The sequence below is a fragment of the Dactylosporangium sucinum genome, assembly GCF_014647515.1.
Taxonomy (GTDB): domain Bacteria; phylum Actinomycetota; class Actinomycetes; order Mycobacteriales; family Micromonosporaceae; genus Dactylosporangium; species Dactylosporangium sucinum.
Map to the genome: position 1 here is coordinate 1 of NZ_BMPI01000020.1, position 83351 is coordinate 83351.

70 protein-coding genes are annotated in these 83351 nt (G+C 68.4%); 29 read left to right on the plus strand and 41 right to left on the minus strand.

From position 1 onward, the window contains the following. Nucleotides 1–228 precede the first annotated feature (228 nt). Nucleotides 229–1542, plus strand: coding sequence for a pyridoxal phosphate-dependent aminotransferase (locus tag IEZ31_RS21130; protein ID WP_190251649.1), 1314 nt, complete (start codon nucleotides 229–231; stop codon nucleotides 1540–1542). Nucleotides 1543–1546: 4 nt separating this feature from the next. On the opposite strand, the gene IEZ31_RS21135 is transcribed toward IEZ31_RS21130, so the two are convergent. The 6 genes from IEZ31_RS21135 to IEZ31_RS21160 all read right to left on the minus strand — a co-directional run bounded on the left by IEZ31_RS21135 (nucleotide 1547) and on the right by IEZ31_RS21160 (nucleotide 6775). Beyond that, complete coding sequence (locus IEZ31_RS21135) at nucleotides 1547–2578, minus strand: methyltransferase (RefSeq protein WP_190251650.1); 1032 nt, start codon at nucleotides 2576–2578, stop codon at nucleotides 1547–1549. Next, on the minus strand, nucleotides 2571–3326 hold the full coding sequence (locus tag IEZ31_RS21140) for a tryptophan 2,3-dioxygenase family protein (protein ID WP_190251651.1): 756 nt from the start codon (nucleotides 3324–3326) through the stop codon (nucleotides 2571–2573). Before IEZ31_RS21140 ends, IEZ31_RS21135 begins: the two co-directional genes overlap by 8 nt. Nucleotides 3327–3478: 152 nt before the next feature. Next, a complete protein-coding gene (locus tag IEZ31_RS21145) occupies nucleotides 3479–3808 on the minus strand; it encodes a hypothetical protein (RefSeq protein WP_190251652.1) in 330 nt (109 codons plus the stop codon). A gap of 471 nt (nucleotides 3809–4279) precedes the next feature. Then, the gene (locus tag IEZ31_RS21150; RefSeq protein ID WP_190251653.1) at nucleotides 4280–4438 is read right to left on the minus strand and encodes an SDR family NAD(P)-dependent oxidoreductase; all 159 of its coding nucleotides are present in this window, start codon (nucleotides 4436–4438) and stop codon (nucleotides 4280–4282) included. 320 nt (nucleotides 4439–4758) lie between these two features. After that, nucleotides 4759–6117 carry an aspartate aminotransferase family protein gene (locus IEZ31_RS21155; protein WP_190251654.1) on the minus strand — a complete coding sequence of 453 codons (1359 nt, stop codon included), beginning with the start codon at nucleotides 6115–6117 and terminating at the stop codon, nucleotides 4759–4761. Nucleotides 6118–6271: 154 nt separating this feature from the next. Further along, complete coding sequence (locus IEZ31_RS21160; protein WP_229835682.1) at nucleotides 6272–6775, minus strand: histidinol dehydrogenase; 504 nt, start codon at nucleotides 6773–6775, stop codon at nucleotides 6272–6274. Nucleotides 6776–6954: 179 nt separating this feature from the next. Between IEZ31_RS21160 and IEZ31_RS21165 the strand changes: the two genes are divergently transcribed. Next, a complete protein-coding gene (locus IEZ31_RS21165) occupies nucleotides 6955–7914 on the plus strand; it encodes a LysR family transcriptional regulator (RefSeq protein WP_190251655.1) in 960 nt (319 codons plus the stop codon). A 519-nt stretch (nucleotides 7915–8433) separates the two neighbouring features. Beyond that, nucleotides 8434–9825: an amino acid permease gene (locus tag IEZ31_RS21170; RefSeq protein WP_190251656.1), complete on the plus strand. Its 1392-nt coding sequence runs from the start codon at nucleotides 8434–8436 to the stop codon at nucleotides 9823–9825. Nucleotides 9826–9872: 47 nt separating this feature from the next. Here IEZ31_RS21170 and IEZ31_RS59395 read toward each other — a convergent pair whose 3' ends face one another. The 3 genes from IEZ31_RS59395 to IEZ31_RS21185 form a co-directional block, all read right to left on the minus strand. Continuing rightward, a complete protein-coding gene (locus IEZ31_RS59395) occupies nucleotides 9873–10235 on the minus strand; it encodes a transposase (protein WP_373294651.1) in 363 nt (120 codons plus the stop codon). 380 nt (nucleotides 10236–10615) lie between these two features. Beyond that, the gene (locus tag IEZ31_RS21180; RefSeq protein WP_190251658.1) at nucleotides 10616–11212 is read right to left on the minus strand and encodes a hypothetical protein; all 597 of its coding nucleotides are present in this window, start codon (nucleotides 11210–11212) and stop codon (nucleotides 10616–10618) included. 112 nt (nucleotides 11213–11324) lie between these two features. Then, on the minus strand, nucleotides 11325–11735 hold the full coding sequence (locus IEZ31_RS21185) for a Rossmann-fold NAD(P)-binding domain-containing protein (protein WP_190251659.1): 411 nt from the start codon (nucleotides 11733–11735) through the stop codon (nucleotides 11325–11327). Between the two features lie 80 nt (nucleotides 11736–11815). On the opposite strand from IEZ31_RS21185, the gene IEZ31_RS21190 reads away from it, so the two are divergent. Continuing rightward, nucleotides 11816–12607 carry an IclR family transcriptional regulator gene (locus IEZ31_RS21190; RefSeq protein WP_190251660.1) on the plus strand — a complete coding sequence of 264 codons (792 nt, stop codon included), beginning with the start codon at nucleotides 11816–11818 and terminating at the stop codon, nucleotides 12605–12607. Between the two features lie 223 nt (nucleotides 12608–12830). Here the strand turns inward: IEZ31_RS21190 and IEZ31_RS21195 are convergent, their stop codons facing one another. Further along, nucleotides 12831–13484 (minus strand): LysE family translocator, encoded by a 654-nt coding sequence (locus IEZ31_RS21195; RefSeq protein ID WP_190251661.1) that lies wholly within the window; start codon nucleotides 13482–13484, stop codon nucleotides 12831–12833. Here IEZ31_RS21195 and IEZ31_RS21200 point away from each other — a divergent pair. After that, nucleotides 13483–14355, plus strand: coding sequence for an AraC family transcriptional regulator (locus tag IEZ31_RS21200; protein ID WP_190251662.1), 873 nt, complete (start codon nucleotides 13483–13485; stop codon nucleotides 14353–14355). The two genes, IEZ31_RS21195 and IEZ31_RS21200, sit on opposite strands and share 2 nt — an antisense overlap. Nucleotides 14356–14528: 173 nt before the next feature. Here IEZ31_RS21200 and IEZ31_RS21205 read toward each other — a convergent pair whose 3' ends face one another. Beyond that, the gene (locus IEZ31_RS21205; protein ID WP_190251663.1) at nucleotides 14529–15245 is read right to left on the minus strand and encodes an SDR family oxidoreductase; all 717 of its coding nucleotides are present in this window, start codon (nucleotides 15243–15245) and stop codon (nucleotides 14529–14531) included. Between the two features lie 408 nt (nucleotides 15246–15653). Between IEZ31_RS21205 and IEZ31_RS21210 the strand changes: the two genes are divergently transcribed. Together IEZ31_RS21210 and IEZ31_RS21215 are read left to right on the plus strand one after the other, a co-directional pair. Further along, nucleotides 15654–16508: an alpha/beta hydrolase family protein gene (locus IEZ31_RS21210; RefSeq protein ID WP_229835684.1), complete on the plus strand. Its 855-nt coding sequence runs from the start codon at nucleotides 15654–15656 to the stop codon at nucleotides 16506–16508. Beyond that, nucleotides 16505–17071: a YbfB/YjiJ family MFS transporter gene (locus IEZ31_RS21215; RefSeq protein WP_268241678.1), complete on the plus strand. Its 567-nt coding sequence runs from the start codon at nucleotides 16505–16507 to the stop codon at nucleotides 17069–17071. Before IEZ31_RS21210 ends, IEZ31_RS21215 begins: the two co-directional genes overlap by 4 nt. On the opposite strand, the gene IEZ31_RS21220 is transcribed toward IEZ31_RS21215, so the two are convergent. After that, entirely contained in the window at nucleotides 17060–17824 is a 765-nt protein-coding gene (locus tag IEZ31_RS21220; protein ID WP_190251664.1) for a transposase, read from the minus strand. The genes IEZ31_RS21215 and IEZ31_RS21220 overlap by 12 nt on opposite strands. 657 nt (nucleotides 17825–18481) lie before the next feature. Between IEZ31_RS21220 and fxsT the strand changes: the two genes are divergently transcribed. Then, the gene (fxsT, locus tag IEZ31_RS21225; protein ID WP_190251665.1) at nucleotides 18482–22045 is read left to right on the plus strand and encodes an FxSxx-COOH system tetratricopeptide repeat protein; all 3564 of its coding nucleotides are present in this window, start codon (nucleotides 18482–18484) and stop codon (nucleotides 22043–22045) included. Between the two features lie 153 nt (nucleotides 22046–22198). On the opposite strand, the gene IEZ31_RS21230 is transcribed toward fxsT, so the two are convergent. After that, a complete protein-coding gene (locus tag IEZ31_RS21230; RefSeq protein ID WP_190251666.1) occupies nucleotides 22199–23110 on the minus strand; it encodes a TAXI family TRAP transporter solute-binding subunit in 912 nt (303 codons plus the stop codon). 63 nt (nucleotides 23111–23173) lie between these two features. Beyond that, nucleotides 23174–24499: a serine hydroxymethyltransferase gene (glyA, locus tag IEZ31_RS21235; RefSeq protein ID WP_190251667.1), complete on the minus strand. Its 1326-nt coding sequence runs from the start codon at nucleotides 24497–24499 to the stop codon at nucleotides 23174–23176. A 130-nt stretch (nucleotides 24500–24629) separates the two neighbouring features. On the opposite strand from glyA, the gene IEZ31_RS21240 reads away from it, so the two are divergent. Continuing rightward, nucleotides 24630–25886, plus strand: coding sequence for a PucR family transcriptional regulator (locus IEZ31_RS21240; RefSeq protein WP_190251668.1), 1257 nt, complete (start codon nucleotides 24630–24632; stop codon nucleotides 25884–25886). 286 nt (nucleotides 25887–26172) lie between these two features. On the opposite strand, the gene IEZ31_RS21245 is transcribed toward IEZ31_RS21240, so the two are convergent. From IEZ31_RS21245 to IEZ31_RS21285, 9 genes are all read right to left on the minus strand, one after another. Next, the gene (locus tag IEZ31_RS21245) at nucleotides 26173–27048 is read right to left on the minus strand and encodes a phosphotriesterase family protein (protein ID WP_229835688.1); all 876 of its coding nucleotides are present in this window, start codon (nucleotides 27046–27048) and stop codon (nucleotides 26173–26175) included. A gap of 23 nt (nucleotides 27049–27071) precedes the next feature. Further along, nucleotides 27072–27635 carry a DUF4865 family protein gene (locus IEZ31_RS21250; protein WP_190251670.1) on the minus strand — a complete coding sequence of 188 codons (564 nt, stop codon included), beginning with the start codon at nucleotides 27633–27635 and terminating at the stop codon, nucleotides 27072–27074. Between the two features lie 17 nt (nucleotides 27636–27652). Further along, a complete protein-coding gene (locus tag IEZ31_RS21255; protein ID WP_190251671.1) occupies nucleotides 27653–28048 on the minus strand; it encodes a cupin domain-containing protein in 396 nt (131 codons plus the stop codon). Continuing rightward, complete coding sequence (locus tag IEZ31_RS21260) at nucleotides 28045–28635, minus strand: TetR/AcrR family transcriptional regulator (RefSeq protein ID WP_190251672.1); 591 nt, start codon at nucleotides 28633–28635, stop codon at nucleotides 28045–28047. Before IEZ31_RS21260 ends, IEZ31_RS21255 begins: the two co-directional genes overlap by 4 nt. Before the next feature lie 101 nt (nucleotides 28636–28736). Further along, complete coding sequence (locus IEZ31_RS21265) at nucleotides 28737–28973, minus strand: hypothetical protein (RefSeq protein WP_229835690.1); 237 nt, start codon at nucleotides 28971–28973, stop codon at nucleotides 28737–28739. A 96-nt stretch (nucleotides 28974–29069) separates the two neighbouring features. Further along, on the minus strand, nucleotides 29070–29729 hold the full coding sequence (locus tag IEZ31_RS21270) for an RNA polymerase sigma factor (RefSeq protein ID WP_229835692.1): 660 nt from the start codon (nucleotides 29727–29729) through the stop codon (nucleotides 29070–29072). Nucleotides 29730–29828: 99 nt separating this feature from the next. Next, complete coding sequence (locus IEZ31_RS21275; RefSeq protein ID WP_190251673.1) at nucleotides 29829–30257, minus strand: roadblock/LC7 domain-containing protein; 429 nt, start codon at nucleotides 30255–30257, stop codon at nucleotides 29829–29831. Then, entirely contained in the window at nucleotides 30254–32599 is a 2346-nt protein-coding gene (locus IEZ31_RS21280; protein WP_190251674.1) for a sensor histidine kinase, read from the minus strand. Before IEZ31_RS21280 ends, IEZ31_RS21275 begins: the two co-directional genes overlap by 4 nt. Nucleotides 32600–32794: 195 nt before the next feature. Continuing rightward, a complete protein-coding gene (locus tag IEZ31_RS21285) occupies nucleotides 32795–33022 on the minus strand; it encodes a hypothetical protein (protein ID WP_190251675.1) in 228 nt (75 codons plus the stop codon). 756 nt (nucleotides 33023–33778) lie between these two features. Here IEZ31_RS21285 and IEZ31_RS21290 point away from each other — a divergent pair. Further along, a complete protein-coding gene (locus IEZ31_RS21290; protein ID WP_190251676.1) occupies nucleotides 33779–34111 on the plus strand; it encodes a hypothetical protein in 333 nt (110 codons plus the stop codon). Nucleotides 34112–34529: 418 nt separating this feature from the next. Further along, on the plus strand, nucleotides 34530–35507 hold the full coding sequence (locus IEZ31_RS21295) for a LacI family DNA-binding transcriptional regulator (RefSeq protein ID WP_190251677.1): 978 nt from the start codon (nucleotides 34530–34532) through the stop codon (nucleotides 35505–35507). A 369-nt stretch (nucleotides 35508–35876) separates the two neighbouring features. On the opposite strand, the gene IEZ31_RS21300 is transcribed toward IEZ31_RS21295, so the two are convergent. From IEZ31_RS21300 to IEZ31_RS21350, 11 genes are all read right to left on the minus strand, one after another. After that, a complete protein-coding gene (locus tag IEZ31_RS21300) occupies nucleotides 35877–36950 on the minus strand; it encodes a phenylacetaldoxime dehydratase family protein (RefSeq protein WP_190251678.1) in 1074 nt (357 codons plus the stop codon). Between the two features lie 15 nt (nucleotides 36951–36965). Continuing rightward, a complete protein-coding gene (locus tag IEZ31_RS21305) occupies nucleotides 36966–37352 on the minus strand; it encodes a nitrile hydratase accessory protein (protein ID WP_190251679.1) in 387 nt (128 codons plus the stop codon). After that, entirely contained in the window at nucleotides 37339–38004 is a 666-nt protein-coding gene (nthB, locus tag IEZ31_RS21310; RefSeq protein ID WP_190251680.1) for a nitrile hydratase subunit beta, read from the minus strand. Before nthB ends, IEZ31_RS21305 begins: the two co-directional genes overlap by 14 nt. Nucleotides 38005–38040: 36 nt before the next feature. Further along, nucleotides 38041–38682, minus strand: coding sequence for a nitrile hydratase subunit alpha (gene nthA / locus IEZ31_RS21315; RefSeq protein ID WP_229835695.1), 642 nt, complete (start codon nucleotides 38680–38682; stop codon nucleotides 38041–38043). Between the two features lie 16 nt (nucleotides 38683–38698). Further along, nucleotides 38699–39955: a Zn-dependent hydrolase gene (locus tag IEZ31_RS21320; protein ID WP_190251681.1), complete on the minus strand. Its 1257-nt coding sequence runs from the start codon at nucleotides 39953–39955 to the stop codon at nucleotides 38699–38701. A gap of 76 nt (nucleotides 39956–40031) precedes the next feature. Beyond that, nucleotides 40032–41345 (minus strand): amidase, encoded by a 1314-nt coding sequence (locus tag IEZ31_RS21325; RefSeq protein WP_268241679.1) that lies wholly within the window; start codon nucleotides 41343–41345, stop codon nucleotides 40032–40034. Between the two features lie 2 nt (nucleotides 41346–41347). Continuing rightward, nucleotides 41348–42046 (minus strand): ABC transporter ATP-binding protein, encoded by a 699-nt coding sequence (locus tag IEZ31_RS21330; protein WP_190251683.1) that lies wholly within the window; start codon nucleotides 42044–42046, stop codon nucleotides 41348–41350. After that, complete coding sequence (locus IEZ31_RS21335) at nucleotides 42039–42782, minus strand: ATP-binding cassette domain-containing protein (RefSeq protein ID WP_190251684.1); 744 nt, start codon at nucleotides 42780–42782, stop codon at nucleotides 42039–42041. Before IEZ31_RS21335 ends, IEZ31_RS21330 begins: the two co-directional genes overlap by 8 nt. Further along, nucleotides 42779–43780, minus strand: coding sequence for a branched-chain amino acid ABC transporter permease (locus IEZ31_RS21340; RefSeq protein ID WP_190251685.1), 1002 nt, complete (start codon nucleotides 43778–43780; stop codon nucleotides 42779–42781). Before IEZ31_RS21340 ends, IEZ31_RS21335 begins: the two co-directional genes overlap by 4 nt. 41 nt (nucleotides 43781–43821) lie before the next feature. Then, on the minus strand, nucleotides 43822–44793 hold the full coding sequence (locus IEZ31_RS21345; protein WP_190251686.1) for a branched-chain amino acid ABC transporter permease: 972 nt from the start codon (nucleotides 44791–44793) through the stop codon (nucleotides 43822–43824). A gap of 71 nt (nucleotides 44794–44864) precedes the next feature. Further along, a complete protein-coding gene (locus IEZ31_RS21350) occupies nucleotides 44865–46202 on the minus strand; it encodes a substrate-binding protein (protein ID WP_190251687.1) in 1338 nt (445 codons plus the stop codon). A 336-nt stretch (nucleotides 46203–46538) separates the two neighbouring features. On the opposite strand from IEZ31_RS21350, the gene IEZ31_RS21355 reads away from it, so the two are divergent. Beyond that, nucleotides 46539–47519 carry a LacI family DNA-binding transcriptional regulator gene (locus IEZ31_RS21355; protein ID WP_190251688.1) on the plus strand — a complete coding sequence of 327 codons (981 nt, stop codon included), beginning with the start codon at nucleotides 46539–46541 and terminating at the stop codon, nucleotides 47517–47519. A 91-nt stretch (nucleotides 47520–47610) separates the two neighbouring features. On the opposite strand, the gene IEZ31_RS21360 is transcribed toward IEZ31_RS21355, so the two are convergent. Next, nucleotides 47611–48504 carry a LysR family transcriptional regulator gene (locus IEZ31_RS21360; protein ID WP_190251689.1) on the minus strand — a complete coding sequence of 298 codons (894 nt, stop codon included), beginning with the start codon at nucleotides 48502–48504 and terminating at the stop codon, nucleotides 47611–47613. Nucleotides 48505–48625: 121 nt separating this feature from the next. On the opposite strand from IEZ31_RS21360, the gene gabT reads away from it, so the two are divergent. The 8 genes from gabT to IEZ31_RS21400 all read left to right on the plus strand — a co-directional run bounded on the left by gabT (nucleotide 48626) and on the right by IEZ31_RS21400 (nucleotide 62197). Continuing rightward, the gene (gene gabT / locus IEZ31_RS21365) at nucleotides 48626–49954 is read left to right on the plus strand and encodes a 4-aminobutyrate--2-oxoglutarate transaminase (protein WP_268241681.1); all 1329 of its coding nucleotides are present in this window, start codon (nucleotides 48626–48628) and stop codon (nucleotides 49952–49954) included. Then, nucleotides 49951–51219: a Glu/Leu/Phe/Val family dehydrogenase gene (locus IEZ31_RS21370; RefSeq protein ID WP_190251691.1), complete on the plus strand. Its 1269-nt coding sequence runs from the start codon at nucleotides 49951–49953 to the stop codon at nucleotides 51217–51219. Before gabT ends, IEZ31_RS21370 begins: the two co-directional genes overlap by 4 nt. Next, entirely contained in the window at nucleotides 51216–51551 is a 336-nt protein-coding gene (locus tag IEZ31_RS21375; RefSeq protein WP_190251692.1) for a hypothetical protein, read from the plus strand. The genes IEZ31_RS21370 and IEZ31_RS21375 overlap by 4 nt, the downstream gene beginning before the upstream one ends. 109 nt (nucleotides 51552–51660) lie before the next feature. Next, nucleotides 51661–52956, plus strand: a complete 1296-nt coding sequence (locus IEZ31_RS21380; protein WP_190251693.1) for an NAD(P)/FAD-dependent oxidoreductase — start codon at nucleotides 51661–51663, stop codon at nucleotides 52954–52956. Between the two features lie 437 nt (nucleotides 52957–53393). Next, nucleotides 53394–55202: a glycoside hydrolase family 15 protein gene (locus tag IEZ31_RS21385; protein WP_229835700.1), complete on the plus strand. Its 1809-nt coding sequence runs from the start codon at nucleotides 53394–53396 to the stop codon at nucleotides 55200–55202. 291 nt (nucleotides 55203–55493) lie between these two features. Then, a complete protein-coding gene (locus tag IEZ31_RS21390; protein ID WP_190251695.1) occupies nucleotides 55494–58331 on the plus strand; it encodes a toll/interleukin-1 receptor domain-containing protein in 2838 nt (945 codons plus the stop codon). A gap of 231 nt (nucleotides 58332–58562) precedes the next feature. Then, on the plus strand, nucleotides 58563–60269 hold the full coding sequence (locus IEZ31_RS21395) for a RyR domain-containing protein (RefSeq protein WP_190251696.1): 1707 nt from the start codon (nucleotides 58563–58565) through the stop codon (nucleotides 60267–60269). Between the two features lie 89 nt (nucleotides 60270–60358). Further along, a complete protein-coding gene (locus tag IEZ31_RS21400; RefSeq protein WP_190251697.1) occupies nucleotides 60359–62197 on the plus strand; it encodes an Hsp70 family protein in 1839 nt (612 codons plus the stop codon). A 39-nt stretch (nucleotides 62198–62236) separates the two neighbouring features. On the opposite strand, the gene IEZ31_RS21405 is transcribed toward IEZ31_RS21400, so the two are convergent. The 3 genes from IEZ31_RS21405 to IEZ31_RS21415 are packed head-to-tail and all read right to left on the minus strand — an operon-like array spanning nucleotide 62237 to nucleotide 65747. Next, entirely contained in the window at nucleotides 62237–63547 is a 1311-nt protein-coding gene (locus IEZ31_RS21405) for a WD40 repeat domain-containing protein (RefSeq protein WP_190251698.1), read from the minus strand. A gap of 8 nt (nucleotides 63548–63555) precedes the next feature. Continuing rightward, nucleotides 63556–63768, minus strand: a complete 213-nt coding sequence (locus IEZ31_RS21410) for an effector-associated domain EAD1-containing protein (RefSeq protein WP_229835720.1) — start codon at nucleotides 63766–63768, stop codon at nucleotides 63556–63558. Nucleotides 63769–63779: 11 nt separating this feature from the next. Then, nucleotides 63780–65747 carry a hypothetical protein gene (locus IEZ31_RS21415; RefSeq protein WP_190251700.1) on the minus strand — a complete coding sequence of 656 codons (1968 nt, stop codon included), beginning with the start codon at nucleotides 65745–65747 and terminating at the stop codon, nucleotides 63780–63782. Between the two features lie 395 nt (nucleotides 65748–66142). On the opposite strand from IEZ31_RS21415, the gene IEZ31_RS21420 reads away from it, so the two are divergent. Beyond that, on the plus strand, nucleotides 66143–69034 hold the full coding sequence (locus IEZ31_RS21420) for a TIR domain-containing protein (protein WP_190251701.1): 2892 nt from the start codon (nucleotides 66143–66145) through the stop codon (nucleotides 69032–69034). 242 nt (nucleotides 69035–69276) lie between these two features. On the opposite strand, the gene IEZ31_RS21425 is transcribed toward IEZ31_RS21420, so the two are convergent. Then, complete coding sequence (locus IEZ31_RS21425) at nucleotides 69277–70980, minus strand: RyR domain-containing protein (RefSeq protein WP_190251702.1); 1704 nt, start codon at nucleotides 70978–70980, stop codon at nucleotides 69277–69279. Continuing rightward, entirely contained in the window at nucleotides 70981–73947 is a 2967-nt protein-coding gene (locus tag IEZ31_RS21430; protein ID WP_190251703.1) for a TIR domain-containing protein, read from the minus strand. 89 nt (nucleotides 73948–74036) lie between these two features. Here IEZ31_RS21430 and IEZ31_RS21435 point away from each other — a divergent pair, with 89 nt between their 5' ends. Next, nucleotides 74037–75377 (plus strand): WD40 repeat domain-containing protein, encoded by a 1341-nt coding sequence (locus tag IEZ31_RS21435; RefSeq protein WP_190251704.1) that lies wholly within the window; start codon nucleotides 74037–74039, stop codon nucleotides 75375–75377. Nucleotides 75378–75382: 5 nt separating this feature from the next. Here the strand turns inward: IEZ31_RS21435 and IEZ31_RS21440 are convergent, their stop codons facing one another. Next, nucleotides 75383–77149: an Hsp70 family protein gene (locus tag IEZ31_RS21440; RefSeq protein ID WP_190251705.1), complete on the minus strand. Its 1767-nt coding sequence runs from the start codon at nucleotides 77147–77149 to the stop codon at nucleotides 75383–75385. A 136-nt stretch (nucleotides 77150–77285) separates the two neighbouring features. On the opposite strand from IEZ31_RS21440, the gene IEZ31_RS21445 reads away from it, so the two are divergent. From IEZ31_RS21445 to IEZ31_RS59400, 7 genes are all read left to right on the plus strand, one after another. Continuing rightward, on the plus strand, nucleotides 77286–79229 hold the full coding sequence (locus IEZ31_RS21445) for a tetratricopeptide repeat protein (protein ID WP_190251706.1): 1944 nt from the start codon (nucleotides 77286–77288) through the stop codon (nucleotides 79227–79229). 226 nt (nucleotides 79230–79455) lie between these two features. Then, nucleotides 79456–79881 (plus strand): YbaB/EbfC family nucleoid-associated protein, encoded by a 426-nt coding sequence (locus IEZ31_RS21450; protein WP_190251707.1) that lies wholly within the window; start codon nucleotides 79456–79458, stop codon nucleotides 79879–79881. Then, on the plus strand, nucleotides 79878–80198 hold the full coding sequence (locus IEZ31_RS21455; RefSeq protein ID WP_190251708.1) for a hypothetical protein: 321 nt from the start codon (nucleotides 79878–79880) through the stop codon (nucleotides 80196–80198). The genes IEZ31_RS21450 and IEZ31_RS21455 overlap by 4 nt, the downstream gene beginning before the upstream one ends. Next, the gene (locus IEZ31_RS21460; protein WP_190251709.1) at nucleotides 80195–80890 is read left to right on the plus strand and encodes a hypothetical protein; all 696 of its coding nucleotides are present in this window, start codon (nucleotides 80195–80197) and stop codon (nucleotides 80888–80890) included. Before IEZ31_RS21455 ends, IEZ31_RS21460 begins: the two co-directional genes overlap by 4 nt. 6 nt (nucleotides 80891–80896) lie before the next feature. Further along, the gene (locus IEZ31_RS21465; RefSeq protein ID WP_190251710.1) at nucleotides 80897–81490 is read left to right on the plus strand and encodes a hypothetical protein; all 594 of its coding nucleotides are present in this window, start codon (nucleotides 80897–80899) and stop codon (nucleotides 81488–81490) included. Beyond that, nucleotides 81477–81986 (plus strand): hypothetical protein, encoded by a 510-nt coding sequence (locus IEZ31_RS21470; protein WP_190251711.1) that lies wholly within the window; start codon nucleotides 81477–81479, stop codon nucleotides 81984–81986. The genes IEZ31_RS21465 and IEZ31_RS21470 overlap by 14 nt, the downstream gene beginning before the upstream one ends. A gap of 276 nt (nucleotides 81987–82262) precedes the next feature. Beyond that, on the plus strand, nucleotides 82263–83351 hold a 1089-nt coding region (locus tag IEZ31_RS59400), incomplete at its 3' end, for a discoidin domain-containing protein (protein WP_268241682.1).

The window sequence follows — 83351 nt, forward strand, 5'->3', positions numbered from 1 at the left end:
GCGGCCGCAGGTGGCGCAGGTGGTCATGCGTCCCAGCGTGCTGTAATGGCCTTGTGCAGTTCAACCATTACGGCGGCGCCGACACGTTGCTCGCCGCGGCGCTGCTCAACGCCCCCGAGCGGAGCGGTCCGCCAGCCGCCGGCGGGTTCGAGCAGCGTGGCCGGGAGCGTCGCTACCTCTTCAACGCGCTTATATCGACACACCTATATGTCTGCTATCATGGTGCGGGTGTTGCGGTTGCCGCCCCTCGCCGGCCTGATGGCTGATCCCGACGTCGACACCACTGACGACGCGCGCATGCTCGACCGGCACCTGAGGGCCGGGCACGCCCTGCCACCGTTGCCGATGTCGATCGGTGACGCCTACCTGCTCGGAGGAACTCTGCCGGCCGGACTGGCGGCGTACGAACGGCAGGCGCCGCAGTACCTCGCAGGCTACAGCCGGACGCCGGCCGGCCTGCCCGAGGCGCGCCGGTCGATCGCGGCGGACACCGTGCGGTCCGAGCGGCTGGACCGGCACGCGAGCGCCGGCGCGGACCTCGACCTGCATCTCACCTCCGGCACCGGCACCCGCGGCATCATGGGCGACTTCGCCAGGCACCTGCTCGCCGCCGACGGCGATGGCCGGACTCCGGTGGTGTTGTGCGCCTACCCGACGTGGGACTACGCCGGCGTGTTCGAGCCGCTCGGCCACAAGATGGCGTACTGGCCGCTGCGCGCCGAACATGCCTGGGTCCCCAACCCGGCCGACATCGAGGACGCGCTGGCCGAGCTCGACGCCGACCCCGGCCGGCGGCTCGCATTGGTCGTCGTGAACACGCAGCACAACCCGACCGGCGCGACCTGGCCGGAGAGGGTCCTGGCGACGCTGTTCGAGGCCGCCGCCGCCCGGGGTGCAGGAATCCTGCTCGACGACGCCTACCGCCGGGTGGTGACCGACGACGCCGACGAGGTCTCCGCGCTGGCGGCCCTGCTCGGGTACTTCGCGCGCGTCGGCGCGCCGGAACGGGCACGGCGCCGTTGGTGCCGCGTGGAGTCGTTCGGCAAGGTGTTCACCTGCAACGACTGGGGCATCGGCAGCGTCATGGCCCACCCCGAGACGTTGCGCGCCATCGCGCGGCACACCATCCAGTGGGCCTTCCCGCGCGGAGCACGCCGGCAGTGGGCAATGGCGCGCTGGCTGGCCGACCCCGAGTGCGCCCGTTACCTCACCGGGCTGCGCACCGCCCTCGGCCACCATCGGGCCCTGTGGGCCAAGTCGCTGGTCGGGCTGGGCTGGCCGCGGGAGCTCACCGCCACCGGGACCGCGACGCCGTACTTCCTGGTCGCGGTCCCGCCCGCTTTCCGCACCCGGCCGAACGGCGTCGACGCCTGGCGCCGGGACCTGCTGGACCGCACCGGGCTGCTGTTCTCGCACGCGTCGATCACGATCGACGGCACCGACGCCAGCGTGCCGTTCCTGCGGGCGTACCTGGGCGGAGGCGAGGACGTCGTCGTCGAGGCGATCCGGCGGCTCGAGGACACCGGGATCCGTTACCACTGAACGTTCATGCGGGAACGCACTCGACGACGTCAACCTGCGGCAGCCGAGTGGCGGGCTCGCGGATCGCCAGGCCCGAGCCGTGGACGAGTGCCGCCAGCTCGCTCATGGTCCGGTTGCCGCCACCGGTGAACGAGAACACCAGCAGGTCGTCGAGAACCGCCGACTGTGCGCGTGGCGTCGCCGTGGGCCGGTCGGGGATGATCTGCTCCAGGATCAGCAGGCGGCTCCCCTGCCCCATCGCCGCTCGGCATGAGCGCAGCAGCGCGGTCGCCTCAGCGTCGCCCCAGTCCTGCAGGACGTACTTCAGCAGGTACACGTCGTGCCCGGCCGGGACGCCCGCGAAGAAGTCACCGGTGACGACCGCGCACCGGTCCAGCATGCCTTCCGCGTTCAACAGCCGCTTCGCCGCCGACAGCACCTCGGCCCGCTCGAAAACGGTCCCGCGCAAATGCGGCCAGGCGTGCAGCAGCCGGGTCAACATCCGGCCGTCACCGCCGCCGATGTCCACCACGGTGGACACGTCCGAGAAGCCGTAAGCTCGGGCGAGCTCGTCACCGATGCCGGCAGAATTGGCGGACAGGTCCCGCACGAACAGCTCCCCGAGCGACGGGCGGTCGCCGAAGAACTCATACATCGTGCGCTTGTGCGCCGCCTCGAACGCGCAGCCGCCGTCGAGCAGCGCAGTGGCGAGCCCCTCGAACACCCGGAACAGGTCGGGGTGGCCGAGCTGCAACGACCGATGGTGGAGCGAGCCGGGCATGTCCCGGCGCAGCAGCGGTGTCAACGGCGTCTGCCGCAGCGCGCCGGCGTCGTCGATGGCAAGCAGGCCGAACGCCGCCCAGGCCCGCACGATACGCAGCAGGTTGGACAGATCGACGCCGGTGTCCCCCGCGAGGTCCGCGGCGCTGCGGGGGCGTTCGCTCAGATAGTCGGGCAGCCCCAGGCTGACGCCAGCCGAGACGACCTGCGTCGTGATGGCGCCGGACAGCAGGGACAGGACGGCGGTCGTACCGGCGAAGTCGGTGGGGTTATGCAACGGTTACCCCGTGGGTCTCTGCGTGGCTGCTGCTATGGGCGTGGCCGGCGCGGGCGCGCGCCGCCCACAGCTGCGGGAACGGCGTGCGCAGCCGGCTCATCAGGTACTCCAGGCCGGTCGTGCCGCCAGTGCCCGGACGGTTACCGATCATCTGGGTAACGACGTGGAGGTGGGTCGTCTGCCAGTTCCAGACCCCCCGTGCCAGCTCGGCAAGGGCCTGGGACATCCGGAACATCGGGTCTCCGCGCAGCCCCCCGGCGACCAACTCGGCCAGGTCGCGACCGGAGCGGTCGAGCAGCCGCAGGTAGCCCCCGAAGAGCGGGCCCGGCTCGTCGCCGTTCAGGCCGAGGATCGTCCGCAGCCGGTGGAAGTGCGCGGACTGGGCGCCGCTCGCCGTGCCGAGCCGCTGCCGGAACGCGGCGAAGCACTCGACCGGGAGCCGCCCGAGAAGCTCGGCCTGCTGACGCAACATCACCATGCAGTCGCTCGCCCGGCCCACGCTCTCCAGCCAGTCCTCAACGTCGCCGCCCGTCATGGCCAGGCAATCGACCGCGGCGTCGAGCTCAAGGGTCGCCTGTCGCAACAGTAGCTCACTACATTGGTGTGTAACAATAAAGAAGTGCTCCGCACGAAACGTCCTGAGATCGTCCGGCGGAGTGAGAGGATGCTGCAGGGACATGAGCTCCGGAATTCGGAGATAGCCGGCGTAACTTCGGCGTTCCGTAGCCGGATGCAGGTGCGAATACACGATTCAACAGGCCCTTCCCGTCTCCGTTGATCACCAACGGTACCCGAGCCACGACTCCGGGACAAGATGTCTGTGGGATTTTCAATTGCCGTTCATCGATGAATGATCCTCAGATATTAAATAGCCACGTACCGTCAGAAATTCGGTTTTAGCTACACTGCCTGCGAATACTCGTCGATCAGTCCGCCCGACGAGGTCTTGGGGCCCTCGATCTTCTCAAGCAGTGTCATCGGCTCACCTGTCCCGGTAGTGATCTGACGGGTCATGGCAGCGAGCTCCTCCTGCCACGACGGGCTGATCGGCACGTCCGCGATGGCCGCACGGCTCGCCTCGACCAGGTCGGCGATACGTGTCTCCACTTCGGCGTGCACCTCGCTACCCACCAGAACCTTGAGGAGCCTCGCCCGATCGCCGTGGGCGCCGAGTACCAGATCGCGCACCTGACCGTTTCGCTCGATTGCCAGGGCCACCAGCAGGTTCATCTGCTGGTCGTCGCCGGCACGCGTTTGCTCCGATCGCCGCGCGGCGCTTCCGGGTGCACGACGAGCCGGTCGGCCAGGCCAGCACGCCAAAGATCACCTTGAGCTCCTCTGGCGCGGCGACGGGAACGTCCGCGGGCACCACTTGTGTTGCGGAGGCCGTGCCGTTCGATGACGAAACTCGTGAAATTTGCCGTAAACCAAACCGGGAAGCTCGGCAACCCCTCTCTCGAGCCCATCACCTGCGAGGGAGGCTGCGATGACCGCACGGCAGACGATACGGCGCGCGGCCGATTGCAAGGCACCAAGGGCACGACCCCGACAGCATCGTTCGATGGCTCGGTCTCGCGCCGCGGCCAGCCGGGCCGCGCAGCACGCCGCGGCGCATCCGCCGGGGAGACCGCAATGCTGAGGGGCTTGCGGTCTCCCCGGCACCCCCACCGGCGGCGGCCACGTCCGCGCCGCGGCGCCGGCCTACAGTTCGATTGCCATGGCGCGTGTGAGGCCCAGCAAGGCGGCTTTGCTCGCGCAGTAGGCGGCTCGCTCCTCGATTCCCACCAGGCCGGCTTGTGAACCGACAGAGACCGGGCCGAGGGTTTCGGTGATCGTGCCGATCGCCTGCTGGACGGACATCGGGTCGGTGACATCGAGGACGCGCAGTGGCGTGCCAAGGAGTCTCGCCAGTTCGTGCGCCTGGTCGCCGTCATGGCTGGTGCCGACGACACGGGCTCCTCGCTAGGCAAGTTCGAGCGCGATTCCCCGTCCGATGCCACGACTGGCACCGGCGACCAGCGCGACCGCGCCGTTGAGTCCGCGGTAGGGGTCGATCTGGTAGGTCACGCGTCCTCCCATCGGCGATCGGTAAGCAATCCAAGGCAGCGAGGACCAGCGGGGCGATGACGCGGTCGATACGGCGTCCCATGGCCGCACGACGCCTCGAGAGGTCGAAGCCGTCAGGCACGGGTGAGGTTCTCGTCGTGCGGTTGGCCGGTGTTCGGGAGGACTCCCGTCGATGCTTCAGCGAGCAGGCCCTCGCCGCGCATCTGTGCGGTCACTTCAGCGGCAGCGCTGACAAAAGCCTCGATGTGGGCGCTCGTGTGCACGGCGGAAAGATAGATCTTGGATCCGGGTCGGATGAGGAAGCCCTTGGCGAGCATCCGGCTGCCGAACTCGATCGCGGCCTGCCGATCGGAATCGATGTAGTCGCGATAGTTGCGTACCTCGGAACGGCCGAACACCACATCCGTGAAGGCGGGGACACCGATCGGCGCCGCAGCAACGCCAGCGTCGGTGAAGACATCAGACAGGCCTGCTTGGAGCTGCTTTCCGAGGTCGGTGATGATCCCGCATCCGTCGATCTCGTGCATGACGTTCACGGCGGCGAGGCCGGCGGCGCATCCGAGTGGGTTTCCGTTGAGCGTTCCGCTCATGTAGACGCCCCGCGGGGCCATCGATGGGGCGAACCAGTCCATGATGTCGCCGCGGCCGGCAACACAGGCCAACGCAGTTCCGCCGGACATTGCTTTGCCCAGCGCGCACAGGTCGGGGGTGACGCGGAAGAGGCTCTGCGCGCCGCCCATGTCGAGGCGGAACCCTGTGACGACCTCGTCGAAGATCAGCAGGGCGCCGATGCGGTCCGCAACGGCACGCAGCGAGGCAAGGAATCCCGGGGCTGCGCAAATGCCGCGCTGGACGGGTTCGGCGAGGATGGCGGCGATTGCATCGCCGTGTTCGGCGACGACGGCTTCTACAGCGGAGATGTCGTTGTAAGGAACAACGAGAACGGTGTCGCTCACTGCGTCCGGGATGCCGAGCGAGTCACTGAAAGCGGTCGGGTAGCGCGGGGCGCCGGTCGGCACGAAGCTCTGGAGTGCGTAGTCTGTGTGACCGTGGAAGCCGCCCTCGAACTTGAGGATCTTGGTGCGTCCTGTGTGCGCTCGCGCCACCCGCAGTGCGTAGAAGACCGCCTCGGACCCGTCGGAGCAGTAGCGAACGGATTCGGCGCAAGGGACAAAGTGGCAGATCTGCTCGGCGAGTTCGACCGCTGGCCGGTTCGGCAGATAGTAGGTGCTTCCGCGGCTCGCTTGCTCGGCGATTGCCCGCACGATCGCCGGGTGCCCGTGGCCCAGAACCAGTGGGCCCGAACCGAGGAGAAAATCGACATAGTGCTTGCCGGTCGAGTCCCACAGGTCGACGCCGTCGGCGCGGTCGACCACGATTCCGCGGTCTGCGGGCAGCGAGAAGTCGTTGATGCTGCCGCCGGGGAAGACGTGCTCGGCGCGGCGGACAAGCCTGGAGTCGATGATGGTCATGGCAGGGTCCTTCGGTAGATTCGCTGCGGGCCGACGCTGCGCGTTCGGGAGGGATTCGCTGCGGGTGCGGTCAGGGTCAGTTCCAGGGCGCGGGGGCCTCGGGCGCCCCGATCGGGAGGCCCTTGCTCCCGCCGTTGGTGGGCAGCCGGATTGCTCATTCCTGCGCCCCCGCGAGGGCCCAGTCCGGGCGGGTGCCACGGCCGCGGGCCGCGCGGGCGTCGCCCGATCGGGCGTGTCCCTCGAAGCGCTCGGCGCGAGCGGCGCGGCCCAGCAGCTCGCCGAGCTGCGCGGAAGCCTTCCGGTCCGTCACTTCTTGGTGAGCCGAGGCCAGCAGCGGGTATCGGCCACCGGGCACGTAGGCGCCGACGGCGTTGACGGGGATGTTCTTCTGCCCGAGCAGCACGCCGGGAGCGACCTCGGCCTCGAAGTCGCTCAGGGAGTTACGCTGCAGTTCCGCGAAGCGCCGTACGTTCTCCTGGACCGTCTTGATGTCGGCGATCGTCTGCTCAGGTACCCGAGCGATCGCGGCCTCGATCTCCTCCCTGCTCAGTCGGAAGGACTCGGGCGACCACTTGTCGAACTTCCCGGAGTACTCGCGCACCGCCTCGTCGCCGCGGACACGGATATCGGCGAGCACCGCCTCCACGGTCGCACGCACGGCCTCACTGGACGGCTCGGCCCCTGTGGACCCTATGGGCAGCTTGACGCGCTTCTTCACCTGCGGCTCCTCTCGGACCAAGGCGAACCGGCCCTGGCCGGCGCCTTTCCAGCAGGCTAGGAACCGCCGTTGATATAGCACAACCGCAAGACAACTTCGGAAACTGATAGCGTTTCCTTATGACACTGATGCAGCTGCAGGCTTTCCTCACAGCCGCAGCCCGGGGAACGTTCACTGCGGCAGCCGACGAACTCAAGATGAGCCAGCCCGCGATCTCCGACCTCATCCGCCGTCTCGAAGACGAGCTTGGCACGAAGCTCTTCCACCGCGGCCGCTCACTCGTCCTCACTGATGCTGGCGAGCAGCTGCTGCCTCACGCCGAGCAAGCCGTCACCTCGGCCCGTCTCGGTGCCCAGGCCGTGCGTTCACAGCTCGACCTTGCCGGGGGCACCGCCACCTTCGGGCTTCTGCGCAATGCCGACTTCTACCTGCGCGCCGACCTCGCACAACGCTTCCGCACCCGCTATCCAAAAGTCCGTGTTCGCCTCGTCGGACAGCACAGCGCCGAAACCGCCCAGTCCGTCGCCTCCGGCAGTCTCGAAGCCGGCCTTCTCACCCTCCCAGTCCCCGACGAGGGCCTGGACATCGTGCCGCTGGCCCGGGACGAACTCCTCTACGTCACCGCCGATGCGGCACGCGCGCACACGCCGCCCACCATCGACGACTTCTGCGGCGTGCCGCTGGTCCTGTATGACGCCCACCACGCCGCCGCCGACCCGGCCCGCCGTCAGCTTGCCGAGCGCGCGCAACTCGCAGGCCGGCGCATCGAGCCGGTCATCGAGGTGGAATACCTCAGCACCGCACTCACCCTGGTCAAAGAACGATTCGGCGACTCGGTGATCGCCCGGGCCGCAACCCTCTCAGGCGTCATGCCCGACAACCTCCACACCACGCCCTTTGCCGAGCCCTTGTACGAAACCCTCGCCCTGGTCAGGCGGCGCGGCCAGATCCTGTCCCCGGCCACCCGGGAAATGGCCCGCATGGCATGGGACTCCCTCGTCGAGCACCAGTCCGGCCTCCACGGCACAGTCGAGATCACCGCGTCCACGAGGCAGCTGCGGAGCTTCTTCGGCACATGACCACCCCCGGATGTCGGGAAGAACGGCAGCCGGTGAAGGCCGGACACGAAGGACGCTGAGCAGTGGCAGGGTAGATCCATAGCGGAACGCTATGGATCCCCGAAGGAAATCGCCCGTTGTTGTGTGGCCGGGGAACTCCTACCGTGAAGCAGCACCGGAGCCGTTCAACATCTGTCTCCGCAGGTGATCCATAGTGTTCACCCGCTCCACGCAAACCCCACGGACGCAACACACCCCCGCATGTGAACGCCGAGGCCGGCCCCGTTCCGCCTCTCCAGAACCGTGCGTCGGCCCGGGAGCCCGCCGGACCGACCCCGCCCGTACTTCCGGGACAGATCAGCGCGGAGAGCTGCGCCGCATGACATCGGCGCCTCCCCCGCACATGTTGCGCAGGCGACCGTACGGATCCGCCGCTGCGCCCGTACCCCACATCCCCTCACCGCATACCGACGGCTGCTACCCGCCTCGCGGTCGGTTCCCTGACCCCGCCTGCCGCCCACTCCTTTCTGGGGACACCTGATGAATCTGACCAAAACGCCAATATCAGCACCAAATAGCGGCAATCTTGTCACCGGTCTCAAGATCCGCCAGGTCACCATGATCTCGATCGGCGGCGTTATCGGCGCGGGCCTTTTCGTAGGCTCAGCCAACGCGATAGCCGCCACCGGTCCGGCCGTCCTCATCTCGTTCCTGCTCGCCGCCGCTCTGGTCGTCCTCGTCATGCAGATGCTGGGCGAGATGGCCGTAGCCAACCCCGACACCGGCTCTTTCTCCACCTATGCCGACCGCGCGCTGGGCCGCTGGGCAGGCTTCTCCATCGGCTGGCTCTACTGGTGGTTCTACGTCCTGGTCATCCCCATCGAGGCCATCGCCGCCGGTAACGTCATCGGCTCCCTGATCCCCATCCCCAGTTGGATCCCCGCCCTTGCCGTCATCCTTCTGCTGACTGGAAGCAACCTCCTCTCCGTACGCAACTACGGAGAGTTCGAGTATTGGTTCGCGCTGCTGAAAATCATCGCCATCGTGGCCTTCCTGGCCCTCGGCGCATTCGCCGTTGCTGGCGTCCTGCCCGGCACCGCCGGCGGCATCTCCAACTATTGGGACCACGGCGGCTTCGCCCCCAAGGGCGGCATGGCCGTCGTCGCCGGATTGCTCACTGCGATGTTCAGTTTCCAGGGCAGCGAGGTCGTCACCATCGCCGCCGCCGAATCCGATGAACCGAGGAAGAACATCAAAAAGGCCATCCGGGCCGTGGTCTGGCGCCTGGGCGTGTTCTACCTAGGTTCAATCTTCATCGTGGTCAGCCTCGTACCGTGGAACGCCGCCGGCCTGTCCGCCGGTTCCTATCAGGCAGCCCTGGACGTCATGAACATCCCCGGCGCCCGACAGATCATGGACGTCGTGATCATCATCGCGGTCGGTAGCTGCCTCAATTCGGCCATCTACACCGCCTCCCGTATGGCGTTCTCCTTGGCCAAACGGCAGGACGCCCCGGCTGCCCTCGGCACCGTCTCCTCCACCGGGGTGCCCCGCACCGCCGTAATCGCTTCCACGGTCGTCGGCATCATCGCGGTCGCCGCCAACTACCTCCTGCCCGACGTCTTCGGCTACCTCATCGCCTCAAGCGGAGCGATCGCACTGATGATGTACATGGTCATCGCGATCACCCAGTACGCCACCCGACGCCGCAACGACCCGACGTCCGACGTGCGCATGTGGCTCTTCCCCTACCTCACCCTTGCCACCATCGCCTTCATTGCCGCCGTGCTGATCGTCATGGCCGTCCTGCCCGAGCATCGCCTGGAACTGTGGCTCTCCCTCAGCCTCGCCGCCATCCTGGTAGCGCTCGGCATCATCCGTCAGCGCCGGAATGCGATTCCCCGCCCCGCCCCGAGTCCGTCCCTGCGGTGATGGCCGCTCCCGCGGAATCCCTCATACCGCAGTCTGGCGACTAACGCTCACGCCGGCACCTCCAGTCCAGCGCGCGCAATCGTGCTCGCGCAGCGACGAGGACGGCGCCGCGCCAACCGGGAAGCACACCGTTCGTTCCCAATGAGCCTGCACCGTGTCCCAGTTGATGCGCTCCGTCCTGCTCCATGGTCCCGTTCGTTCTGCTGGCCCCCCGCTTCTGAGACGGTGGCCTCGCATCCGGCGCGCAGCCGCAACGCCGTTTTCCACTCCGGCGTCTTGTGTTGCGCTCGAGCGCGAGTCTGGAGTTCCTGCAGCGGCTCGGGCAGCAGCAGGTGCCGGCCTTTGCCATCAACGTCTTCCGTGCGCTGCTGCCGGGCCGTGCAGGCGCGCAAGTCCGCCCACCGGAACAACGCATACAGTCGGGTTGGCTATCCGCCGCCGTCGGCTTCCACTGTGGACGGACGTCCCCTGTGGACATTCTATGGCCTCGGCTTGCCGGGTCGGCGTGGAAGCCTTCACTGGCCCGATCCACGGCACGCGGGTCCTGGCGGACCGGTCCGACAATGGTTGTCCCTTGAGCATTTGGGGCCCGGTGCACCGTTTCGGCTGTGTGACAAGCCGCCGTCGCGCTTGGAGAAACCCTTGGAGGCGCGGGTTGCCGCCGTCGTCGTAGATGGCGCCGTCGGGGCACGTCGGCGGGTCGCGGCTTTCGACGTCGACGGCCTGGTCGTGCAGGTGCGGCGCGACGCCGGTGACGGGCAACGTGTTCGATGAATGTGACCCATAGTCATCATTCCGGACTTGACGTCGTGCCTCTGCGAATGCGTGCGGTCCGGATGGCGACGAGGGTGCTGATCGGAAGGGCCAGGGCGTGCGGCAGGCAGATCATTGGGTCCCCGACGAGGAGCCCGTAGGTGAGCCAGAAGGCGCTGGCCGCGGCAGCGAGGACGTACATGCGCGCCGACACCCCGGCCACGCCCTCGTCCGTTCGCAGGGTGCCTAGTTGTGGCACGGCGGTGAGCGCTGCGGTCGTGACGGCTACGACGGTCAAGAGCGGGAGATAGTGAGCCATGCCGAGCAGCGCGACGCAGAACAGCCCGAATGAGATTGACGCCCGGGCCCGCAGCGTCGGTCGTCGACGACTCAAGATCACCGTCAACGTGAGAAAAGCCACGAGTGGTGGAATCTGCCCGGCCAGCAGGCCGAGGTCGTGACGAACTACCGCGTAGCAAGCCCAGGCGAGTCGAGACGTACAGCCGACAAACACCGTGCCCAGCGAGAGACCCGCCACGGTGCGGAGCGCTCTGGTGACCTGAGGCCAGGCATAGACTGCGTTCAGCGCGGTGCCAGCAATGCTGACCAGCGTGGCGGCGTCCGAGTTCATCATCGTTCGTGTCTTTCTGGCAGGCGATGGCGGCTGCTCACCGCTGGTCAGCGTCCGCCGGTCAGGTCAAGCGTCGTGCCGGTGCCGAATGCGGCATCCGGCGACAGCATCCAGGTCACGGCGCGTGCAACGTCCTTGACCGTGCCGGCCCGGCCGAGGACTGCTGTGGGCCGAGGCGCCGGGCGCAGTCCGGCTCTCCGCCAGTGGCGTACATCTCGGTGTCGATGATCCCGGGCCGAACGCGGTTGACACGTATGCCGAAAGGGGCGACCTCGATCGCGAGACCCGCACTGTTGACCATCGCGATCAGACTGCCCATCTCATCAGCGGCGGCGAACAGCCCGCTCACCTGCACCGGGTCGCGGCAATCGCATGGCACCGCCCGGACCGGGCTTTCCGGACGGTCGAGTCCAGCGACCACAATTACGTGCATGCTCGTGGTTGCCGCGGTATCCCAGCACGAGCACCCGCCCGCGCCGGTACCGCAGATGCCACCGGTGATGGCACAGACGCCAGGTGCCTGCATGTCGATCCTCCTGTGGTGAAGCGCGTCGGGCCGTGACCCTATGGGTCGGCACGACGCCCTGGCGATGCGAGAATCACTCAATGAGTCGCGACACGCCGTCCTCGATGATCGGTCGAGTCTTGACGCTGCTCGACGCCGTCGCTGAGGCCGACATCACCAGTCGCCGCGACCTCGCCCGAGCAACGGGACTGCCTCAAGCGACATGCAACCGGATCGTCGCGAGACTCGTCGCGGAGCGCATGCTCGCCGAGGGACCTGCGGGCCTGCGTCTGGGGTTGCGGCTCTTCGAGCTCGGCACTCAGGCCGCTCAGGCCGGCCTCACCCTTCTCGACGTCGCGGGCCCGTACTTGCTCGACCTACACACCACGCTTGGCTGGACAGTCCAGCTCGCCGTTCTAGACGGCGATACCGTGATCTACCTACTCAAGATCAATGCCAGTCATCGTCCCCGACTCGACACCCGCGTCGCTGGACGCTTCCCACCGCACTGCACAGGAGCGGGCAAGGCCCTGCTCGCGTTCAGCCCTCCCGAACTGGTCGACAACGTCCTCGACCGAACCGCACTCACCGCCCGCACGCCTTCGACCATCACCAACCGCCAACTCCTGCTCAGCGAGCTGCAGGCGACGAGACGCCGTGGCTACGCCATCGATCGTGGCGAGTTCCAGACCGGCCTGGCCGGTGTCGCCGTACCCATCCGCCAACGCACACGACCCGTCGGTGCGGTGACGCTCAGCGGACCCACCGAGTCGTTCGACCCGCCACGCGCTGCCCACGCTGCACGGGTCGTCGCCCAGTTGATTGAATCCCGATTGGCCCCAGGGGCCGTAGCGATTCGCAAGAGCAGTGCACATGGCGAGGTCGAACGTTAGTGCGTTGACGTGATCGGGCGTTGGCTTGATCAGGAGATTGGCAAGCCGCATCTCTCCATAGTTCGATGCCGGACTGGTCAGCGGCGGACGGCTTGAGATCGGCGGATCTCGAGCCATCCGATCGATCAGACGCGTAGCGGCCTCGCCGCTGTCGCAGCTCTCCATGCCTGGCGTGCTGCCGGACCGCCACGACCGGAAAGACGAAGCGGTCCGGATCGTTGCCTCAGAGCAACAGTGCCGGTACGGTCGCCAGAATCAGTAGCCCGGCGAGCGTGATGTTGACCGCGCGGGCACGGCCCGGGTTGCTCAGCGCGGGAACGAACAACCTGGCAGCGAGCAGCCACATCGCGTGGATGAGGATCACCATCAATGTGAGTAGCGGTATTTTCAGCAACGCGTCTGCCGCAGCTGTACTTGCCAACTGGACGCTGGCGAACACGGCTGCGATTGCGATCCACGCCTTGGGGTTGATGACCCCGAGGACGAGTCCGTCAGCGAACGACGGGCGGCGGTCGGACGCGGTCTGTTCGGCCAGCGGAGGTGCGGTGGCGAGTTGGTAGGCAAGCCACAGGATGTAGCCCGCAGCGGCGATGACCAAGACCCAGCGAAGCGTTGGCGCGGCGAGCAGGACGGCCGTTACACCGGTGGCGGCGCCGAGCAGTACCACGGTGGTACCCACAATGAGGCCGACGCAGTACGCCAAAGAGCGCCGGACGCCGTAGGCGACAGCCGCAGCGACCAGGCTGATCGTCGAGGGCCCCGGACTGCCCATGATCACCAGGGACGCGAGGACGAGGGTTCCAACCGGGCCGACGTGTACGGCAGGGAAGAACTCGGGCAACGCGAGCAGCAGCGGCGGGTCGTATCGTGGTGTCATGCCGCGGAAGCTAGCGCCGGTGGACAGGTACGGTCTTGAACGATCGTGCACGTCGGCGTCCGAGTCCATCCGATTCGGGGTGGGCTCGCCCGGCCTGAGTCGAGCGGAAGTATCGCTCTCGCGGACCGCTTTCCAGCCACACCGGCATGACTCCTACGCGCTCGGCATCACGACCGGTGGAGTGCAGACCTTCGGCTACCGCGGTGCGCGACGAGTGTGCCTGCCCGGACAGCTGCACCTGCTGCACCCGGATGAGCTGCATGACGGCGCTCCAGGTGTCGCCGGTTTCACGTACCGGATCGTCTACCTGGCGCCAGAATTGGTCCGTGACGCCCTGGGTGGCGGGTCGCTGCCGTTCGTCGCCGAACCGATTCAGCATTCCTCCGGCGTGGCGCAGCCGGTAGCCGCGGCACTCGCCCGGCTGCTCGCCGACATCGACGAACCGATCAGCCAACTCCTTGTTGTGGAGGCCGCCGTCGCGATCGCCGACGGGCTCGCTCAACTGTCCGAACGCGCAGCCCGCCGAGCCGTGACCGTCGACATGAGCACGGTCCGGCTGGTGCGCGAATACCTGACCGCACACGCCAGCGAGCCGATCAGCGCGGTCACCCTCGAACGGCTGGCGGGTGCCGACCGGTACACGATCGTGCGCCAGTTCAAGGCCGCATACGGCACGACCCCCGACCGGTACCGATTGCTGCGACGCCTCGACGTGGCCCGGGCCGCCATCGGCAGAGGGCAGCCGCTGGCTCAGGCGGCCGTTGATGCCGGCTTCGCTGATCAAAGCCACCTGACTCGGCAGTTCAAGCGTGCCTACGGGATGACACCCGGCTGCTGGCAGCGCCTCACAGCCACGGCCAGCTGCCGCTGATCGACAGGATCCCGCCCGTTCGAGGCTGGCACGGCCGACCACGCCGACGACCGGATGACCTGGTCGCCGACCGCGCCCACGATCCCGACAACTACCGCAAGACCCTACGTCGCAGAGGGATCCGTCCGCGCATCACCTACCGCGGTCAAACGCATGGCGTGGGACGCGACTTGTTACGGCCAGCCGCCGGTGAAGCCGATGACCTCGCCGGTGGTGAAGGGCGAACGCCCGGAAGCGAGAAAGCTGACGAGCTCGCCCACCTCTTCAGGCTCGCCGAGCCGGCCCGCCGGTACGGTCGCAGCGATGGCTTCGCGGCCGGCTGGGTCATCGACGAACGCAGCCCGCGGGTAGTACAGCTCGCTGTAGAGGTAGTTCGGGGCCACCACGTTGACCTGGATACCGTACGCGGCCGCCTCCTTGGCAAGCGCCAACGCGAAGGCGGTGGTGCCGGCCCGGATCGTGGTCGGTGTCGCAAAGCCCGGCTCAGGCCGCCGCGGGCGGGCCGACGTGATGAAGACGAATGTCCCGCTCCCCCGCTGCTTCATCGCCGGCAGGTACAGCTGGGTCAGCCGGAACGGGAACACGAGCACGGCCTCAAACGTGGCCCGCAGGTCCTCCACCGCAATGTCCTCGATCGCGTTGCGTGTGATCGGGAAGACGTCGTTGCAGACCACGACATCAACGGCGTCGCCCGTCGCACCGAAGATCTCCTCGGGCTCCCTCACATCAAGGCAGTGCACGCCCGGGTAGGCGCCCGCATAACGCGTACGGACTGCCCCGTCGGTGAACGACGGATCATGGCAAACAACCTGATACCCGGCCCGAAGCAACACCGGAACAGTGCCGGGGCCCGCGTACTGACTAACGTTAGTGACCAGTACCCGACGCATGCGTAAACCTCCAGGCGTGGCTTCAATCCGAAATAGGTACAGCGAACGTTTGGACTCCGCCTCGCGGCTCCCAAACAGCCAGTAGCCGGACAAGCTCGTCAGTGACGGGATGAGGCTGCCGTTGGAGGCGTCCTACGAGCCGACGCTCTCCGACAGTTCCAGCAGGTGCCTCGGCGACGACCGTGTCCGGCTACCCGGTTCGACCGCGCTCGTGCGCGTGCCACGCGGTGCGCCCGCCGGCGTCAAAACACACGACGTAGCGGCGAACCTGGGTGGTGCGGTCGGGCCCAGAGGGCTGCCTTTCGTCACGAGCATGAGGACATGGTACCGAACGGTTCGATGTTGTGCTACGGTGCCGAGATCGAACCGATCGGTTCGATCCGCCGAACAGCGACTGGAGGCAACGACGTGACGACGTCCCTCGATCCGCTCGTGACCGATCCCGCCGAGGACCTGCGCCCGCCCGCCAGTACGCCCGCGCTGGCCATCGACAGCGGTGGCGAGACCTTGCTGGGACTCCTGCACGTTCCGGCCGGCCCCGGCCCGCATCCGATCGTGATCATCCTGCACGGCTTTCCTGGCAACGAGCGCAACTTCGACCTGGCGCAGGCGTTCCGGCGGGCGGGGTACGCCGCCCTGGTGTTCCACTACCGCGGATCGTGGGGGGTCGGCGGTTCCTGGTCGTGGGGGCACGTCCTGGAGGACGTCGGCCGAGTGCTGGCCGCCGTCCGCGACCGCTCCCTCGTCGCCGCCCACCGGCTCGACCCCGACCGGCTGTGCCTGATCGGCCACAGCCTCGGCGGGTTCGCCGCCCTGATGAGCGCCGCCGCTGACCCGTCCGTCGTCGCGGTCGCCTCGGTCGCCGGGTTCGACCTCAGCGTCGTGGACACAGCCGGCCATGCCGATCCGGCCGCACGCGAGGCTTACGTCGACATGTTCGACGGCGAACTGCTGCCACTGCGGGGTACCAGCGGGACAGCGCTCGTCACGGAGATCGAGGCGGCCGGACGGGCCTGGGCATTGACCGGCCTCGCGGCGTCGCTGGCCAACCGCCCGGTGCTGCTCGTCGGCGCTGGCGAGGACCACATCGTCACCCCGGTCGAGGTGCATCACCGACCACTCGTCGACGCCTACCTCGCGCACCCGGAGAACCGACTCGAGCACCACGTCCTGCCCGCCGACCACGCACTGTCCGGCCATCGGGTGCAGCTGGCGCGTCTGCTGCTGAGCTTCCTCGACCGGCACCTGCGCCCTGTGCGGTGATCGCCACATCGCCGATCCGGAATGCACCACGACCGGGCCGACCGTGGCAGTTGGCCAGACTTACGCTCGGTGCCACAACGGCGCTCGGGCTCGCCCGGTTCGCCTACGGCCTGCTCGTCCCGGCCATGCGCACCGACCTCGGCTGGAACCTCGCCCAGGTTGGCGCGATGACCACCGCCAACGGCATCGGATACCTCGTCGGCGCACTGCTGACGGCGCCGCTGGCCCGGCTTCTGACGTCGACCGGCACCTTCCGGTGGGGAATGGTCGGCTGTGTCGGTGCGCTCGGCATCACCGCGGTGAGCAGCAGCTACCCTGCCCTGCTCGCCGCGCGCCTCGCGGCCGGCGCTGCGGGTTCGCTGGTGCTCGTCACCGGAAGCGGGATTGCCTCCAGGCTGGCCACCGCGGTCGGCTCGGCCACACCGATCGGCGTCTACGTCGCGGGCTCGGGTGCCGGCATTGTGCTCGGCGGTGACACGGTCCCCTCGCTGCTGGACCGGCACCCCGAACGTTGGCCGACTGGCCTGGCTCGGCCCGGAGCAGGTTGTGGGTCATGGCGGTGAGGGTGAGCCAGGCGGCGTTGGCGGCGAGCCGGCGGAGGGCAGGTGGGCCAGGGGTCCGTCGATGAGGTCGGCGAAGACCTGTTCGATGACGGCGTGTCCGCGGTGGGTGAGGTCGGCGTCGATGGTGGGTTCGTCGGTGTCGGTGAGGAATACGTGGTGGCGCCAGAGCTGGAACAGTTCGTCCTGGCCGTCGGGGGCGGGGTTGCGTTCCTTGACGCGGCGCACGATGAGCCGGGCGGTGACCTTGTGGGCGGTGGTTTCGAACGCGGTGTAGACGGTTTCGGCGACCTGCGCGTCGGAGATCCAGGACCCGGTCTCCTCGTCGTAGACACCGCCGGGGTACCGCACCGGCGTCCAGGCCGCTTCGTCGATGCCGGCGATCGCAGTGCGGATTTTGGGGTTCATCTGCAGCGTCAGCGAGTAGTTGACCCCGGCCTGCAGGCAGGCGGACACCACGGCGCCGGACCCGAACGCTGAGTCGGCGCGGACCGGGACCCGGCCGGTCGCGCCGCAGGCCCGGGCGGTGCTGATCGCCTGCCGCACGAACGACGCCGCGCCACGGGCCGAGTTGGCGCTCCCACCCCGCAGCCGGGTCGCGGCAATCACCGGCGCGGCCTGTGCGGTGCTGATCGTGGCGATCAGCGGGGACAGGCCACGCAGTTTCACGCTGTAGCCGCCGACCTTGGCATGTCCGAACCCGGTGCCCTGCTTTGCATGGCCGTACACCCGCCGCAGCAGCGAATCCACGTCCACATAGGCGAGCTCCGGTCCCGGTGGCTGTCACCCGAGAATGGTGCGCGAACGGCTGTACAGGTCCAACGCTGCGGATCTGGACGAGTTAGCTGACCGGCCGATCCCGGCCGGCGACGTCGGCTCAGCCACCGCCGTCCCGGCGCTGCGCACCGCTGACGAAGCCATGTACCGAGCCAAGGCCACCGGACGCAACAGGGTGGAGTACGCCGTTGACACCGTTCAGCGCCCCGACACGAGGCGGTTGCGACCGCCTCGTGGAACCCGTAGCGCCAACGTGTCAACACGGCTGCGATGCGCGGGTCACTGGAGGAGGTGGGGGCCTCCAGCGCCTCTCGCGCGACGCACCCCGCCGTCACCAGCGGAGCCTCACTCCCGGCTAAGTCGAATAGCCGGGACACCCAAGATCGTCGATGGGTCGAGGCTTAGATGGTGCGTCGCGCGATGGCGCGCAACGCCTCGGGGTGGGCCGCGGCGGCACCGATGCCCCAGTTCGCTGCAGGCGAACACCTTGCATACGCGTAGTGATCTTGGCTTGGCTCGACGGTCGACGCCATACCCCGATAGCTCGGAGGAGATATGGACGATCATCGGGTTGGCCCGGCTTGACCGGGGATGCTTCGATACTGGTTGTCGCATGCATCGAGGGAGTGTGCTCGCGTGGGCTACGTCTTCATCTCGTACGCTCACGCCGATGCCGCCACGGTCGACTGGCTGGCCGAGGTCCTGGCTGGCGCAGGGGTGTCCGTATGGTTCGACCGGGAACCCGAAAAGGGTTTGACCAGCGGCCAACGCTGGGATCGGGAACTTCGCCGCCGGGTTGACGCATGCGCCGCCCTGATCGTCGTGATGTCCCCCGCGTCAACTGGCAGGCCGTGGGTACGGCTGGAGGTTGGGCGGGCCCTGGACCGGGGCAAGCCGGTGCATCCGCTGCTGCTGGAGGGCGAAGCCTTTCCCGAGCTGATTGCGCTCAACCTTCAGTATGAGCACGTCAGGGTGGGCCAGGTCCTCTCTTCGGGCCTGATCCGGACGTTCCGCAACGCTGCCGCCCCCGCGACCCCGTCCAGCGCCTCCGCAGCACGGGAGGTGATTGGTGGCTGGCCCGGTCACCACCCCCACTTCGTCGGCCGCGACGACCTCCTTCTCGAGGTGGAGACCGGCCTCTACTGGGGGTCCGCCGTCGCTGTCCAGGCCCTACGGGGCACCGGTGGGGTCGGCAAGACCCAGCTTGCCGCCGAGTACGTGCATCGCCGACGTAACGACTACGACCTCGTCGGTTGGATCGACGCCGAACAACCCGCTGCCGTCCCTGACCAGATTGCCGCACTCGCCCCCGCGCTCGGCGTAGTGGCTACGACGGACGCGCCGACAACAGCGTTGCAGGTCAAGCGCGCCCTCAGCTCCACTGGGCTGCGGTGGCTGCTGGTCTTTGACAACGCCGGCGAGCCTCTCAGTCCTGGGGGCGAGCCCTCCGGTCTGTTGGAATGGGTACCGCGGGTAGGCGCAGGGCACATCGTCATCACCAGCCGGCGGAGCGGATGGGAGGCCCTCGGTTCCCAGGTGGAGGTCGACGTGATGAACGCGGCCGAGGCAGTCAGCCTGCTGCACCGGCACGTGCCAGCCGTCGATCAGATCATCGCTACACAGATCGTGGAGTGGCTTGACCGGCTGCCACTTGCGGTCGAGCAGGCCGCCGCCTACCTCGCCACGACCGGCACACCGGCCGACGACTATCTGGTCCTGCTCCGAACGCGAGGCGAGGAACTGCTCGACAAGGGCCACGTTCTCGGCTATGAACACACCGTCGCCACGGTATGGGACGTATCGCGATCGAGCCTGCACGACCCTGCCAAACCTCGATGGTGGCCGATCCAAAGGCCATCACCTGCCGAGCAACTGCTACGGCTGTGTTCGTTTCTCGGCCCAGAGCCGATCCCCCTGGACCTCTTCACGACACACCCCGAACTGCTGCCGGCGCCTCTGTCTGACGCCGCACGCGACGAGATCCGCTTCGGCGACACCGTCGGCGCGCTCGCCCAGCGAAGCCTCATCCGTCGTGATCCGAACGCCATCACGGTCCATCGACTCCTCGCCGCTGCGATACGCCGTCCACTGTCGACCCTCGCTCGACTTCGCGCGACCTGGACCGTGCAGGATCTGCTCTACGAACACCTGCCCAAGCAGACCGCGGCAACGCCAGCAGGGTGGCCAGCTTGGCGGACGCTGCTGCCCCATGTGCTCACCTCCGCCGCCCACGAAAGCTACCGCCGCGGCGCGCGTGATCGCGCACCATTGCTGCGTGAGCTGGCCGCGACGTTCCTACACGCCAACGGACAGCCTTCGCTCGCCATCCCCATGTATGAAGCCGCCGTCACTGACATGCAGCAACTGCTCGGACCCGACGCTCGCGGCACCTTGGCCACGCGCACCAAGCTCGCCGAAGCCTACGCCGATGCCGGCAGGTTCGATCGCGCAGTCTCCCTTCACGAGGCGAACGTCAAGGTCGCCGAACGTGCGCTGGGTCCCGACGACCCAGACACCCTGAGCCTGCGGAACAACCTCGCCAGCACCTACAGCGCAAACGGGCATCTCGATCAAGCTATTCCTCTGCTCGAAGGCATCGTCGCCGACATGGAGCGGGTCGTCGGCCCCCATGACGGGCGCACCCTGCCCGCCCGCAACAACCTGGCCGGCGCCTACTCCAGGAGCGGGCAGAGCGCTCGCGCCATAGCGATATACGAAGACGTTATCGCCGACATGGGTCGCGTGCTCGGCCCCGAGCACCCGCACACCTTGATCACACGCGGCAACCTCGCCCGCGCCTACCTGGATACCAGGCAACTGGACCGGGCCGCGCCGTTGCTGCAGGGCATCATCACCGACGCGGAGCGCATACTCGGTCGGGACCATCCGCAGACCCTGCTCGCACGCAGCGACCTTGCTCGTGCCCGCGAGACGGCCGGACATCTCGACCTGGCGGTACCGCTCTACAGGGCCGTCCTCGCCGACATGGAGCGGGCGCTCGGCCCCGACCACCCGTTCACCGTCCACGCGCGCACCAGCCTCGCTGAGGCGTACCTAGCGGCGGGAGAACTCCAGCAAGTCATACGGCTGCAGGAGGAGGCGCTCAGCAACGCCCTGCACATCCTTGGCCCCGACCACCCTGTGATCGTGAGCTGCCGCGTCGAGCTTGCCAAGGCATACACCTTGGCGGGCCAACTCGACATCGCCATCCCTCACTTCGAGACGGCCCTCGCCGACAGCTTGCGAATCCTCGGCCCCGACCACCCCGACACGCACGCGTACCGCAGTCTCGTGGGCCGCGCCTACGAGGCGGCCGGGCAGTCCGGCCAAGCCATCCCTCACCTCGAGGCCGCCCTTACCGACACACTGCGGATCCTCGGCCCCGAACACGCCGACACCTTCACTGCGCGCTATACGCTTGCCGGCGCCTACACTTCGATCGGCCAGCTCGGTAAAGCCATTCCTCTGTACGAGGCCGCCCTGACGGACGCGCTACGGCTCTACGGCCCAGAAGACTCGCACACACTGATCTCCCGGAGCAACGTTACTGGTGCCTATATGGCAGCTGGGCAACCCGAAATGGCCATCCCTCACTTCGAGACCGAACTCGCCGAACAGACCCGACTGCTCGGCTCCGAGCATCCTGAAGCACTCGTTTCAGGCAACAATCTCGCCATCGCCTACCGAAAGGCCGGGATGGCGGACAAAGCCATTGCCCTGCACGAGGCAACCCTTGCCAAGATGACGCGGGTTCTCGGATCCGGCCATCCCGACACCCTCGCCTGCCGTAGCAACCTGGCTACCGCCTACCAACAGGTCGGCCACTTCACGAAGGCCATCCCGCTTCACGAGGCCAGCATCTCCGAAATGACGCGGGTTCTCGGGCCGGACGACCCCAATACACTCAGCGCCCGCAACAACCTCGCCGCAGCCTACGGCTCGGTCGGGCAACTCGACCGAGCCATCGCCCTGTTCGAGGCCGGCGTCACCGATAGGCTGCGCGTGCACGGCGCCGCCCACCTAGAGACGCTGTCTGCTCGCAACAACCTCGCTTACGCGCAACTCCTCGCCGGGCATCGACGCCGGGCCGTCGCACTGTTCGAGGCGACCCTGGCCGTGGCCCCGGCCGTACTCGGCGCCGATCACTCCGTCGTCAAGAACGCGCAGGAAGGCCTACGTCAGGCACGAGACAGCGGGTGATCTGCATGCACAGTCACCATCGCCCACTCTGCAGTCAGGTCGCGGACTTGCCCGGTGCCGACAACGTGGCGGTACGGGGTCGAGTTGCGCGTGTTGCGATGCGGCCATCGCTCGTGATGCTGCCGGCTCGGACGCTCCGGCATTGGGCACACTTCACATGTAGCCACGGTCGCGATAGGCGCGTGCCGCGCCCGGGTGGAGGGGTGCTGGCAGGAGTCGCCATGCGACGAAGGGGTTGAAGCCGGCGAGGCTGCCATGAACCGTCGGAAGTTGGTCGAGGTTGTCCAGCAGTAGCTGGGTCACTTCGTAGGCGATCGGCTCGGGAACGTCTGCGCTGATGACGAAGACCGTATCGACGAAGCAGGTGGGCACGTCGCTGGTCTGCAGGCCCGGGTACGTGCCGGCGGGGATTACCCCGGGCTTGGCCCCGAACCGGCTCGCCAGGTGCTTGATGACGTCGGTGGGTAGCGGTGCGAGGTCGATGGGGCGCGGACCGTGGGCTGCGCGAGCGATGCTCGGTGCGGGCAGCGTTGTCGCGCCGAAGACGAAGTCGATGTCACCAGCGTGTAGCGCGGCCACGAGCGTGTCGTACCCGGCGAGCAGGACGTGTCCGCCGGCGGCGGTGATGTCGTTGTAGCTGGTGGCGTAGTGCGAGAGCACCTGTTGGAACATCAGTTCGTCGGTCGTGTCAGTCGGTGGTGCGCCGACGCGGATGCGGCGCCCGGCGACCGCTTCGGGAAAGCTGGCCTGCTGATCGCGGGCGGCGAGCAGGTTGTACGGGAGCGGGGACCAGCCGGTGCCGAGGCAGTTGAGGTTCCGCAACGGCTCTCGGAACGGCGGTCCGCCGTTGTAGGCGGCGGCGACGACCACGTCGATGCTCATGGCAATCTCCGCCTGTCCGGCTGCGACGTCATGCAGGTTGTGCTCGCCGCCGCCTGCCGCAAGGGCGAACCGGAGGCCGGTGCTCGTTTCCCTGAGCAGGCCGAGTAGTCGCCCGGTCATCTCGTACCAGCCGTCGCCGGGGTTTCCGCCGAGCCACGTCAGCGTGCCCGTCGTTGTGTCCATCTGCGCTCCTATCGTCTTCAGGCGGTCTTGCTGTCAGTGCACCCGGCGGCGCGCCGAGCACGACTAGGCGGTGAAGTGGACGCGTTGAAACGGTCGCCGCCAGGCGCTGACTTCCTCACCTACGCGGCGCGGATTGTCATCCCCCCGCAGCCCGCGCGCGATGAACTCGGCCAGCATCGGCATCTCGGCCTCTGTCATGCCGAGACGCGCGACCTCCGGAGTGCCCAACCGCAGCCCGTTCACGTCCCCGGCGATTTCGCCGATCGGCAATCCGATGCCGCTGGCGAGCAGATTCACCGCCCGCAGCCGCCGGGCGGCTGACTGGCCGCCAAGGTAGCCGCGGGCGTCTACAGCGAACTGATGGGACTGGGTACACCGCCCGCCCGGCGCGTAGACGGGGATCCCGCGAGCCTGCAGCGATTCGGCCAGCCCTGCCGCCGTCGCGACCATGGCCCCGGCATAGCCGGCGCCGGCCACTTGCCAGTCCAGCAACGTCCGCGCCAGTGCCGCGGTCTTGCCCACGTCGAAGTTGGCGGTCAACCCTGGGTACGCGATCGCCTCGAGCCGCTGAGCAATCTCGGTGTCGTTGGTGACGATCAGCCCACCCGGCGGCCCGCCGAGGCTCTTGTAGGTGCTCATGGTCATGAGGTGGGCGCCCTCGGCGAGTGGGTTCGGCCACGCCCCGCCGGCGATCACGCCGCACAAGTGAGCGGCGTCGAAGAGCACCTTGGCGTCGACACTGTCCGCGATCTCACGGATGTCCGCGACCGGATGCGGAAACAGGTTCAGGCTGCCGCCGATCGTGATCAGGCTCGGCCGGACCTGCCGGGCGAGTTCGGCGAGCGCGTGCAGGTCGACGCTGTAGCGATCGGCATCCACGGGTGCCGCGACTGTCGTCAGACGGTACAGCCCGGCCGCGCCGTCGCGGTGATGCGTGACGTGGCCGCCGATGCAGGCAGGCGGCGCGATGATCGACGCGCCTGGAGCGCAGGTCGCCAGGAACGCATAGAGGTTGGCCAGCGCGCCCGAGCCGACGCGGATCTCCACGTAGCGCGCCCCGAAGACCTCGGCGGCCAACTCGGCCGCGATCACTTCGATCTCCTCGATGGCCTCCAGTCCCATCTCGTACTTGTCTCCGGGGTAGCCCAGCGACGCCCGCGACCCCAGCCTTGCGGATAGCAGGGCCTCCGCCGCCGGGTTCATGACGTTGGAGGCGGGGTTCAGGTTCACGCACTCATGCTCGTGGATCACTCGATTCCGGGCGACCAGCGTGGCGAGCCGGTCGGCGGTTCCAACATGGTCCATGGATGTCGTGCTGCTGACGACCGACTCGACACGTTGCGCGACGACATCCGTCAGCCAAGGGCGATGAGCAAGAGCAGCGGCCATGACGTCCTCCTAGCGCGGCGTCCATGCGGCGCCGGTCACCGACCGACGTTACGAGCGCAACAGCAGGCCGGTCATCGGTCATGAGCAGCAAGCTATCGCCCGACGATTGCTACAAATGTAGAATCGCGCGGTGACCGCGATCCCAGCAGGTGGTCAGGCAGATGGTCTGCAGCGCGAACTCGACCACCTCGCCGCAGGACTTGGACGCAGCGTCAGTCTCGACGACCCAGAGGGCGCGCTGCTGGGCTACAGCGCCCAGGGCTCAGACATCGACCCGGTCCGGATCACGGCCATCTTGACCCGGCAGGTGCCTGCGGCGGTCCAGGACTATCAGCGGCACCACGGCATCGAGACAGCCACCAGCCCCTTCACGTTGCCCGGCAACACGGAACTGAACATGGCGCCGCGGTTGTGCCTGCCGATCCTGCGCGGCGCCAACCGGCTCGGCTACCTGTGGATACTCACCGACGGTGTGGACCTCGACCCCACCGACCGCACGACCGCGAATCAGTCGGCGCGGCGCATCGGCCGAATCCTGGAGTCCCGCGCGAGCCAGCCCGCGGACGGCCCGACCACCGACCGGGCCTTCGCCGAACTTCTCGCCCAAACCGCCTCACCTGGCGATTTCATCAGCCACCTCGCCAGATCGGCGCCGTACGCGGTGGACGCACCCATGCAGATCGCGGTCGCCGTCGCCGCCACCCTCGACCACGACGAGCGCACAGCCTCGTCGGCCGCGCCACCCACCGGCAGAGCACCCACAGCCTCCGCACTCCACCGCACACCTGGGGTCGTCGCCACACACGTCACGGCCAACCGAATCGTCGCACTGCTGACCGCCGCCGGTCGTGCCGGCGCCGCACCGAACGCGCTCATCCAGACCCTCAGCACGTGGGAATCCGACGACCGGTGCTTCATCGTTGCGACCAGTCCGCCCATCAAGCTCGCCGACGCCACCTTCGCCAGGGACTACGCCCGGGCAACGCTCGCGTGCGAAATCGCTTGTTTCGATCGCGCTCTGCCGACGTCGCTGTCGTGGAACGACCTCGGCATCTACCAACTTCTTCTAGCCGCCGCCCGACCCGGCGCGTGGGACTCAGCGCGCGCACCGCTCGACCACCAGATGGCCGCCGTCACCCCACTGAGCCAAACGCTCGAGCGGTACCTGGACCTCGGCGCTGATGCCGCGCGAACCGCCATCGACCTGCACATCCACCGCACCACCCTGTACTACCGGCTGCGCCGGGCCGCCCAACTACTCGACGTCGACCTGGACAACGGCATCATCCGCGCCCAGGTCCACGCAACCATGAAAGCCGGCCGCCTCGCCAGAGCCTGCGACCACTTCCAATGGACGCACACATTGCTGGACTCGGTACGTCCATAATCAGCCCCCGGAAGCCGCGCGACGCGATTCCGCGGGACTATCGCCTGATTTCACGACACTCCCAGGCGGCGATGTGATTGTCGACCGCTACCAGGTGCGCCGCTATGACGCCCGGAGCCGCGACATAACCCTCTCGTTATGGTTGCCCACGCCTTCCTCGCCATCACCGCCGCGAAAGCCGGAAGGGGGCACGACTCCGCCTCCTGTGGCTGGAGTACCTCGTCGCCGGCCCATGACCCGGACCGTCGACCTCTCCGCACCGCACCGTCGGCGCCCAGCGGTCGGTTCACCGGGGTCGCAAGGTGAGGGCGCGGGCCGGGTTGGCGACCGTGATCGTCTCCCACGCTTCGTCGCCAATTCGTTGGGTGACGGTATTGCGGAAGTGCTGGAGTACGCCGGGCATACCGGGTCCGGATGTCACTGATCTCGCTGCTGCGGTTGTAGTGTCACCGCCGACCAGTACCTGGTGGAGATGGCCGCGTGTGGCGAGGAGTTCGATGAGGGCTGGGGTGCGCCAGTCCGTGGGGTGGTTCGCGCGGGACGGACCGTCGAAGCACAGGAACGCGCCGCTGCTGGCCAGTTCGAGCAGGTAGCCGTCGTCGGGGTTGCGGCCGACGTGGCCGAGGACGGTCGAGGTTGGCGGGATGCTGTTCTTGCTCAGTTCAGCGAGGACCAGGTCGCCGGCCGAGCCGAGTTCGAGGTGGATCGCCACAGGTGTGCCGGTGAGTGTGTGCGCCGCAGCCGCGGCTTCGAGGGAGACGCGTTCGAAGGTGTCGAGGTGGTGGTAGCCGGTACCGATCTTCACCAGTCCGCAGGGGTGGGTCGTTGAGGTGATGTCGGCCACGATCAACCTGGCGAGGTCGTCAGCCGTTCGGTTGGCCTCCTCAGGATCGTGGTGCATGGCGCGATGTCGTCCGGTCGCCACCACGATGTGTAGTCCCGTTGCCGCGGCTATCGCGGCAAGATCGGCGCGGCGTCTGCCGAGTCCGCGGGGTGTCCACTGGACGATAGTGCGGCCCCCGGCGGCGGCGAACGCCTGCGCTTCGGCTGTTGCGGCCCCCACATCGTCGAGTTCCTGTCCGGGCAGAGCCGGCGTACGAAGAAATAGATGGTCGTGAGAGTTGGTGGCGCCGAGCTGATCGGAGTTGATATCGCCGAGCACAGTCCGTACCGACGCTGGGTGGTTCATTGGTAATCTGGTTCGTTTATGTGCAACACGGTGTAGAGCGTGGCGTCAGTCGGCATCGTCGCGCGATCGAGTCCGGCGATCGTCGTGAACTCGATCGCCTGCCAGGTCGTCGGATCGATGCCCGCGAACGCGATATGTGTTTCCGGGAGTTGAGCGCGGGCGGCCACCGCTGCTTCCAGCGCCTGCGCCACGGTGACGAGATCGGCGGCTTGGTCGATCATCTCAGTCCGCAGCAACGCGTGGGTAACCGCTGATTTTCCGCACCTGCCAACACCGAGTGCGGTCGGCACCCAGGTGTGCACTTGCGGTCGACCGAAGTCGCGCACGATGCCGTCGAAACCTTGGCCACCCCACAGGAATTCGGCCGCGGCGTTGCTGTCCGCCCACAGATAGAAAGGTGCGTACTGGTTCAACCGCGACCCGTCAGCTCCTACCTCACGGATGCAGTACGCCTTACACCGAAGGCCTCTGCGGTTGTCGAGCGCGCTACCTCGCGTTCGCACCCGCGTCCGAATGACCTCCATGTCGTAGTCGGTAGGCAGCGTGATGGGGTACTGCATCAGCAGCTGTCCGGGTCTCACCGCTGCACGTCCCACGGGTTGCTGGCGACGGGCTCCAGCCAACGCACGGAGTCACTGCCGGGCGTCTCGGTCTGCACGGCGACGTGGGTCATCGTGGACTGTGGACCGGCGCCGTGCCAGTGCTCCTCGCCCGGGTCGGTCCACACCGACACCCCGGACTTCAGTTCGATGAGATGTCCGTCGCGCGTGCCAACGTAGCCGAAGCCGTCGGTGCAGATCAGCAGCTGACCGCGCTCGTGCGCGTGCCACGCGGTGCGCCCGCCGGCGTCAAAGCTCACGACGTAGGCGTGCAACTGCGGGTCCTCGGGTGGAGCGAGGTGCAGTCCGGAGACCGAGCCGGTGAGGCGTGAATCGTTCGGAAGGTCGGTAAGCGTGGCGTCGATCCGCCTCATCGGACGTCCTTCTTTCGGGTGTGTTCGAGCATCGCGACGGCGCCACGGACGGCACGGTCGAACGGCGCAGGATCGCCGGCTGCGCGGGCCAGCACGTAGCCACCCTGCACAACGGCGAGCACGGTGTCCGCGAGCTCGGCAGGTTGCACACTGCCGTCGAATTCGTCGTTGTCCATGCCGTCACAGATGACAGCCACGATGCGGCCCCGCAGCTCGTCGAACGTGGCGGCGACCACGTGCTGCAGAACTGCGGACCCAAGGACCTCGGCGTCGCCGGTCATCCGTCCCACCGGACACCCACGCAAGACCTCGCGCTGGCGAAGCAGATAGGCCTTCAAACGCTCCAACGCGGAACCGTCGCCAGCCAGGTCCGTCTCGGTTCGCGCGAGCAACTGTTGCGCCGTGTCCCGCATCGCCGCAGCGGCCAGGTCTTCCTTGCCGGTGAAGTGGTGGTACATACTGCCCTGCCCCGCGCCCGCCCTGTCGAGGATCGCGCGCGGACTGGTCGCGGTGTAGCCGCGTTCCCAGAGAAGCTCCCGGGTGCTTTCGATCAGATGATCGCGGGTCGTGCCATCAGCCCTCGGCATGTTTACATACTAGTAGGTACAGCGAGTGCGAGCAACTCCCCCATTGATCGTCTTCGGCGCTCCTCCAGCGGCAGCACCGAGGCCCCAGCAGTCGCATACCGCTAGATCAGCAGCTGTCCGCTCCGAACGACGCATCCGCGCCGCCCGCCCAGCGCTGGTACGAACTCAATGTCGCGCGCGACCGCGGGAGTGCTCCGCTGCGCGGTGCGCCAGGCGGAGATCGAGTTGCTGATGTACGACAACCGGCCGGCGACCAGCCCCTGATTGTTGGAGGTGGGAATCCAGGAGAACACCTCGTCGGTCATGGCCTGGCGGTACAGCCGCGTCTTGAACTCCACCGCCGCAACGGCCTCGGGTCCGTTGAGCGTGCTGTTTGGCATCCGATCGGCGTCGAGGGCTTCGCCGCAGCCGGTCAGTGGCGCCTGGGCCGCTGGTCATCGTCGGTCCTCCATCACCTTCGTCAGCGCAGCAATGGCCCGGGCGCCGTGCGACTTGACTGCGCCAACCGAGATTCCCATCGCGGTGGCGATCTCGGCCTCCCGCAGACCGAGCCAGTGGCGCAAGACCAGCACCTGTCGTTGGCGGGCGGACAGTTCACCCAGCGCGTCCATGAGGATCCGCTGGTCGTCGCGGACCAGCGCGATGCTCTCCGCCGACGCGACGGCGACCGGGTCGGTGCCCCGGTCAGTGTGCTTGCGGGCCACATACAGGTGGCGAAGCCGCATCCTAGTGAGGTTGCAGACGATCGAGCGCAGATACGCCGGTGCCGCGTCGGAGCCGCGCAGGCAGTGCCATCGGCGGTACAGCTGGTAGTACGCCTCGGCCACGATGTTCTCGGCGTCGTCCGCGCCAAGCAGTGCGGCCAGGCGGAGCAGGTCGGCGTAGTGCAGCTCGAAGAGTAGGGCGAGAGCCGCTTCCTGGTCCGGGTCGCGCGGATCCGCCGCGGTGGCAGTGCTCCAACCAGGCCGGGGCGGAGTGTGGTCCCGGTACGGGAAGGTTGCTGGCACGGTTCGGTCTTCGCTGGCTGGTTCAGGGGGTTGCGGATGAGTCATGTAAGCGGGCAGCGTGATGCGGTCGTGGCGGCAGATGGTCAATGCCCATTCGTGCTCCCGAGTACGGCTCGCCGAGCCAGATAACTACCGGCGGGGTGGATGGATGAGCTGAACCGCACATTCTGGCGAGCGCGGGCGCATCTACGGATTGTTCGCCGACCGTCCGGCTGGGCTGAGCGCGGCTCCGACCTTCTTGGCGAGCAGAGCGGTTTCGAATCCGACCTGTCCGAGATCGGCGCCGGGGTACACGAGGACAGCAACGTGGGCGTTGTCATCGATGGCCATGACGAGGAGCACCCCGCCGCGCATCTCGACGACGGTGTGTGACACGGGTCCCGCCCTCAGGCACCGAGCTGCGCCGTCGGTCAGACTGGCCAAGCCGCAGGTAATGGCGGCGAGCTGATCGGCTCGATCCGTCGGAAGGCCCTCGGACATCGCCAGGGCGAGACCGTCGGACGACACGGCGACGACATGCGCAACCGACGTTAGGCCAAGAGCGAAGTCGGTGAGCAGCCACCCGAGCCCGCCGTCGGAGGCGTGCGCCGCGCGCTGCTGGTCGAGATTTGTCATATCCTGCGTCCATTGCGGTGTGGTGGGAGTGGGGTACGGGCCGCCGCGGCTACGCCCCGGCTGAGGCCAGCCAACTGCGAGCGGACCCGGTCGGGATCAATCGGGTCTCTTGTCTGAGTCCGCGCTGGGGTCGGAATGTGGCCGGGGAGCAGGTGGGCTCCAGTCCGCCGGCGCGGCAGCGGCGCTCCGTCCACTTGGGGAGGCGAATCCGCCATAAGCTGCACGACTTTCATGTGTTCCCAGTCAGCGGGAGCCTGGGGGAACGCATCTGCGGCGGTGTGGGTGCCCTGTCCGCCGCGCGTGGCAACCCAGGCCAAACGCAACTCGTCGTAGATGAGTGGGGGCTCGTGCACCACGGCGGCCGCCTTCACCGGCGCCGGGCTCAGGGCTCGGGGCGGTTGTGATGGTGGGCCGCTTTGCACCGCGACGCGAGACGGCCGCCCGGCTGCGGTCGAGGAAGTGACGGAACTGACCCGTTCGCCGATGATCTCGTTTGGAAGGTCCACGAGGGCCGCGACGCCGCCGCCATCGCCACGCCGCAGCTCCACACGGACTGTGTGCCGAGCTGCCAGCCGTGCGACCACCAGCAGTCCGAGCGTGCCGGCCAGCGCACTGGTGAGCATGGTGGGCTCACGCAACCGTTCGTTGGCTGCGGCGAGTGCCTGCGGGGCCATGCCGATCCCGTTGTCGTAGACAGTGATCACAACGCCAGCCGAGTCGCGATGCGCGCTGATCGTCACCTGGGTTTGTGGAGGTGAATAGGTGGCGGCGTTCTCGAGGAGCTCAGCGAGCAGATGCGCCAGGTCTCCCACAGCCCGCCCGGCGACGGAAACGTCTGGCAGGACTGCGATGTCGACCCGCGTGTAGTCGGCGATTTCCGCTATGGCCGCGCGCACCACATCCAGGAGGGGAAACGCACCTGTGAACCGCCGGCCCGGATCAGTGCCGGTCAGAACCAAGAGATTCTCAGCGTTTCGGCGCATCCTGGCGGCCAAATGGTCGATGACGTAGTACCTGGCGAGGGTATTTGGATCGGTCTCAACACGCTCAAGATCGTCGATAGCGGCGAGTTGGCGCTGCACCAGCTTCTGGCTGCGCCGAGCTAGCGCGGTCACCAGTGCCTCGGTATCCAGGCGGAGCAGCGCCTGGTCCGCGGCAAGGTGCAACGCGGTCGCGTGGACCGTTGCAAAGGCTGCCCCGACCTCGGCGATCTCGTCCCGCAACGCCAGCGAAAGCTGATCGTCAAGCCGATTGGTCATCGAGTTCAGTTGCGCGTCATGGGCCAGAGCGGGATTGTCCGCGACCGCAATCTCGTCGACGACAATGGGTAGCCGAGACGCCGTGCCAAGGGCTGCCCGTCGCAGTCGACCAAGTCGGTGGCTCATCCCAGTCGCAATGACGATCGCGATGACCACCGACGAGATTGCGAGGCTCACTGCGCCCGTGATCGTCACCACTGCGTCTCGACGCGCATCCGCTCTCGCATCGGCGGCCTTCGCCGACAGCTCGGCTGCCAGCCCAACCTCAACCTCGTGCAACAGACCAATGGTGCGCGTCATGGCCGCGTACCATGCATCTGCGTCGACCTTCAGGGCACCAGCTGCGCCGGACAGCGCCGCATCGCGTAGTTGAACCGCAGTCTTCACTTCTGGATCCGTTACGAGACGGTCGAAGTTCGCGCGCGCGGCCACGCCGGCCACCCGACCGAACGTCTCCAGACGCTCCTGCTCGACGGCCGCGAATTTGACCAGGTTGGCGAAACCGCCGGGCGCATAAGCGCGCTGACGAAAAGCCTTGTACAGCACGTCCCGTTCGACTGCCAACGCGTGCCTGGCGGTGGCCAGCGCGGCGATCGCCTGGGTGCGGTTCGCTAGCGGCCGATCGACCAACGCTGCAGGTATGGCGTCGGCGACACGTAGCAGCACCTCCGTGAGCGGGTCGTACAGGCCCCGGACATCCTCCAAAGCGGATCCGTCAGGAGGGCCATACGCCACATCAAGGCCGGGGGACGCGGCACTTCGGACTGTGGCGAGCTTCGCCAACTGCTGCATCGCCGCGTCCAATGTCGGTTCCAAGCCAGGCGCCGCCAAGACCGCGGCCGCACCCCTGTTCCGGAACGTGCCGAGCGCGCCATCTGTGCTCGCCCATTGCGCCTTCGCCGAGTCGCCCACACCGCCACGGTCAATTAGCGCGGCAGTCTCGGCCTCCTCTCGGTCGAGCTGATCCAGGAGATCCATTGTCGACACCGACGCGTCGGCAAGCGCCTCGGCCCGGTCAGACTCCTCGACGACAGCCCAGCTGGACCTGGCCTGCATTCCCGTCAACACGGCGAGGCCGACCATGGGAAGTAGGACAACGAGCACCAACCGGGTACGCACGGATCTGTACCAACGCACAGGCGCACGGACCCTGGAATCCTCACTGACCATGCGGGCAGTCGCTCGTGCGTTCAATGCAACCTCTCCCAGCTCGTTTGCTGATCCCGCCGGACAGATTGCGACGCCGACCGGTGGCAGAACCGGCCTGACAGACGCGTGCTAGCCGGCGATCGTTTCGTGAAGAGGACCGACGCCGTTCTGGTACGGCATGTTCTTGGCCGTCATCGCCATCCTGGGGTCGCGGCAGCCGTCGTCGGGTACCACATCGGCCCACTGTCCAGCATGGACATCCGCGGTCCTGACGGCGTTCTCGACGGCTTCCGCGCCACGATGCAGCGGGTCGCGCAGAGCCGCGGACTCAACCGTCACGGCCACCCACAGATGCATCCCGGACGGAGCACTGCATGGCTGACCATCGTTCCGACATGCGCGGCATATGCACCCATCGATCCACCTCCGGTACGGGAACGACCACGTGTGTAGGACCCACGTCAGCGGTCACGGTTGGCCCGCGTTTCGCCAACCGTTTGTCGAATGCCTGCTCGTTTCTAGCCAGACGACCAACGACGCCTCAAATGGTGCTGGCGAGCGACTCCACCGGCGCCGCTCCGGCCAATGAGCCCTGCACGCCGGAACGTTCCGGCAACGCCACGATGATGCGCCCGCGCAAGCTCGCTGTCAAGGACCATTCACCCGCGTACCGCACGGCCCCTCACCGGACTGCACTAGGTACCCGCGAAGGTCTCCGCCGTGCCATCAGGGTTCGACCGGCAGCCGCCAGCCACGCTCAGGCGTCGCACCCAAACTCACCGACCACGGCCCGAGCCCAACCGCTCTCGCTGGTCCACGACAACGACCTGACGTCGGCGCATGCGGGCGGCGATGCAGCACGACGAGGTATCACTGCAGAAGACCGGGGTGGAACTTGCGCGCGTCCAAGCACTGCCCGGCCGGCAATCGGGCTGGTCCCGCCGACCGGCATGTCCACCCAAGGCCATGCTGCCTCCTCTGAACGGCCAAGGCGCGGCACACCGCACCTACCCCACCGCACGCTGCGGGACTGTAGGGGTAGATGGTGAAAATCCAGACATAGGGAACTTTGGATGACAGTCGTAATCAACCAGCATTGGGAGCCTGCGGTCGATGCGGTGGGTGACGGGCGAGGATCTGCTCGCCCGAGTGCTCGACGACGACACGGTGGCACCCCTGGCGAAGCGGGCCCACAGGCAGGGGATGGCGCTGCTGGGTGAGGGCGGGCTGCTGCAGCTGACGAAGCGGTTCCCGGAAGCGGCGCCCGCCGGGGAGATGGACGCGCACCCGGGCCGGGACCGGCACAAGCGCGGCGGGGACGGTAACGCCCATAACGGCAAGCGGACCAAGACGCTGATCACCGATGTCGGGCCGGCGTCCGTTCCGGCGATCGTGGCCAAGCGGCAGCGTCGCTTCGGCGGTGTGGACAACCGGTCATCTCGTTGACGCGAAGGGGTTGACGACCGGGGAGGTGTGTGCGCACCTGGCCAAGGTGTACGGCTCGCACATCTTTCCCGCCTGTTGGTTGTGGCCCACTTGCGCGCTGCGCCCACATCGGGCTAACTGGAGGTCGCGACCTCGGCGAAACGAGACAGAAGCAGGGGCGCCAGCAGGCGGAAATAGATTCCTTCCAGGGATCGCTAGCGTGACCCCTTATTCGTCAGTTCGACAGACGGCTACGCAAATTGCGATGCGGCCGGGAGCCAACCGAATCTCTATCAAGGCCCAATTCGCCGTGCCGCCGGAACGTTCCGGCACCCTCGATCGTGCGCCCCGAAGGGCGACCCTGTCAAGGGTTTTCGCCACCGAATGCGATTACGATCACCAACCGCGCTTTCGCCGGCAACGTTGATAACCTCGGCACATGAACCGCAGATCGGTCACCATCGTCGACCTTGCAGAAAGCCTAGGCCTGTCGAAGACGACGGTCGCCGACGCCCTCAAGGGTTCCGGGCGGGTGGCAGAGTCGACGCGAAGGCGGGTCCTCGAAGCCGCAGGCGAACGAGGCTACATGGCGAACCGCGCGGCACAACAGCTACGGACGCGATCGGCGGGCGCGATCGGCTTGTACATTCCGCCGAAGGTTCGCAGCATGTCTTTCTATATGCCATTCGCACTTGGGGTGGCCGACGAGGCGTCACACCACGCCTGGGACCTGACACTGCTGACACGTTGGCCGCGGAATGGCAAGCCCGCGAACCAGGTCGACGGCGTCATCGTCATCGACGCCCTGCCCGGCGACCCGGTGGTGAAGCGCTTGATCGACCTCCCGGTCCCGATCGTGACGGCCGGGCGGAGCACGGACATCCCGCCCGATCGGCTGGCCGCCGTCATCGAAATCGAATACGAACGGATGTGCGGCGTCGTCCTCGACCGGCTCGAGGCACTGGGCGCCGGACGCCCGGCCCTCGTAAGCCCCGTTGCGGGTGACGACCTGTCATGGTCGCGGCAACTCCAGCGCGGCTACCAGTCCTGGTGCGACCGGCAACGTAAGCCGTCGCACCTGGTGACAATGCCGACGTTCCCAACTACGGACGACCTGGCCACGGCCATGGCCAAGGTCCTGGCCGTCCAAGAAATCGATGCTATTCTATTCGCCTGGCAAGACATCGCTACCCGAGCCGCTATCCAGCTGGACCATCTGTGCTCCACGACCGGACGGTCGGTCTCGCTGGCCACAATTGTCAGCTCGATGGACCATTTCAACAACGCGTACCTGACGGCGCTGGATCTGCGTCCGCATCTGTTTGGGCAGTCAGCCGCGAGGTTGCTGCGCGAGGTGGTAGTGGAACCGCCGAATCGGACCATCCACAGACTCCACGAGGCGAAACTCGTCGAATAGCCGGCTCGTGGCGCACGCCGCTAGGCAGTGTCCTCAAAGGGTCATGGCCAATGCAGAAGTGCGGCGACGGTGACTGTGGCCTGGAACGACGTGGTGGTTTTGTTTGAGCCGGTTGAGCAGCGTTCCACGACGTTGCGATCTCGTCGGGTTCTCGTCGCCCCTTACCGCCGCAGGCATGCTGATACGCCCGCACGATTGTCGAGTCCACGACTGCCACGACCCATACCAATCCGGCACATCCCGCCACGGCGCCCGGACCGCACCTTCCACACGAACCTTGATACTGCCGCGCCAGGCAACGCTACCGGGCCGATTGTCGGCACCGGCCGCAAACGCGCTGTGCCGACGTCCGTGCTGCGCCGGAATTCCTCATGTGGACGGATCCAACGAATTCAACATTCCGGTCTTGCGATGACAGTTGAAGTATTCGAACGCCTGGTCCTTCGCACGAATTACACTCATCTCGTGGTAGAGCTTCAGGTTCGCGTTCCCCTCTGCAAGTCGGTAGTGCCTGGTGCCGGCCGCGAAGATCTTCAGGTGCGTGTCCGACCAGCACCATGCCTCAATGGCCGCCAATGAGTGCCAGGCGCTCAAGCTGTAGGTCTTCTCGATGGGGCCGTCAGGGCCGACGAGCGTCATAAAGCGATTGAAGAAGCAGCCCGAACGACGGCCGTCATCTCGCAGCTCCAGCATTCCCTTGATCAACGCCGGCCTGACCTCGTCCAGATAAAAAGCACGCTCGTCGTGGTCGGTCTCCGACCAGTCCTGGCCGGACCGCAGCAGGCAGAGATTCTCGTGGGGTTGCACGGCAACGTGTCTACCCAAGGTCTCGCCATCGACCGCTCCGACAAGTGCAGGCCTACCGGTCGGATCCATGGCGTCGATCTGAGACCGGGGAATTCGGTCCCGGGCGCTGCCCCAGTAGCCGTGGGTATCGGTCATACCGCTCATGTGGCTGGCGATTGCCGAGTAGCCCTCCGGGTAGGGATGGGAGAACGTGGTCTCGGTGTCCTTGATGCTCGGGGTGTAGCGCTCGCAGAAGAAACCAAGATCGCCGTCCAGCGACGCGTCTTGATGCCACCACTCACGCGGAAGCTCGCTGTCCCACCGGTCATAGTGCCGGCGATCGTCCCAGTACGCAGCCACCACTGCGGTGGCGTATCCCAGCTCGTCGACATACTCTGCCCGGTCGCGGAACGCCGGCCCGAACGGCCGTTGAAAGGTGGCTTGCCACGAACGAACCACCGCCTCGCTCGCGGATGACCTATTCCTGCCCTGCACCCCAACGAAGATCATCGGCAATGCGGTGACCTGCGGATCGAACCGCGCAGAGTAGGAAGGCGTTACCGGCCTGAACCCTTCCGGCGCTCCTAGCGGATACGTTCGGGCGACCCGCAGATGTGGCGGTATGGCCGGCTCGAGCTTCTCGGCGTTTCCGTTCATCGTGACATCTCCCGACTATTGGTCCCGGGTTGGATTGGCGGCCGGATCTACAGCAGGGTCGGCCAGTGCGGCGCGGATGAGATCGATCCTCTCGTCCATGTCGCGCCTTGCGACGAACCCTTCCTCGACCAACGTCCGCTCGGCCGCCGCCAGCCAGCAGTCGAAGTACGCATCCTCGGTGTCCGCCGTATTCTCCACCGAATTGCCTGCCTTCTCGATCTCCTCGGCAAGGCGCTGCTGAAAGGCGCGCCACGGAGTATGGCCGTTGTTTGCCAGCGCGACCATCAAGGCGAATACCCTTGCCTGCCATGGGGCCCGGAACAGGCTTCGGCCAGCAACGGCGTCCGGCATGACCGCGTGCGCAGAGTCGAGGAGGCCGCGGTGTTTTTCATGCGGGTTCAAGGTACGACTCCCACAGGTCGCAGTAGATGACGTCATCGGACTCGGCGTCCTTGCCCCACAGCGCCCTCGCCGCAAACGCGACGGTGTAGCAAGGCTCCGGCGCGGGCCCTCTGCCGGCCGCAACGGCATCGGCGAACTGAAAAACGCCTCTGACGAGCGCGACTGATCCCACGCGGCTGCGGACGTACCGCGGGGCACGCGTGTGCCCCGTCGGACAGTTACTCAACACGCGAACCGGCTGCCCTGGCGCGAAGCGAACCCCCTCCGTCCCGGCGGGATGGGCCAGTTGAGCTCCCTGTTTCATGCCGCCGACCAGCGCCGCCGAGCTGGTCGGCGGATGGGCTGCCCCATCGATATCAAACTTCTTCTCCCCCGTGTCGAGCTCCTCCTGGCTGACTAGCCCGGCCTGCTTCAGCAACTCGCCCGTTGCCACTGCCCATTTCTCGAAGTAGTCCATGCTCAGATAGTCAATCGCGTCCAGGCGTTCGATTTCTTGACGGTGCTGGTCCGCCACGAACGGCGTCGGACCTGCCAGCGCCTGGGCGAGCGCGAAGGAGCGACGCTCCCAATCCGCCTTGAAGACATACTCTCCCTGCTTGATTGGGATCGGCCCGAACCCGTGCATTCCCCCTAGATCATGGATGCCGTCCACCTCTCCCCCTTTCTGTGCTTTGGGTCCCAAACCGGTCTAGACCCGTGCCGTGCCGATCATTCCGTTGCGGGTCACCAGATCTGCCAGCTCACGGGACGACATGTTTTCCGTCCCTGCCGGCCTCTGCGGAAGTACCATGTAGCGTATTTCCGCGGTGCTGTCCCACACCCTTACCTCGGTACTCACGGGGATTTCGAGCCCAAATTCGGCCAGGACCGCGCGCGGCTCACGAACCACGCGAGAGCGATAGGCCGCACTCTTGTACCACGCCGGCGGCAGGCCGAGCACCGGCCATGGATAACAGGAGCACAGCGTGCAGACGATCACGTTGTGAACGAGGTCGGTGTTCTCGACCACGTGCATGTGTTCACCTTGGTAACCGGTGAACCCCATCGAATGAATGGCCTCGGTCCCGTCCTCCAGCAGCCACACCTTGAACGCCGGGTCCGTCCACGCCCGGGCGACAACGGCCGCACCGTTTCGAGGGCCGACCTCCCGTTCGTAATACTCGACGACACTGTCAAGCGCTTCCGGGTCAACCAACCCCTTGGCGATCATCAGCTCCTCCAGAGCACGCACGCGCAACGCGGCACCCATCTCCAGAGGATCATGACTGTGACCCGCATGACCATCGGCATCACGATGGTCATGCCCCTGCTCCGTCATCGGCTTCCTCACACCCGCTTCCTCACGGTCAGCCGGCAGCCATTCGCCGCACCGCGCCAAGAAGGACGCTCGCGCCATGTTCCGCCTGCTCTTTTGTAATGCTTTCAGCTTCGTTGTGGCTCAGCCCGCCTGCACAGGGAACAAATATCATCGAGGTGGGTACGCGCAACGCCACGTAGCAGGAGTCGTGGCCGGCACCGGAGACGATGCGCTGCCGGGAAAACCCGAGGTCGGCCGTCGCGGCCTCGACGGCCGCAATGCATCCCGCGTCGAAAGCGACTGGCGGCGAGTCGTTGTCCACAGCGATGGAGCTGGTGACTCCCAGCGCGTCAGCCTCGGCCGCCACGATGTCGCGAACCGCGTGGTCCATCTGCTCCAGCGACTCCAGCTCCGGGTGACGGAGGTCGAGCGTGCACCAGAGACGCTCGGGGATGGTGTTAGGACTCACCGGCTCGGAGCCGAACTGGGCAAAGGTGCCACGTCCCCACGGGGCGTACGACTCCACCATCGCGTAGACCCGCTCCACAATACGGGCGATCGCCCGCGCCGGGTCGCGCCGGCCCAGCATGGGCGTCGGGCCCGCGTGCGCCGGGAAGCCACCGAGCTCGATTGTGAACCAGCGGAACCCTTGCACGCCCGTCACTACCCCGATCTGGAGGCCTTCGCTCTCCAGGATCGGGCCCTGCTCGATGTGCAGCTCGAAGGCGGCGGCGGTGGGCATGGGTCGCGCCGGACGCGTCCCAGCCCAACCGAGGCGGTTGAGCTCGTCACCAACGGCGACGCCGTGGACGTCGGTCAAGGCGAGCGCCTGCGCCGGTGGAAGCTTGCCGGCCCACACGGCCGAGCCCATCATCGAGTACGGAAAGCGCGATCCCTCTTCGTTGGCCCATACGACGAGGTCGATCGGCGCCTCGGTGACGACGTTGAGGTCGTTGAGACGTTCGATCACCTCCAACCCGCCGAGCACTCCGTAGATGCCGTCGAAGCGGCCGCCCGTGGGCTGGGTGTCGAGGTGACTGCCGATCAGCACCGCCGGTTTGGCGGGGTCGCGGCCGGGCCGACGCACGAACAGGTTCCCGATCTCGTCCATCTCGTGGCTGCAGCCGGCGTCGGTCGTCCACTTGAGAAACAGTGCGCGACCGGCCGCGTCATCATCGCTGAGGGCCTGCCGGTTGTTGCCGCCGTTGGGAGTGGCGGCAACCTCGGCCATCGTCATCAGCCGGCTCCAGAGCCGGTCGGCGTTCACCCGATCCACCGAGGTGGGGCTGGAGTCGAGCGAGGTCATGTCACCGGTCCAATCCGTGAGAATGTGTATGAAGCACCCGATGCCGTCCTGGATGTTTCGTTGTCTGTCTGCGATGTCACAGCGCCTCGATAATCTCCTCGACCCGGGCCGCGGCGGCCAGGAGGAGGTCGTCCTCGCCTTGAGCCGCTGCGAGCTGGATGCCCACGGGAAGGCCGTCTCCGCGCAGCGGCACGGTGATGGCCGGCGCTCCGAGATCGTTGAACAGCGCGGTGTACCAGATACTCCCGTCCAACCGGTCGACGGTTTCCCCGGTGCCGAGTGTCATCGATGTGTCCGTGACGAGCGGTGCCGTTGTCGGCGTCGTCGGCAAAAGGACCAGGTCGATCTCGTCCAGTAGTGCGGCGAACTCGAGTTTCAGGCGCTCCCTCTCTCGCAGCGCGGAGATGTAGCTGCCGGCGCCCATCTGCAGCCCGGTCTCTATGACGGCACGCGCTTCGGCGCCGTGGCGGGATAAGCCCTCATATTGGCCGGAATGGTAGGTGGCCGCCTCGGCGGCGGCGATGGCGTAGTGGCTGCGGAGTACCCGCCGCACGTCTGGGAGGTACGTGTTCTTGATCTCAACGCCCGCCGCGGACAGCGCGGCGGCCGTTCTGGTGAGTGCTTCGAGAACGGGAGGGGTGGCGTGGGACAGGTAGTCCGCGTCGGGCACACCGATCCGTAGCTCACCCAGGTGACGCGGCCAGTACCGGCGACGCGTCGGCGTCGCCGGGCGGTGGAGCGGCCGCGTGGTCCGGCATGCGTCGAAAACGGTCGCGATCATCCTGACGCCGCATCCAAGGAAGCCGACATGGTCGAGGCTCCATGACAGCGGGATCACACCGTCGACGGGCACCGCGCCGTAGGACGGTTTGAAACCGACCACACCGCAGTACGATGCCGGGATCCGGACGCTGCCACCGGTGTCGGTTCCGACAGCGACGCAGTATCGACCGGAAGCCACGGCCAAGGCGGCACCGCCGCTGGAACCGCCGACGGTGCGGCTCGGGTCGTAGGGGTTCACCATTCCGGGCCCCGATGTGGTGAACGCGAACTCGTCCAGCGTCGTCTTCATCGAGACGTCGGCTCCGGCTCTGCGCAGGCTGGCCACGGCGGCGGCATCAGTAGCCGACGGCGTGGTCGGTGTGGCCAGGGAACCGGCCCGGGTCGGCCAACCGGCGACGTCGATGTTGTCTTTCACCGGTATGGACAAGCCATCGAGCGGGCGTCGCGGTGACGGTGGCTTCGGTTGCTGGCCAGGCTCTGTGACGGACCCTGCCGGGTGGGCTACGAAGCCGGGCAGGTTTGCCCCGCCGGCGATCGCGCGATCGCGGTGAACGCAGTTGCAGCCCGGACTCTGCCGTACCGCGGACTTGGATTGGGGGGTGGACATGGCTAGACGCCGAGGAATCGGCTGACGAGTGCGGTGTTGGCGAGTTCGGGGGCGTCGCAGGTGTGGACGACTGTGCCTTTCTCGATGAATAGGCACCGTTGGGCGAAGCGCCTTGCCGCGTCGAGGTTCTGTTCGATGAGCAGTACGGCCATGCGGTGGTCGGTGGCCAGTGACTTGAGCCGGTCGGTGATGGCGGTGACGAGGTTGGGCTGGATGCCTTCGGATGGTTCGTCGAGGATCAGCACGGACGGCCGGCCGACGAGCGCCCGACCGATCGCGAGTTGTTGTTGCTCGCCCCCCGACAGGGTCCCCGCGGCTTGATTGCGGCGTTGGCGCAGGACCGGGAAGTAGTCGTAGATGTCATCGGAGATGGTCTTGGATTTGGGGCGGGAGCCGTGCAGGCCGATCCGGAGGTTCTCTTCGACTGTCAGGCGAGGGAAGAGTCCTCGGCCTTGTGGTACGTAGCCGATACCTGCCCAGGTTCGGCGATATGCGGGCAACGAGGTGATGTTCGCTCCGTCGAGATACACCGAACCGGATCCGGTGGGCAGCAAGCCGACGATCGTCTTGGCCAGGGTCGTCTTCCCCATACCGTTGCGGCCGAGCACGACGACACGTTCACCGGCCTGGACGCAGACGTCGACGCCGTTGAGTACTCTGACCCTGTTGTAGCCGGAGACGACGCGATCGACCCTAAGCATGGGTGTTCCTTCCGAGGTAGATGTCTCGCACGACCGCGTCGTCCTCGATGTCTTCCATCGTCCCCTGCCGGAGCACGGCGCCTTGGTGGAGCACGATGATGTGGCCGCCGAGGCTACGGATGAAGCTCATGTCGTGCTCGATGACCACGGCCGCGCAGTGGGCAGAGATCTCCTTGATCAGCCGCGCCGTGTGCTCCGACTCGTCCGGGCCGAGACCGGCGGCTGGTTCGTCGAGCAGTAGGAACTTTGGTCTGCCCAGGAACGCCATCCCGATTTCCAGCCACTGGCGCTCGCCGTGCGAGAGTTCGGCGGCCGGCCGCTGCTTCTTGCCGGAGAGCTGGAGCAGGTCGGTGACGTCGTCGATGGCCCAGCCGTCGCCGTCACCGGGCTCGTGACGCTGCCGAGGCGCCCGAGCAGCGACCTTGAGGTTGTCACCGACGCTCAGCCCGGGAAATACTGTGGGGACCTGGAACTTGCGGATGATGCCCATCCGGGCGATCGACACCGGCGACGCGCCGGTGATGTCGCGGCCCTGGAAGAGAACCCGCCCTTCGGTGGGCTTGACCAGGCCGCTGAACACATTGAAGACGGTAGTTTTGCCCGCTCCGTTGGGGCCGATCAACGAGCTGATTGGTGCGGCGCCGAACTCGACCGAGAGCCGGTTGAGGACGGTCAAGCCGCCGAACTTGACCGTCACGTTGTCAAGCCGCAGGGAGGACGATTGCTGCGCGGTCATCTGGCTTCCCGTTTGGTGGCGTAAGTGGTGAGTCGACGTCGTAGGTTGGTGAATGCGCCGATGATGCCGGCGGGGAAGAACAGCACGACGGCGACGAAGACGAGTCCCACGACGAGTGGCCACGACGACTGCAGCAGGGTGGAGGCCTGGTCGTTGAGGATCCGCATGAAGGCGGTCCCGATCAGGGCTCCGGCGATGTGGTTGCGTCCCCCGATCGCGACCCAGGTGAGGATCTCGATCGACAGCAGCGATCCGACCATGTCCGGGGCAGCGATGAGGCTGACCGAGGCGTAGGCGCCGCCGGCCAGTCCCGCGAGCGCGGCGGACAGGGTGAGCACCCCGGTGAGGTAGAGGGAGGTGTTGTAGCCAAGGAACTTCGCTCGATTCTCGTCTTCGCGGATGGCCTCCAGCACCAGCCCGAAGGAGCTGAACCGGACCAGCGTGGCGATGATCAGCCCGAGCAGGAGGAAAATCAGGGCACCGTAGTAGGGGCCCTGCCCGGTGCTGAAGTCGAGCTTGAACGCCCCGAACTGCAGGATGAGGCCGTTGATGCCGGTGAGTCCGGAGTCGCCGCCGGTGACTGACTGCCAGGAGATGGCGACCTGGTAGGTGATCAGGACGAACGCCAGGGTGACGATGCTGAAGTAGGCGCCGCGGACACCGCCGAAGAACAGGAAATAGCCCATCAACAACGCGATGGCACTGGGAATCAGCACCGCGACGCAGATAGCCAGCCAACCACCCGCACTGTCTCGGCTGCTGACATACCCATACGCGTAGGCTCCGATACCGAAGAACGCGGCTTGGCCGAAGCTCAGCTGTCCAGCCCGCCCCCACAACAACTGCAGACTGACCGCGACGAGGGCGAACGCGACGATCTGCGTCGCCAGGATGAGGTGGAACGCACCGATCAGCGACGGCAGCACCACCAATCCGACCGCCAGAACCCCGATCCCGCCAAACGCCCTGACCAGTCCTCGCTTGCCGCCCGCCGCCATGGCTGGGCCACGTTCGCTTGGGATAACTGCAGTCGGCGTTCTCATGCCACACGTACCTTCGGCTCGGACACGAGGCCCTGGGGACGGATACGGATGAGCATGATCGCCAGCACGAGCACGCCGGCGCGCGCCACGGTCTGCGGGATGTACTCACCCAGAAAGATCTCAAGGCCGCCCATGAACAGCGCACCCAACACCGCGCCCACCAGCCGGCCCGACCCGCCGATGATGACCGCGATAAAGGCCGGCCCGATATAGAAGGTGCCCATCTGCGGCAGGACGACGGCACTTGGGGCGACCAGGCACCCCGCGAGCGCTGCCAGAGCGGCACCCAGGCCGAACGCAAGCCGGTTGTACCGGCCGGCATGTACACCGCTGGTCAGCGCCGACTCACGGTTCTGCAGGATCGCCCGCACCACCAGGCCGAACGAACTGCGCGAGAAGAACGCGAGCGCGGCGCAGATCGCGACCACCGCCAGACCGATCACGACCAGCCGGAACACCGGATAGGTGTAGCCAAGGACATGCACCGTTCCATGGACCGGCGCGGCCACCGACCTCGGACCCACGCCGAACGTCAGCCGCAACAACTCCTGAATCACCAGTCCGAGACCAAGCGTGACCAAGATTGCGTCGAGCGGACGCTGCGTGAGCCGACTGATCAACGCCCACTCCAGCACCATCCCCACGACCAGGCCCACACCGCACGCCACGGGCAGAGCGCCCCAGTACGGCAAACCCAACTCGGTAAGCAACACCGCCGTGTAAGCGCCAATCGCAACAAGCTCACCATGCGCCATGTTGATCACGCCCAGCAGGCCATAGATCACGCCCAGCCCTAGCGCGACCACGGCGAGAACGCTGACCAGATAGGCGCTGTTCAAAACAATGGAAGAGACGATTTCCATATCGGGGGTGGAACCTCTCTGCGGCGCCACCGCATCGTGGCCGCGCGCTCGTTGTGCCCGCGTTTGCTGCGTTGCCGACGCCGAGCCGTTGACCTGGACCGACATCGTGGTCGGGTGACCGAAGTGCCGGTCCAGAGCCGGACGGCTCGTCGTCGACGCGAAGCAGCTCGATGTGTCTAGCCGAGGTTGCAGCCGGTCACGCGGGGCGTGACGTTCTGCTGGTCAGCGATGATTTTGATCTTGCCGGCCGGTTGGACCTCGGCGATGTAGTTGCTGGAGATGGTGTGCTGGGTGGCCGGGTCGATGGCGATGGAGCCACTGGGCGCCTCGAACTTGGCCTTGCCCAGCTGCGGCAGCCACTTCTCGGGCTCGGTCGCTCCGCCGGCGGCCTCGATAGCGCCCTTCAGCAGGTATACCGCGTTGTATGCCGCCTCGGCGATCGCGTCGATCGGTCCGTCACCGTACGCCGCCTTGTAGGCGGCGAGGAAGTCCTGGTTCTGCTTGCGGTCGATCGACATGAAGTACGCCTGTGACGTGATCGCGCCGACCCCGAGCCCGGGGTTCTCCTGGGCGTACAGGTCGTCGAAGTTGATCCCCGCCAGCCGCACTCCCTGCGGCTTGAACTGCTCCCACTGCTTGAGGAACGTCGTGAAATCGCCGCCGGCGAGCGTGGTCCAACAGATCTCGGGTTTGAGCGTCTCGAGCTTCTTGAACACCGGACCGAAGTCGTTGGTGCCGAACGGGTAGAAGTCCTTGGACAAGACCCTGCCACCCTCGGCGGCCACGAGCTTCTCCAACACCTCGGTCGTGCCCCGGGGCCAGATGTAGTCCGAGCCGATGACCGAGTAGCTCTTGCCCACGTTCTTGGTCAGCCACGGCACGAGCGGCTCGATCTGCTGGTTCGGGACCTGACCGGTGCAGATGAGGTACGGGTCGCACGCCTTGGCACCCGACGCCGCGCCCTCGTAGTAGGTCGTGTAGAGCAGCGGCACCTTGTGCTTCGGCAGCACGGTCAACGCCGCCTCCCGCTCCACACTGGTGATCAGACCCACCACCGCGACGACCTTGTCCTGCAACGCCAGCTTGTTCGCCTTCGCGATCGTGGTATTCGGGTTCGTCGCGTCGTCCTCCTTGACGAACGTGACCTTACGCCCGGCGATACCACCAGCCGCGTTGATCTGGTTGACCGCAAGCTCGAAACAATGGAACTGCGTCTCACCGAAAATCGTCGCGAGCCCCGTAAACGCCGTGATGAACCCGAGCTTGATCTCGCCCTTCTCCCCCGCGGAGGCGCCCGCTGGACCGTCGTCCTTGCCGCACCCCGCAAGGCCGCCGCCAAGCAACGCGGCCGCCCCGAACCCAAGACCGGCCTGCAGCATCCGCCGCCGACCCACCCGATACTCCGAACCGCTGCCTAGCTGCGGCGAATCCACCGTGCCATCACTCATTCGAACCACTCCACTCTGCTCATCTGAACGCTCTCGGCGAACGCGATAGCAAAAGCGCCTCGTCAACGACCGAGAACAAGGGTCGGGTTCCGTATCACCCACTTTTGATGCCATGTTTTGACCATCAACAAGGACTGGGCAGCCTGTAGCGCTGTCGCGCCACGAGCTGGGTCAGGTCCAGGTCTGCCGCGGATGATCAGCTTGCCGGAACGTTCCGGCATAGCCCAGATCGTGCGCCACCCGAGGCGGCGATGTCAAGGGGCCTTCGATGCCCAAGTCGCGGTCCGCAGATGCCGCGAAAGGCCGGGGAGCGCGAGACGCGACCAGGGCGCAAGCCATCGAGTGGGCCGAATCGGCCCTGCCCACGTGAACGCCGCCGAGCGCCGTTGATAGCCTCCGGACATGAGCCAGCGATCGGTCACCATTGTCGACCTTGCCGACAGTCTCGGCCTGTCAAAGACGACGGTCGCCGATGCTCTCAACGGCTCTGGGAGGGTCTCCGAGGCGACGCGGAGCAGGGTCCTCGAGGCCGCCCGCCAGCGGGGGTACATGGCGAATCGGGCGGCGCAACAGTTGCGGACGCGATCGGTGGGTGCGATCGGCCTGTACGTTCCGCCGCAAGTTCGCAACATGGCGTTCTACATGCCGTTCGCGTTCGGCGCGGCCGACGAGGCCTCACACCACGCGTGGGATCTCACGCTGATAACCCGCTGGCCGCAGAACGGCAAGTCCGCGCATCAGGTCGATGGTGTGATCGTCATCGACGCCTTGCCCGGCGACCCCGTCGTGAGGCGCCTCATCGACCTCCCGATTCCGATCGTAACGGCGGGCCGGAACGCCGACATCCCGCCGGATCGGCTCGCTGGCGTCATCGAGATCGAACACGAACGCAACTGCGGCATCATCCTCAACCGGCTCAAGGCCCTGGGGGCGAGTCACCCGGCCTTCGTGAGTCCGGTGGCCGGCGACGACCTGTCATGGTCGCGGCAGCTCCAGCGCGGCTACAAGTCCTGGTGTCGCCGGAACCGCAGTCGCCCCTGCCTGGTGACGACGCCGACGTTCCCGAGTACCGACGACGTAGCGGCAGCCGTGGCCCAGGTCCTCAGCGATCCCGACATCAACGCCGTCCTGTTCGCCTGGCAGGACATCGCCACCCGAGCCGCCATCCAGTTCGAGCATGTGCGGGCCGAGACCGGCCGTTCGGTTGCGCTGGCCTCGGTGGTGAGTTCGACGGATCACTTCAACGGCACGTACCTGACGGCCCTGGACCTGCGTCCTTATCCCTTCGGTCAGGCGGCGGCGAAGTTGCTCCACGAGGCGATCGCCGAGCCATCGGACCAGACCGTTTACCGAATCCACGAGCCGGAGCTGGTCGAACAGTAGCGTTCGGGCAGTGTTGGAAACGGTTGAAAGGGTGTGAAGCTGGCCGACCCGCGCACGTGCTCAGGCGGCTCCGAGGAGCCGGTGCGGTCGGTCACTGGCGCACCGGCCCGGAGCCGCCGTAGCGGCTGGTGACGAACTCGCTGAGACGCCGGACGATGTCCTCCAGCGTTCCGGCCGCATGATGGCCCGGGTCCCACGCGGCGAACAGCCGGATCTGCAACGGCCCGTGCGCGCTGTCCACCCGCAGGGGTACCAGGTCGAACCGCGGGTCGTCCGAGACCACCGCCACTCCACGGCCTGCTGCCGCCAGTGCCTGCGCCACCTGTGGGTTGCTGCACTCCAGCAGCGGGCCGCACGCGAGCTGTTCCGCCGTGAACGCCTCGTCCAGAATCTGCCTGGCCCGAAACGACCGGTCCAGCACGACCAGCGGCTCGACCGCGAGGTCCCCCAGCCGCACCCGCGCCCGTCCCGCCCACCGGTGTTCCGCGGGAACGTACGCGTACAGCGGCAACACAGCCACCGGCCGACTCATCAGCGGGCGCTGCGGTGCGTGCGTAACGATCGCCAGGTCTGTGCCCCGGCGCAAGGCGGCCGCCGCGGCTGGGCCGTCCGCCTCGACAACCGTGGGAATCGGATCGCGGGGACCGAACGTGGCCAGGAACGGGGCGATGACATCCGTGAGGGTCGTCGGCGGAGCCGCGATACCCAGCCGACCCATGCCGCCCGCGGCCAGATCGGCCGCCGCCCGGCGAGCCGACTCCGCCTGCCCAAGCACCTCCCGGGCCAGCGACAGGAACTCGCGCCCGGCCGCGGTGAGCTCAAGAGCACGACCCGGGCGGTGAAAGAGCCGCACCCCCAGTTCCCGCTCGAACTGCCGCAGCTGTCGCGACAGCGCCGGCTGCGTCACCCGCACCACGTCCGCCGCCGCGCTGAGCGACCCGCTCTCCGCCACCGCCACGAAGTACCGCAGCGTCCTCAACTCCATCCGCAAATCATGCCTGGCAGTAATAGGAACGCAAAGAAACCGGCATTAGACAGCAACAATTCCCGGACCCACCATGAACGCCGTGACCACCACCGACAGCATTGCGGCAAGCACCACAGACCTGCCCCAGCGGCGCCACCTCGCCACCACCATCCCCGGCCCCCGCTCTCAGCAGCTCATGGCCGCCAAGCAGACCGCTGTCGCCCTCGGTGTCGGCACCACGATGCCGGTCTTCGCCGCCCGTGCCGCCGGCGGAGTCGTCGAGGACGTCGACGGCAACGTCCTGATCGACCTCGGCTCCGGCATCGCCGTCACTACCGTCGGCTCCAGCGCCCCCCGCGTCGTCGACGCCGTCCGCGACCAGGTCGGCCGCTTCACCCACACGTGCTTCATGGTCACCCCCTATGAGTCGTACGTGCAGGTAGCGACCCGCCTCAACGCACTGGCGCCCGGCACGCACGAGAAGCGGACCGCGCTGTTCAACTCCGGCGCCGAGGCCGTCGAGAACGCAATCAAGATCGCTCGCGTACACACGGGGCGCCAGGCCGTCGTCGCGTTCGACCACGCCTACCACGGACGCACGAACCTCACCATGGCGCTGACCGCGAAGTCGATGCCGTACAAGCACGGATTCGGGCCGTTCGCCCCGGAGGTGTACCGCGCCCCGCTGTCCTACCCCTACCGCGACGGCGACATCGACGGTACCGCCGCCGCCCGCCGCGCGACGTCCCTCATCGAAAAGCAGGTCGGCGCCGACAACGTCGCCGCCGTCATTATCGAGCCCATCCAGGGCGAGGGCGGCTTCATCGTCCCGGCCGCCGGATTCCTGGCCGCGCTCGCCGCCTGGTGCCGCGACAACGGCGTCATCTTCATCGCCGACGAGGTCCAGACCGGGTTCGCCCGCACCGGTGCCATGTTCGCCTGCGAGCACGAGAACGTCGTCCCAGACCTGCTCGTCAGCGCCAAGGGGATCGCCGGTGGGCTGCCGCTGTCCGCCGTCACCGGCCGTGCCGACGTCATGGACGCCCCGCACGTCGGCGGCCTCGGCGGCACCTACGGCGGCAACCCTCTCGCCTGCGCCGCTGCCCTGGCCGTCATGGACACCATCGAAGCCGACGGCCTGATCGGGCGCGCCCGGCAGATCGAGACGCTCATGACCGGCCGGTTGCGCGACCTGCAGACGCGCCAGTCGCGGCTCGGCGACGTGCGCGGTCGCGGCGCCATGATCGCCGTCGAGATCGTCCACCCCGGCGGTACCGACCCGGACCCGGACACCACCAAGGCGGTCGCCGCGTTCGCGCATGCGCACGGCGTCATCGTCCTGACCTGTGGCACGCACGGCAACGTGCTGCGCTTCCTGCCGCCCCTGACCATCAGCGACGACCTGCTCCACGAGGCCCTCGACATCATCGAGGCCGCGTTCGACGCTACAGCCGGGGGCCACGCATGAGCACCGTGATCCCCGTACCCACCGCCGCGACACCACTGCAGGGCGCACGGGAACAGCTGGCCGAGGCATGCGCCGTTCTCGGCTACGACCAGGGCATGTACCAGATGCTGGCCAACCCGCGCAGGGAGGTCACCGTCAGCATTCCCCTGCGCCGCGACAACGGCACCGTGGAGCTGCTCACCGGCCACCGCGTCCAGCACAACTTCTCCCGCGGCCCGGCCAAGGGCGGCGTACGCTTCTCCCCCGCTGTCGACCTCGACGAGGTACGCGCGCTGGCGATGTGGATGACCTGGAAGTGCGCCCTGCTGGACGTTCCGTACGGCGGTGCCAAAGGCGGCGTACAAATCGACCCGCGCCAGTACTCCACCGCCGAGCTCGAGCGCGTCACCCGCCGCTACACCAGCGAGATCAGCCCCGTCATCGGGCCGGAGCGGGACATCCCCGCACCAGACATCGGCACCGACGAGCAGACCATGGCCTGGATGATGGACACGTTCAGCGTCGCCCGCGGGCACACCGTCACCGGTGTCGTCACCGGCAAGCCGATCAGCGTCGGCGGATCGCTGGGCCGCGCATCCGCCACCTCCCGCGGCGTCGTCCATGTTGCCCTCGATGCGCTCGCACACGCCGGCATCCCGGCCACTCGAGCCCGCGCCGCTGTGCAGGGCTACGGCAAGGTCGGCCGGGACGTAGCCACGTTCCTGGACGACGCCGGCGTGTGCGTGATCGCCGTCAGCGACCAGTACGGCGCCATCTACGCCAGCAACGGCTTGGACCTCAAGGCGCTGCGCCAGCACGTCGACGCCACCGGGCAGGTCCCCGGCTTCCCCGGCGGCGAGGCCCTCGACGGCGACAGCCTGCTTGAGCTCGATGTCGATCTGCTCGTGCCGGCCGCCGTGGAGAGCGTCATCCGCGCCGACAACGCCCCCCGGGTTCGCGCCCGAGTCATCGTCGAAGGCGCCAACGGTCCCACCACGCCGGCCGCCGACCGCATCCTGGCCGACAACCGCGTCCTCGTCGTGCCCGACATCCTCGCCAACGCCGGCGGCGTCATCGTGTCCTACTTCGAATGGGTTCAGGCCAACCAGGCGTACTGGTGGAGCGCGGATGACGTCGAGAGCCGCCTCGCGGACCGGATGCGCAACACATGGCGACGCGTCCTCGACCACGCGACCGCGAACCACCTGACCTTGCGCACCGCCGCCACCTGCCTCGCCGTCCAGAGCGTCGCCGAGGCCCACAAGATCCGAGGACTGTACCCGTGATCACCACAGCCGTCCGCGCCCTCGCCCCCGAGCTCGGCCTGTTCATCGGCGGTACCTGGACCGGCGCCGCCGCCACCTTCCTCGTCCTCGGCCCGGCCACCGGCAAGCCGCTCGCCTCCGTCGCCGACGGCAACGCCGCCGACGCCACCGCCAGCGCGGGACTGGCATGGGCAGCCACCCCGCCGCGGCAGCGCTCGCTGCCGTGGTTCGGCAGGAGATGTTCGGACCGGTCGCACCCGTGGTCACCCAGAGCGGCCTCGGACGCGAGGGCGCCCGCGCCGGCATCGAGGCATTCACCGAGACGCCTCAGCGTCGCCTGGCCTCGGGCCTGAGCCGCCGCGACACTCGAGAGCACCAGCCACAGGGAACCAGCAGCGCGGAAGTCAACGCAGCGCCCACGCCCGGGCGCGCACGACAGTACCCAGGAGAGGGAACGGATCGATGAGACGCGTCGTCGTGGTCGGGGGCGGCTACGCCGGATTAGCCGTCGCCCGACGTCTCTGCTGCACGCCCGGCCGCTTTGACGTCACCGTCGTGAACCCCCACGCGTACATGACCTACCAGCCCCTGCTGCCCGAGGCGGCCGCCGGTCTGGTCAACCCCTCCCACATCACGGTGCCACTGAAGTCCGCGCTGCGCCGGGCACGCGTGCTCACGGCCAGCATGACCGGCCTGGACCCGACGGCGAAACGGGTCCAGGCCACGGCCCCCGACGGGTCGGTCCACGAGTTGCCCTACGACGACCTCGTACTCGCCGTCGGGTCGATCACCCGCACCTTTCCTGTGCCGGGGCTGGTGGAGCACGCCATCGGGTTCCGCACGGTCGAAGAGGCCATGCACCTGGCGAACCGGGTCCTGTCCCGCCTCGACCACGCCGAGTCCGCCCTGTGCGCGCAACGGCGCACCCGCATGCTCACCTTCGTGTTCATCGGCGGTGGCTACGCCGGCGTCGAAGCACTCGCAGAAGTCGAGGACCTGGTCCGGCGAACCCTGCCCAACTATTCGGGGCTGCGTCGCGACGAATGCCGATGGGTACTCGTCGAGGCGGGTCCACGCATCCTGTCCCAGCTCCCCGAGCGTCTGGCCATCTACGCGACCGACCACCTGCGCGCACGAGGCATCCAGATCCGCACCGGCACCCGGTTGCTCCAGGTGACCGACGGAGTCTGCCACCTCAGCGACGGCACCACCATCGAGTCCGACACCATCGTGTGGACCGCCGGAGTAGTCGCACCGCCGCTGCTGCGCGACCTGCCATTACCGCTGGACGAGGCAGGCCGTGTCCGAGCCGACGAGCAGTTGCGCGTTCCCGGAGTCCACGCCGTGTGGGCACTCGGAGACTGCGCTGCCGTTCCCGACATCCACACCGGCGGCACGTGCCCGCCCACCGCGCAGCATGCCGTTCGGCAGGCGCGGCGTCTCGCCAAGAACCTGGCGGCTGCCGCAGCCGGCAGGCCCGGACGCCCGTACCGCCACCGGGACGCCGGCGCAGTCGCATCACTCGGCTCCGGAAAGGGCGTCGCCGAACTGTACGGGATGCCGCTGCGCGGCTGGCCCGCATGGGCGCTCCACCGCATGTACCACGGCAGCCGGCTGCCCAACCGGCGATTACGGATGATGGTCAACTTCGGCTGGCTGTTCCACCCCCTGGCCGCCGGACGCGCCGCCCTGCACGCACTGGAGGACCCCCGCGAACCGCTTCGCGCAGCCGACCGCGCCCAGCGCCGCGCCGGCTGACAGACCGAGCTGAACAAACCTGCCCCAGCTCGGCGACGATCACCACCGCACCGAACGGCTCCGACAGCAGGTACCTTTCGACGCGTCCCCCGGCCCGGCCGTCGACACCGCAACGGCCTATCACTCTCGGCGCGGCACCGGCCGGTAGTTCATGGGGGGCTCGCCCCGAAAATGAGCGGCGTCACATCGCTCCCCCGCCCCGCAAAGAGCAGCACGCGGCCTCCGTGCACCACGCGATGCTCCCGGCAGCTCAGCGACGCCGCGCACTCGACGGTGTCAGGTCGCGCCGACACCGGATGGGGCACGCTTCCGGACGCCCGCATCGCTGCGTGCCCGACCGCTTGTCGTCACCTGGAGCACCGGCTGCGGGGGCACCGACGATCTGCATACCTCGCCGGCAGGTGATTAGCGGGCCGCGATGCGGGAAGTTCAGCTTCGTGACCGGGACGCAGCCGCCGGGCTACCTGCCGATCGCCGAGCACGGACTGATCGGCGACCTGCGCACCGTGGCCCTGGTCGGCACCGACGGCACCATCGACTGGTACTGCTGCCCGCGCTTCGACGCCCCGAGCGTGTTCGCATCCATCCTCGACGCCGAGCGGGGCGGTTCGTTCCAGCTGGCCGCCGAGGTACCGGCCAAGACCAAGCAGTTCTACTTCCCCGACACCAACGTGCTGATGACGCGGTTCTTCACGGAGGACGGCGTCGGCGAGATCCAGGACTTCATGCCGATCGCCGGCGAGTCGGGCGTTCGGCATCGGCTCATCCGGCGCATCGTGTGCGTGCGCGGCTCGGTGCCCTTCCGGGCGAGGGTCGCGCCCCGCTTCGACTACGCCCGGCAGCCGCACACCGTCCGGCGGCACGGCGACCACATCGTCTTCGAGTCCCCGGACCTCTCCCTCGCGTTGACCGCCACGGTGACGGTCGAGCCCGACGGCCCGGACGTGACGGCGTCGTTCAAGCTCCTGGAGGGGGAGTCGGCGGTGTTCGCGCTCGACCGGGTCGGCGACGACGTCGCGCCCCGCGGCTGCCCGCATGCCGAGGCCGAGCAGGAGTTCGCAGACACGGTGGCGTTCTGGCGGCGGTGGCTGTCCGCGTCGCGGTACCGCGGCCGGTGGCGCGAGACGGTGCACCGCTCGGCGCTGACCCTCAAGCTGCTCACCTACGCGCCGACCGGGGCTATCGTGGCCGCGCCCACGACCAGCCTGCCCGAGCAGATCGGCGGCGAACGCAACTGGGACTACCGGTACGTGTGGATCCGCGATGCCGCGTTCTGCGTCTACGCGTTGCTGCGCCTGGGCTTCACCGGCGAGGCCGAGGCCTTCATGCGGTTTCTCGCCGACCGGTGCACCCTGCGCACCGGCGGCGACGGCGGGCCGCTGCAGGTCATGTACGGCATCGACGGCCGCAGCGAGCTGCCCGAGCAGGAGCTCGGCCACCTGGACGGGTACCGGGGCTCCGGCCCGGTGCGCATCGGCAACGACGCCGCCCGCCAGCTCCAGCTCGACATCTACGGCGCGCTCATCGACTCGATCTACCTGTACGACAAGTGGGGCCAGCCCATCTCCAGCGACCGCTGGGACACGGTCTGCGAGCTGGTGGACTGGGTCTGCGACCACTGGAACCAGCCGGACGAGGGCATCTGGGAGACGCGTGGCGGGCGCAAGCACTTCCTGTACTCGCGGCTGATGTGCTGGGTGGCGATCGAACGCGCGATACGCATGGCCAACCACCGCGGCCTGCCGGCCGACATGCCGCACTGGACGCGGTCCCGCGACGCGATCTACCGGCAGATCGTGCGCCACGGCTGGTCCGCCGCCCGGGATGCGTTCGTCCAGTACCGGTCCGGCGACGTGCTCGACGCCGCGGTCCTGATGATGCCCCTGACCAAGTTCATCTCACCGACCGACCCGAAGTGGCTGGCCACACTCGACGCGCTCGCCGCTGACCTGGTCTCCGACTCGCTGGTGTACCGCTACGACCCCGAGGCCAGCCCGGACGGCCTGCGCGGCGCGGAGGGCACCTTCTCGATCTGTTCCTTCTGGTACGTCGAGGCGCTCGCCCGCGCCGGCCGGCTCGACGAGGCGCGGCTGGCCTTCGAGAAGATGCTCACCTACGCCAACCATCTGGGCCTCTACGCCGAGCAGATCAGCCGCACCGGTGAACAGCAGGGCAACTTCCCGCAGGCGTTCACCCACTTCGCGCTCATCAGCGCCGCATTCAACCTCGACCGCGCCCTCGGCTGACGTGACCCGAGCTGGCCTTCCGGCCCTACACCCGGAGATCGGCCTCCGGCGGCCAGGGCAGCCCGCCCTGGACCCGACGCTCCGAGGTGCCGGCCGTGTGGTTGCGGTCCGGCATGGCCTCCGGCCGCGCACCGAAGGCAGCCAGCACGCGCCCGCGCAGGACGGTGCTGCAGAGGTTGGGTGGACCGAACGTGTCGGTTCGCGCCGTGCCGGAAACTGCCCGTCGATTGGGTCTGGATGATCGGCCGCACGGTCGTTGGAAGCGGCGCGCGTGCATGGTGGGATTGGCCAATGTCGACTGCCGGCGGGTTCAAGTACGCTGCGTTCATCTCCTACAGCCGGGCCGCCGACGGTCGGCTGGCGCCCGCACTGCAGACGGCGTTGCAGCGGTTCGGCAAGTCATGGCTGCAGCGGCGAGCCCTACGGGTGTTCCGCGACGACGCGAACCTCTCTGCGAACCCGGCCCTTTGGTCGTCGATCCAGACCGCGCTTGAGGAGTCGGCATTTTTCGTACTGCTCGCGTCGCCAGAGTCGGCCCGATCACCGTGGGTGGTTAGGGAGGTCGAGCACTGGCTGGCGAGCCGTGGCCCGGACAGCCTGCTCGTCGCCGTCACCGACGGCGATCTGCAGTGGGATTCCTTCACCGGTCAATTCGATCCTACGATGACGAACTGCCTGCCGGCCGTCCTGCATGGCGCCTTCCCCGATGAGCCGCGTTGGGTGGATCTGCGTGCTTTCCGCGCTCAGGAGCAGGTCTCGACCCGGGCACCACTCTTTCGCGACCGGGTTGCCGACCTCGCGGCGCCACTACACGGCCGTGACAAGGATGATCTGATCGGGGAGGATCTGCGGCAGTTCCGCCGCGGCCGGCGGTGGGCCATCGCCGCGGTGGCGAGTCTGGCCGCGCTGACGGTGGTCGCCGCCGGCGCCTCGGTCGTTGCGGTGCAGCGCGCCGCCGAGGCGATCGAGCAGCGAACCGAGGCAAAGCGGCAGCGTGACGACGCCGTCTACCACCGGGTGCTGGCTGAGGCGGACCATCTGCTGACCAGCGACGCTTCGCTGGCGGCGCAACTCGACCTCGTGGCGCACCGGATGCGCTCCGACGACGCCACGTACTCCCGCCTCGTCGCCGCCGGAGCCGGGCCGCTGTCGGTGCCGCTGGCAGGACATACCGCCGCGGTCGTGTCGGTGGCGTTCAGCCCTGACGGCCGCACCTTGGCCTCGTCCGGTCTCGAATCGACGGTGCGCCTGTGGCAGATTCCCGCGACGACGGGTCCGGTGACCTCCGAGGAATCGTCCATCACCGGCCACAAGGGCCGAGTGACCACGGCGTTCAGCCCGGATGGGCGGTACCTCGCCACTGGTGACAGCGCCGGTCTGGTCCGCCTGTGGACCCGGTCGAGCAACCGGTGGGAAGCCGCCGGCGAACCGATCCAGGCGCACGACGGCGTCGTCGGTGTGGTGGCGTTCAGCCCGGCTGGCCCGGTGCTGGCAAGCGCGGGCACGGACGGGACCGTACGGCTGTGGGATGTGGCCGACCCGGCTCGTTTGCGCCAGGTGGGAGCACCGCTCACCGGCCATGAGGGCCGGGTATTGGCGGTGGCGTTCGATCCAAAAGGCACGGTGCTGGCCAGCGCGGGTGAGGATGGTGTCGTCCGGTTCTGGAACGTGAGCGACCCGGCGCGGTCGGCTTTGCTGGCCGTCACACCAGTCGGTCACGAGGCTGCCATCGGTTCCCTGGCCTACGCCCCGGATGGCAGGACCGTGGCCAGCGCGGGCAATGACGGCGATGTGCGGCTGTGGAACGTCGCCGATGCCGCCCACCCGATCGCCGGCCGGGTGCTGAACGGACACAACGGCAGTATCACAGCGGTGGCGTACAGCCCCGACGGCCGGATCGTCGCCACCGCCGGGTACGATCGCGACATCCGGCTGTGGAACGTCACCGATCCCAGTCGTGCCATCCCGCTTGGCAAACCCTTGACCGGTCACAGCAATGTCGTGACCGACCTGGCTTTCAGCCCGGACGGGCATCGGTTGGCAAGCTCATCGCAGGATCGCATGGTTCGGCTGTGGACCGTGCCATATCTGACGGGTCACGCCGACACGGTCCTCGCGGCGGCGTTCAGCCCCGCGTCCGGCCTGCTCGCGACGGCGAGCGCTGACACAACGATCCGGCTGTGGAGCCTCACCGACCCGGACCGGCCCGCGGTCGTGGGCGGACCGCTGACTGGTCACCAGGAAGCGGTCAACGCTATCGCCTTCACGGCAGACGGCCGTGTCCTGGTTAGTGGTGGCGACGACGGTACCTTCATCCTGTGGAACCTCGCCGACCCTTCCAGTCCGGTGCCTTTCGCCGCGCCGGTGCCCGCGCACGACGGCGTCTCCAACCTTGTCCTCCGGCCGGATGGGCGAGTCTTGGCGACCGCCGGGGCTGACCAACGGATCCAGCTGTGGGACGTCGCTGACCCGGCCCACCCGCAACCGGTCGGCGCACCGCTCGCCGGACACACCGCGCCTGTCCGCGGGCTCGCGTTCAGCCCCGACGGGCGTGTTCTGGCCAGCAGCGGCAACTCCCCCGACAACTCGGTCCGGCTGTGGGACGTGGCCGATCCGCGCCAGGGCCGAGCTATCGGCGGACCGCTTACGGGCCATGCCAACACCGTCAGCTGGGTAGCCTTCAGCCCGGACGGCCGCGTGCTGTCCAGCGTCGGGACCGATCAAGCCGTACGGCTGTGGGCAGTGGCCGACCCGGCGCATGCTACGGCCTCGGGAGAGCCGGGCTTCGGCCACACCAACGAGGTCTACACCGTCGCGTACCATCCAGACGGCCACACGGTGGCCACGGCTGGGCAGGACGGCACGATCCGGCTCTGGCACACCGCCGATCATTCCCTGGCACCGCTCGGGGAGCCCTTGCCCGCCGATGCGGCGGGGGGTACCGCGTTCGCGACATACGCGAACGACGCGGTGTTGGTCAGCGCAGGGGCGGACCGGGTGGTGCGCCTGTGGCCAATGCGCGCCGCCGACGCGATCCGCCGCATCTGCGAAAGCACCGCGGAGCTCACGGCTGAGCAGTGGCGCCAGTACGTCGGTGTGGAGGTCCCATATACGCCGCCCTGCGATTGACCAACCCATCCCTGGGCGCACGCAGCGGCCGAACGGACGATGCGCCCCACCCGCTTCGCGGAGTCATTCCAGACTCTTCACGCAAGGGTCCGGCATCACGGCGGGTCCTCGCCGGCGCTGCCGACCAGTCGGCCGGCGCAACCGCTCACTGCCGCGATTGGCGCGGGTCCTCTAGCCTGAGACCGGTCACCGGACGTGGATTCCGGTCCGGCCCGGGAGATGGAGCGCAGCATGCCGACAACGACAGGGTTGGCGAAGCGGGTGCGGGAACGGGCCCTGCCGGTCGCCCGGATCGGGTTTGCGGCGACGGTGGTGCTCGCCGTCGTGCTGGGGTTCTGGGGCCTTGAGTGGCATTCGCGCAGTGCCACCTACAGTCTCGGGCGCGGTTTCTGGAACATCGCCTACTACGACCTGCAGTTGTTTGTCTTGGGATCGGCACCGCTGGACAGTGCAGGGCCGTTTCCCTGGCCGCTGCAGGTGGCCCGGTTCCTCGCGCCGGCGGCGACCATCTACGCATTGTTCGAGGCCGGCAGGGCCATGTTCGCCAGCGAATGGCAACGCCAGTGGCAGCGGCGGATGACCGGACACGCGATCGTCGTGGGTGAGACGCCGATCGCCGACGCGATGGTCGACGGGCTGCGGCGCAACGGGCGTGCGGTGCTTCGTACCGCCGCCGGGGACGCCGCGTCGCTGCGGGACGCGGGCATCGCCGGCGCCAGGTTCGTCTACACCTGCGCCGACGACCACAACGACAGCAGCGTCAACGTGTTGGCCGCCGCGGTCGCCCGGCAGCAGCAGCGCACCAAGAAGGCCGGCGACCTCAACGTGTACGCGCACGTCAGCGACCCCACGTACGCGCTCGGGCTGCGCGCACGGCATCTCAGCCAACCGATGACCGGCGCGGACTTCTTCAACATCGACGAGCTCGCCGCCCGAGAGCTGGTATGGAGCGACCGCGATTCGTTTCAGACCGGCAACCCGCTCGTCGTGATCGCGGGGCTCGGCCCGTTCGGGCAGTCCGTCATCGTCGAGCTGGCACGGATGTGGCAGGTCTCGGCGCGGGCGCACGAGAAGCTCACCATCATGCTGGTGGACCCCGACGCCGCGGCCATCGAGCAGCAGCTGCGCCAGCGCTGGGCGGCGGTCGCCGAGACGTGTGACCTGACGCCGTTCGCCGACCTGGCCAGCGCGTTCGATACGCCGATCGTGCCGACCCCGCATCGGGTGTACCTGTGCTATCAGGCAGAAGAGGAATCGGTACGGGCGGCGCTCACGATGGCGGCGCTGTGGCAGGGCGGCAAGCAATCGGTCGTGCTGCGGCTGGACCGGCTGGCGGGCCTCGCGGACGTGTTCGGCGGCAGCGCGAACAGTCTGCTCGACGACGTCGAGAGCCGGCTGCGCCCGGTCTGCGTCGGCCGGCTCGTCGTCGCTGCCGACCCGAGCCGTGCGGACCGGATCCACGACGACATCTACGAGCGCCTGGCGCAGCTCATCCACCACAACTATCTGCGGCGGGAGGTGGACAAGGGCAACGCCATGGGGACCGCCGCCGCGATGGTGAGGTGGGAGAACCTCGCCGATGACTACAAGGAGGCCAACCGTGAGCAGGCCCGCGACATCGGCAAGAAGCTCACCTCCGTCGGCTGCACGGTGGCGCCTCGCAGTGGCACCGGGGTCGACCTCGGCGCCGATCCGCTTTTCGAGGAGCTCGCCAAGGACGAGCACAAGCGATGGATGGATGAGCGCATCGCGCAGAAGTGGACCTGGGGCCCGAAACGGGACAACGACGCCAAACACCACCCGAGCCTCGTCGACTGGGACGAACTGCCCGAGGCGGAGAAGGACAAGGACCGGGCCGCGGTGCGGGACATCGGCATCGTGCTCGCCGACTGCGGGCTGCAGATCGTCCGGCTGAACGATACGGAATCACCGGTCTAGTCGGTGCGCGACGGCTGGCCCGAAGGAGGAACCCATCTCCGTAGCGATCAGTTAAGGTCCGCACCATCGACGTGGGGCGGGGGACCGCGATGGACGCGCTGACCGATGCGAAATATGTCGTTGGGTTGGACCTCGGTGACGGTGAGAGCACGATCGCCTGGCAGGCGATCGACGGCGACGCCCCCATCGAGGTCTACCAGCGACCCAATGGGGAGGTCGGTGTCCTCAGCGCGCTGGCAACCAAGCCGCCGGTCGGCCGGGTTGTCGGCGTGGACGCCGTGGCCACCCCCGGCGTGGTGCACTTCTCGGTCAACTTCAAGCGGCGCCCCAACGCCAAGGAGGTCAAGAGTCCGCCCTACGTGGTGTTCGCGCGGACCTTGCTGAACGAGTTCTTCGCCAAGCACCGGGATATCCAGTCGCAGTGTGTCGTCTACATCGGACACCCGTCGGGCTGGTCGACCCATTCCGTCGAGTTGTACCGCGGCTATCTCGACCAGCTGGGCGACAAGGGCGCCCTGATCCAAGTGGTCTCCGAGGCACACTCCGCCCTCGTGCACGCCTCGGACCGGCAGACCGGGCAGTTGCCGCAGTACGACCGGACGGTGCTCGTTGTCGACATCGGCTCCTCCACGACCGACCTCACACTGGTTTCCGCCGGTGAGCCCCGCAACCTACCGCTCGGCGCGGACCTCGGCTGCGCCGCGATCGACCGCGCCATCGCGGCGCAGCTGGCGGTGCTCGCGGCCGGCCCGTCGTTCGACCAGGCGCTGGCCAGCGACGGCGGCGAGGACTTCCTGCGGCTCGTCGCCCGGCGGATCAAGGAAGGCTCGTTCCTAGGCTGGAAGGCCCATGTCCGCTCGCTGGCCGGAGGCGACCAGCGATGGCAGCCCCTGATTGACGGGGCGCTGAAGGTGGCCCGGCGTGTCGATCAGCGAGCGATCGTGAAGCAGTGGGCCGATCAGTTTCGTGCGATGCTGCACCAGGCGCGACTGGAATACGTGCACACGCCACCCGATCAGATCATTCTTACCGGCGGCGGCTCCCGTATGCGCTTCACCCGTGACATCTGCGCCGAGGTGTTCTCCGGGTCCCGGGTGGACAACGATCGGGAACCGCAACTGTCCGTTGCCCGTGGGCTGGTCGCCAACGGTCGCTACCGCATCAGGGTGGCACGATTCCGCGACGACATCGGAGCCATCCTCAAGCGGCCGGAACTCGACGAGGTCCTGAACGGCGAAGTGGTCAACGCGTTCCAGGCCATTCGCTCCGCAATGGCGGAAAAGGCCATGACAGACGAGGACGTTCTCGTAGCGGCGTTCCTCAGCGGTACCTCGGGGGATGCGTCCGAAGCCTCCTACACCCGAAGGCTCGTCGGTCAGCTTCTGGAACAACGGGTCCACCAGATCACCCGCAATCTGGTGCCGGAGTGCCAGCGGGTGTGCCGCCAGCATGGCATTCCGTCCGACTTCGAGATCACGTTGCCGGAACTGCACGACGTCGTCTATTCCGAGTTGGCTCGTGCCCTACTGGCGCCGCTGGGCGCGGTCGGTGATCACGGTCGCGACATCACCATTCCGAGCATCCCGCAGACCGGAGTCGATGCGCTCGGCAAAACCGCATCACGGGTCCTCACCTCCCGGCTGAGCGGCAATGTCGAGATTGGACGGTTCGCCCGCGTCACCGGCAACGTCGACAAGGCCGTGCTCGCCGGCGTAGTCCTGGCCTACGCCGGCATGGCCACTGTCAAAGGGGCGCTCTGGGTCCACGAGAAGGTGCGCCAGAGCAGGGCCCGTCGCAAGCTGCGGGACGCCATCCTCGCAATGGAGCTGACCGCCGGAAGCCGGCAGGCCATCATCGCCCGTGTCCGAACTGCCGTCGCGCTGCCGCTCGAGCGCAAAGCTCAGGAGGTGGAGCGGGCGCTCGCCTGACGCCCAGGCCACGGTACGACCGGAACGAGCACCTGCCGGTCATGGTCCGAGGTCGAGGATGCGGGCCGCCCGCTCCCGGCTGCCGCAGGCCACGGCGAGCCACCAGGTGGCGGGTGAGAACACCACCCCCCAGATCTGGCCGCCGTAGTCCGCGAACGTGTTCACCAGCCGCCCGGTGGCAACGTCCCACACGCGAACGGTCCGATCGTCCGCGCCGCTCGCGATGTGGCGTGAATCGTGGCTGAACGCGACCGTCCAGACCTTGTCCGTGTGCCCGACCAGCACCTGCCCGGTGGAGGAGCCATCCGTCAGACGCCACAGCCGGATCGTGCGGTCACGACCGGCAGCGGCAAGGCAACCGCCGTCCGGCGAGAACGCCACCGCGGCGACCCCGTCGGTGTGCCCGGTGAACATCGCGACCGGCCGGAGCTGCCTCGCGTCCCACAGCACCACGCTGCGGTCCGCGCTGGCCGTGGCCAGATAACGGCCGGCAGGGTCCGTCGCGAGACCGAGGATGGCCTCACTGTGCGGTACGACCAGATCCTCGCGCTGTCCGGTGGCGACATCCCAGACGCGCAGTAATGTGTCCTCGCCCGCCGAAACGATCCGCGTGCCGTCCGCCGTGAACGCGAGCGCGTTCACGTCCTGGGTATGACCTTCCAGCGTGCGGATCGGCTTCCCGGTGAAGGAGTCCCACAACCGCACGGTCGCGTCCCAACCGCCCGTGGCCAGGACACGGCCGTCGCCCCGATATGCCACGGTGCTCACCAGCCCGCCGTGGCCAGCCAACCTCTGCACGGTCGCGCCGGTGAGGGCATTCCAGATGTGTACCGGCCCATCAACCGTCCCGGCCGCGACATGGAAGCCGTCCGGCGAGAACACCACACTGCTTGCACCGCCGGCGGTCTCCAGGTCCCGCGTTGGCACCTGGGCGCGACCGGCCGGCGGCCTGACCTGGTCGGCCAACGCGTCGTCGTAGCCCGCCAACCGCCGAAGGTCGGCCAGAAACCTCCGGCCGGGCATGGACGCGTTGTGGACCGTCTCGTAGTGCACGTCGGTGAACCGGGGGAACGCCGCTCCTTCGAGAAGGATCGGCCGGATCGGCCGGCCGGCGGCGACGGCCCGGTCGATCTCGCGGCCCACCCACTCCGACTGACCCGCAGCCGGGGTCATGACCACGACGAACGCGTCACAGGCGTCGATCTGCTGCTCGACCACCTTGCGCCAGGCGTCGCCGTGCTGCAGCTCGTCGTCGTACCAGACATGCAACCCGCTGCCGGTGAGGTGGAGATCCAGACCGCGCACGTAGGCGGTGTCGGCGTGGCAGTAACTGATGAAGACGTGACCCACGGCTCAACCTACCGCGCGTCGTCCGGCTGTGTCGGCAACGACGCATGGATCTGCCTGAGCGTGCGGTTGCCCGGGTACTGCCGATACGCTTCGGCGACCAACTGGCCGATACCGCCACTGGCGAGCACTCCGTTCTCCAGGTCCGTCACTACCCGCTCCCAGAAGAGTCTCGGCGTCGCGAATCCCAAGAAGCTGGGCGCCCGTTCTCTAGGGAAGCCCATCTCCAAAGTAATCAAGTACGTCCGACGCGGTGTTCCGCAGGCGGCGGAGGGCTGGACGCGCTGGTCCAGTGCGTTAGGCGGTCCGGGTCGCCGTCCGGCAGCGCCTCGGGCCGGACGCCGACTGCGAGCGGGACGGCGACCGTTGCCGCGCCCCGGCGACCTTTCCACACGAAGACCCCGGGCGGTTTCGTGACGGTCGTGTGGAACTCGTGTGCTGCGGGCAGCGCGTCGGTCCAGAGCTGGGCGGCGCTCGCCGCCGCGACCGCCACGATCTGCTCGACTGGGTGCTGGGTCCCGGGCGCAAGGTCCAGTCGCACGGTGTACCGGACCGGAGGATCGTCGTTTGACCTGGCCCGCAGCTCGACGTAGTGCTCTGTGCGGCGCCCGAAACGTGGTCGCTGGCCGACGGCGATGGTGATCCAGATGTGGCGCAGCTGGCCGGCGACCACGGATCCGGCCGGGCCTGCCACCACCCAGATGATGCGTTGATCTGTCACATAGACCTGAACCGCCGCCGGCACGTCCCACGCAACCTCGCCGTCGCAACGCTCGTGCAGCCGGACCGCGTCGAAGGTGAACACGAGGGATTCGCCGGCAGCAAGTTCCCCACCGCCCGACCTGGCGACTCGGGGGTGCAGCCAACCGTCACCGGTGTCCGGTCGCACCAACCGGGTCAGCGACGAGGCCGCGGCCGAGTCCACCGGCGAGAGGGACAACGGACCCACGGACCTGACCGCGGGGTCCGTCGCGAGGTCCAGGCTCGCTCGCAACGCTTGGGTGAACGCCTTCACTCCGGCCGGGTCCGTGGTGTACGTCAGGACCCGATGCCCGTCGAGGAGACGCCGCAGCTCGGCGACCTCAGCGTTGCCCGGCGCGCCGGAGAACAGGGCATCGGCCCGGGTCCGTTCGGCGACGAAGACGCACGGGCGGGGCACCCGGATGGTCATGAGCTCGATCTCCCACAGTAGGTGCCCAGTGGGGTCGGACACGTCGATCAGCGCGGCATCGGCGTCAACGGCGAAGCCGGCCACCGTCGCACGCCATACGGAGTCCGCCACCTTTGCCACGACCAGTCTAGTGCCGAACCGCCGCCGGGCGAGGGCCCGCACCGTCCGGTGCGCCTCTTCGACTTGGCTGGCGTCGGCGACGTGGATCGTCTTGGCGCGCTCGGCTTCGCGTGCACCGCGCATGGCCGCACCGAGGAACGAGAACGCTGGCTGGAGCACCGCCACCATGATGCCCACGAACAGCGCGGCGCCGCCGAGGACCGAGAGCCCCACGCCGACCACGCCGACCACGCCGGTCATCACCCGCAGCGCCGCACCGCCGCTCCCGCCGCCAGACGCCGCAGCGGCACGGACGGCCACCAGCCGCTCCAGGATACCGCCGTCGGCCTGCATAAACACACGTCCGGCCGCGACTGCCGCAATGACGCCCAACGCCACCAACAAGACCAGGCCGGCCTTGTACAGCGTGACGGCGAACGACGCAGCCCGTGACGCGGACGCCCACAAGCGGGAGGCGGCGAGCGTGGCAGGGGCCACCCCGACCGGCACGACGCGGGCGTCGTCCAATGTGACGTACCGCGTGTGCCGGCCGATCCGGGACGCGGCGAACGTGACCACCTGCGCGGCTGCGGTGTGTTTGAAGCGACGCAGGAACAGCACCCGGCGCCGTCCGACCAGGAGCAACCGCCGGCCGGTGGAGCGGCCGACGAAGAACACCACGACGCTCGCGGCCCAACCGGCGAACAGAGCGGCCCTGGCAGCGCCTGACAGACCGGCGACCGGGCCGCCGGCGTCGTCGCCGACGAGCATCGCGATCGCCTGGCCGAGCACCACGAAGCCGACCCACACGGCCGGGACCGCCGCCAACGCGGCCGCAATGTTGAGGCCCGTACCGGTTGCCTGCGCCAACGCGACCAGCGCGCGGCGGGCCGGTGGGATGAGGGGTGCTTCGCCAGTGACGATCACGGCCATGTCTGCAGGTCTCCCAATAGGACAGTCCGGAGATATAGCGGGTCCACTCCTGCTGGTCCAAGCCGTGGACCGTGAGCGAGCAAGCCCATTCGCGGGTTGCGGCGCCGCTGGTTCAACGGGTCGAGCAATAGCCATAAGAAATTCGCAATTCCGGCCGTCGGCGTCGGTCGCGAAGAGTGCGGCGTCGTCAGCCGTGAACGCGATCAGAGCGAGTCAACCATCCGACGACTCGGATCGGTACGTCCAATCGTCCAGTGCGGCGTCCGCTCGCCCGAAGAAGCGCGCATCGAAGAGTCGACGCTGGTGCGCTGACGCGAAGGGTCCGCTACCCGCCGATGGTCAGGTGATCCAGTCGGCCGAGGTGCGCAGTGCGAGTGCTCGGTTACCCTCCTGCCGTGGGCGACGGCACCGGACGCAAGTATGCGGCTTTCATCTCATACAACCGCGAGGCCGACGCCGCTGTCGCCGCCGCCCTGCAGCAAGGGCTGCAACGCTTCGCGAGGCCATGGAACCGGCTGCGGGCTCTGCGTATCTTCCGCGACGACACCGGACTGTCGGCGAACACCGGACTGTGGGCGAGCATTGTTGCGGCGCTCGGCGACGCCGAGTACTTCATCCTGCTCGCGTCACCGGAAGCGGCGGTCTCCCCGTGGGTAGACCGCGAGGTCGAACACTGGCTGGCGACCAGGTCCGCCGAAACGGTCCTCGTCGCCGTCACGGACGGTGAAATCGCCTGGCAGGACGGTACCTTCGACGCCGCCCAGACCACGTGCATCCCGACCGCTCTGTACGGTTCGCTGGCAGAAGAGCCTCGCTGGGTGGATTTGCGGGGCTTACGCGGCGTACCGGACCTCACGCTCAGCGTGCCCACCCTGCGCAGCGCCGTCGCGGACATCGCGGCGACGCTGCACCACCGCGACAAAGACGATCTGGTGGGCGAGGACATCCGCCAGTTTCGTCGCTCGCGGCGCTTGGCCCGCTCCGCGATCGGGGCCCTGATCGCGTTGACCCTTGTCGCGACCGGCGCCGGGATCGTGGCCACCCGCCAGTCCGCGATCGCCGAGCAACGGCGTCAGGACGCGGTTCGTGCGGCGGACCTCGCCACCTACCGGCAGCTCGTCGCCCAGGCCGATGCTACTCGCACTGGTGACCCGATCCTCGCCGCACAACTCGGTCTCGCCGCCGCAGCGATCAGCGATGGCGAACGGGCACGGGCTTCGCTGACGGCAACGCTTGTCGGAAGCCGGATGCAGGCAGCCGCTGCCACACAGACTGGCATCATCCGCCGTATCACCTCTTCCCACGACGGGAAGCTGCTCGCCGTCGGCGCAGATCGCGGGGTGACCCTGTGGGATGCGTCGAACCCGCACCGGCTCACTCTGGTCGCTGGCCCGCTCGAGGACATCTACGAGCTGAATGCAGTCGCGTTCTCGCCGGACGATACTGTGTTGGCGGTAGCGGAGGGCGGGTCCGGCAAGGTCACTCTTTGGGATCTCGCCGATCGGCATGCACCAGCGGCGCTCGGCACGCCGTTTGTGGTCGGGGGCAGGATCGACGATCTACCGGTGTCCATCGCGCCGGATGCGCACAGCTTCCTCTTCGCAGCCGACACGTTCGGGCTCGCGATCGTCGACATCAGTGACCGGTCACATCCCCGCATCGCACCAGTGCCGTTGGCTCCCGGGCGGGCCTATGCCGACATCGCTCTCTCCCTGGACCGGTCCACCCTGGCCGCGGCCTGGCACGACAACGGCATCAACCACATCGAGCTGTGGGACCTGCGGCAGCCCGGCCGCCCACGACCGACCGGCACCCTCACTGTTGATGGTGATCCCGATGCGGCGTTCCAGGGAGTGTCGAGCCTGGCAGTGTCGCCGAGCGGCAACCGGCTCGCGGCGACGTTCAACGACGCCATCGGTGGCGCGTACCTGTGGGATGTCAGCCTCCCCGCGCAACCGGTGCTGCTCGCCAAGGTTGGCGGCGAGTCCGCGAACCACCACGCGGTGGCGTTCTCGCCCGATGGACACTCCTTGGCACTGGCGCTGGAAGACTATCGGATCGCGGTCTACGACCTGCCGGACGGTTCTGCACCCGTCATGGCACACGAACTGGTCGGTCAACACGACACGGCCATGGCCCTCGGCTTCTCCCGTGACGGCGCCACGTTGATCAGCGGCGACACGGGCAGCCTGGTCATCGCCTGGGACTTGGCGACGGCGTCGTGGGTCCGTCCGCTGGGGGAACCGTTCGACACCAATGGCCGTGGCGCCAAGGCAGTCGTGTACGCCCGCCGTCCCGACGGCGTCACCGTCGTCATCCAGACCGGTGTCGGTGGCGCAGTCATCACCAAGGTCACCGAGGACGGCGAGCCTGACGACAAGACGTGGCTGCAAACCGGCGAGAGCGGCCACGGCGTGCCAACCGTCGCCGCGGCCGACGGGATAACCCTTGCCGCGTCGGTGGGCGCCCGCACGATTCAGCTCTGGGACGTGTCCGGCGCGCCACGCAAAGTCGGTGTGATCACCCTGCCGGGCAGCGCCGAGCTCGTCGAGACGGCCATGTCCGGCAATGGCAGCCTGCTCGCCACGCTCGACGATGACGACCAGGTGCGGCTGTGGGACCTTCGTGACCGCGCCACTCCACGGGACATGGGCACTGTTGCCGACGCCCGATACATCGACCAGATGACCTTCACACCTGACGGGCGGTACCTGCTCATCGATGCGAGCGGCATGGGTCGCCGGCCGCTCATCCTCGTCGACACCGGACGCGGCAGCACGCCCCGGGTCGTGCACAAGGCGTTCGGCCCGCCCGACATCGCCTACGGCACCGCTATCTCACCCGATGGCCGGACTGTCGCGGTGAGCACGCTGGGCGGGATACTCCTGTGGGACATCACCGACAACGGCGCCGTTCACCAACTGCCCGTGCGACTCAAGGCAGGTGCCGGGCACGCCACGACGCTGGCGTTCTCCGCGGACGGGCGGACCCTGGTCACAGCGAGCACCGACCAGCCGATCCAGGTGTGGGACTTCGCCGATCGCGAGGCGCCGACGCTGGTGGCGGACCCCGGTTACGGGCAGGCGGTCGCGGTCGCGTTCGGGCCGGGGGCACGCTTCACCGCCACCGAGCCGGACGGCAGGGTACGGATATGGAGTGCCGACGCTCTCGCGTCCGCCCGGAACAATCTGCGCGCACGCGCGTGCGCGATAGCCCTCGGCGGATTGCCCGAGGCGCGGTGGCGGGAACTGGTGGCGGGCCGTGCTTACACGGCGACATGCCCGTGACGGCACCCGAACCAGCTTCAGGTAATTCGTGGGACAACGCGTCATCGGTCGGCGCCGTCGCCGCAAGCTCCCTCGGCGACCCGGACACGTACGGCATCGACGCGGCCTTCCCCACCGCGCTGCTGGCGCTGACCCTGCGGTCGCTGAAGGACAAGGTCTCCGTCCGGGTCGCGGTCGCCGGGGCGCTCCAGTTCCTCGCGGGCCGCCGGAGACGATCTCCAGGTCCGCGTGTTCTTCCCGCATTACGCGCGGTCCGGAACCCGGACGATCTGGAGTCCGCAGTCGGCGAGGACGGCAGCGAGGTCGCGGACTGCGGCGCGGTCCTTCTCCTTCTCCGACTCAGCCAGCGATTGCCACGGCACGAGGCTTGGATGGCGTTTGGTCGCGTCGTCGCGCACTTCGCCGTAGGTCCAGCCCTGCCGGATGCGCTCGTCCATCCATCTGATGTGTTCCTGCTCGGCGAGCGTCTCGAACTTCGGGTCCTGGCTGAGGTCGACGCCGGCGTCGCGACGCGGGGCTACGGTGCAGCCGACCTCGGTGAGCTTGGTGCCGATGGAACGGGCATGAGCGCGGTTGGCTTCCTTGAGGTCCTCGGACAGCTCGTCCCAGGGCGCCATGGCCGCGGTGCTGCCCATGGGGTGGCCGTTGGTCACCTCGCGTTGCAGGTAGTTGTGGTGGACCAGGCGGGCCAGGCGCTCGTAGATGTCCTCGTGGAGGCGATACGTGCCGTTCGCGTCGGCGCCGACGACAAGCCGGCCGACGCTCACCGGCCGCAGACGGCCCTCGACATCATCGAGCAGGCTGCCCTCGCCTGGGCCGAACACGTCGGCGAGGCCCGCGAGGCGGTCGAGGCGCAGCACGACCGAGCGTTCGCCGCCGGACCACAGCGTCGCCATCGTGAGGGCAGCCCGGACGGCCTCGTCCTCCGCCTGGTAGCAGAGGTAGACGCGGTGCGGGACCGGCGCGTCCGGCGCGGCGAACACGGTGCCCAGGTCGGCGGCCGCGATGAGGTCGCAGGCTGCGCTCACCGCCGGCCAGCGCCGCTGCAGCTCGGCCGCGACCGTCTCGGCGGCGCCGTCCACGAGCAGCAGCCGTAGCCGTTCGCCAGCCGCGTGGGACGCCGACACCTGCCATGCGCGCGCCAGCTCGACGACGATCGACTGCCCGAACGGCCCGAGTCCCGCGACCACCACGAGCGGGGCGTCCGCCCGGAACAGGCCGGTGTCGGTGCGGACCACCTCCCGCGCGGCGATCTCGTCGACGTTGAAGAAGTCCGCGCCGGTCACCGGCTGGCTCAGGTGCCGGGCCCGCAGCGCCAGCGCGTAGGTCGGGTCGCTGATGTGCGCATAGACGTTGAGGTCGCCGGCCTTCCGGCCGCGCTCCTGGCGGCGGGCCGTGGCCGCCGCGAGCACGTTGACGCTGCTGTCCAGGTGGTCGTCGGCACAGGCGTAGACGAACCGTGCCCCGGCGATGCCCGCGTCCCGCAGCGCGGCGGCGTCCCCGACGGCGGCGCGCAGGACGACCTGGCCGCTGCGGCGCAGCCCGTCAACGACGGCGTCGGCGATCGGCGTCTCACCGACGACGATCGTGTGCCCGCTGGAGCGCCGCTGCCACCGGCGGCGCCACTCGCTCGCGAACACGACCCGGACCGCCTCGAACAGGGCGTAGACGGTCGCCGCGGGGGCCAGGAACCGGGCCACCTGCAACGGCCACGGGAAGGACCCGGGAGCGTCGAGCGGTGCCGAGCCGAGGACGAACAGCTGCAGGTCGTAGTAGGCGAGGTTCCAGAAGCCCTTCCCGAACGCATAGCCGGCGCTGTGCGAGTGCCAGACCAGACCCCAGTATCCGAGCACGAGCGCGAGCAGCACCGTGGCCCCGAAGCCGATCCGGGCGGCCGGGAGCGCCCGCTTACGAATGCTCGACGAGAACAACGTGGAGGCGTTCATTCAGCAGGTCTCCCGATAGGCAACCCCGGTAACGTAGCGCGCCCACTCGCCCGGCTCCAGACCCCGTCCGGTCAGAGCGCACGCCTGGGCGGACGGATCACGGCGCAACTGGTTGAACGCCGCCAGGCTCCAGCCGACAATCCGCCCCTCCTCGTCGGCCGCGAACAACGTCCGGTCCTCCGCCGAGAACGCCAGTGCCACCGCGGGCCCACCGAGCTCGGTGAACGGCGTGCCCAGCACCCGTGGCCGCTCGCGATCGGCGATGCTCCACAAGGTCACCGAGTCCGGGCCGGCGACCGCGAGCATCGCCGAGTCCTGGGAGAACGCCACGGTCACGGCACCGTCCTCCTCACCGGTGGCGATCGCGCCACCGAGGCGGATCGGCTCGCCGAACGGCGCCGGGGCGGACGGCCCCGTGAGGTCGTACAGCGTCACCGCGCCGCTCGCGTTGGCGAGCGTCAGCGTGCGCCCGTCCGGCGACAGCGCCAGGGTGCCCGGCGAGTCGGTGTCGGCCCTCAGCGTCCTGCCGACGTGCCGGACGACGCCGTCGTCGCCGACGACTGACACCCGCGCCCACGTGTCGCCGCCGCCCATCGAGTACTGCGCCGAGTCGGCGCTGAGGATCGTCCGCCCGTCGGCCGCGACCAGCACGGGCGTCGTCGGGTCGCGGGTGCCGTCGCCGCCACTGTCCTCGTCGGCGGATGCAGAGGCGGATGCGGAGGCGGATGTCGACGGCCAGACCAGCGGCGCGCCGACGCTGCGTGGCCGCATTGGATCGCCGATGTCGAAGACGCCGTCGTCAGTGACGAGACGGCCGCCGTCCGTGCTGAACGCGGCAACGAATCCTGACACCTGCGCCGACGTGCCGGTCTCCATCGAGGACAGCGTCACGGTGCCCTTGCCGTCGCTGGTCGCGATCAGCTTGCCGTCGGGCGACAGGACCGGATCATGCCCGGAGAACTGGGGCCCTTTGGAGGTCGGGACGCCCTCCGTCGAGAGCAGCCAGGTCGTGACCCCGGATCCGGTGTCGATCGCGAGGACCGAGCCCCGGGCGGCGGTCCGCAGGGCCGGCTGGCGCTCGTCGGACGCGCCGACGTTGGTCGACCAGCCCAGCGGGGCCGGTGCCGCGCGGTGGACGACGTCCCAGACGACGATGCGTTCACCGCCGCTGTCGTTGCCGCCGCTGGCGAACGTGCGGCCGGACGGCGCGAGCGTGACCGGCCCCGCCGAGCCGGGCGTGAGCTGGCGGGTGCCCGTGCGGGGCGTCTCGAGCCGCGTCGCAACCGAGAGGCTGCTCACCAGGTCCCAGTAGGTCAACGAGCCGTCGGCCTCGGCGAGGGCGGTCATGGTCGACGTGCTGTTCGGCACGGCGACCATGGTGACGCCGGCCGTGGTGGCGGTCCGCACGGTAGGCCCCCGGGTGAAGGACGTGCCGGAGCGGTACCAGTCGACGACGGTACCGTCCTCGTAGGACGCGACCACGTCGGCGCCACTGGGCGTGAGTCCCAGCGACCGAACCGCGGCCTTCTGCTTCGGCGCCGCGACCAGGCGGGTGGGGCTCGACCGCTGGCCAATATTCCAGACCTCCAGCTCGCCGTGGAGGCCACCGATCGCCAGGGTGTCGCCGTCGGCGTCCAGCGCGACAGCGGTGATCCAGTCGACGTCGGTCCCCGTCTCCGACAGCAGCTTGGGGTCCCTCGGTGACGAGAGGTCGTACAGCATGAAGGTCCCCATGCTGCCGCCGAGCACGAGCGTGCTGGTGCCGGGAATGAAGACCGCGCCGATCGACCCGTCCCCGTTGTTCTCGCTGATGGTGGCGGCCTCCTGCGGATGGGCCGGGTCGGTGATGTCCCACACGCTGGACGGCAGCCCAGCGATGACGAGGGTGCGGCCGTCGGGGCTGAAGGCGATGCCCTCGGCGAAGCCCCCGCCGCTCGTGTTGTGGAACTCGCCGACCTGGCGGAACGTCCCGTCGTCGGCGACCTCGTAGAGCAGCGCCTGGCCGTAGTGGGCCAGCACAGCGGCGAGCTTGCCGTCCCGGCTGTACGCGATCGACGTCACCCAGCTGCTGTCCTGCAGCGCGACCGTGGCGCGGTAGCGGCTGGCGGTCAGGGTCTGCAGCAGGCTGGCATCGGTGGTGGTGTCGGCGTGGATCGCCCGCGCGGCGACGCCCAGGCGCAGCGCGGTGCGGGGATCGGCCGTGCGCAGGCTCTCGGCCTGGGCGGCGAGCTGCCGGCTCACCGCGATACGTTGCTGCTCCTGCGCGATGCGCTGCTGCTCCTCCGCGATGCGCTGCTGGGCGCGGGCCTCGCGCTGCTGGACGATCGCGACGACCGCCGCAGCCGACGCCAGAAGCGTCAGGGTGACCAGGACAGCGGCCGCCCCACGGACGAGGCGGCGGGTGCGCGCGTACTGGTTGACGTCCTCACCGAGCATCTCGTCCTTCGGCAGGCCGTGCAGCGGCGCGGCGAGGTCGGCGACCTTGTCGCGGAACGCCGGCAGCTGCAGGCGCAGTTGGTCGGAGCCGAAGTCGCGCAGGTCGACCCAGCGGGGCTCCTCCACGAACGCGCCGAACAACGCCGGCGGCAGGCTGGGCGAGCCCGCACGGTCGAAGTCGTCGCCGGCCCACCGCAGGTCGCCGTCGGTCAGCGCGATCAGGATGTGGTCCGCCGGCTTGTGCGCCAGCCAGTGCCGCACCTCCTTCTCGACCCACTCGGACGCGGCAGCCTCCGGCGAGGCGAGCAGGATGAAGTACTCGGCACCGTCCATCGCGCTCTGCAGCGACGTCCAGAGACCCGGGTTCGCGGACAGGTTGGCGTCGTCGCGGAACACCCGAAGTGCCCGGAGCCGGTTCCACGGCTTCGCGAACTGCTGCAGCCCCTGCTGGAGGGCCGGCGCCAGATCGCCATCCGCGGTACGACTGTAGGAGATGAACGCCGAGTACCGGATCTTACCAACGTCCGTCACGGTGCGAACGGTACGGCTCACCGCTGCGGCAACCCAGATGATTGGCCGAAGAGGGGAGCCATGTCCGACCGTCGCGGCGAGGTATTCCGGTGCTGTTTCGGCGGCTCGCGCCGGCCTGGTACATCTGGTGCGTGGGCTACGTGTTCATCAGCTACAGCCGGGCCGACAGCCACTACGCCAAGGCGCTGGCCGGGCACCTCATGGGCAGCGGGCTCGACGTCTGGTACGACGACGAGCTTCGCAACGGCGACGACTGGCGCCGCGTGGTCCGGCAGCGGGTCGAGTCGTGCGACGCGTTCGTCGTGGTCATGACGCCGTCGGCCGAGGTGTCCGAGTGGGTGAACTGGGAGATCGACTGGGCCGTCGCGGCCGGCCGGCCGATCCGGCCGGTGCTGCTGGAAGGCGCATCGTTCCGGCGCCTCGACGACCTGCACCACGAGGCCGTCCAGGGTGCCGCCATGCCCGGGCGGCGGTACGTCGCGGGCCTGCGGGGGCTGGCCGGGTACGACGACGACCTCGCCAAGCAGGTCCCGCCGACCACCCCGAAGGCCGCGGTCCCGGCCCGCGACCTCCCGGCCGGCGGAGCCATCAGCAGCATCGCGTTCTCGCCCGACGGCTTCCACGTGGCCGGCGGCGCGGCCGACGGCAGGCTGTACGTCTGGAACGCCCGCACCGGCGCGGCCGTCCACATGATGAGAGCCGGGGACGGCCTGCTGAGCGCGGTGTCCTACCGCGGCGACGGCCGGGTCCTGGCCACCGCCGGCTGGGACGCGACCGTCCGGCTGTGGGACCCGTTCAGCGGCGAGCTGATCCGCACCCTCGGCGGCCCGACCCAGGACGTCAACGGCGTGGTCTTCGCCGGGCCGAGACTGCTGTCCGTCGGCGAGGACACCATGCTGCGCGTCTGGGACACCGCCGGACATCGCCGGGACCTCGCCGTGCCGCACGCCGCGGCCGTCATGGCCATCGCCGCCGACCCGACCGGGCGGCTGCTCGCCACGGCCGGCGCCGACGGCCTGGTTGGCCTGTGGGACGCCCAGGCCCTCCGGCCGGTCGCGACGCTGGCCGGGCACACCGACGGGGTCAACGCGGTCGCCTTCTCGCCCAACGGCGACCGGCTCGCCAGCGCCGGACGGGACCACACGGTCCGGCTGTGGCGAACGGCCGACGGCACCACCGAACGGGTGCTGACCGGCCACGTCGAGAAGGTCTGGACCGTGGCGTTCAGCCGCGACGGCCGACGGGTCGCCAGCGGGGGCGACGATCGCACGGTGCGCGTCTGGGACGCCGCCACCGGTGAGCAACTGCAACCGTTCGCCGACTATGGCGGCCAGATCTGGGGCGTCGCCTACTCCCCCGCCGCCACCTGGCTGGCGGTCGCCTGCGGGAGCCGGAGCCGCTCGGCCCGCATCCTCGACCTGAACGCCTGACGGCCTCAGGCGAGCGCCCGCTCGACCTCCCCGGCCTTGTCCTCCAGCGGCTTGGCGACGGCGGTCCGGACACGGGCGAGGATCGCCTGCCGGCTCTGCGGTGTCAGCTGTACCGAGAGGATTGCCGCACGGAGATCGCGGCGCGCCTTCCGCCCCTGGTTCCAGTCCCAGACGATTCCGCCGATGAGGCCCAGGATCTGGGCGCCTACGACGGCGTTCTGGACATGTTGGACGCCCCGCTCGAACTTGTTCGGGAAGACCACTACGGGCCCCCGCAGCGGCGGGGGGCCACTCGGCGCGGCCGCGGGCGGGTTGCTCTCCTGGTCGCGGATCTTGCTCAGCGGAGCCTGGACGGCCTCGGCGAACTCAGCGAAGACAACGTCGTGCAGCTCGGGTACCTCGATCTCAAGGTCGGCCGGAAGGCCGTAGCGGCGGCACACCTCCCGGAACCGCGGCACGAGGTCCCGGTTGACCTGGCGGACGCGCTCCTCCAGGTGCTCGCCGACGAGCGACCTGCTGTAGTCGGCCGCCGAGGGCAGCTCCTCGGCCGACACGCCGAACAGGAACGCGTGCACCAGGACGTCCCGGTCCGTCTGGGCCTGGGCAAGCAGGGCCGCGCGGATCGCCTCGAACGCGTCGTCCACCTCCTGCTCCAGGGTCGCGGCCAGCTCCTTGCCGGCGACAATGGCGCCGACGTCGCTGCGGAAGCGGGCCACCCGCACCCGGTAGCGGCCGTTGACGACGAGCCCGCGGGCGACCGACAGTTGCGGCTCCGGGTCGTTGTCGATGCGGGCCTTGGGGAAGATCGCGGCGCACACGGAGCGGACGAACGGCAGGCGCGAGCCGCCACCCGTGAGGATGATCTGGTCGGGCGGGGTGTGCACGTACTGCTGCCGCGCCTGCCACAGGAGCTCACGGAACCGGCCGGCCCACTCGTCCAGGAACGGGCGGAGGTCGAGGCGTCGGGCCACGCGGAGGGAGCCGTCGAGCAGCGGCCGCCACCGTGGGTCGCACCCGAACAGATCGTTCGGCGAGCCCTCCTTGATCCGCCGCGCGACCAGCCGGAGGAAGTCCTCGCCGCCGTCGGAGGCCAGCGCCCGGTCGAACTCCGGGCCGGCGGCGCGCACCCGCAGTACGGCGGCGATCGCCCGGTCGATGGCCGCACCGCCGAGATCGGTGCCGAGCGGCAGGTTGCTGGGCTCGCCGCCGGCGACCACGGTGAGGTCGGTGGTCGAGGAGCCGATGTCGACGACCAGCACCGTGCGGTCGTGGCGCGGCAGCCGCCCGGACCGGTCGGCGGCGTGGACGAGGGCCGAGTGCGCCTCGGACACGACCTCGATGCGGCCGCCCTTGTCGCCGAGCTCGTCGAGGTGCTCCCGGTACAGCTGCACGGCATGATCCGGCCAGCCCGACGGGTGTCCGATGTAGACGACACACTCGGATCGGATCGCCGGATGACGGGCGAAGAACTCATTGAGCAGGGTGCGGGCGAAGACCACGTAGGGCGGGCTCATGACCTGTTTGCCGGGCGGGCGCTGCTTGAAGCTGACCGAAAAGTGCAGCACGCCGGGCGTGGCCACGGCGTCCACACCGATGACCCGCCCGGTCGGGGGCCGCGTCCCCAGCGCGCTGAGGACACGGACCTCGCCGTTGCGGCGCCGGAACACCTCGACGGGACCGCTCCCGTCGACCGCCCGCCAGGCGATCGTGCTCTCTCCGTCGCCGAGGTCCAGGCCAACCACGTATTTCGCATTGACCAGCGGGAGCGCCACGCGGCGACCCTAGCGGAAGATCGCCCGGAACAAGGTCGGCCGACCGGATGATTGGATCGGTTGGCCGTTCGAGTGAGGATCGGCCGCCGAAACGTACTGTGCCGAGCGGTTGGCTGGCTCGATTACTGTCGAACGCGTGGCGCATGAGGCTCACCATGAACAGCTGGTCCGGCGGTACCACCAGGCCGAAGCTCTCGCCCAGTCCGATGACTTCGCCGGTGCGGCTCGCGAACTGCGCAGCCTCGCCTCGGAGATGGTCCGGGCCTTCGGCCCTCGCCATCCGAACGCGCTGTTGTGTCGACGACTCCTCGCCATCACCACGGCGAACTCCGGGAAGCCCGCGGAGGCCGTCGTCATCCTGAGGGACCTGGTCGACACCCTCACCGACATGGTCGGCGCCGAGCACGGCGACACGCTCACGCTCAAAGCCGATCTGGCGGCCGCACTGGAGGTCGCGGGTGATCTGCGGGAATCGATCGCCGTGCTGCGCGACCTCCTTGACTGCCGCACCCGGGTGCTCGGCGCAGACCACGCCGAGACCATGGACACCGGTGACGACCTCGCCGTTGCGCTGTATCGAACCGATGACACGGCGGGTTCGCTCCGCATCCTGCGTGAACTCGCACAGGAACGGACCCGCACGCTTGGCGCGGACCATGTCAAGACGCTGAAGACCCGTCACCACCTCGGTATCTGCCTTGCCAATTCGGGTGATTCCGTCCAGGGCGTCGCGGTCCTGCAGGAGGTTGTCGACGCCCGCACACGCGTGCTCGGCGCCGCCCACCCCGACACTGTCAGGTCCAAGGAGGCCCTGGCAGCGGTCGCTGACCAACTCGACTCATCGGATACGTCGGGCGACGTCCTCGAAGGACATGTGTTCATCAGCTACAGCCGCCAGCACGACGCCTGGTACGTCCAGCGTTTGGCCACCCATTTCGAACAGGCTGGTCTCGCGGTCTGGTTCGACCGGAACCTGGTCCACGGCGAGGACTGGACGCGGGTGCTCGAGAGCAGGATCAACAACTGCAGCGCGTTCGTCGTCGTCATGACGCCAGCCGCACGGAAGTCCAACTGGGTCGCTCGCGAGATCGCGCAGGCGGAGGAACTCCAGCGGCCCATCTTCCCGCTGCTGCTGGAGGGTCAACGCTTTTTCACGCTCAGGCACCTGCAGGACGACGATGTCCGTTCCGGGTCGATGCCGTCTCCGGCGTTCGTCGAGCGACTTCGTGCCGCGCAGCCTCCGCCGAAGGTCGCGAGCGCGCCCGCGTCCAGCTTTCCGCAGCTGCAGGGGCTTCGGTACGGCATCGACTTCTTCGTGGTCAGGCAGGGCCGCTACGCAGAGACGATCATGGAGTTGCGGCGCATCGTCGCCAAGAGCGAGGCTGAGCTCGGCCTTGAGCATGCGGACACGCTGTCCCGTCGTCACCAGCTGGCATCATGCCTGGCCAGCTCCGGAGACCACGCGGCGGCCGTGGAGCTGTTCGACCAGGTGATCGCAGCGCGCACCCGGGTCATCGGCGCACAGGCCCCCAAGACGTTGGAAAGCCGGCGCGAGCAGGCAAAGGCCGTGATGGACTCAGGCAGCCTCGAGGAAGCCGAGCTGCTCCTCACCGAACTCGGCACCGTTGAGGCCCAGGCGCTGGGGACCGAATCCGAAGGCGCGCTGACCACGCAACATCGCCTCGCGACCTGCTACGCGCGGATGGGTGACCATGAGCGGGCGGTGCGTGTGGCCGCCTCGGTCGCGGACGGTCGAGACAGGGTGCTCGGCGCGGCCGACTTCACCGCGCTGGAGAGCAGAAGGCTGCTCGCCTCGTCGCTCGGCAGCCTGGAGCGGTATCAGGAAGCCGCACAACACATGGCGGTCGTCGCTTCCCATCTGGCCGACTCCAACCAGCCGGAATCCGATTTCGCCCTGAAATCTCGCATCGACCATGCCGTCTACCTCGGGAACGCGGGTGACTACCGGCAGGCCGTCGCGCTGCTGAGGCCGCTGGTCGACGTCTGCGCTCGCGTACTGGGCGACACCCACACCTACGTGGAGGCCTGCCGAAACGCCATCCGCGTCTTCGAGTCGTAGCTCTGAGTTTTCAACAGCGATGTGCCTAGACGGGCATGTCCGCTGCCTGCGGTTTGGGGGTGTGGTCGCCTGGTGGGCGCAAGCTGACCTGCCGGTCAGAGGTTGATGGCGGCTCGCCCGCGGCCGCAGCGGTGGCCGAGCGTGTCGGCTTGGGCGGCACCGTTTCGGGGACGGCGAGAGTCGCCGGCCGTTGGTAAGCTCATTGACCGGCGGCGATTGGGGGGTCATGGCAGCGGACGGTGGCGGCGGTGGGCTGCTGGATCCAGGCGGCGCCATGGAGCGCCTCGCGGCCTGGAAGGGTCGCATCGACAAGCTCGCCACCGACACGAAGGTGATGAGCGAGCGCCTGCAGGAGCTGCGGGTGACTGCGATGGACGCCAACGGCATGGCAGAGGTGACCCTGGACTCGTCGGGGGTGCTCGTCGGATTGCGGCTGGGCCGGCAGATCCAGCGAGTGTCGCCGGACATCGTGGCCGCGACGATCATGGCGACGGTCCAGGCGGCGCGTGCGCAGCTCGCCGACCGGTCGCAGGAGATCATCACCTCGACCCTCGGCGAGGAGTCGGCGGCGGCGCGGGACCTCGCCGCGCGGGTCGGGAACCAGCTGCGGGGCACCGAGCCCGGCGACGTGGACGGGGCGGTGCGCTGGTGAGCGACGGTTACGGCACCGACACCGCGCAGCTGCGCACCCACGCCGCGCACATCGAGGCGCTGCGCGCACGATTCGCCGCGGTGAAGGGCGCCAGCGCTCACATCGCGCAGGACGACCAGGCATACGGGGTGCTGTGCGGGTGGATCTCCGGGCTCCTCGAAGGCAAGCACACACGTCACGACGACGTGCTCGCATACCTTGAGGAGAACCTGGCGCTCGTCGCGGACGGGCTGCGCAGGAACGCCGCCGGTTACGAGGCGGTCGAGGCCGACGTCAGCGACTCGATGAAGCGCCTCGGCTCCCGGCTCGGCGGATGAGTAACCCGCTGATCGCCGACGTCACGTCCAGCCGCGAGGTGTGGACCGGCATCGGCCTGGCCGACGGCTTCGAAGGCCTCGTCGACGCGATCCGCAGCGAGAGCTGGGTGGACGGGCTGATCGCAGGCGCCGCGTTCGGCATCGAGGCGACCGCGACCGTGCTCGATCCGATCAGCGCCCTGCTGTCGAGCGGCGTCGCGTGGGCGATGGAGTATTTCGAGCCGCTGCGGGAGATGCTCGACGAGCTCACCGGCATGCCGGACGTGGTGGCCTCGCACGCCGCCACCTGGAACAACATGGCGGGTGAACTCGGCGCGATCGCCGCGGAGCTGCAGGCGGCGCTCGCCGCCGACATGCCCGACTGGACCGGGCAGGCCGCCGCGGCATATCAGGGCCTGATGGTGCACAACGTCGACGCCATCGGCAGCCTCGCCGGGGTGGCCGCGGCGATGGCCCTGGCCACCGAGGGCGCCGGCAACCTGGTCTCGTTCACCCGCGAGGTGGTGCGGGATCTCATCGCCGACCTCGTGGCCCGGGTGATCGTCTGGGCGGTCGAGGCGATCTTCGTCGTCACGATCCCGGTGATCGCGGCGCAGATCGTGGCCGCGATCGTCAAATGGGCGGGGCGGATCCTCACGTACACGATGGCGTTGGTCACCAGCCTGACCAGCCTTGCGCGGATCCTCGGGTAGCCGGCGGTGGCGAAGCCGAAGGGGCCGCACGGTGGCGACGGGGACGGCACGAAACCACCCCACTCGGACGGCGACGGTGACGGCACGGATCCGTCGCATCGCCGGCCCGGCGGCGGGCGCAAGGCCGAGACCGTGTCGGGCGGGTTGGACATCGCCGACGCCGAGGCCGCGCTCGGCCGCCCGGGCAACCAGCCGTCCGGCCCCCAGCAGCCCGGCACCCAACCCGCCGCTGGCGGCTGGGTGGATCCCGCCGGCGGCAACGTGACCTACGGCCCCACTGAGATGGCGCACTGGCGGTCGCACGCACAGGACATCCGCGAGGTCGCCCGGGCGGAGGGGGTGGACATCCCCCGCAGTCCGGCCAAGCCGGAGACGCAGGCGGCGATGCGCGCCTATGTTGAGGACATCGTCCGTAATCCCGACCGCGCCGGCGTCGGCCAGTACAAGACCTACCCGAACGCGATCTGGACCGCGCGGGGCGATCTCGTCATAATCCGGACGAGCGACGGGCAGTTCATCACCGCGCTGCGGGACAGTCGCGGCCGCGCGACCTCCAACGCGCCGTGGAAGACGGAAGGAACCACTGATGCAGGCGGTTGACGTCGTGCGGTCCCTCGCGGACCGGGTCGCCCCGGTGACGATCAGCAGGATCGGCCGGGTCGCCATGACCACCGCCGACGGGGCGATCGAGATGCCCAACACGGTCGTTCTGGTGACCGGCCAGAGCACGTACATCCTGCTGCGCTACAGCTCGGACGGCCTGACCTGCGCCTCCGGCTCCGACCTGACGGCCCTGTGGCCGGCCGACGACCACGAGCCGGACGAGTGGCTGGAGGTTGCGGCCATGCCGGAGGGGCCACCGCCGTCGGCGTTCCCCGCCACCGTCACGCAGGTGTCGGCCCACATCGGCGTCGGGACGTACGAGGACGTCCTCGGCCTGACGCTGCGCACCTCGACCGGGGCGGAACTCGTGCTCAGCACGGGTGAGGACCAGCTCGACGTCGTGTCGACGGACGCGATGCTGCTGTCGGTGCAGAAGGTCGCGGAGTGGGCGAAGATGCGCGTCGAGCAGGTCACCTTCATCCCGGGCCACTGACGACGTCAGGGCCGCCGCCGCGGGCGCATTGCTGTTCCAACTTCCACCCGGATAGACCTGGTACCTCGTGCTTGACCCGAGCGGGTACAGCGTGCCCACGATCCCGGCTCCTCAACAGGTGCGCCCGCGACACGTGCTGTGCCAATGCTCCGTACAGCGCCTGTGAGCCATCTTCCGCCGTAACGCCAAACATCCATGTTCGCGGATGGACGCTACCGTGCCGCTGCGTCTACGGTGGTAACCAATAATCGGATGAGGTGTTCGGCGCACCACGTCATGCCCCCTACAGCAGGAGTGATCTTGACACTGCGCCGACCGCTCCGGTCCACCCAACCGAAGTCTCCCCGCCGTCCCACCTTCATCGTGGCCGCGTCGCTCGTCGCCGGCCTCGCCGCATCGTACCTGTGGTTGTTGCCAGCGGGGACGGCCCGGGCGGCCACCACCACCTATGAGGCGGAGTCATCCGTGTTGAGCGGTGGCGCCGTCGTGAACACCGACCATTGCTGCTACACCGGCACCGGGTTCGTCGCCGGGTACGGCACGGTCGGTGCCAGTACCACCTTCAGCGTTGCGGCGACCGCGGCGGGCGCCTACGACGTCACGCTGCGGTACTCCAACGGCCCCTACCCGTCCAGCATGACCAAGACGATCAGCGTCTACGTCAACGGCGCGAAGATCAGGCAGATCAGCCTGGCCAGCACCGGCAACTGGGAGACCTGGGCGAGCCGTAGCGACTCGCTCAACCTCAACGCCGGCACCAACACCATCATGTACCGCTACGACCAGGGCGACACCGGATGGGTCAACCTGGACTCGATCACGGTCACCACGCCGACGACGCCCGCCGCCAACCTGGCCCTGAACAAGCCGGCCACCGCCGACAGCTCGTGCAACGCCAACGAGACGGCGGCGAAGGCCGTCAACGGCAGCGTCTCCGGCGGCAACAGCGACAAGTGGTGCTCGCAGGGCGCCACCAAGTGGCTGCAGGTCGACCTCGGCACGACCAACACCATCGGCCGCCTCGTGGTCAAGCACGCGCAGGCCGGCGGCGAGGCCGCCGCCATGAACACGCGGGACTTCACCATCCAGCTGAGCACGAACGGCACCACCTGGACGACCCCGGTCACCGTCACCGGCAACACCGCCGCCGTCACGACGCACGACATCTCCGCGACGCCGGCCCGGTACGTGCGGCTCAACGTCACGCGGCCGACCGGCACGACCGACACTGCGGCCCGGATCTACGAGCTCGAGGCCTACGCGGCAGCCGGCCAACCGAGCCGGATCACGCTCTTCGACGGCACCAACCTGGCCGCATGGCGGCACGCCAACGGCAGCGACGCGACGTGGCTGCTCACCGGCGGG

Bases quoted from the DNA above. Each gene is read 5' to 3' on its own strand.
- IEZ31_RS21330 (WP_190251683.1), bottom strand. From the start codon at position 42,046: ATGCTTAGGGTCGATCGCGTCGTCTCCGGCTACAACAGGGTCAGAGTA.
- IEZ31_RS21190 (WP_190251660.1), top strand. From the start codon at position 11,816: ATGAGTCGCGACACGCCGTCCTCGATGATCGGTCGAGTCTTGACGCTG.
- IEZ31_RS21340 (WP_190251685.1), bottom strand. From the start codon at position 43,780: ATGGCGGCGGGCGGCAAGCGAGGACTGGTCAGGGCGTTTGGCGGGATC.
- IEZ31_RS21450 (WP_190251707.1), top strand. From the start codon at position 79,456: ATGGCAGCGGACGGTGGCGGCGGTGGGCTGCTGGATCCAGGCGGCGCC.
- IEZ31_RS21180 (WP_190251658.1), bottom strand. From the start codon at position 11,212: ATGATGAACTCGGACGCCGCCACGCTGGTCAGCATTGCTGGCACCGCG.
- IEZ31_RS21170 (WP_190251656.1), top strand. From the start codon at position 8,434: ATGAATCTGACCAAAACGCCAATATCAGCACCAAATAGCGGCAATCTT.
- IEZ31_RS21145 (WP_190251652.1), bottom strand. From the start codon at position 3,808: ATGAACCTGCTGGTGGCCCTGGCAATCGAGCGAAACGGTCAGGTGCGC.
- IEZ31_RS21460 (WP_190251709.1), top strand. From the start codon at position 80,195: ATGAGTAACCCGCTGATCGCCGACGTCACGTCCAGCCGCGAGGTGTGG.
- IEZ31_RS21205 (WP_190251663.1), bottom strand. From the start codon at position 15,245: ATGCGTCGGGTACTGGTCACTAACGTTAGTCAGTACGCGGGCCCCGGC.
- IEZ31_RS21230 (WP_190251666.1), bottom strand. From the start codon at position 23,110: ATGGACACAACGACGGGCACGCTGACGTGGCTCGGCGGAAACCCCGGC.
- IEZ31_RS21325 (WP_268241679.1), bottom strand. From the start codon at position 41,345: ATGTCCACCCCCCAATCCAAGTCCGCGGTACGGCAGAGTCCGGGCTGC.
- IEZ31_RS21255 (WP_190251671.1), bottom strand. From the start codon at position 28,048: ATGAGGCGGATCGACGCCACGCTTACCGACCTTCCGAACGATTCACGC.
- IEZ31_RS21380 (WP_190251693.1), top strand. From the start codon at position 51,661: ATGAGACGCGTCGTCGTGGTCGGGGGCGGCTACGCCGGATTAGCCGTC.
- IEZ31_RS21345 (WP_190251686.1), bottom strand. From the start codon at position 44,793: ATGTCGGTCCAGGTCAACGGCTCGGCGTCGGCAACGCAGCAAACGCGG.
- glyA (WP_190251667.1), bottom strand. From the start codon at position 24,499: ATGGCCGCTGCTCTTGCTCATCGCCCTTGGCTGACGGATGTCGTCGCG.
- IEZ31_RS21335 (WP_190251684.1), bottom strand. From the start codon at position 42,782: ATGACCGCGCAGCAATCGTCCTCCCTGCGGCTTGACAACGTGACGGTC.
- IEZ31_RS21200 (WP_190251662.1), top strand. From the start codon at position 13,483: ATGCCGCGGAAGCTAGCGCCGGTGGACAGGTACGGTCTTGAACGATCG.
- IEZ31_RS21390 (WP_190251695.1), top strand. From the start codon at position 55,494: ATGTCGACTGCCGGCGGGTTCAAGTACGCTGCGTTCATCTCCTACAGC.
- IEZ31_RS21300 (WP_190251678.1), bottom strand. From the start codon at position 36,950: ATGAACGGAAACGCCGAGAAGCTCGAGCCGGCCATACCGCCACATCTG.
- IEZ31_RS21285 (WP_190251675.1), bottom strand. From the start codon at position 33,022: ATGCATCTGTGGGTGGCCGTGACGGTTGAGTCCGCGGCTCTGCGCGAC.
- IEZ31_RS21165 (WP_190251655.1), top strand. From the start codon at position 6,955: ATGACACTGATGCAGCTGCAGGCTTTCCTCACAGCCGCAGCCCGGGGA.
- IEZ31_RS21185 (WP_190251659.1), bottom strand. From the start codon at position 11,735: ATGCAGGCACCTGGCGTCTGTGCCATCACCGGTGGCATCTGCGGTACC.
- IEZ31_RS21195 (WP_190251661.1), bottom strand. From the start codon at position 13,484: ATGACACCACGATACGACCCGCCGCTGCTGCTCGCGTTGCCCGAGTTC.
- IEZ31_RS21415 (WP_190251700.1), bottom strand. From the start codon at position 65,747: ATGGCCGTGATCGTCACTGGCGAAGCACCCCTCATCCCACCGGCCCGC.
- IEZ31_RS21320 (WP_190251681.1), bottom strand. From the start codon at position 39,955: ATGACCTCGCTCGACTCCAGCCCCACCTCGGTGGATCGGGTGAACGCC.
- IEZ31_RS21395 (WP_190251696.1), top strand. From the start codon at position 58,563: ATGCCGACAACGACAGGGTTGGCGAAGCGGGTGCGGGAACGGGCCCTG.
- IEZ31_RS21355 (WP_190251688.1), top strand. From the start codon at position 46,539: ATGAGCCAGCGATCGGTCACCATTGTCGACCTTGCCGACAGTCTCGGC.
- IEZ31_RS21155 (WP_190251654.1), bottom strand. From the start codon at position 6,117: ATGACCATCATCGACTCCAGGCTTGTCCGCCGCGCCGAGCACGTCTTC.
- IEZ31_RS21425 (WP_190251702.1), bottom strand. From the start codon at position 70,980: ATGAACGCCTCCACGTTGTTCTCGTCGAGCATTCGTAAGCGGGCGCTC.
- IEZ31_RS21260 (WP_190251672.1), bottom strand. From the start codon at position 28,635: ATGCCGAGGGCTGATGGCACGACCCGCGATCATCTGATCGAAAGCACC.
- IEZ31_RS21400 (WP_190251697.1), top strand. From the start codon at position 60,359: ATGGACGCGCTGACCGATGCGAAATATGTCGTTGGGTTGGACCTCGGT.
- IEZ31_RS21290 (WP_190251676.1), top strand. From the start codon at position 33,779: ATGCGGTGGGTGACGGGCGAGGATCTGCTCGCCCGAGTGCTCGACGAC.
- IEZ31_RS21150 (WP_190251653.1), bottom strand. From the start codon at position 4,438: ATGTCCGTCCAGCAGGCGATCGGCACGATCACCGAAACCCTCGGCCCG.
- IEZ31_RS21250 (WP_190251670.1), bottom strand. From the start codon at position 27,635: ATGCAGTACCCCATCACGCTGCCTACCGACTACGACATGGAGGTCATT.
- IEZ31_RS21410 (WP_229835720.1), bottom strand. From the start codon at position 63,768: ATGGGCTTCCCTAGAGAACGGGCGCCCAGCTTCTTGGGATTCGCGACG.
- IEZ31_RS21280 (WP_190251674.1), bottom strand. From the start codon at position 32,599: ATGGTCGGCCTCGCCGTGTTGACGGGAATGCAGGCCAGGTCCAGCTGG.
- IEZ31_RS21470 (WP_190251711.1), top strand. From the start codon at position 81,477: ATGCAGGCGGTTGACGTCGTGCGGTCCCTCGCGGACCGGGTCGCCCCG.
- IEZ31_RS21295 (WP_190251677.1), top strand. From the start codon at position 34,530: ATGAACCGCAGATCGGTCACCATCGTCGACCTTGCAGAAAGCCTAGGC.
- IEZ31_RS21370 (WP_190251691.1), top strand. From the start codon at position 49,951: ATGAGCACCGTGATCCCCGTACCCACCGCCGCGACACCACTGCAGGGC.
- IEZ31_RS21360 (WP_190251689.1), bottom strand. From the start codon at position 48,504: ATGGAGTTGAGGACGCTGCGGTACTTCGTGGCGGTGGCGGAGAGCGGG.
- IEZ31_RS21275 (WP_190251673.1), bottom strand. From the start codon at position 30,257: ATGACAAATCTCGACCAGCAGCGCGCGGCGCACGCCTCCGACGGCGGG.